This window comes from Silvimonas sp. JCM 19000, assembly GCF_054652575.1.
The window spans coordinates 170,099-285,441 of record NZ_BAAIHC010000001.1 but is presented as its reverse complement, the minus strand read 5'-3'; the positions used below and the strand labels follow the sequence as shown (position 1 = coordinate 285,441).

General features: G+C 59.6%; 101 protein-coding genes and 1 tRNA gene (2 of these 102 running past the window's edge). 19 read left to right on the top strand and 83 right to left on the bottom strand.

The features are described 5' to 3' along the window. The 4 genes from ACYQ1A_RS01285 to ACYQ1A_RS01270 all read right to left on the bottom strand — a co-directional run. On the bottom strand, positions 1 to 1,689 hold the start of the coding sequence (locus tag ACYQ1A_RS01285) for a hemagglutinin repeat-containing protein (protein WP_499359524.1). It extends 7,422 nt beyond the left edge of the window; 1,689 of the gene's 9,111 nt are visible here — the first part of the coding sequence; it begins with the start codon at positions 1,687 to 1,689; the stop codon falls past the left edge of the window. Between the two features lie 439 nt (positions 1,690 to 2,128). Next, a complete protein-coding gene (locus ACYQ1A_RS01280; RefSeq protein WP_499359523.1) occupies positions 2,129 to 3,577 on the bottom strand; it encodes an efflux transporter outer membrane subunit in 1,449 nt (482 codons plus the stop codon). Further along, positions 3,570 to 6,734, bottom strand: a complete 3,165-nt coding sequence (locus ACYQ1A_RS01275) for an efflux RND transporter permease subunit (protein ID WP_499359521.1) — start codon at positions 6,732 to 6,734, stop codon at positions 3,570 to 3,572. The genes ACYQ1A_RS01280 and ACYQ1A_RS01275 overlap by 8 nt, the downstream gene beginning before the upstream one ends. 13 nt (positions 6,735 to 6,747) lie before the next feature. Next, the gene (locus tag ACYQ1A_RS01270) at positions 6,748 to 7,959 is read right to left on the bottom strand and encodes an efflux RND transporter periplasmic adaptor subunit (RefSeq protein ID WP_499359519.1); all 1,212 of its coding nucleotides are present in this window, start codon (positions 7,957 to 7,959) and stop codon (positions 6,748 to 6,750) included. A 220-nt stretch (positions 7,960 to 8,179) separates the two neighbouring features. On the opposite strand from ACYQ1A_RS01270, the gene ACYQ1A_RS01265 reads away from it, so the two are divergent. Beyond that, complete coding sequence (locus ACYQ1A_RS01265) at positions 8,180 to 8,815, top strand: TetR family transcriptional regulator (RefSeq protein ID WP_499359517.1); 636 nt, start codon at positions 8,180 to 8,182, stop codon at positions 8,813 to 8,815. A gap of 12 nt (positions 8,816 to 8,827) precedes the next feature. On the opposite strand, the gene rraA is transcribed toward ACYQ1A_RS01265, so the two are convergent. The 3 genes from rraA to ACYQ1A_RS01250 form a co-directional block, all read right to left on the bottom strand. Further along, complete coding sequence (gene rraA / locus ACYQ1A_RS01260; protein WP_499359515.1) at positions 8,828 to 9,307, bottom strand: ribonuclease E activity regulator RraA; 480 nt, start codon at positions 9,305 to 9,307, stop codon at positions 8,828 to 8,830. Between the two features lie 74 nt (positions 9,308 to 9,381). After that, positions 9,382 to 9,864, bottom strand: a complete 483-nt coding sequence (locus tag ACYQ1A_RS01255; RefSeq protein ID WP_499359513.1) for a GNAT family N-acetyltransferase — start codon at positions 9,862 to 9,864, stop codon at positions 9,382 to 9,384. Positions 9,865 to 9,959: 95 nt separating this feature from the next. Beyond that, positions 9,960 to 10,712 (bottom strand): c-type cytochrome, encoded by a 753-nt coding sequence (locus ACYQ1A_RS01250; protein ID WP_499359511.1) that lies wholly within the window; start codon positions 10,710 to 10,712, stop codon positions 9,960 to 9,962. A 137-nt stretch (positions 10,713 to 10,849) separates the two neighbouring features. On the opposite strand from ACYQ1A_RS01250, the gene ACYQ1A_RS01245 reads away from it, so the two are divergent. After that, positions 10,850 to 10,926 (top strand) — tRNA-Arg (locus ACYQ1A_RS01245). 452 nt (positions 10,927 to 11,378) lie between these two features. Here ACYQ1A_RS01245 and ACYQ1A_RS01240 read toward each other — a convergent pair. Further along, the gene (locus tag ACYQ1A_RS01240) at positions 11,379 to 13,907 is read right to left on the bottom strand and encodes a tetratricopeptide repeat-containing diguanylate cyclase (RefSeq protein WP_499359509.1); all 2,529 of its coding nucleotides are present in this window, start codon (positions 13,905 to 13,907) and stop codon (positions 11,379 to 11,381) included. Between the two features lie 207 nt (positions 13,908 to 14,114). On the opposite strand from ACYQ1A_RS01240, the gene ACYQ1A_RS01235 reads away from it, so the two are divergent. Beyond that, positions 14,115 to 14,879 carry a substrate-binding periplasmic protein gene (locus tag ACYQ1A_RS01235; RefSeq protein WP_062223245.1) on the top strand — a complete coding sequence of 255 codons (765 nt, stop codon included), beginning with the start codon at positions 14,115 to 14,117 and terminating at the stop codon, positions 14,877 to 14,879. 86 nt (positions 14,880 to 14,965) lie between these two features. Next, entirely contained in the window at positions 14,966 to 16,075 is a 1,110-nt protein-coding gene (locus ACYQ1A_RS01230) for a CAP domain-containing protein (protein WP_499359506.1), read from the top strand. A 46-nt stretch (positions 16,076 to 16,121) separates the two neighbouring features. On the opposite strand, the gene ACYQ1A_RS01225 is transcribed toward ACYQ1A_RS01230, so the two are convergent. The 3 genes from ACYQ1A_RS01225 to ACYQ1A_RS01215 all read right to left on the bottom strand — a co-directional run bounded on the left by ACYQ1A_RS01225 (position 16,122) and on the right by ACYQ1A_RS01215 (position 17,963). Beyond that, positions 16,122 to 16,700: a LysE family translocator gene (locus ACYQ1A_RS01225; protein WP_499359504.1), complete on the bottom strand. Its 579-nt coding sequence runs from the start codon at positions 16,698 to 16,700 to the stop codon at positions 16,122 to 16,124. Positions 16,701 to 16,752: 52 nt separating this feature from the next. Further along, entirely contained in the window at positions 16,753 to 17,589 is an 837-nt protein-coding gene (locus tag ACYQ1A_RS01220; protein WP_062224304.1) for an AraC family transcriptional regulator, read from the bottom strand. Positions 17,590 to 17,678: 89 nt separating this feature from the next. Beyond that, positions 17,679 to 17,963, bottom strand: a complete 285-nt coding sequence (locus ACYQ1A_RS01215) for a DUF3761 domain-containing protein (RefSeq protein ID WP_499359502.1) — start codon at positions 17,961 to 17,963, stop codon at positions 17,679 to 17,681. A gap of 139 nt (positions 17,964 to 18,102) precedes the next feature. Here ACYQ1A_RS01215 and ACYQ1A_RS01210 point away from each other — a divergent pair, with 139 nt between their 5' ends. Further along, positions 18,103 to 18,492 (top strand): hypothetical protein, encoded by a 390-nt coding sequence (locus tag ACYQ1A_RS01210; RefSeq protein ID WP_499359500.1) that lies wholly within the window; start codon positions 18,103 to 18,105, stop codon positions 18,490 to 18,492. 188 nt (positions 18,493 to 18,680) lie between these two features. On the opposite strand, the gene ACYQ1A_RS01205 is transcribed toward ACYQ1A_RS01210, so the two are convergent. After that, positions 18,681 to 19,820 (bottom strand): acyltransferase family protein, encoded by a 1,140-nt coding sequence (locus ACYQ1A_RS01205; RefSeq protein WP_062224307.1) that lies wholly within the window; start codon positions 19,818 to 19,820, stop codon positions 18,681 to 18,683. A gap of 120 nt (positions 19,821 to 19,940) precedes the next feature. Here ACYQ1A_RS01205 and ACYQ1A_RS01200 point away from each other — a divergent pair, with 120 nt between their 5' ends. Continuing rightward, positions 19,941 to 20,306: a hypothetical protein gene (locus ACYQ1A_RS01200; RefSeq protein ID WP_062224309.1), complete on the top strand. Its 366-nt coding sequence runs from the start codon at positions 19,941 to 19,943 to the stop codon at positions 20,304 to 20,306. 189 nt (positions 20,307 to 20,495) lie between these two features. Here the strand turns inward: ACYQ1A_RS01200 and ACYQ1A_RS01195 are convergent, their stop codons facing one another. The 20 genes from ACYQ1A_RS01195 to gluQRS all read right to left on the bottom strand — a co-directional run bounded on the left by ACYQ1A_RS01195 (position 20,496) and on the right by gluQRS (position 46,507). Then, positions 20,496 to 22,619 carry a prolyl oligopeptidase family serine peptidase gene (locus ACYQ1A_RS01195; RefSeq protein WP_499359498.1) on the bottom strand — a complete coding sequence of 708 codons (2,124 nt, stop codon included), beginning with the start codon at positions 22,617 to 22,619 and terminating at the stop codon, positions 20,496 to 20,498. Positions 22,620 to 22,708: 89 nt separating this feature from the next. Further along, entirely contained in the window at positions 22,709 to 24,475 is a 1,767-nt protein-coding gene (locus ACYQ1A_RS01190) for a thiamine pyrophosphate-requiring protein (RefSeq protein ID WP_499359497.1), read from the bottom strand. 48 nt (positions 24,476 to 24,523) lie between these two features. Continuing rightward, a complete protein-coding gene (locus tag ACYQ1A_RS01185; protein ID WP_499359495.1) occupies positions 24,524 to 26,062 on the bottom strand; it encodes an efflux transporter outer membrane subunit in 1,539 nt (512 codons plus the stop codon). Further along, on the bottom strand, positions 26,052 to 27,596 hold the full coding sequence (locus ACYQ1A_RS01180) for a DHA2 family efflux MFS transporter permease subunit (RefSeq protein WP_499359494.1): 1,545 nt from the start codon (positions 27,594 to 27,596) through the stop codon (positions 26,052 to 26,054). Before ACYQ1A_RS01180 ends, ACYQ1A_RS01185 begins: the two co-directional genes overlap by 11 nt. A 2-nt stretch (positions 27,597 to 27,598) precedes the next feature. Beyond that, a complete protein-coding gene (locus ACYQ1A_RS01175) occupies positions 27,599 to 28,795 on the bottom strand; it encodes an HlyD family secretion protein (protein ID WP_499359492.1) in 1,197 nt (398 codons plus the stop codon). Between the two features lie 252 nt (positions 28,796 to 29,047). Next, the gene (locus ACYQ1A_RS01170; protein ID WP_499359490.1) at positions 29,048 to 29,383 is read right to left on the bottom strand and encodes a YbdD/YjiX family protein; all 336 of its coding nucleotides are present in this window, start codon (positions 29,381 to 29,383) and stop codon (positions 29,048 to 29,050) included. Beyond that, entirely contained in the window at positions 29,376 to 31,445 is a 2,070-nt protein-coding gene (locus tag ACYQ1A_RS01165) for a carbon starvation CstA family protein (protein WP_499359488.1), read from the bottom strand. Before ACYQ1A_RS01165 ends, ACYQ1A_RS01170 begins: the two co-directional genes overlap by 8 nt. Positions 31,446 to 31,846: 401 nt before the next feature. Continuing rightward, positions 31,847 to 33,025, bottom strand: a complete 1,179-nt coding sequence (locus ACYQ1A_RS01160; protein WP_499359487.1) for an O-succinylhomoserine sulfhydrylase — start codon at positions 33,023 to 33,025, stop codon at positions 31,847 to 31,849. A gap of 135 nt (positions 33,026 to 33,160) precedes the next feature. Then, the gene (purF, locus tag ACYQ1A_RS01155; RefSeq protein ID WP_499359486.1) at positions 33,161 to 34,693 is read right to left on the bottom strand and encodes an amidophosphoribosyltransferase; all 1,533 of its coding nucleotides are present in this window, start codon (positions 34,691 to 34,693) and stop codon (positions 33,161 to 33,163) included. A 63-nt stretch (positions 34,694 to 34,756) separates the two neighbouring features. Continuing rightward, complete coding sequence (locus ACYQ1A_RS01150; RefSeq protein WP_499359484.1) at positions 34,757 to 35,248, bottom strand: CvpA family protein; 492 nt, start codon at positions 35,246 to 35,248, stop codon at positions 34,757 to 34,759. A gap of 46 nt (positions 35,249 to 35,294) precedes the next feature. Next, positions 35,295 to 36,107, bottom strand: a complete 813-nt coding sequence (locus ACYQ1A_RS01145) for an SPOR domain-containing protein (RefSeq protein ID WP_499359482.1) — start codon at positions 36,105 to 36,107, stop codon at positions 35,295 to 35,297. Beyond that, a complete protein-coding gene (folC, locus tag ACYQ1A_RS01140; RefSeq protein ID WP_062224689.1) occupies positions 36,094 to 37,377 on the bottom strand; it encodes a bifunctional tetrahydrofolate synthase/dihydrofolate synthase in 1,284 nt (427 codons plus the stop codon). Before folC ends, ACYQ1A_RS01145 begins: the two co-directional genes overlap by 14 nt. Beyond that, the gene (gene accD / locus ACYQ1A_RS01135; protein WP_499359479.1) at positions 37,377 to 38,255 is read right to left on the bottom strand and encodes an acetyl-CoA carboxylase, carboxyltransferase subunit beta; all 879 of its coding nucleotides are present in this window, start codon (positions 38,253 to 38,255) and stop codon (positions 37,377 to 37,379) included. Before accD ends, folC begins: the two co-directional genes overlap by 1 nt. A 13-nt stretch (positions 38,256 to 38,268) precedes the next feature. Beyond that, on the bottom strand, positions 38,269 to 39,072 hold the full coding sequence (gene trpA, locus ACYQ1A_RS01130; protein ID WP_062224690.1) for a tryptophan synthase subunit alpha: 804 nt from the start codon (positions 39,070 to 39,072) through the stop codon (positions 38,269 to 38,271). A gap of 88 nt (positions 39,073 to 39,160) precedes the next feature. Then, positions 39,161 to 40,372, bottom strand: a complete 1,212-nt coding sequence (gene trpB / locus ACYQ1A_RS01125; protein ID WP_062224691.1) for a tryptophan synthase subunit beta — start codon at positions 40,370 to 40,372, stop codon at positions 39,161 to 39,163. Next, positions 40,369 to 40,995, bottom strand: a complete 627-nt coding sequence (locus ACYQ1A_RS01120; protein ID WP_499359477.1) for a phosphoribosylanthranilate isomerase — start codon at positions 40,993 to 40,995, stop codon at positions 40,369 to 40,371. The genes trpB and ACYQ1A_RS01120 overlap by 4 nt, the downstream gene beginning before the upstream one ends. Positions 40,996 to 41,017: 22 nt before the next feature. Continuing rightward, positions 41,018 to 41,800 carry a tRNA pseudouridine(38-40) synthase TruA gene (truA, locus tag ACYQ1A_RS01115; RefSeq protein ID WP_499359475.1) on the bottom strand — a complete coding sequence of 261 codons (783 nt, stop codon included), beginning with the start codon at positions 41,798 to 41,800 and terminating at the stop codon, positions 41,018 to 41,020. Continuing rightward, on the bottom strand, positions 41,797 to 42,390 hold the full coding sequence (locus ACYQ1A_RS01110; protein WP_499359473.1) for a CbiQ family ECF transporter T component: 594 nt from the start codon (positions 42,388 to 42,390) through the stop codon (positions 41,797 to 41,799). Before ACYQ1A_RS01110 ends, truA begins: the two co-directional genes overlap by 4 nt. A 48-nt stretch (positions 42,391 to 42,438) precedes the next feature. Then, positions 42,439 to 45,339, bottom strand: coding sequence for a motility hub landmark protein FimV (locus tag ACYQ1A_RS01105; RefSeq protein ID WP_499359471.1), 2,901 nt, complete (start codon positions 45,337 to 45,339; stop codon positions 42,439 to 42,441). Between the two features lie 226 nt (positions 45,340 to 45,565). Continuing rightward, positions 45,566 to 46,507 (bottom strand): tRNA glutamyl-Q(34) synthetase GluQRS, encoded by a 942-nt coding sequence (gluQRS, locus tag ACYQ1A_RS01100; RefSeq protein ID WP_499359894.1) that lies wholly within the window; start codon positions 46,505 to 46,507, stop codon positions 45,566 to 45,568. A 166-nt stretch (positions 46,508 to 46,673) separates the two neighbouring features. Between gluQRS and fdxA the strand changes: the two genes are divergently transcribed. The 6 genes from fdxA to ACYQ1A_RS01070 all read left to right on the top strand — a co-directional run bounded on the left by fdxA (position 46,674) and on the right by ACYQ1A_RS01070 (position 50,574). Beyond that, a complete protein-coding gene (gene fdxA / locus ACYQ1A_RS01095; RefSeq protein ID WP_499359469.1) occupies positions 46,674 to 46,997 on the top strand; it encodes a ferredoxin FdxA in 324 nt (107 codons plus the stop codon). 133 nt (positions 46,998 to 47,130) lie between these two features. After that, positions 47,131 to 47,496, top strand: a complete 366-nt coding sequence (gene rpsF, locus ACYQ1A_RS01090) for a 30S ribosomal protein S6 (RefSeq protein ID WP_053938217.1) — start codon at positions 47,131 to 47,133, stop codon at positions 47,494 to 47,496. Positions 47,497 to 47,521: 25 nt separating this feature from the next. Next, positions 47,522 to 47,830, top strand: coding sequence for a primosomal replication protein N (gene priB, locus ACYQ1A_RS01085; protein WP_499359467.1), 309 nt, complete (start codon positions 47,522 to 47,524; stop codon positions 47,828 to 47,830). An 11-nt stretch (positions 47,831 to 47,841) separates the two neighbouring features. Further along, the gene (gene rpsR, locus ACYQ1A_RS01080; RefSeq protein ID WP_053938215.1) at positions 47,842 to 48,069 is read left to right on the top strand and encodes a 30S ribosomal protein S18; all 228 of its coding nucleotides are present in this window, start codon (positions 47,842 to 47,844) and stop codon (positions 48,067 to 48,069) included. Between the two features lie 17 nt (positions 48,070 to 48,086). After that, positions 48,087 to 48,536: a 50S ribosomal protein L9 gene (gene rplI, locus ACYQ1A_RS01075; protein ID WP_499359465.1), complete on the top strand. Its 450-nt coding sequence runs from the start codon at positions 48,087 to 48,089 to the stop codon at positions 48,534 to 48,536. Between the two features lie 229 nt (positions 48,537 to 48,765). Further along, positions 48,766 to 50,574: a sensor domain-containing diguanylate cyclase gene (locus ACYQ1A_RS01070; RefSeq protein WP_499359464.1), complete on the top strand. Its 1,809-nt coding sequence runs from the start codon at positions 48,766 to 48,768 to the stop codon at positions 50,572 to 50,574. Between the two features lie 108 nt (positions 50,575 to 50,682). Here the strand turns inward: ACYQ1A_RS01070 and rfaE1 are convergent, their stop codons facing one another. From rfaE1 to aroF, 12 genes are all read right to left on the bottom strand, one after another. Further along, positions 50,683 to 51,648 carry a D-glycero-beta-D-manno-heptose-7-phosphate kinase gene (rfaE1, locus tag ACYQ1A_RS01065; RefSeq protein WP_062221609.1) on the bottom strand — a complete coding sequence of 322 codons (966 nt, stop codon included), beginning with the start codon at positions 51,646 to 51,648 and terminating at the stop codon, positions 50,683 to 50,685. After that, entirely contained in the window at positions 51,626 to 52,942 is a 1,317-nt protein-coding gene (locus ACYQ1A_RS01060) for a UDP-glucose dehydrogenase family protein (RefSeq protein WP_499359462.1), read from the bottom strand. Before ACYQ1A_RS01060 ends, rfaE1 begins: the two co-directional genes overlap by 23 nt. Beyond that, on the bottom strand, positions 52,939 to 53,646 hold the full coding sequence (gene pyrF, locus ACYQ1A_RS01055) for an orotidine-5'-phosphate decarboxylase (protein ID WP_499359460.1): 708 nt from the start codon (positions 53,644 to 53,646) through the stop codon (positions 52,939 to 52,941). Before pyrF ends, ACYQ1A_RS01060 begins: the two co-directional genes overlap by 4 nt. Positions 53,647 to 53,689: 43 nt before the next feature. Then, entirely contained in the window at positions 53,690 to 54,865 is a 1,176-nt protein-coding gene (lapB, locus tag ACYQ1A_RS01050) for a lipopolysaccharide assembly protein LapB (RefSeq protein WP_499359457.1), read from the bottom strand. A 60-nt stretch (positions 54,866 to 54,925) separates the two neighbouring features. Next, positions 54,926 to 55,234, bottom strand: a complete 309-nt coding sequence (locus ACYQ1A_RS01045) for a LapA family protein (protein WP_062221603.1) — start codon at positions 55,232 to 55,234, stop codon at positions 54,926 to 54,928. Between the two features lie 171 nt (positions 55,235 to 55,405). Continuing rightward, positions 55,406 to 55,690, bottom strand: a complete 285-nt coding sequence (locus ACYQ1A_RS01040) for an integration host factor subunit beta (RefSeq protein WP_053938207.1) — start codon at positions 55,688 to 55,690, stop codon at positions 55,406 to 55,408. A gap of 14 nt (positions 55,691 to 55,704) precedes the next feature. Further along, positions 55,705 to 57,405, bottom strand: coding sequence for a 30S ribosomal protein S1 (rpsA, locus tag ACYQ1A_RS01035; RefSeq protein WP_083459030.1), 1,701 nt, complete (start codon positions 57,403 to 57,405; stop codon positions 55,705 to 55,707). Positions 57,406 to 57,612: 207 nt separating this feature from the next. Beyond that, entirely contained in the window at positions 57,613 to 58,275 is a 663-nt protein-coding gene (gene cmk, locus ACYQ1A_RS01030; RefSeq protein ID WP_499359453.1) for a (d)CMP kinase, read from the bottom strand. Positions 58,276 to 58,277: 2 nt separating this feature from the next. Continuing rightward, a complete protein-coding gene (gene mgrA / locus ACYQ1A_RS01025) occupies positions 58,278 to 59,273 on the bottom strand; it encodes an L-glyceraldehyde 3-phosphate reductase (protein ID WP_499359450.1) in 996 nt (331 codons plus the stop codon). 77 nt (positions 59,274 to 59,350) lie between these two features. After that, the gene (locus tag ACYQ1A_RS01020; protein WP_062221600.1) at positions 59,351 to 60,223 is read right to left on the bottom strand and encodes a prephenate dehydrogenase; all 873 of its coding nucleotides are present in this window, start codon (positions 60,221 to 60,223) and stop codon (positions 59,351 to 59,353) included. Continuing rightward, the gene (locus ACYQ1A_RS01015) at positions 60,220 to 60,921 is read right to left on the bottom strand and encodes a DUF4377 domain-containing protein (RefSeq protein ID WP_499359444.1); all 702 of its coding nucleotides are present in this window, start codon (positions 60,919 to 60,921) and stop codon (positions 60,220 to 60,222) included. Before ACYQ1A_RS01015 ends, ACYQ1A_RS01020 begins: the two co-directional genes overlap by 4 nt. A 110-nt stretch (positions 60,922 to 61,031) precedes the next feature. Next, positions 61,032 to 62,048: a 3-deoxy-7-phosphoheptulonate synthase gene (gene aroF / locus ACYQ1A_RS01010; protein ID WP_499359442.1), complete on the bottom strand. Its 1,017-nt coding sequence runs from the start codon at positions 62,046 to 62,048 to the stop codon at positions 61,032 to 61,034. 171 nt (positions 62,049 to 62,219) lie between these two features. Here aroF and ACYQ1A_RS01005 point away from each other — a divergent pair, with 171 nt between their 5' ends. Further along, a complete protein-coding gene (locus ACYQ1A_RS01005; RefSeq protein ID WP_499359440.1) occupies positions 62,220 to 63,074 on the top strand; it encodes an HD-GYP domain-containing protein in 855 nt (284 codons plus the stop codon). Between the two features lie 11 nt (positions 63,075 to 63,085). Here ACYQ1A_RS01005 and pgsA read toward each other — a convergent pair whose 3' ends face one another. The 3 genes from pgsA to ACYQ1A_RS00990 all read right to left on the bottom strand — a co-directional run bounded on the left by pgsA (position 63,086) and on the right by ACYQ1A_RS00990 (position 66,900). After that, on the bottom strand, positions 63,086 to 63,655 hold the full coding sequence (gene pgsA, locus ACYQ1A_RS01000) for a CDP-diacylglycerol--glycerol-3-phosphate 3-phosphatidyltransferase (RefSeq protein ID WP_499359439.1): 570 nt from the start codon (positions 63,653 to 63,655) through the stop codon (positions 63,086 to 63,088). 122 nt (positions 63,656 to 63,777) lie between these two features. Then, positions 63,778 to 65,637 (bottom strand): excinuclease ABC subunit UvrC, encoded by a 1,860-nt coding sequence (uvrC, locus tag ACYQ1A_RS00995; protein WP_499359436.1) that lies wholly within the window; start codon positions 65,635 to 65,637, stop codon positions 63,778 to 63,780. A 12-nt stretch (positions 65,638 to 65,649) separates the two neighbouring features. Then, positions 65,650 to 66,900 carry an aspartate aminotransferase type Ic gene (locus ACYQ1A_RS00990; protein ID WP_499359435.1) on the bottom strand — a complete coding sequence of 417 codons (1,251 nt, stop codon included), beginning with the start codon at positions 66,898 to 66,900 and terminating at the stop codon, positions 65,650 to 65,652. A 147-nt stretch (positions 66,901 to 67,047) separates the two neighbouring features. Between ACYQ1A_RS00990 and ACYQ1A_RS00985 the strand changes: the two genes are divergently transcribed. Further along, on the top strand, positions 67,048 to 68,454 hold the full coding sequence (locus tag ACYQ1A_RS00985) for an aminotransferase-like domain-containing protein (RefSeq protein WP_499359432.1): 1,407 nt from the start codon (positions 67,048 to 67,050) through the stop codon (positions 68,452 to 68,454). Here ACYQ1A_RS00985 and ACYQ1A_RS00980 read toward each other — a convergent pair. The 3 genes from ACYQ1A_RS00980 to ACYQ1A_RS00970 all read right to left on the bottom strand — a co-directional run bounded on the left by ACYQ1A_RS00980 (position 68,451) and on the right by ACYQ1A_RS00970 (position 72,680). Further along, the gene (locus ACYQ1A_RS00980) at positions 68,451 to 69,512 is read right to left on the bottom strand and encodes an AraC family transcriptional regulator (protein WP_499359430.1); all 1,062 of its coding nucleotides are present in this window, start codon (positions 69,510 to 69,512) and stop codon (positions 68,451 to 68,453) included. The two genes, ACYQ1A_RS00985 and ACYQ1A_RS00980, sit on opposite strands and share 4 nt — an antisense overlap. 161 nt (positions 69,513 to 69,673) lie before the next feature. Continuing rightward, the gene (locus tag ACYQ1A_RS00975; RefSeq protein WP_499359428.1) at positions 69,674 to 71,953 is read right to left on the bottom strand and encodes a beta-glucosidase family protein; all 2,280 of its coding nucleotides are present in this window, start codon (positions 71,951 to 71,953) and stop codon (positions 69,674 to 69,676) included. A 292-nt stretch (positions 71,954 to 72,245) separates the two neighbouring features. Continuing rightward, positions 72,246 to 72,680, bottom strand: coding sequence for a hypothetical protein (locus tag ACYQ1A_RS00970; RefSeq protein ID WP_499359427.1), 435 nt, complete (start codon positions 72,678 to 72,680; stop codon positions 72,246 to 72,248). A 240-nt stretch (positions 72,681 to 72,920) separates the two neighbouring features. Between ACYQ1A_RS00970 and ACYQ1A_RS00965 the strand changes: the two genes are divergently transcribed. Next, positions 72,921 to 74,270, top strand: a complete 1,350-nt coding sequence (locus ACYQ1A_RS00965) for a sodium-dependent transporter (protein ID WP_499359425.1) — start codon at positions 72,921 to 72,923, stop codon at positions 74,268 to 74,270. A gap of 5 nt (positions 74,271 to 74,275) precedes the next feature. Here the strand turns inward: ACYQ1A_RS00965 and ACYQ1A_RS00960 are convergent, their stop codons facing one another. The 23 genes from ACYQ1A_RS00960 to apbC form a co-directional block, all read right to left on the bottom strand. Continuing rightward, entirely contained in the window at positions 74,276 to 74,605 is a 330-nt protein-coding gene (locus tag ACYQ1A_RS00960) for an EscU/YscU/HrcU family type III secretion system export apparatus switch protein (RefSeq protein ID WP_499359423.1), read from the bottom strand. Further along, positions 74,586 to 75,737: a flagellar hook-length control protein FliK gene (gene fliK, locus ACYQ1A_RS00955; protein ID WP_499359422.1), complete on the bottom strand. Its 1,152-nt coding sequence runs from the start codon at positions 75,735 to 75,737 to the stop codon at positions 74,586 to 74,588. The genes ACYQ1A_RS00960 and fliK overlap by 20 nt, the downstream gene beginning before the upstream one ends. A gap of 12 nt (positions 75,738 to 75,749) precedes the next feature. Further along, positions 75,750 to 76,166 (bottom strand): DUF2802 domain-containing protein, encoded by a 417-nt coding sequence (locus tag ACYQ1A_RS00950; RefSeq protein ID WP_499359421.1) that lies wholly within the window; start codon positions 76,164 to 76,166, stop codon positions 75,750 to 75,752. Between the two features lie 63 nt (positions 76,167 to 76,229). Beyond that, positions 76,230 to 76,553, bottom strand: coding sequence for a flagellar protein FliT (locus tag ACYQ1A_RS00945; RefSeq protein ID WP_499359420.1), 324 nt, complete (start codon positions 76,551 to 76,553; stop codon positions 76,230 to 76,232). Then, complete coding sequence (gene fliS / locus ACYQ1A_RS00940) at positions 76,540 to 77,025, bottom strand: flagellar export chaperone FliS (protein ID WP_499359418.1); 486 nt, start codon at positions 77,023 to 77,025, stop codon at positions 76,540 to 76,542. Before fliS ends, ACYQ1A_RS00945 begins: the two co-directional genes overlap by 14 nt. 40 nt (positions 77,026 to 77,065) lie before the next feature. Continuing rightward, on the bottom strand, positions 77,066 to 79,210 hold the full coding sequence (gene fliD, locus ACYQ1A_RS00935) for a flagellar filament capping protein FliD (protein WP_499359417.1): 2,145 nt from the start codon (positions 79,208 to 79,210) through the stop codon (positions 77,066 to 77,068). A gap of 122 nt (positions 79,211 to 79,332) precedes the next feature. After that, the gene (locus ACYQ1A_RS00930) at positions 79,333 to 79,725 is read right to left on the bottom strand and encodes a flagellar protein FlaG (protein ID WP_499359415.1); all 393 of its coding nucleotides are present in this window, start codon (positions 79,723 to 79,725) and stop codon (positions 79,333 to 79,335) included. 107 nt (positions 79,726 to 79,832) lie between these two features. Then, positions 79,833 to 81,455, bottom strand: coding sequence for a flagellin N-terminal helical domain-containing protein (locus tag ACYQ1A_RS00925; protein ID WP_053938172.1), 1,623 nt, complete (start codon positions 81,453 to 81,455; stop codon positions 79,833 to 79,835). Between the two features lie 15 nt (positions 81,456 to 81,470). Next, entirely contained in the window at positions 81,471 to 81,677 is a 207-nt protein-coding gene (locus ACYQ1A_RS00920; protein ID WP_499359413.1) for a hypothetical protein, read from the bottom strand. Positions 81,678 to 81,967: 290 nt separating this feature from the next. After that, positions 81,968 to 86,809, bottom strand: coding sequence for a TIGR00180 family glycosyltransferase (locus ACYQ1A_RS00915; RefSeq protein ID WP_499359412.1), 4,842 nt, complete (start codon positions 86,807 to 86,809; stop codon positions 81,968 to 81,970). 20 nt (positions 86,810 to 86,829) lie between these two features. Beyond that, positions 86,830 to 87,615, bottom strand: a complete 786-nt coding sequence (locus ACYQ1A_RS00910; RefSeq protein ID WP_062223464.1) for a cephalosporin hydroxylase family protein — start codon at positions 87,613 to 87,615, stop codon at positions 86,830 to 86,832. Positions 87,616 to 87,654: 39 nt separating this feature from the next. Further along, a complete protein-coding gene (locus tag ACYQ1A_RS00905) occupies positions 87,655 to 88,329 on the bottom strand; it encodes a NeuD/PglB/VioB family sugar acetyltransferase (RefSeq protein WP_499359409.1) in 675 nt (224 codons plus the stop codon). A gap of 4 nt (positions 88,330 to 88,333) precedes the next feature. Then, entirely contained in the window at positions 88,334 to 89,455 is a 1,122-nt protein-coding gene (locus tag ACYQ1A_RS00900; protein ID WP_499359408.1) for a DegT/DnrJ/EryC1/StrS family aminotransferase, read from the bottom strand. Next, the gene (locus ACYQ1A_RS00895) at positions 89,452 to 90,675 is read right to left on the bottom strand and encodes a methyltransferase domain-containing protein (protein WP_499359406.1); all 1,224 of its coding nucleotides are present in this window, start codon (positions 90,673 to 90,675) and stop codon (positions 89,452 to 89,454) included. The genes ACYQ1A_RS00900 and ACYQ1A_RS00895 overlap by 4 nt, the downstream gene beginning before the upstream one ends. After that, positions 90,672 to 91,223: a dTDP-4-dehydrorhamnose 3,5-epimerase family protein gene (locus ACYQ1A_RS00890; protein WP_062223466.1), complete on the bottom strand. Its 552-nt coding sequence runs from the start codon at positions 91,221 to 91,223 to the stop codon at positions 90,672 to 90,674. Before ACYQ1A_RS00890 ends, ACYQ1A_RS00895 begins: the two co-directional genes overlap by 4 nt. Positions 91,224 to 91,226: 3 nt before the next feature. Next, a complete protein-coding gene (gene rfbG, locus ACYQ1A_RS00885; protein WP_499359404.1) occupies positions 91,227 to 92,297 on the bottom strand; it encodes a CDP-glucose 4,6-dehydratase in 1,071 nt (356 codons plus the stop codon). 5 nt (positions 92,298 to 92,302) lie between these two features. Then, positions 92,303 to 93,079 (bottom strand): glucose-1-phosphate cytidylyltransferase, encoded by a 777-nt coding sequence (rfbF, locus tag ACYQ1A_RS00880; protein WP_499359403.1) that lies wholly within the window; start codon positions 93,077 to 93,079, stop codon positions 92,303 to 92,305. Positions 93,080 to 93,104: 25 nt separating this feature from the next. Then, positions 93,105 to 93,842 (bottom strand): S-methyl-5'-thioinosine phosphorylase, encoded by a 738-nt coding sequence (locus tag ACYQ1A_RS00875; protein WP_499359402.1) that lies wholly within the window; start codon positions 93,840 to 93,842, stop codon positions 93,105 to 93,107. A 153-nt stretch (positions 93,843 to 93,995) separates the two neighbouring features. Next, the gene (gene galU / locus ACYQ1A_RS00870; protein ID WP_499359400.1) at positions 93,996 to 95,069 is read right to left on the bottom strand and encodes a UTP--glucose-1-phosphate uridylyltransferase GalU; all 1,074 of its coding nucleotides are present in this window, start codon (positions 95,067 to 95,069) and stop codon (positions 93,996 to 93,998) included. A gap of 145 nt (positions 95,070 to 95,214) precedes the next feature. Then, a complete protein-coding gene (gene ligA / locus ACYQ1A_RS00865) occupies positions 95,215 to 97,605 on the bottom strand; it encodes an NAD-dependent DNA ligase LigA (RefSeq protein WP_499359398.1) in 2,391 nt (796 codons plus the stop codon). Positions 97,606 to 97,701: 96 nt separating this feature from the next. After that, entirely contained in the window at positions 97,702 to 98,922 is a 1,221-nt protein-coding gene (locus ACYQ1A_RS00860) for a cell division protein ZipA C-terminal FtsZ-binding domain-containing protein (RefSeq protein WP_499359396.1), read from the bottom strand. A 55-nt stretch (positions 98,923 to 98,977) separates the two neighbouring features. Beyond that, the gene (gene smc, locus ACYQ1A_RS00855) at positions 98,978 to 102,463 is read right to left on the bottom strand and encodes a chromosome segregation protein SMC (protein WP_499359395.1); all 3,486 of its coding nucleotides are present in this window, start codon (positions 102,461 to 102,463) and stop codon (positions 98,978 to 98,980) included. A gap of 90 nt (positions 102,464 to 102,553) precedes the next feature. After that, on the bottom strand, positions 102,554 to 103,642 hold the full coding sequence (apbC, locus tag ACYQ1A_RS00850) for an iron-sulfur cluster carrier protein ApbC (RefSeq protein WP_062225196.1): 1,089 nt from the start codon (positions 103,640 to 103,642) through the stop codon (positions 102,554 to 102,556). A gap of 350 nt (positions 103,643 to 103,992) precedes the next feature. Between apbC and ACYQ1A_RS00845 the strand changes: the two genes are divergently transcribed. Next, positions 103,993 to 104,646 (top strand): response regulator, encoded by a 654-nt coding sequence (locus ACYQ1A_RS00845; RefSeq protein WP_062225195.1) that lies wholly within the window; start codon positions 103,993 to 103,995, stop codon positions 104,644 to 104,646. Between the two features lie 63 nt (positions 104,647 to 104,709). On the opposite strand, the gene ACYQ1A_RS00840 is transcribed toward ACYQ1A_RS00845, so the two are convergent. The 4 genes from ACYQ1A_RS00840 to ACYQ1A_RS00825 form a co-directional block, all read right to left on the bottom strand. Further along, positions 104,710 to 105,114: a group II truncated hemoglobin gene (locus ACYQ1A_RS00840; RefSeq protein WP_499359393.1), complete on the bottom strand. Its 405-nt coding sequence runs from the start codon at positions 105,112 to 105,114 to the stop codon at positions 104,710 to 104,712. A gap of 2 nt (positions 105,115 to 105,116) precedes the next feature. Further along, on the bottom strand, positions 105,117 to 106,316 hold the full coding sequence (gene purT, locus ACYQ1A_RS00835) for a formate-dependent phosphoribosylglycinamide formyltransferase (RefSeq protein WP_499359389.1): 1,200 nt from the start codon (positions 106,314 to 106,316) through the stop codon (positions 105,117 to 105,119). A 180-nt stretch (positions 106,317 to 106,496) separates the two neighbouring features. Next, on the bottom strand, positions 106,497 to 106,694 hold the full coding sequence (locus ACYQ1A_RS00830; protein ID WP_499359388.1) for a DUF3460 family protein: 198 nt from the start codon (positions 106,692 to 106,694) through the stop codon (positions 106,497 to 106,499). Positions 106,695 to 106,729: 35 nt separating this feature from the next. Continuing rightward, positions 106,730 to 107,509 (bottom strand): inositol monophosphatase family protein, encoded by a 780-nt coding sequence (locus ACYQ1A_RS00825; RefSeq protein ID WP_062222644.1) that lies wholly within the window; start codon positions 107,507 to 107,509, stop codon positions 106,730 to 106,732. A 135-nt stretch (positions 107,510 to 107,644) separates the two neighbouring features. Here ACYQ1A_RS00825 and bfr (ACYQ1A_RS00820) point away from each other — a divergent pair, with 135 nt between their 5' ends. Together bfr (ACYQ1A_RS00820) and bfr (ACYQ1A_RS00815) are read left to right on the top strand one after the other, a co-directional pair. After that, positions 107,645 to 108,115, top strand: a complete 471-nt coding sequence (bfr, locus tag ACYQ1A_RS00820) for a bacterioferritin (protein ID WP_499359386.1) — start codon at positions 107,645 to 107,647, stop codon at positions 108,113 to 108,115. A 14-nt stretch (positions 108,116 to 108,129) separates the two neighbouring features. Continuing rightward, complete coding sequence (bfr, locus tag ACYQ1A_RS00815; RefSeq protein WP_062222625.1) at positions 108,130 to 108,618, top strand: bacterioferritin; 489 nt, start codon at positions 108,130 to 108,132, stop codon at positions 108,616 to 108,618. An 89-nt stretch (positions 108,619 to 108,707) separates the two neighbouring features. Here bfr (ACYQ1A_RS00815) and ACYQ1A_RS00810 read toward each other — a convergent pair whose 3' ends face one another. After that, positions 108,708 to 108,911 carry a (2Fe-2S)-binding protein gene (locus ACYQ1A_RS00810; RefSeq protein WP_062222627.1) on the bottom strand — a complete coding sequence of 68 codons (204 nt, stop codon included), beginning with the start codon at positions 108,909 to 108,911 and terminating at the stop codon, positions 108,708 to 108,710. Positions 108,912 to 109,140: 229 nt separating this feature from the next. Between ACYQ1A_RS00810 and ACYQ1A_RS00805 the strand changes: the two genes are divergently transcribed. Then, positions 109,141 to 110,187, top strand: a complete 1,047-nt coding sequence (locus ACYQ1A_RS00805) for a PA0069 family radical SAM protein (RefSeq protein WP_499359383.1) — start codon at positions 109,141 to 109,143, stop codon at positions 110,185 to 110,187. Between the two features lie 67 nt (positions 110,188 to 110,254). On the opposite strand, the gene ACYQ1A_RS00800 is transcribed toward ACYQ1A_RS00805, so the two are convergent. From ACYQ1A_RS00800 to hflX, 5 genes are all read right to left on the bottom strand, one after another. Continuing rightward, entirely contained in the window at positions 110,255 to 111,550 is a 1,296-nt protein-coding gene (locus ACYQ1A_RS00800; RefSeq protein WP_499359382.1) for an adenylosuccinate synthase, read from the bottom strand. Positions 111,551 to 111,645: 95 nt separating this feature from the next. Further along, a complete protein-coding gene (locus ACYQ1A_RS00795; protein ID WP_499359381.1) occupies positions 111,646 to 112,794 on the bottom strand; it encodes an ATP phosphoribosyltransferase regulatory subunit in 1,149 nt (382 codons plus the stop codon). 221 nt (positions 112,795 to 113,015) lie between these two features. Then, a complete protein-coding gene (gene hflC / locus ACYQ1A_RS00790; protein WP_499359380.1) occupies positions 113,016 to 113,912 on the bottom strand; it encodes a protease modulator HflC in 897 nt (298 codons plus the stop codon). A 12-nt stretch (positions 113,913 to 113,924) separates the two neighbouring features. After that, positions 113,925 to 115,121, bottom strand: a complete 1,197-nt coding sequence (gene hflK, locus ACYQ1A_RS00785) for an FtsH protease activity modulator HflK (protein ID WP_499359379.1) — start codon at positions 115,119 to 115,121, stop codon at positions 113,925 to 113,927. Between the two features lie 6 nt (positions 115,122 to 115,127). Further along, a protein-coding gene (gene hflX / locus ACYQ1A_RS00780) for a GTPase HflX (RefSeq protein WP_062222632.1) crosses the window boundary here: on the bottom strand, positions 115,128 to 115,343 show its end. The gene runs 888 nt beyond the window's last position; 216 of the gene's 1,104 nt are visible here — the last part of the coding sequence; the start codon falls outside the window, past its right edge; its stop codon occupies positions 115,128 to 115,130.

Below are 115,343 nucleotides of genomic sequence, written 5' to 3'. Positions count from 1 at the left end.
GGTGGCGGCCTGAAGGTTGAGGTTGCCGCTGTTGCTGCCGATGCGCCCCCGGCTGTTGTCGATGTTGCCCGGCGTGCGCAATACCAGGTCGGCGGGGCCGGTCTGCAGCAACTGACCGCCGACGTTGGACAGGTCATGCGCATCGAGGGTGAGCATGGGCGCATGCACGGTGGCGGCGTCGGTGCGGAGCAAACCGCTGCTGCTGGCGTGCAGTTGCGAGGTGGCGGCCAGCGTGGCACCGGTCGCAAGCAGATCGCCCTGGCGTGCCTGCAGCGCCAGCGCGGGCGCTGCGGTCTGGCTCTGGCTCAGGTCCAGCGCACTGCCGCTCAATGCGATGCGGGCACCGGCCAGATTCCGGCCGCGCGCGCTCAGCTTGCCGTGGCTGGAGAGCTGCAGCGCGCCCTGATCGCTCATGACGCCATCACTGTCCAGTCCGGCCGCCAGCACGGATCCGGCCGTACTGTCGATCTGCCCGGCCTGCAGCGTGGCATCGCCCCGCGCGGCAATGCTGCCGCTGTTGCTCAGCGCCGCGGTGGTGTGCAGCTGCGCATTACCTTGCGCGTAAACCTTGCCGCTGTTCGCCAGCGCGCCCGCAGTCTCCAGCTGCGCATGGCCCCGGGCATAGAGCGTGCCGCTGTGGTTGATCCCGCCTTGCGTAGCGAGCTTGATGTCGCCGCTGGCATTGAAGGTCCCGCCGTTTTCCAGGCGGCCGTCCGCAGTGACGACGATATCGCCCGCGCTGGCACCGATGGCGCCGAGGTTGCGCACGCCCACCCCGGCTTCCGTCGCCACCAGCGTGATCTTGCCCGCGTACATGCCGCCGAGCACGGCGCTGTCGATGCCGTACACCGGCGCGGTGCCGGTCGCGGCCGTGCCGGTTGTACCGCTGTGATCGGCGCTGACCTCGTTCGCCCCCGCAGTCACCTTGAGCGTGCTGGCCCACAGTCCGGCGTTGACGCGCACGGCCCGCGCGATCAGGTCGGTGTAGTCGGCCTCACGGCTATCCATGCCCGCCCCGGAAATATCGATCACGCCGCGCTGCACCCGATAGCCATCCAGATTGCCGTGGTTGAGCACGGCGTTGCCGGTGGTGAGCGTAACGCGATGGGCGTTGATAAAGCCGCAACCGTCGCACTGGATGCCCGCCGGATTGGCGATGATGACCTGCGCCCGGCTGCCGGCCACTTCGACATAGCCGCGTAGCTTGCTCGGGTCGCTGGCGTTGACCTCGTTCAGGATGATGCGCGCCGTACCCTTGGCCAGCCACGGGTTACCCTGCACCCAGCCGCCCAGTTGCGTCTGGCTGTTGTTGCGCGCGTTGTTGAGGATGACGCCGTTCCTGTCGACATCAAACTGGCTGTAGACATTGCGCGAAACCCCGGCCGCGCTGGGCGTCTGGATATTGACCAGCGGCACGCCATTGCCCGCGTTCAGCACGGTGGCTTGCTGGGTGACGGGCGCGCCCTTGTCGGCCCTTACCTCGGCCTGTGCCGGTGCGCTCAGCCACCAGACCAGGCCCAGCGCTGCGCATATCGCCAGCCGCAGCGGCTGCAGCGTGACGATGCACGGGCTTGGGGTGGCCGCTGTGCCTGTGCGGCTGCTTTGGCCCTGCTGGTGGGTAATTTCCGCCACCGGCATCCACGACTTGCGGCAGCGATTGAATACCAGGCGATAGCGGCGTTGGTTCATGGCGTCAGAGCCTTCGGAAAGTGACGAGAGCAAACAGGCTCAGCAGGCTAACAACCGGCGGCAGCCGGCGAAGCTGGTCAGATTTACGTGGGCAAAGACAAAATCGGCTGGCACTGCAAGGCGCTTTCGAGAATGAAAGTGGCAGTCAGCGAGCAATAGGTTCTTGAAATGCAGATCGCGACAACAACGCTGTGTAATCCGTGAGTTAGCGCTGCATATTGCGAGCGAGGCTGACCCCGTTGCTGCCGCCCGCCCGTTCAAGGCGGGTTGCCAGAATGCTGGCCAGGCGCAGCGCAAGCCAAGGGGCAAGCTATGCGACTTTCGATCAGACCGAAGGCAAGTACAGGCACGCCTTGCGCGCAACAAAAAGCCCCGCCTCCTGTTCAGGAGACGGGGCTGCGCAGATCAGGCCGAGACGCGGTCCCGGTCACTGCGTGAATTACTTGCTTGCGACTTCCGCTGGCGCTTCGCCGGTTTTACCAACCCAACCGCCGCCCAATGACTTGTACAAGGTCACCAGGTTGGTCAGACGCGACAACTGCAGGCTGATCAGGCTTTGTTGCGCCGTGAACAGCGAGCGTTGCGAATCCAGCGTCGACAGATAACTGTCTACGCCTTTGTCGTAACGCAGTTGCGACAGGTTGTAGCGCGTGCTTTCAGCCTGCACCAGATCGGATTGCGCCTTGATCTGGTCATCCAGCTGGTGGCGTGCCACCAGACCATCCGACACCTCACGGAAAGCCGACTGGATCGACTTTTCGTATTGCGCCACGGCGATCTTCTGCGCGGTGTTGGCGACGTCGAGGTTGGCGCTGTTACGGCCACCGTCAAAGATCGGCATGGTAATGCTGGGGCCGAAGCTCCATGCACTCTGGCCGCTGCCAAACAGACCGCTCAGCGCCGGGCTGGACGAACCATAAGCCCCCGTCAGCGTAATGGTCGGGAAAAACGCAGCGCGTGCGGCACCGATATTGGCGTTGGCCGCCTTCAGCGCATGCTCGGCCTGGACAATGTCGGGACGGCGTTCCAGCAGATCGCTGGACAAACCGGCCGGCAGATCGGCCAGCATCTGCTCGTCACCCAGCTTGGGTTCCGGCGGCAGATCGGCCGGCAACGGTTGGCCAATCAAGAAGGCCAACGCGTTTTCGGCTTGCGATTTTTGCTGGATGGCCGAAGCCGCTGCACCTTGCGCCGTGTTCAGTTGCGACTGTACCGAAGCCAGATCGAGCGCCGAAGCGGCACCCACATCAAAGCGGCGTTTGGTCAGATCAAAACTGGCCTGATAGGACTTGAGCGTTTCGTTGGCCAGGTTCAGTTGCGCCTCGGCCGACAGCACGGTCAGGTACTGGCTGGCCACTTCGGACACCAGCGTAATCTGCGCGGTCTTTTGCGCTTCGGCGGTGCCGAAATAGGTTTCCAACGCAGCGTTCTTCAGGCTTTGCACGCGGCCGAACAGATCAAGCTCATAGGCGGTAAAGCCGAGGTTGGCGCTAAAGCTGTTGCCCGTCACTTCGCGACCCGACGTGTTCATATTGGCGGGCGTATGGGCACGGGTGCCATCGGCCGCCGCATTGACGGTCGGGAACAAATCCGCGCGGCTGATCTGATATTGCGCGCGGGCTTGTTCGACTTGCAGCACAGCCACGCGCAGGTCGCGGTTGTTTTGCAGCGACAGCTCGATCAGCTTTTGCAGACGCGCGTCAGCAAAGAAATCTTGCCAGCCGATGTCGGCCGCCAACGTTTTGCCTTGCGTCGCCACGTTATCGCCATAAGCACCGCCGGTGGGAAAAGCACCCACCGGACTGGCCGGGCGTTGGTAGGTCGGGGCCAGCGTGCACGCGCTCAGCGCGGCCGCCAGCGCGGTGACCAGAAACAATTGCTTAGTCATGTTTGTCTCCCTCCGGCGCCGGCAAGGCTTGGGCCGGGGTATCTTCCGTCGGTGCATCCGGGATATGGAAGAAGCGGTTTACCACCACAAAGAACAGCGGCACAAAGAAGATGGCCAGCACGGTGGCGGTAATCATGCCGCCCGCTACACCGGTACCGATGGCGTTCTGGCTGCCCGAACCCGCGCCGTTGGCAATCACCAGCGGCAACACGCCCAGGATAAACGCAATCGAGGTCATCAGAATCGGACGCAAACGCATGCGCACCGCTTCGATGGTGGCGTCGTACAGCGACTTGCCGCCTTCATGCAGTTCCTTGGCAAATTCCACGATCAGAATGGCGTTCTTGGCGGACAGGCCGATGGTGGTCAACAGACCCACCTGGAAATACACGTCATTGGACAAGCCACGGCCCGTTGCGGCCAGCAGCGCGCCTATCACACCCAGCGGCACCACCAGCATCACCGAGAACGGAATCGCCCAGCTTTCATACAGCGCGGCCAGACACAAGAACACCACTGCCAGCGAAATCGCGTACAACATCGGCGCTTGCGAGCCGGAGGCTTTTTCTTCATACGACAAGCCGGTCCACTCATAGCCTATGCCAGGCGGCAGTTTGGCAATCATGTTTTCGACTTCGGTCATGGCATCGCCGGTCGATTTGCCCGGGGCCGGAGCACCCAGAATTTCGACAGAAGAAATACCGTTGTAGCGTTCCAGCTTGGGCGAACCGTAGATCCAGTGCGCGGTCGAGAAGGCAGAGAACGGCACCATCTGACCCTTGGCGTTACGCACGTACCATTTGTCCACGTCTTGCGGCAGCATGCGGAACGGTGCGTCGGATTGCACATAGACCTTCTTCACGCGGCCTTTATCAATGAAGTCATTGACATAGGACGAGCCCCACGCGGTCGACAGCGTCTTGTTGACGTCCGACAGACTCAGGCCCAGCGCCGAAGCTTTTTGCTGGTCAACTTCGATCTTGTACTGCGGCGTGTCTTCCATACCGTTCGGGCGCACTGCCACCAGGTTGGGGTTTTTCGCCGCCATACCCAGCAACATATTGCGTGCTTCGATCAGCTTGTCATGTCCGACACCACCACGATCCTGCAACTGCAAGTCGAAACCGGTGGCGTTACCCAGTTCCAGCACGGCAGGCGGGGCAAAAGCAAATGCCATTGCTTCTTTGTACTGGGCAAATGCACCCATGGCGCGGTTGGCAATGGCCGTTACCTTCTGGTCTTTATCGCCACGTACGCTCCAGTCTTTCAGGCGCACAAAGGCAAGACCCATGTTCTGACCACGACCGGCAAAGCTGAAGCCCGCCACCGAGAACACCGACTCGACATCGCTCTTTTCGTTTTGCAGGAAATGGTTTTCCATCTTGACGATCGATTTGAGCGTTTGCTCCTGCGTGGCACCCACCGGCAACTGCACCTGAGTAAACAGAATGCCCTGATCCTCATCCGGCAAGAACGCGGTCGGCATACGGATAAACAGGAAGGCCATGATGCCGATGATCACCACGTAGATCAGGAAGAAGCGGATCGAGCGACGAATCACCCCACCCACGGCCGACTGATAACGCAGGTTGGCAGCGTCGAACTTGTTGTTAAACCAGCCGAAGAAACCGGTGTCTTTGGCGTGGTGACCTTTCTGGATCGGCTTGAGCATGGTGGCGCACAGTGCCGGTGTCAGTACCAGCGCAACCAGCACCGACAGGGCCATGGCCGAGACGATGGTGATGGAGAACTGGCGATAAATCGCACCGGTGGAGCCGCCAAAGAACGCCATCGGCACAAACACGGCCGACAACACCAGCGCAATACCGACCAGGGCGCCGGTGATCTGGTCCATCGATTTGCGCGTGGCTTCTTTGGGCGACAAACCTTCTTCGCTCATCACCCGCTCAACGTTCTCGACCACCACGATGGCATCATCGACCAGCAGACCAATCGCCAGCACCATCCCGAACATGGTCAGTACGTTGATTGAGAAACCCGCGATCGACAGAATGCCGAAGGTACCCAGCAACACCACCGGCACGGCGATCGTCGGGATCAGCGTGGCGCGGAAGTTCTGCAAGAACAGGTACATCACCAGGAACACCAGCACGATGGCTTCAAGCAGCGTCTTGACCACGTCTTCAATCGACAGCTTGACGAAGGGGGTGGTGTCGTACGGATAAACCACCTTCAGCCCTTGCGGGAAGTAGCGCGAAAGATCGTCCACCTTGGCGCGTACGGCGTTGGCAGTGTCAAGCGCGTTGGCGCCAGTGGCCAGCTTGATAGCCAGACCGGACGCAGGCTTGCCGTTGTAGCGACTCACAACCGAATAGTCTTCACCACCCAGTTCTGAACGCGCTACGTCTTTCAGCCGCACCTGGCTGCCGTCGGTATTGACCTTGAGCAGAATCTGGTCGAACTCGGCCGCGGTTTGCAGACGCGTTTGCGCAGTAATCGTGGCATTCAGTTCTTGCCCGGGTATGGCCGGCGCACCGCCCAATTGACCCGCCGAAACCTGCACGTTCTGCGCCGAGATGGCATTGCTGACATCCAGCGCGGTCAGTTGATAGCTGGCCAGTTTGTTGGGATCCAGCCAGATGCGCATGGCGTATTGCGAGCCAAACACCTGGATATCACCCACACCCTGCACGCGGCTGATCGGGTCTTTGACGTTGGCCGACAGATAATCGCCCAGGTCATTGCGGTTCATGCTGCCATCTTCGGATACAAAGCCCAGCACCATCATGAAGTTCTTGGTGGCTTTGGCAACCTTGATACCCTGCTGCTGCACTTCTTGCGGCAGCAACGGCGTGGCCAGTTGCAGCTTGTTCTGCACCTGCACTTGCGCGATGTCCGGGTTGGTCCCGGCCTTGAACGTCAGCGTAATCGACACCGAACCCGATGAATCACTGGTCGACGCCATGTACAGCAGGTTGTCGATCCCGTTCATCTGTTGCTCGATCACCTGCGTGACCGTGTCTTCCACCGTCTTGGCCGATGCGCCCGGGTAAGTGGCGGTAATGGCTACGGACGGCGGCGCAATCGTCGGATATTGAGAGATCGGCAAGGTACGCATTGCCAATATCCCGGCCATCATGATGACGATGGCGATCACCCACGCAAAGATCGGGCGATCAATAAAAAATCTTGCCATGTGAGACTCCCGATCAGTTTGCGGCGGCGGTGGCCGAGGCTGCAGCGGAAGCAGGCGCAGCGGCAGGTGCCGAAGCATCTGCTGCAGGCACGGCTTTCACTTGCGCACCCGGTTTGACCTTCTGCAGGCCGGCCACAATCACTTGCTCGCCGGCTTTGAGACCGCTACTGACCACCCACACATTACCCACGGCGGCACCGGTGGTAATCGGACGCGCTTCAACCTTGCCGTCGGCGCCAACCACCATCACGCTGGCATTGCCGGTCGGGCCACGCTGCACGGCCATTTGCGGCACGGTAATGGCGTTGTCCTGCACGGCTTGCGCCACCTTGGCCCGCACATACATACCCGGCAGCAAGTCATGATGCGGGTTCGGGAATTCAGCACGCAGCGTGACCATGCCGCTGGTTTGATCGACAGTGATGTCGGAGAACAGCAACTTGCCCTTCTGGCTGTAGGTGCTGCCGTCTTCCAGGATCAGCGACACTTCAGCGGTCGAGCCCTGAGCGCCCTTGACCTTGCCCGACTGCAGCGCGCGGCGCAGCTTGAGCAATTCGGTGCTGGACTGGGTGACGTCGACATAGATCGGATCGGTCTGGGTCACGGTGGCCAGCAGGGTTGCTTCGCCTTGACCAACGAGGGCGCCTTCAGTGACTTGCGCCTTGCCCACCGTGCCGGAGATCGGCGAAGTGACCGTGGTGTAGCCCAGGTTCAGGTTGGCGCTGGTGACTTGCGCTTTGGACGAGGCCACTTGCGCTTCACCTTGTTTGACGGCGATCAGGGCATTGTCGTAATCCTGCTTGGACACGGCGTTAACGGTGACCAGATCGCGATAGCGGCCTTCCACCAGCTTGGCTTGCGCCAGGGCGGCTTCGGCATTCGCTTGCGAGGCTTTCGCGCTATCGAGCGCGGCTTGCATCGGAGCCGGATCAATCCGGAACAGCACTTGCCCCGCCTTGACGTCGGAGCCTTCTTCAAAAGTACGCTTCAGCACGATACCGGCCGCACGTGCGCGGACTTCAGCCACGCGTACCGCATTGACACGGCCTTGCAGTTCAGTGGTCAGCGGCAGGCTGCCCTGGCTGACCGCCACCGTGTTTACTTCAGGCGGGCCGGACGGCGCTTGCTGCGCCGGCTTTTCACCGCAGGCACTCAGTGTCGCGATGGCCGCAAGAGCGGCCACCGTGGCAAGGCGTAAGCGGAATGGAGTCTTGTTTTCACGCATGTGCGTCCCCGTGAGATTCAAGTAGAGAGGTCAAAAAAGTGTCGCCGCAAAGTCATCAGCGGGCCGGTCTGCGCCGACCTGGATAACGACCATTGGTAAAAAGTCGCAGCGGATCGTAACATACATACATTCGCGGATGTATGTATGAGCCCGAAAATAATTTAGGATTTTACTATTCAGCCGGAAACCAGACCGGGACTGACTTCAAAGGTTCAAAAGCATGGCCAGAAAAACCAAAGAAGAAGCGCAAGAAACCCGCGCGCTGATTCTTGAAACGGCTGAACGTCTGTTCAGTGCACAAGGCGTTGCCCGAACTTCACTGCACCACATCGCCGATGCGGCCGGTTTGACGCGGGGCGCCATCTATTGGCACTTCAAAAACAAGTCTGACTTGTTCAATGCCATGGCTGATCGAATCTGTCTGCCGATGGAGGCTCTGCTTGAACCGGACGAGAACGGTTTGTATCAAGACCCATTGAGCCAGCTCCGTCAGGGCATCGTCAAGGTGCTGTCCGAAACGGCCACCGACGAACGTCAGCGCCGCGTATTTGACGTGCTGTTCAACAAGTGCGAATACACCGAAGACATTGATGAAGTAGTGCAACGTCGCCACCGGGCCATGCGGGATGGCGCGGCCCGAGTGCGCGGTTTGCTGGAACAGGCCATCGCGCGTGGCCAGATGCCCGCCATGCTCAATGTGGCACGGGCGGAGGTGATGTTGCACAGTCTGCTCACCGGCAGCTTGGGCCTGTGGTTGTTCGAGCCAGAGCGCTTTGATTTGCAGCATGAAGCCGAGATCATGCTGGAGGGCTACATCGATATGCTGCGGCTGAGCCCGTCGCTGCAACGCGCCTGAATTGCGCATTGATCAAATGGCCCAGGGCTCGGGCAAGACGACGATGCCGTCTTCATCACTATATAAATAGTGCCCCGGCGTGAAGGTGACGCCGCCAAAGCCCACCGCCACATCGAGCTCACCCGCGCCCGCTTTGGCGCTTTTGCGGGGATTGGTGCCTAGCGCCTTGATGCCGAAGTACAGCGTCTGCAATACCGCGGCGTCGCGCACCGCACCATAAATCACCAGACCGCCCCAGCCATGCTCGAGCGCCAGATTGGCGATCACGTCGCCTACCAGCGCGCTATGCAGCGAGCCGCCGCCATCCACCACCAGGATTGCACCGGCTCCGGCTGTTGCCAGCGTTTGCTTGACCAGCGCATTGTCGCCCGCGACACGCACTGTGCGGATGCGCCCTTCCATCTTCAGCTTGCGGCCGTAATGCAGAAACTGCGTATCGCAAGACGGCGCGTCGGGCACGGCATCGATCAAATCGGCAGTAGCAATCGGCATGGCGCGGCAATCTCAGGTTATAGGGATGTTCTGCATCTTAGCAGCCACCCGCCGCGCCAGCCGGGTTTGCTGCTTTAGCTGGCCAGCCGGGCCAGGGCATCGCCGGTTACGCGGCAAATGCGCCAGTCAGGCAGCACATCGGCACCAAGGCTCTGATAAAAACGAATGGCGTTTGCGTTCCAGTCGAGCACGCTCCAGTCAAAGCGGCCATAGCCGCGCTCAAAGGCGATGCGGGCCAGATGTTTGAGCAGGGTTTCGCCCAGACCCAGCCCACGCATCGCCGGGCGTACGTATAAATCTTCCAGATACAGGCCGCGCCGGGTCAGAAAGGTCGAGTAGTTTTCAAAATAGAGCGCAAACGCCTGCACGCTGCTTTCTACTTCGGCCACCACGGCATAAACCACTGGCCGGGCACCGAACAAATCTTCTTGCAAGCGCTGTTCGCTCATATCCAGCAAATGGGTGAGTTTTTCAAATTCGGCCAGTTCGGCCACCATTTGCAGAATGGCGGGGACATCGGCGGGAGTGGCATTGCGGATAACGGGGGTCAGAGACATGGTTTTTTCCTGCGGGAGCGGTTTGGTAAAAGTACCAAAGCAAACGGGCGACACTGAGGTCGCCCGTTTTTTTACTGATTAACGATCAGAAACGCTTATTTGGCGTGGTTGATCATGTAGTGAGCGGCGGCGCGGAATTCATCATCCGTACCCGAGTAGCCGCCTTTGACCGGCATTTGACCATTGCCGTTTTTCAGCACGTTTTCGATGACAGCGTTGGGGTCTTTGCCGTTGAGCTTGGCCGCCCACTGACCTTTGTCACCGAAGGTGGGTGCGCCCAGCAGGCCAGTACCGTGGCAAGCCTTGCAGGTGCTTTCGAATACTTCTTTGCCCTTGGTTTCAGGGTCTACCGCACCACCCGCACCCGCTGCCGGTTCCGGCGCCACAAACTTGGCACCACCCGCATTGGCCATATAAGCCACGGCGCGCTTCACTTCATCGTCGGTCAGGTCAGCCGCGCCACCACGTGCCGGCATGGCATTAAAGCCGTGCAAAGCGTGGTCGATCAGGGTGTCGAAACCCTTGGCAATACGCGGGCCCCACATGCCTGCATCGCCAAACTTGGGCGAGCCGGCCAGGCCCGCGCCGTGACAGGCAATACAGACCGCTTCAAAGACCATCTTGCCAGTACGCGAGCCCGGAGGCGCGCTATCGACAATCTTGCTGACGCCAACGGGTTGCAGGCGTGCCGAAATGGCTTCGTTGGTCATGGTCGACAGGCCCAGATCGACACCGCTACCGGCGGTGAACAATTTGACCACCATGAAAATAAACAGCGGCACTCCGATCAGTGCCGCAACAAGCAGGCCAACAATGCTCTTGACTCCGGAAGCGTTCGAACCGCTCATGCTGCCATCCCTTTTAGTTGTTCGTGTTGCGAAGGTTAAAATCAGAATTGCGGCGAATTATACCGACAAGGCCCACCGCGGGAAAGCGCATAGACGCTGCGAAACAAACGCGTTATTATCCGGCCCTCACTGCGAGTGCGCCCGTAGCTCAGTTGGATAGAGTGTCAGTTTCCGAAGCTGAAGGTCACAGGTTCGATCCCTGTCGGGCGCACCAATCATTTGTTAGTCCGCTGCAGCACGGCCATCTTGCGTCCCGGCGGTGCTCGCAATGCTCATGGGCATCCAGCCCACTCCGCTTACTCCGCTCCGGCGGTACGCAACCTGGCCGCACTGCAGCGGCCCCGATACCTTGGTGATTCAACTTCTTTTGTTGCGGCGATGCGCTGCGCTGTCGCCTTGCATTCGTGCGGGGCGCTGCGCTGCCGCTTTTTGTTGGCACTGGCGCATCTAGAAGCTACTGCCATACGGTGGGTCTAGACCCACCACCCAAAGTGGCATATCAAGATCGCACCACCGCTCATGCAGCTATGGAGGGTGGGTCTTGACCCACCCCATGCAAGGTACTGCGTTGTATCGTTTATTACCGGGACCTGCGGTCGTTGATGGCCCCCGTCCACTTTGGCGACGCCACGGCCCTGTTCGTAACGCCACAATCGCCGCGCCATCTCACTCCGCTCCAGTTGCCGCAGCCACCTTTACCGTATTCCTCCCCGCCGCCTTAGCCAGATACAAGGCCTGGTCCGCTCTGCGCAATGTATTGTCCAGATCCGGTTCGCCGGGCTGCCAGTCGGCGGCGCCGATGCTGACGGTAACGCGCAGGCGCAGGTCTTCGAAGTCCATGGATTGCCGGGCGATGGCCAGGCGGATGCGTTCGGCCACTTCGGCGGCGCGGGGCAAGAGGGTGCCGGGCAGCAGCAACACAAACTCTTCGCCGCCGTAACGGGCCACCACATCGTCGGGGCGCACGCAGGTTTTCAGGATGCGGGCGGCTTCGGTCAGAGCAAGGTCGCCGGCGGCATGGCCGTGGCTGTCATTGATGCTTTTAAAGAAATCGAGGTCGACCATCAGCAGCGTCAACGGCTGGCGTGTGCGGGTGGCACGCTCCACGCTGCGCGCGGCACACCACATCAGATAGCGCCGGTTATGCAGGCCAGTCAACGCATCCACGGTGGCGTGACGCTCCAGTTCTTCTTGCGTTTGCACCAGCTCCTGGTGCGATGCGCTCAGCATCTGATAATTAAGCGCATTACCCAAGGCTACGGCGCTGTAGGCCGCGATATTGCGAAACACCAGTTGTTCGACTTCGCCATAAGCGTGCACACGTCCGGACTGGATAGATATCACGCCCAGCATGCGACTACCCACGGTGAGTGGGGCAAACAACAGCGTGTGCATGGGCAAGGTGCCGGGTATATGGCGCGGATCAACTTCGTCCGGGCCGAACTCCACCAACAATTCGCGACGCTCGCGGAAAGCGCGGGCGCTGTTAGAGGCCGGATCATCCAGCGCCACCACCGGCCCCGGCGTTTTGTTCTCGCCCTCAGCCGAATAAGCCGGCACCAGCTTGTCGCCCTCCAGCAACCATACGCGCAACCCTGCCACGTCCAGCAAAGTCCCGGCGTGCCGCGACAAGGTGGCAAAAATGGCGTTCAGATCCGGCGTGGCGGTGATTTCCTGGCCGATGGCGCCCAGGCTCTCCAGGATGGCCAGTTTGCGCCGCTCGGTGGCCAGCAATTCACGCTGGTACGCCGCCTCACGCTGCGCGTTTTCCGCCTCGTGCCGCGCCGAGGTAGTGGCAATCTGGCGCGTGGCGCGCTGGGTGTTTTCGCGATTAAGCGCCTCGATGCGTTTACGCTCGTAAAACAAGGCCTTGACCGGATCGCCCGCCTGCTCCCATGCCAGCGCACAGGTCGCCAGATAATCGTCCTCAGGCTGCCAGTCGGCCGAGCGTTGGGCCGCCACCAGATCGAGATAATGCAGAGCGGGGCTGGGCGCTGTCTGTTCAGACGGCCCGGGCAAATCAGGATGACGGGTATAGATATGCGCCAAAGCCAGCAAGGCGCGATGGCGGTTTTCAAAATCGATCAACGTCGGCACTTGCAAGGCGCCGTGCGCCAGGCGCAAGGCTTCGTCTATCTCGCCCAAGCGCTCCAGACATTCAGCCAGCCCGGACAACACGCGCGGCAGTATATCCAGATGGCCGCCCGCCTCCGCCGCCTGCAGCGCTTCTTCAAATGCGCTGCGCGATTCCGGCAGCAAGTGCAGGCGCGCGCAAACCTCGCCCAACAACGCCACCGCAATGACAAATACCCGTGAGCGCCGCAGCGGCTGCAGCCATTGCCGTGCCTCGCGCGCAGCTTTCAAGGCTTGCTCAAGCTGGCCCAGCGTCTGATACACGTCGGACAAGGTATAGAGCGCAGCCCCCATATTCAGCGGCCAGCGCCGTGGCCGCGCCAGCGTCAACGCTTGTTCGACATACAGGGTTTGCGTGCCGGTATCGCCCAGATTACCCATTGCGCCACCAGCATTCGCCAGGCAAGGCAAGACCTGCCGCACCAGCCCGGCATCCAGCAACAAGCGCGCGCCTTCATCAAATGCGGGACGACACGCCTGGTATTCGCCCTCGATAAACTGGAACAAGCCGCGCGCGTAATACAGCAAGCCATTCAGCGCCGGGTCATCCGGAAAATGTGCATGCACATCCGACGAGGCCAGCGCCAGTGCCGCCGGTTGGCTCAAAAACGCCTGGTCCACCGCTAACCACACGCGGCAGGCAGTCTGTCGATAAAGATCATCCGCCTGTTGATACCATGCCAGCGCCTGATCCAGCGCCAACTGGCGATCATCCGGCCGGCCCTGATCATGCGCGACGCGCGAACGCAGCAAGGCAACATCGCCCCGCCCGGCACGATGGTTGACGGTGGCAAAACCGGCATCGGCTTGCAGGATCAGTTCATGCGCTTCATCCAGCCGCGCAGCCAACCAGGCCAGTTCGGCCCGGATCAGCAATACGCGCGCAAGCGCCTCGATGCCGACTACGGGCTCGAGTTGCATCAGCAAGGCTTCAACCTGCTCGGGTTCGTCCTGCCGCGTTAGCCAGGCAAGCTCCAGCAACAATTCGGCACGCGACGTGGACGTGGCGGCCAGGGTCTGGCGCAGCGCGGCAACATGAGAGCGGGCGGCGTAAAGTTTCATGTCCTGAAGAATAGCGCGCGGCGGCAGAATGTGCTGCCAGCGCGGCACTGACGACCGCCCACGCTGCGGCGATCGCGCTACACTGCGGCGCGCCAACCCGGCCAGCGCCATGTTGGTTTGCACTCGGGCCGCCACGTGCCATGCTGAAAAATCCCTGCGCGACGCCAGCCTCGCAATTCAAACATTCACCGCACAGCGAGCACATTCATGCGTATCCGGCCGTGGGCCATTTCGGCGGTCGCCTTGTTGTTGGCCACGTTCTGCGCCCCGGTCAGCGCCGAGATCGGACAACAACTTGAAGTCTCGTCCGGCCCCGATTACCCGCCGTTTGCCGACAGCAACCTGCCCGATGGCGGCATGCTCACCGGCATCGTCCGGCGCGCTTTTGCGTTACGCGGCATTCAGGTGCAACTGACGTGGCTGCCATGGCGGCGCTCGGAACTCGATAGCGCCAATGGCGTATTTGCCGCGACTTATCCCTATGTACGCACCGCCGAGCGCAGCAAACGGTTTGTGTATAGCGAAGAGCTCTACACCGTCACCACCTGGGTGTATGCGCGGCCAGAACTGGCCAATGCCCCGCCCGAAGAACTGGCGCGGCACATCCAGTGCGTGCCGCAAGGTTATGCCGTGGGCGTGCAGGCAGAAGCAAAACTGGGGCCGGTACGTGGCATCCAGCAACCGGCCAATCTGGATGCCTGTGCGCGCATGGTGCTGATGGGCCGGGCCGATTTCTTTCTTGCCAACGACGCCGCTGGCGGCGTGGTCATGCGCAGCATGCCGCGCGGCAAGCTGGTGCATTCCGAACAGCCGTTTGTGGGCAACTCACTGCATTTGATGGTTCCGGTGCGGCGCAAAGATGCCGCGTTTGTCATCCACCAGTTCAACCTCGGCCTGCAACAGCTCAAGCGCAGCGGCGAATACGATCGCTATATCGCCGATTATTTGCGCGACCACCCGGTACCGCGTTAGCCTGCGCTGGCTGTGACGGCCATCACCGATATCCGGCCAGGCTGTAAGCCACCGTTATGATCCGCACAACCTTGCGGAGACATGCAATGACTTACAACGCGATACAAAAGACCTGGCTGGCCCTGCCGATGGCGTTAATGCTGGCGGCGTGCGGCGGCGGTGGCAGCGATGGCAGCAGCACCAGCGTCAGCGCCGGCAGCAGCAATAGCAGCAGCGGCGCAACAGTCACCGCCACACCCACCCCCACCAGCGCCGTTACGCCGACACCGACCCCGGCACCAAGCAGCACGCCCACCGCAACGCCTACCCCCGCACCGAGTGGCGACAGCACCAGCTTTGCGGCTATCGATACCAGCAACCGCAGCGAAGTCATTGCCCGTTATCAAGACAGCCTGGTGCCGCTCAAAGCCACCGCCTTCAGCTGGACCGGCAGCGTCAGCAGCTGCGCGCCCGGCGACACCCCGCTCAGCTACAAGAATGCCGAAGTACGTTTGCTGAATTACTACCGCGCCATGGCAGGCTTGCCTGGCAATGTCACCCTGTCGCTGGAGGAATCCACTCAGGCGCAAGCCGCCGCCCTGATGATGGATGCCAACAGCCAGCTCAGCCATTCCCCGCCCACCACCTGGACCTGCTACAGCAGCGTCGGCGCAACGGCGGCCGGCAAATCCAACCTGGCCATGAGCAGCGGCATATTGAATAGCGGCATAGGCGGCATCGGTCTGTATGTGAGCGATGGCGGCGTGACCTCCTTGGGCCATCGGCGCTGGGTGTTGTATTCGCGCCTGTCCGCTGTGGGCACCGGTGACACGCCGCGTGCCAACGCTCTTTATGTGATTGGCAATGTCGGCGCGGTGTACACGCCAGCCAACGGCATCGCGTGGCCGCCTGCCGGTTATGTGCCACGGCCAGTCTCCGCGCCAGCGCAGCAATGGTCGTTCTCGTATCCGGGCGCGGATTTTTCTTCCGCCGCGGTCACGCTCACCGACGACGCGGGCAACGCCATCGCCACCACCGGCGCGGCCGCGCTCGATGCGGGCTACGGCGACAATACTTACGGCTGGAACATCAGCAGCAGCGCCACCGGGTGGGATCGCAACCCGGGCGATACCCGAATCAATGTCGTGATCAGCAATGTCCTGATTGGCGGTGTGGCGCACAGCTTTAGTTACAGCGTCACCTTTGTCACACCCTAGGCTCCACCCAGCCACGGCAAGGGCGGCATCGTGCCGCCCTTTTTATTTACAGAATGGCCAGCCATGTCGATGCCAGCAACAGCACCGCCATGCTGCGATTAAACCGGCCCATTGCGCGCGCCGACGGCAACAGCCGCTGCGCCGTCGCGCCTAACGCCGCCCACATGCCCATACACGGCAGCGACATCAGCCAGAACAACAAAGCCAGCTGCCACAGCGCGCCCGCGTGACCAAACACGCTGGTTACGGTCAGCGCCATCACCCAGCTTTTGGGATTGATCAGCTGCAATGCCGCCGCCTGCCAAGCTGGCACCGGCTTGCTGGCGTGGTCGGTCGACAATTGCATGTCGGCCGCGCGCCACAACTGGATTGCCATCCAGCTTAGCCACAACGCGCCAAGCCAGGTCAGCGCAGTGCGTACCAGCGGCGCCCAGCGCGCCACTTCGCCCAGACCCACCCCCACCAGCACAATCATGGACGCGGCAGCCGCGCCCGCCAGCACCACCAGTGGCAAGGCCTGGCGCAGCCCGTAGCGCGCGCTTTGCCCCAAGACCAGAACATTGGTCGGACCCGGCGTAATTGACGCCACCAGGCTGAACAACAAAAAAGGCCAGATTTGATTCATCACACAGCACCTCAACACAGAACGAGTGTTGAGCATGCCGGGCGCGCTGCTTTCAGTCTGGAAGGTTCGTGCAGCGCTTGCGGTAATGGGCTGGCGTCATGGCATAAGCGCGCATAAACCAGCGCCCGAGATGGCTTTGATCGGCAAAACCCAGCGCACTGGCCACCTGGACAGGCGTATGCCCTTGCGCCAGTAAATGTCGTGCCCGCGCCAGCCGCAATTGCACCAGATAAGCATGCGGTGCCAGCCCGTACGCGGCCTTGAAGGCGCGCGACAGGCGAAAGCGATCCACCCCCGCCACATGCGCCAGCGTATCCAGATCAATATCGTCAGCCAGATGCGCGTGCAGATAATCGCGGGTGCGGCGGGCCACGACGGGCAAGCGCGGGTCTTGCTGTAGCGGAATCCGCCACTGCAGATGCGGCGTCAGCCGGGCCAGAAAGCGATCCAGCACGCCTTGGCGCACGATGCGCAATTCTGGCTGCTGCAGACTATCCCACGCGCCAGCGATGGCGTGCGCCAGGGACAGATCAGTCGCCAGCGTATGGGTAAAACCAGCTTGCGCAGTGGAGGCCGCGTCCGGAAACAGCACGCGTAATTCGCGCTCGAACCAGTGCGGATCGATATACAAAGTGCGATAAGTAAAACCCGCTGCGGCCGGCGCCTCGCCATCGTGGATTTCGCCCGGTTCCAGCATGAACACGCCACCGGGCGTACTGGTATGGCGCTGACCGCGGCAATCAAATTGCTGCACACCGGTTTCGGTAAAGCCGACCAGATAGCTGTCGTGCCAGTGCGGATCGTAAGCATGGCCTTCAAAATGCGCGTGCAGCGTCTCGATGCCGGTGTCGGCATCCTTGAACAGATTGATCCAGTTGTTCTCGCTCATTGCGCCGATTCCTTCGCCAGAATGGCGACTGTAGCCACATGACTCGAACCGGTCTGGAAGATTTGTGCAGCGCGCACGCCAGCGATGGCCTAATTGACCAACCAGTCAGCCACACCACCATGATGGCTGCAGGTGCCGCGCCGGTTCTGGCTGAAGCTGTAGGTATTGTCGCCACAGTGGGCGGTGGCGCCGGCCGGGGCGGAGCCGCCTATGGTATGCGCCGGTTTGTGCACCACATGGCCCGCCTTGTTGATATACGTGCCCTGCTCGATCACCGTGTCGGCGGCAGGGCCAGAGGCTTTTTCCACGCTGATACGCGCCCAGCCCGGCAGCATACTCAGCGCCATCAGCAATGCCACGATGCAGTGTTTCATCTAACCTAAACTCCTTATACGCAACGGCGGTCGTATCAAAACGTAGGGCGGATACAACTTCGCACTTGCGGACATTGTCGCAAAATTCCACATTCGGCGTAGCGCCTACGGGCAGGCGCAAGCTGCAGGACAGTACAGAGTGAGCACGCAAGCCAATTACTATATCAAACGTACCGCCGATGAAATCCGCACCGGCTGGGCCGTGTTCAATCGCAAAGATCTGCGTGTGTCGCTGGTATTTGTTGAAAAAGATCACGCCGAGCTGGAGCGCGAGACCATGGAGCGCGGCGTTCTGGAAATGAAATTCCGTTCGTGGTTCCGACTGGGCCGCGTGCGCTTTAATGAAAGCAATCTCTATCGCGGCAAGGTGGTGGCGCAGGGGCGGCGTCACGTGATGATTTATGCAGGCAAAGGCCAGCTGCATTTGCTGGAGCTGTATTTGCTGCTGATTGCCGAGATCAAACCGGTGCAAGGCAAGCCCTTGATGTGTGAGTTACACAAAGGCCGCTTGCAGCGCTTGCCCGGCTGACAAAAAAAGACCCGTGGCCTGGGGCGGGCCACGGGTTATGCGGTAAAACCAAGCCCTGCACGGCTTGCAGAGACCACTATAGCGGCGCGCGGCGCCAGACATGGCAGGCGCAGCCGCCAGCGGTGAAGTGCTTCACAAGCGCAACGGCGCAGCCGGAACAAATCCGCGCACGCATCATCGGCATCGGCTCAGCCCGCTGCGGCGCGAGCCAGGCCGAATTGTGCGGGCACCCGCTTCTGCCGCAAGGCCATAAACGGCTGTTCCACATAGCGGTGCAATAGCCAGCCCACCAGCAAACACGCCGCCAGCACCAGCGGCAAACGCAGCCATTCACTGGCGTGCAGCGACTGCAGTCGCTGGCTGACCACGTGCGCCACCGGTTTATGCACCAGGTAGAACGAGTACGACCACAGCGCGAGTCGATTCGCGCCGGGGATACGTGTACGTGCCAGCAGACTACGGGGGCTGAGCGCGGCAATCACCAGCAAGGCAAACGCTGAGGCGATCCCGGTATAGCCGAGCGCGGTCATCCAGAAGCCATAACCGTAACCATCGACATACATATAAGCATGCACCAGCCACAACATGCCCACGGTTGCGACCAGGCCTGCCAGCAGATTGCGCGTGCCGTGCGCGGTAATGCGTTGCCATAGCTCGGGCTGCAGATGGCGCAGCATGGCTACGCCCACGCCGGGCAGGAATTCGTCGGCCCGACACAGCGTAGAAAAGTAGATGTATTTGTAATAAGTCAGGCCAGCCGGGTCCGGCCCGATATCGGACCAATGCTGGATGCGGCTGGCTATGCCCGCCACCAGCAGCAGGCTCCACACCCACCACGCGGCACGGCGCGGCAAACGGGTGGCGGCGCCCAGACTAAGCAACAGCGGCAACAGCAAATAAAACTGCTCTTCGATGCACAGCGACCACGCATGCGAAAACGCCGTGCCCGGCTGCAGCCACCAGTTCTGGCTAAAAGTCACAAAGCGCCACAACGGCGGCAGCCCGTTGCCACCTAGTTGCCCCGGCAGCAAAAAAAACGCTGCCAGCGTGACCCAGTACACCGGCAAGGTGCGCAAAGCGCGGCGCGCGTAAAACGCTTTGAACGACAAGCGCTTGCCCGCCACCAGGCCAGCCAGCAACTGGTTGGCGATCAGATAACCGCTCAACACAAAGAACAAATCGACGCCCACCCAGCCGATCTCACTCAGCACGCCAAAGGTGTTGTGATGACTGACGAACACGGCGTAGTGATACATAAACACCAGCGAGATCGCAGCGGCGCGCAGCGTATCGAGGCCGTAAAGGCGGGGTGCAGTAGCGGTCATCATTACCTGCAAGCAATCAATAACAAGCCGCGCCGGTTACATCGCAAGACGGGCAAACTGAGGCGCGATCTTACACATCATTTACTCGTAGAGTGAGCACTCTTGTCTTGAGGAGTTCACTGCATGGCTTTGCAAACTGCTTCTGATCTGAATGGCGCCTGGCGTCTGCTGGCTGGCGAATTTGTCGAAGAAAACGGCCAGGTCACCCATTACGATCAGGCTGGCGTGGCTTCGATCAAGCTGTTGGTCGACGGTTATTTCAGTTTTACCTCCAGCAGCACGGCCGGCTTTTACGGCTGCGCCACCGGGCGCTATGAAGTGGGCGCGGACGGCGCATATATCGAATCACCGTTGCTGGCGTATAACCCGTCCATGCTGCAGCGCCAGTTTGCGTTTCGCGCACGGCTGGAAGGCGACCTCTGGATTAATGAGCGCTGGGAGGATGGCAAGCGCGTGGAGCTGGAAACCTGGCAACGAATTCGTGACTGAGACCGGCACAGTGGCGTGACGCCTATGCGGGCCTGCTCTCTTGCAGTTGAATTTTGACTTTAATTTACTTGCATAATTATTTGATTTTTATAGATAAGATCAAATCGTGCTTTATTTTGGTGACTGGTCACAAATAAAAACGCGTCGTATCGCTACGACGCGTTTTGTTTTTGGTGACTGGTCACGCAATCAAATATCCATACCCAGTTCGTGCATTAAAAATGCATATTGATCTGTCTGCTCATCGATCATTTCAGACAAGGACGTACCAATCCCATGCCCGCTGGTGGCGCTGGTCCGCAGCAAAATCGGGTTGCCCGCGGGGTCCGCAGCCTGCAAGCGCGCAATCATTTTGCGCGAATGCGCGGGATTAACCCGGCCATCGTGGTCGCCCGTCAGCATCAGGATCGCGGGATAAGCCGTGGCGTCTTTGACGTGATGCAGCGGCGAATAGGCATACAAGGCGGCAAACTGGGCCGGGTCTTGCACACTACCAAACTCGGTCACATTAAACGCGCCATTCGGGTCGAGCTCCACCCGCAACATATCGTAAATGCCCACCTGGCTGACCACGGCGCGGAACAACTCCGGCCGTTGCGTCAGCGTTGCCCCCATCAACAGGCCGCCGTTGCTGCCACCCATAATCGCCAGTTGCTGCGGGCTGGTGTAACCGGCTTTGAGCAGATATTCAGCCGAGGCAATAAAATCATCGAACACGGTTTGCTTGTGGGTGAGATTGCCCGCCAGATGCCAGGCTTCGCCGTACTCGCCACCGCCACGCAGATTGGCCACCACATAAACTCCGCCGCGCTCCAGCCACACGCGCGTGGCCGCGCTGAAATACGGTGTCATGCTCACGCCGTAACCGCCGTAGCCATACAGCAGGGTCGGGTTATGCCCGTTGAGTTGCGTGCCTTTACGCTTGAGGATATTCAGCGGAATCCGCGTACCGTCTTTGGCCGTGGCAAATTCGCGCACGATTTCGCTATCGCTGTAATCAGCGGCCGAAGTAATGGCCAAGGCGGTTTTACGCAGCGCGCCATGGTCTAGCGCATACCAGGCGGTTGGCGTCAGATAGCTGGTGATGCGCGCCAGCACATGGCCTTGCGCGTCCACGGCCAGATCGTCCACGCCACTGACGGCAGGCGTGGGCAACAGGCGTTGCGCTCTGGTTTTTAAATCAACTTCACGTAATTGCGACGGGCCACCTACCAGCTCCGCCACATACAGACGCCCTTTGCCGATCACGAAATGATCGATGGTGCCCTCGCCTTGCGCCAGCACGGTTTGCGCGCGCTTGAGCTCAGGCTCGTGCAAATCCAGCCGCAACACTTTGCCGCGCGGCGCATCTGCACGCGACAACAGATACAGATAGCCATCTTCGCCAAAAGCAGCGTCTTTAACCCCCGCCGCATCGGCCGCCAGTTTGTGCCAGCCGCCACCGGCGGTGTTCTTGAAATACAGCGACGCCTCGCCGCCGTCGCCATTGGCCACCATTGCCGCCAGATAGCGGCCATCGCGTGAGGCGCTTAAACGGGTTTCAGCGATACGCGGAAAATCCTTACCCAGCTCATAGCGATCCTTGCTGGACGCCGTACCCAGGGCGTGGAAATACACTTGCTGATAAAAGTGACTGTCCGCCTCGGCGCGTTCGCCCGGCGCCGGGTAGCGCGTGTAATACAGGCCGCTGCCATTGGCATTCCACGCCACGGTGCCGCCGCCGGTGGGATACGCCGCGCGCGGCACCCGGTCGCCACTGTCTTTGCCGCTGGCCACATCCAATACATGCAAGGTGCCGTCTTCACTTCCCTTTTCGGACAGCGACAGCGCGACCTTGCTGCCGTCGTTGGAAGGCAGATAGAAATCGATGGTGACCGTGCCGTCGGCACTCAGCGTGTTCGGATCGAGCACCACTTTCTCGCTCGCCAGATCATCCGGGCTGGTCAGCGTAACCAGCAAAGGCTGTTGCCGGGGCGGCTGGCGTTTGAGCGCAAACCAGACCCCGCCGCGCTCGATCAAATCGTAATAAGCATTGGAACTGGAGCTGACCAGGGTCTTGATCTGCTGGTGCAACGCGGCGCGCCCCGGAATGGCATCCAGCCACTGCCGACTGAGTGCGTTCTCGCCAGCCACCCACTGCCGCGTCGCCGCACTGTCCCCGTCCTCCAGCCACTGGTAAGCATCACTGACCGCCACGCCGTGATAGGTATTGAGCACGGGCTGGCGCGCGGCGGACGGATAGTCCAGCGCCCAGGCGGATTGCGTCGCAGCGGTGATCAACAGCGCCGCGAGCAGAGCAGGTTTCACAGACATAAAAGCCTCGAGAGGAAGGAAGCGGGTTTTATACCCGCAATCCTTCCAGCCAGGCAGCGTGCCTGTGTATATGTTGCGTGCGTGCTGCGTCAGGCGCGGATTTGCTTGAAGGCGGCACGGATAATGGCGCCCGCGTCGGGATCGCCTTTGAGGATGGCGGACAAATAATTGCGTGCCTGTTCAAAGGTAAAGTGCGGCGGCAAGGGCGGCACATCGGGGTCGGTATAGGCTTCGATCAGGCAGGGTCGGCCCGCAGCAAACGCTTCTTGCCACGCCGGCGCGACTTCTTCCGGACTACCGATGCGGATGCCTTTGAAACCCAGCAATTCGGCGTAAGCGGCATAGGAGAAATCGGGCAGATCCTGCGACCCGCTAAATTTGGCATCGCCTTCCATGGCACGCTGTTCCCACGTCACCTGGTTCAGGTCGCGATTGTTCAGCACCAACACCACAAAGCGCGGATCAGCCCATTGCTTCCAGTATTTGGCTACCGTCACCAGTTCGGCGTTGCCATTCATTTGCATGGCACCATCGCCCATCAAGGCAATCACCGGCCGATCGGGATGGGTGAACTTGGCGCCGATGGCATAAGGCACGCCCGCCCCCATCGAGGCCAGGCCGCCTGACAAGGAGCCCGACATCCCCGGCCGCAATTTAACGTCGCGTGCATACCAGTTGGCGACCGAGCCGGAATCGGCGCAGACAATGGCACGTTCGGGCAGCAGCGGCGACAGCTCCCACAACACGCGCTGCGGATTAAGCGGGCTGGCATCGACCATGGCGCGATTACGCAAGGTCTGCCACCAGTCGCGCACATTGGCCATCACCTTGTTTTGCCAGCTGCGGTCAGTTTTGCTTTGCAGCAAGGGCAGCAAGGCTTGCAGCGTCAGCTTGGTATCGCCCACCAGCGCGGCATCCATCGGGTAGCGCAGATTGATCATGGCGGGGTCGATATCGATCTGAACGCCGCGTGCTTTGCCGGGCTCGGGCAAAAATTCGGAATAAGGAAAGCTGGAGCCGATCATCAACAGGGTGTCGCACTCCTGCATCAAATCCCAGCTGGCCTTGGTGCCGAGCAGGCCAATGGAGCCGGTCACCCACGGCAATTCGTCCGGCAACACCGCCTTGCCCAGCAAGGCTTTGGCAACTCCGGCACCGAGCACGTCAGCGATCTTCTCGACTTCGGCCGTGGCATGCAGCGCGCCCGCGCCAACCAGAATCGCCACTTTCTGGCCCGCATTAAGTATCGCTGCGGCTTCGTGCAAGGCGGCGCTCGATGGCTGCACATTGGGCTCAACCAAACCCACGCCGGAAAACACGCTGCCATGCACCCGGGGTGGTAGCGGCACTGCCGGCAGTTCCTGAATATCGTTGGGCAGAATGATGGTGGTGACGGTGCGATGGGCCTGGGCGATGCGGAAGGCGCGGTCGATCACGTGCCGCAATTGCGCCGGGTCCACCACCATCTGGACATAATCGCTGACGTCGGCAAACAGATTGGCCAGGTCCACTTCCTGCTGGTAATGGCTGCCCAGCGCCGAGCGTTTTTGCTGGCCAATAATGGCCACCACGGGCTGGTGATCGGCTTTGGCGTCATACAGGCCGTTCAATAAATGAATCGCCCCCGGTCCGGACGTGGCCATACACACGCCAACGCCACCGCCAAACTTGGCTTGCGCCGTCGCCATAAAAGCAGCCATTTCTTCATGCCGTACCTGGATAAAGTCGATGCCGGTTTTGGTACGGCGCAACGCGCCCATTACGCCATTGATGCCATCGCCGGGATAACCAAAGACGCGTCGCACGCCCCATTCCGCCAATCGATCGACCAGAAATTCGCTGGTGGTTTGTGCCATCGTCTTGCTCCTTGCGCTGAGTCATCAAAATCCGGAAAACCCGTGGTGCTAATGCGCCGCCACTTGCTCGGCGCTGGACCAACCGCCGCCCAGCGCTTTATACAAAGCAATCAGGTTGCTGGCCGACGTCACCTGGCTTTGCAGCAACTGTTGCTGCGCCTGGTTGTAGTCGCGCTCGGCCTGTAGCACTTGCATAAACGGCACCAGGCCATTGCGATAACGCGCAAAACCTACTTTCACGGCGCGGTCCAGTTGCCCCACCTGATCGCGTAAAGCCTGTTCGCGCTCATGCTCGCGGGCGCAGGCAATCAGCGCGTTGTCGGCGTCGTGATAGGCATTCAGCACACTCTGGCGGTATTGCAGCACGGCCTGTTGCTGCTGCGTATTGGCGATCTGCACATTGGCGCGTAGGCGACCGCCCTCAAAAATCGGGAAAGACAATTGGGGGCCGACGTTAAAAAACCGCGCCGCCCAGGTTTTGAGATCCGGCCACGTGGTGGATTGAAAGCCGCCACCCAAGGCGAGCGTCAGACTGGGAAACAAGGCCGCTTCGGCCACGCCGATTTGCGCGGTTACCGCGTGCAGTTGCGCTTCGCTCTGGCGAATATCGGCGCGCCGGCGCAGCAGATCCCCGGGCAAGCCCACTGGCACCCCCGGCGGCTCCGGCGGCAAAGACTGGGCCTGATCCAGCAAGGCATTGAGCGCACCGGGCGGCAGCGCCAGTAACTGGCTGAGCTGGTTTTCCAGCTGCGCTTGCTGTTGCTGCAATTGCGGCAGCTGCGATTGCGTGCTCAGCTTTTGCGCGTCCACCTGGGCGATTTCGGCATCGGTATCAAAGCCGTGTTCTTTACGTGAACGCGTAATCTCGCCCAGCCGCTTCTGGATATTCAGATCAATATCGAGCAAAGCCCGTTGCGCCTGCACACCGCGTAATTGCAGATAGGTGCGCGCCACTTCGGCCGCCAGCGAAACGCGCGCATCCCGACTCCCGGCCACTGCGGCATCAGTGCTGGCATCGGCCGCCTCCACCTGGCGCCGGACTTTGCCCCACAAATCAAGCTCCCAGCTGGCATCAAAACCCAGTTGAAACAGATTGAACGGCCCAAGCAAGTCGCCGGGTATGGGGGTACTGGAACCGCTGCCACCACTGGAGCCCCCGCTGGACGAGCCACTGCTGCTGCCCAGACTGGTTGCCACGCCTTTCTCACTGATTTTCTGCCGGGTAGCCGAGGCATTGCCATCCACCTTGGGCCAATAGGCGCCGGTGGCGGCCAGGCGTTGCGCCCGGGCCTGGGCGATGCGGTTCAGGGCCAGCTGGATATCCAGATTCTGCAATTGCGCATCCTGCACCAGCTGCGACAGTACCGGATCATTAAAACTGTTCCACCAGTCGTCGCGCGCGGCGGGCGTGCTGGCCGCTGCGGGCGCGCTCGCGCTTAGATCAGCCGCGGCGCGGGCGGCAGGGCCAGACCAGTTGGCGGGCGCAGAAGCCTGCGGCGCATGCCAATCCGGGCCCACCGCCGCACACCCACCCAGCACCACGGCTGCCAGCAAAGCGCAGGCCCGCATCGATGGCTTAATGACCATGGGCGGCGCCTCCTTGTGGCAGATTCTTGAGCAACAAGGCCACCGGCCATAGCGCGATACACGCCACGCCAAACAGCCAGAAAATATCGAGATAACCCATCAATTGCGCCTGCGGTTGCACCAGTTGTTGACCTTGCTGCGCCAGCGCGGCGGCGCTGGCCGTGACGTCTTGCGGCAGGCGACTGAGCGGCGAAATATGCTCCGCCAGCCGCGCGTGGTGAAATTGCTCGCGCCAGGCCAGCAAGGTGGTAGCAAACGACACCCCCACGCTGCCACCGAGGTTGCGCGACAAATTCAGAATGGAAGATGCCTGGCTGTTGCGATCTTCCGGCACGCCGATATAGCCCGCTGCCGTAATCGAAACAAACAAGAACGGCAGCGACACCGCCTGATACGCCCGCGACAAGGCGATATCGCTCAATGAGGCCGTGATATCGAGGTGGCTGACGTGGATCATCGCCATGCCCGACACCACCAGCGAGGCCAACACCAGCCATTTGGGCTGGATGACGCGGCCCACCACCAGCCCGGCAACCGGCATCATCAAGGTGGTGGCCAGGCCGCCCAGGGCCAGGGTTTTGCCCGCGGTCATCGCGTCGTAGCCCATCAGCTCCTGCGTCATTTGCGGAATAAGCTGCGTGGTGGAAAACAGCGTAAAGCCGATCACGAACATCACCACATTGGCCGCGCTGAATGAGCGCAGCTTGAACAATTTGACGTCGACTGCGGGCCGGGGATGGTTCCATTCCCAGAAAATCAGCGCGAGCAAAGACACCACAAACACCACAAACATCAAGCTGATCGAGGTCGACGCAAAGCCGTCTTGCTGCTGAAAACGATCCAGCACCACCTGCAAAAAGCCAAACGTGCTGGCGGTAAGCACAAAGCCGAGCCAATCCAGCGGAATGCCGCTATTGAGCAATTCGTCTTTATCTTGTTTGAGGATGGCGGGTTCATCGACAAACAGCTGTATCAACGTCAGCGACAGCAAACCGACCGGCACGTTGATCAGAAAAATCCAGTGCCAGGAGAAGGCGTCGGTCAGCCAGCCACCCAGATAAGGGCCGATGGCGGGGGCCAACACCACGGTCACGCCATACAAGGCAAAGGCTTGCGCGTGCTTCTCCGGCGGAAAGCTATCGGCAAAAATCGATTGCTCGGTTGGCGCCAGGCCACCGCCGCCTATGCCTTGCAGCACGCGAAAAAACAGCATCATCGGCAAATTGGTCGACAACGCGCACATCAGCGAGCTGCCGGTAAAAATCGCCACGCAGACCATATAAAAGCGTTTGCGCCCGATCAGCGTCGCCAGCCACCCCGAGATGGGCAGAATAATGGCGTTGCTGATCAGGTAGCTGGTGATAATCCAGGTGCTCTCATCCTGCCCCGCCCCCAGGCCACCGGCGATATGGCGCAGGGCGACGTTGGCGATGGTGGTATCCAGCACTTCCATAAAGCTGGCAATGGACACCACAAACGCAATCAGCCAGGGACTGTGATTACCGGCGGCGGAACGCGGCAGCGCGGCGGCCATGCTTATTTGACCGTCACGGTGGGCACCACCGACATGCCGGGCACCAGCAAATACTGGTGGATACGGTCATCATCCAACCAGATCTTGACCGGCAGCCGTTGCACCACTTTGACGTAATTGCCGGTGGCGTTCTCGGCGGGCAGCTGGCTGAAATACGAGCCGGTGCCGGCCTGGATGCTGGCCACCTTGCCGTTGAATTTAACGCCAGGATAAGTATCGACCTTGATCTCCACCGGCTGGCCGGGGCGCATGTCGGTCAGCTGGGTTTCCTTGAAGTTGGCGGTAACCCACAACTGCTGACCCACTATCGCCAGCAGCGCCTGGCCCGGATTCACATAATTGCCGCTTTCGACTGAACGCTTGGTGATGCGCCCGTCCACCGGCGCCACCACATGCGTGTACGACAATTGCAATTCGGCCGCTTTGACTTGCGCGCGGGCGCTGACCACGGCCGCCTGAGCGGTCTTTACCTGGGCATAGGCCGAATCGATCTGCCGATGCGCGGCGCCCGCCTGGGCTTTGGCAGCGGCCACTTTGGCGGAATTGCTGCGGTCCTGGGTTTGCGCCTGGTCAACCTGTTGCTGCGAGATCGCATCCTGGTCCACGCCCTCATAGCGGGCGCGGTCGCGAGCCGAGTTGCCGGCTTCAACTTCCGCCTCATGCACCTGCGCATCGGCCTGACCGGCATTGGCTGCCGCGACCTGGGTTTGTGCGCGCGCTTGCGTCAGCTGGGCTTCGGCATTTGCCAGCTGGCCCAGCGCTTGATCCAGCTTGACTTGATAATCACGCGCATCGATTTCAAGCAAAGGCTGACCGGCGTGCACGATCTCGTTGTCATCGACCAGCAGCTTGACCACGCGACCGCTGACCTGCGCCGCGATCTGGCTGCCGCGCCCGTCGATAAAGGCATCGTCGGTGGAAACATGGCTGCGCGACTGCAACCACCAATAAATGCCGCCGCACAGCAGCAAGATAACGACGATGACCAGCACGAGCATCAGCACGGGACGTTTGTAGAGTGGCTTTTTATCTTTTTTCTTGTTGTCTTTGCCCTGGTCCTGATTGCCGTCTTTTTGCTCAGCCTCGGCCTGCGGCGCAGGCGTAGCTTGTGCCTGATCCGCGTGCGTGATGGGAGTTTGGGACTGGTCGTCGTGCCCGGCATGGCTGGCAGGCGCAGGCGTAGGTGTCGCGTCGGACATGGCGCATCCATAGGCCAACGCAGTTGCGCTGGCGTTATAAAAGGAGAATTACAAACAAGGAAAGAGAATACAAAGCAAAGCGTCCGGACTCGTGCCAGCCGGGTCTGTGAGCGCGGGTCGGTCAAGTCCGAAAGCCTTGCCGGGGGCGGGACTACAGCGGCGATGTACGGATTGCAAAAAACAAACGGGGCAAGCCTTGGCGGCCCGCCCCGTGGTTGTAACCGGTCATTCAATCAAGCGGCGCGCTTGCTATCAGCAGGGACAACCTTTGCCGCTGCCCGCGTAACGTGCCTCCATGCAGTAGCGATAAAACTGCTCGCGGCTTAACGGCGTGGCCTCTGGATGTTTTTGCTGCATATGCTGCAGGTAGTAGTCGTAATCGCGCACGCCCACCATCAAACGCGCCATCTGCACCAGCTTGTGCAATGCGTCCAGCACACGGGCCAGCATGCTGCCGGCCAGCCGTTGTTGATGCGCAAATTCAGCCCGGCTGAGCGTGGGTGCTCGCGCGCGCAATTGCTGCTGCAGATAGCGCGCATAGGCCAGGTCCAGATCATCCACGCGCTGCGCCGTAGTCAGCTCAGGCATGATGTGCCGCCCCGCCGCGCCATTCGGCATCCGATTCATGCGTGGTAGGTTGGCGTGACGCCAGCGCCGCCCGGATATTGAGCACTGCCGACACCAGCATCACCACCGCGACCAGCATAAAGAAACCGCACAGCGCCGCATTGACCTGGTTGTTCAGCACGATGCGTTGCATATCGACCAGCGTTTTGGCTGGAGCCAGCACGCTGCCTTGCTCCGCCGCGGCGCTGAACTTGTTGGCCACCGCCAGAAAGCCCACTTTTGGATTGTCGCTGAAGATTTTTTGCCAGCCAGCCGTCATCGAGCAAATAAACAACCATGCCGTCGGCACTATGGTCACCCAGGCGTAGCGCTCTTTTTTCATCTTGAACAACACCACGGTGCCGAGGATCAGTGCCATGGACGCCAGCATCTGATTGCCAATGCCGAACAGCGGCCACAGTGTATTGATGCCGCCGAGCGGATCGACCACGCCCTGGTAGACAAAATAGCCCCAGCCCGCCACGGCCAGCGTGGTACCGATCAGATTGCCGCCCCAGTTGTGGCTACGCCCCAGCCGCGGAACCGCCACACCGGCCAGATCCTGCACCATGAAGCGGCAAGCACGCGTACCGGCATCAACCGCAGTCAGAATAAACAGGGCTTCAAACAGAATGGCAAAGTGATACCAGAACGCCATTAGCGCACGGCTGTTGAACACGTCCGACACGATATGCGCCATGCCCACGGCAAACGTCGGCGCCCCACCCGCGCGCGACAGAATGGACTTTTCGCCCACATCTTTGGCCACGGCCAGCAAGGTATCCGGTGTCACCACAAAGCCCCAGCTATTGATGGCCACTGAAGCCGTCTCAACCGTTTTACCGATGACGGCGGCGGGCGAATTCATGGCGAAGTAGACGCCCGGATCAATGACCGAGGCGCAGATCAAGGCCATGATGGCGACAAATGATTCCATCAGCATGGCGCCATAGCCTATCGCCCGGATGTGGCTCTCGCGTTCGATCAGCTTGGGCGTGGTACCCGAGGCCACCAAAGCGTGGAAGCCCGAAATGGAACCGCAAGCGATGGTGATAAACAGGAAGGGAAACAGTCCGCCGCTGAACACCGGACCCGAGCCATCGATAAAGCGCGATACAGCGGGCATTTTTAGATCGGGCGCGGCAAACACAATGCCGATCGCCAGACCGACAATGACGCCAATCTTGAGAAAGGTAGACAGATAATCGCGCGGCGCCAGCAACAACCACACCGGCAAAACCGAGGCGATAAACCCGTAGATCACCAGGGCGATGGTCATCTGCACGCCATTCAGGGTAAACAGCGGGCCCCAGGTCGGGCTTTGCGCGATATCACCGCCAAATACAATCGCCGCCATCATCAGCACAAAACCGATGAGCGAAATTTCGGCAATCCGGCCGGGCCGGATATAGCGCATATAAACGCCCATAAACAGCGCAATCGGGATGGTGGCCGCAATGGTAAATGCGCCCCACGGACTATCCGCCAGGGCCTTGACCACCACGAGTGCTAGCGCGGACAAGATAATGATCATCACACCCAGCGCGCCCAACATCACCACCACGCCGGCAAACGGGCCGAGTTCCTGCTTGGCCATCTCGCCCAGCGAGCGACCATCGCGGCGTGTGGACATAAACAAAACCAGAAAATCCTGCACCGCGCCCGCCAGCATGACGCCAATCAAGATCCAGAGCGTGCCAGGCAGATACCCCATTTGCGCCGCCAGAATCGGCCCCACCAAGGGCCCGGCACCGGCAATAGCGGCAAAGTGGTGGCCAAACAACACGTATTTGTTGGTCGGCACGTAGTCGAGGCCGTCGTTACGCCGCTCGGCCGGTGTCTTGCGGCTGTCGTCCAGCTCAAACACCTTGTTGGCGATAAAGCGGCTGTAAAAGCGATAAGAAATCGCATAACACGCCACCGCCGCGACGACGATCCAGACTGCGTTGACATGCTCACCCCGACTTAACGCCAGAATGCCAAAAGCGATGGCACCCGCAATTGCCACCGCCAACCAGATCAATTTGTCTTGAATACGGCCCATGTGCTCCCCCAGTCGGTTCGACATCCAGATGCATGCGCCATGGTCATACCGAACGCCACGACGCTGGCTTCGTAGTCTATACAAACCAACTACATCTTTCAGCACTCTTTCTCAGGGGACGGAAAAATAGAATGTTCTCATTGCTGCGGCTGGGCTAGCCGGCACGTTGGGGTGCGGCGTGGGGCTGGTGGCGACTGCCGGGGTGGTGCCCCATTTGGTCGGAGGGGGAAGGATTGCGCGGTCTGGACTGCAGCGATCTACTGGATGGCTTTGACGGGTGGATCTGGACCCACCCTATGGGTGGCGGGGATTTGCAAGTGTTTACAGAAACCGGCGCGCGAAGGGCGCGACCCGGTTTCTGAACATGCGCCGCAGGTGCAGCGGTTAACGGTTTACCCCGCTCAAAGCCCCCGTTCCAGATCCGCAATCAAATCGCCCACATGCTCCAGCCCCACCGAAATCCGTACCAGCCCGTCGCCTATCCCGGCCCGCGCCCGCGCTTCCGGCGTCAGACGTCCATGCGAGGTGCTGGCGGGATGCGAAATCGTGGTGCGGGTATCGCCCAGGTTAGCCGTCCGCGACATCAGTTGCACCGCATCGATCAACTGCCACGCCGCCGCCTTGCCGCCCTTCAGATCAAACGAAACCACGCCACCATGCCCGCTCTGCTGCTTGTTGGCCAGCTCATGGCGCGGGTGATCCTTCAGGCCGGTGTAGTAAACGCGATCAATGGCCGAATGCGTTTGCAACCAGCTAGCTAGCTGGATTGCATTGTCGCAATGCGCCTTCATGCGCAAAGACAGGGTCTCCAGACCCTTCAGCAACACCCAGGCATTAAACGGCGACAATGTCGGGCCCGCCGTACGCAAAAACAGATAGACCGGTTCGATCAGCGCATCACTACCCACCACGGCGCCGCCCAATACGCGGCCTTGCCCATCGATATATTTGGTGGCGCTATGCACCACGATATCGGCGCCAAAGCGCAGCGGCTGTTGCAGCGCGGGCGAGCAGAAACAATTGTCCACCGTCAGCAGCGCATCATGCGCATGCGCCACATCGGCAATCGCCTGGATATCGGCGACGTCGACCAGCGGATTGGAGGGCGTTTCGAGGAAGAACAAACGCGTATTCGGGCGCACCGCCGCTTGCCACTCACTGATTTCCAGCGGCGAAACATAAGTCACTTCGATGCCGAAACGCGTCAGATAGTTATTGAAGAAGCTCATGGTGGAGCCGAACAGCACATTCGACGCCACGATATGGTCACCCGCCTTCAGGTGCGCCATGCACAGCGAGGTAATTGCGCTCATGCCAGAGGCTGTGGCCACTGCACGCTCCGCGCCTTCCAGCGCAGCCAGGCGCTGCTCGAATGCCGATACGGTCGGATTGGTAAAGCGGGAATAGGTATAGCCGGGGATCTGACCGGAGAACATCAAAGCCGCTTGCTCGGCGTTTTCCATCACAAAGCTTGAGGTCAAATACATCGCATCCGAATGTTCACCAAATTGCGAACGTTCGGTGCCTGCGCGTACGGCCAGGGTGTCGCGATGCAGCTTTGAATAATCCAGATCCGCCATGTCCATGCCTTCCTTATCGTTAGAAACAACATAGGGTGGGTCAGGACCCACCAACCAGAGTGGCATAACCGGACATTGATGTCCGGACGCCTGGCTTTGGTTGGTGGGTCTTGACCCACCCTATGGGTGCTGCGATTACATCAGGTTTTGTTCGGCCACACCAATATTCATATCCAGCAAACCCACGTCGGTGGTGCGGTTGGACAGCGGCGACAGGCGCTTGGCTTCCAGTTGGTCGAGGTACTCATCGGTGATATCGCCGGTGATGTACTTGCCGTCAAAACACGACGTCTCGAATTCGGAAATCTTGCCGCCGCTGGCTTCAGTACACGCCAGGATCAGATCATCCAGGTCTTGATAGATCACTGCATCGGCACCGATTTCATCGGCGATTTGCGCAGCGGTGCGGCCCGTGGCGATCAGCTCGGCACGCGTCGGCATATCAATGCCGTACACATGCGGGAACATCACCGGCGGCGCAGCCGAAGCCAGATACACCTTGCGGGCACCGGCTTCACGCGCCATCTGCACGATTTCTTTGGAGGTGGTGCCGCGCACGATGGAGTCATCCACCAGCAGCACGCTGCGGCCGGCAAACTCAACGCCGATCGGGTTCAGCTTCTGGCGCACCGATTTCTTGCGCGAGGCCTGGCCCGGCATGATGAAGGTACGGCCGATGTAGCGGTTTTTGATAAAGCCTTCGCGGTACGGCAGATCCAGCTTGATGGCCAGTTGCAGCGCCGAAGCACGGCTGGTATCCGGAATCGGGATAACCACATCGATATCCAGATCAGCCACTTCACGCGCCACCTTCTTTGCCAGGTACTCGCCCATTTTCAGGCGCGCTTCGTACACCGAGATGCCGTCGATCACGGTGTCCGGGCGGGCAAAGTAGACGTGCTCAAAAATACACGGCACCAGCTGTGCGGCCGGATGGCATTGGCGGCTGTTGAATTCGCCACCAAACGAAATATAAACGCCCTCACCCGGCGCAATGTCGCGCAGACGCTTGAAGCCCAGTGTATCCAGCGCCACCGATTCGCTGGCCACCAGATATTCCGGACCTTCCGGGGTGTCGTGCATGCCCAGCGTCAGCGGGCGGATGCCGTGCGGATCACGGAATGCCACCAGACCGTAGCCGGCAATGATCGCAACCACGGCGTAGGCGCCTTTGACGCGCTTGTGCACGGCGGCGATGGCTTCAAAAATGATGTCCTGATCCAGCTGGAAACCGTTGGCGCGCTTTTGCAGTTCGTGCGCAAACACGTTGAGCAAGGCTTCGGAATCCGAATTGGTGTTGATGTGCCGCAAATCAGTGCGGTACATCTCGTCCTTGAGCTGGCTGTCGTTGGTCAGGTTGCCGTTATGCGCCAGCACGATACCAAACGGGCTATTCACATAGAACGGTTGCGCTTCGGCCAGGCTGGACGCCGAGCCTGCCGTGGGATAACGCACGTGGCCGATGCCCGTGTTGCCCCACAGCGAACGCATATTGCGGGTACGGAACACGTCGCGCACCAGGCCCTGGCCTTTGTGCATGTGCAACCGTTGTTCCTCGGCGGTGACGATGCCGGCCGCATCCTGGCCCCGATGCTGTAGCACCAGCAGGCCGTCGTATAACAATTGGTTGACCGGAGATTTGGCGACTACGCCCAGGATGCCACACATGCTGAATGCCTCTTGAATCTGCTAAAACCAGTTACCGGGAAAAACGATCAACGTTCCGCACCATCAATCGTAATGGATGTGCGCCGCCACTTGCTGAGGCAGCCAGGGCAGCGTCATGCGCGCCGCTTCTTCGAACATGGGGCTGAACATGGCATTTCGCCAGAGCGGGCTTTGGGGAACCTGTGTCAGCCCGGCCAGCAATACCAACATCAACGTAAACAGAAAGCCGCGCGCCAGGCCAAACAGCGATCCGGCCAGCCGATCCAGTGGCTTGAGCCCGGTGGCGGTCAGAAACTGGCCCAGCGTAATGCGGATCAGCGAGCAAAACAGCCAGCTGGCAAAAAAGATCAGGACCAAAGCGGCCAGATAGCGCAATTCAGCGGTGGGCAAGGCTTGCGGCATAAACAGCGCCACCGCGCTGGCGTAATGGAAAGCCAGCCAGGCCGACGCCGCCCACCCCACCAGCGCCATGACTTCCTGCACCAGCCCCCGCATTACCGATAGCAGTATCGATAAACCGAGGATCGCCAGTACCAGGTAGTCGAACAGCGTCATGCCGGCACCTGCTTGCACCGTTTAGGTCGCTTGGCCTGAATCATGGTTATTTGCTGACCACCTGGCCCTGGTAACCCAGTGCGCCAAGCTTTTTGTTGACTGCGTAGGCTTCGTTGGCCAGCAAAGGCCCCACGCGGACGCGCGTCAGGGTGCCATTGCTGGTGGTCACTTTCTCAGAATAGGCTGGCATGCCTGCCGCCTTGAGCTTGCTGACCGCCTGGCGCGCTTTTTCGGCGTCACCAAACGCGCCCAGCTGCACAAAGTGGCGCGGCGAGTTGTCGTCTTTTTTGGCGGAGGCGTCGTCCATGCCGTTCAGGATGCGCTCAGGATCATTGGCCGCGGCCTTGCTCTCTTTGGGCGTGTCCCGGGCGGTCTCTTTGACCGCTGGCTTGGGCGTCGGGGTCGGTTTCGGTTTTGCCGTCGCGACTTTCACCGGGGTAGGTTTAGGGCTGTGGGTCTCGTTATCGTCCGCGCCCGGCCGCACCAGTTTGCCGGGCAGCAGCGCGGCCGCATGCGTCGGCTCGCTGTTATGCGCCACCACGGCCGGCGGCGGCACCGCAGCCGGATCGGAGGCAGCGGGCACCAATGCAGGCTGCGGCGCGATCGCGGCGCCACTGGCATCCATGCTGGTATCAGCGCCATCGTTTGCGATGACCACCTGCGACGCCACGCCCGAGCTGGGCGCGCTGGCGATGATTTCCACCGCGTGTTGCGACACCAGATTGGTCGGGGGTTGGGAATCCAGTACGGTCCAGAGAACGGTAAGGGAAAAAACAACCAGGGCGATAGCGCCAACCAGGCGGCGACGCGCCCGCTTGCGCAGGTATTGCAGTTCTTCTGGAACGTTATCTCGAGCCATGCTGGGCGTTCATCACTTCGGCGACGGTGTAGAAAGATCCAAAGACCAGGATTCTATCAGCTTCCGCAGCCTGCTCACAGGCTGCTTGCCACGCCGCAGACACCGATGCAAAACCGGCTTGCGGCGCTTGCGGCGCGACGCTGGATACGATAGAGGCGAGTTGTTCCACGCTGGCGGCGCGTGGCAAATCCGGGCTGGCCAGATACCAGCGATCGATACGGTCAGCCAGCGCGCTGACCACGCCTGCGATGTCCTTGTCGGCCATCGCACCAAACACGGCGTGGGTGCGTGCGGCAAAGCCCATCTGATCGAGTGCGGTCCGCAAGGCGCGCGCGGCGTGCGGATTATGGGCGACATCAAGCACGGTCTGCGGACGCCCCGGCAACACCTGACACCGGGCGGGCCATTCCACTTCAAGCAGACCGCGTTTGATATCGCCGATGCCCAGCGGCAAACGATCGCGCACCGCATCAAGCATGGCGATGGCGATGCTGGCATTGCCCAGTTGATACGGGCCACGCAAGGCGGGCATGGGCAGCGCATGGCGTTTGCCATGCGGCGTCCAGCACATCCATTGATTGCCCTCGCCTTCTTGCGCGTAACCAAAGTCGCGCCCGATCAGTTGCAACGGCGCGCCCACGCGGGCAGCGCCATCCACAATCGATTGCGGCGGCACAGGATCAGCGCACAGCGCAGGCTTGTTGGCGCGGAAGATACCGGCCTTCTCGGCGCCGATGCTTTCGCGGTTGTCGCCCAGATATGCTTGATGATCGAGATCAATACTGACTACGCCGGCGACATCGGCATCAAAGGTATTGACCGAATCCAGCCGCCCGCCCAGCCCCACTTCCATTACCGCCACATCCACCTTGTCGGCGATGAACTGGTGCATGGCCGCCAGCGTGCCAAATTCAAAATACGTCAGCGTGGTTTCGCCGCGTGCGGCTTCAATGGCACGGAAGCTGGCCAGCAACTGCGCGTCGCTGGCCGGCTCCATATTGATGCGCACGCGCTCGTTGTAATGCAGCAGATGCGGCGAGGTAAACGTGCCCACCTTGTAGCCGGCGGCGCGCAACATGCTCGACATCATCGCGCAGACCGAGCCTTTGCCATTGGTGCCGCCGACCGTGAGCACCGGAAAAGCAGGCTGCAGGCCCAGCGCATCGCGCACTTGCGACACGCGGGCCAGGCCCATATCGATTTCACGGCTGTGCAGACTTTCCAGATGGCTGAGCCATTCGGCCAGCGTGGCCGCATCGAACCGGCTCATCAGTTCGCCGTAGCAACAGCTGGTTGCCGGGTCAGCAGCGTAATCAGATCAGCAATCTTCTGCCGCTGTTCGCGACGGTCGACGATCTGGTCGATGGCGCCTTTTTCCAGCAGGAATTCGGAACGCTGAAAGCCTTCCGGCAGGGTTTCGCGCACGGTTTGTTCGATCACGCGCGGGCCGGCAAAGCCGATCAGGGCGCCCGGCTCGGCCAATACCACGTCGCCCAGAAAGGCAAACGAGGCCGATACACCGCCCATGGTGGGATCGGTCAGCAGACTAATAAACGGCAGCCCGGCCTGGGTCAGGCGCGTCAGCGCGGCGCTGGTCTTGGCCATCTGCATCAGCGAGGTCAGACCTTCCTGCATGCGCGCGCCGCCCGAAGCGGCCACACACATGAACGGCACATTGTTTTCAATCGCGGCTTTAACACCACGCACAAAACGTTCACCCACCACCGAGCCCATCGAGCCGGTAATGAAGTTGTACTCAAACACGGCCACGACCACCGGCACGTTCAGGATCGAGCCTTGCATCACCACCATGGCGTCGTCTTCGCCGCTGGCCGCCTTGCTGCTGACCAGTTGATCGGCGTAGCGCTTGGTGGCTTTGAACTTGAGAATGTCGACCGGCTGCACTTCAGCGCCAATCTCGAAGCGACCTTCCGCGTCCAGCAGGATGTCGAGACGACGCCGTGCATTGATGCGGTTATGGAAATTGCACTTCGGGCAAACGTCGAGGTTCTTCTCCAGATCAGTGCGATACAGCACTGCGCCGCAGGCCTGGCACTTATGCCACAAGCCTTCCGGCACTGCCGAGCGCGCGCCCGGTTCGCGGGTTTTGTTGATCTTGGGGGGAAGTAGTTTTTGCAGCCAACTCATTTGTTAATACTCCTTATGCGCGAGCCGTATCCATGGCCGCACGGACGCCTTTGAGGAAGGTGGTCAGGCGTTCTGCCAGGCCTTCTTCGCCAGCTTCCACTTCTTGCACCAGACGCGACCCGATCACCACGGCGTCGGCAATTTGCGCAACGCTGCGGGCGGTGTCGGCATCACGGATACCAAAGCCCACGCCGACCGGAATGCTGAGGTGTTGTTTAATCACCGCCAGCTTTTCGGCCACGTTCGAAAGATCAAGATGCGACGCGCCGGTCACACCTTTCAGAGAAACATAATAGCCATAGCCACTGGCCAGGCGATCGATGGCCTGCAGGCGCGACACCGGCGTGGTCGGCGCCATCAGGAAAATCGGGTCGATGCGGTTGGCCTTCAACACATTGGCCAGCGGCTCGGCTTCTTCGGGCGGCATATCTACCACCAGCAAACCATCAATGCCTGCGGCATGCGCGGTGGCGGCAAAGTCCTGATAACCCCAACGCTCCACCGGGTTGGCATAACCCATCAGCACCACCGGGGTAGCGGCGTTGGTCTTGCGGAATTCGGCCACCATCTGCACCACGTGGCGCAGGCTGGTCTTGTGCGCCAGCGCGCGTTCGTTGGCGCGCTGGATGACCGGGCCATCGGCCATCGGATCAGAAAACGGCACACCCAGTTCGATCACATCGGCACCGCCATCCACCAGCGCGTGCATAAGTTCTACCGTAATGCCGGGGCGCGGATCGCCTGCGGTAATGTACGGGATCAGCGCTTGCCGGCCTTGTTGCGCCAGTGCGGCGAGCGTGTTCTGGATGCGGGACATAATCTTCCGTCTTTTAGTCTGAGGGTAGAAACGCGCCAGTCATCGCAATGGACGACGTGGCGCGCAGCGGATTAACGATCGCGAGTGCTTACAGTTCGATGCCAGCCAGGCGCGCCATGGTCGGGATATCTTTGTCGCCACGGCCGGACAGATTAACCAGAATCACCTGGTCTTTCGGCAGCGTTTTCGCCAGTTTGGCGGCATGCGCCAGCGCATGGCTGGATTCCAGCGCCGGGATGATACCTTCAAAACGACTCAGATCGTGGAATGCCGCAATCGCTTCGCTGTCGGTGACCGCCACATATTCGGCGCGATGGATGTCTTTGAGGTAGCAATGCTCGGGGCCGACGCCCGGATAATCGAGGCCCGCCGACACCGAGTGCGTGTCCGCCACCTGGCCGTCTTCATCCTGCATCAGGTACATGCGGTTGCCGTGCAGCACGCCGGTACCGACATTGGCGGTCAGCGGCGCGGCGTGGCGACCGGTTTCGACGCCATCCCCACCCGCTTCCACACCAATCAAACGTACGCCTTCAACCGGCACATACGGATGGAAGATGCCAATGGCGTTGGAACCACCGCCCACGCAGGCCACCACGTAATCGGGCTGACGGCCGATCATCTCCGGCATCTGCAATTTGGCTTCTTCGCCGATCACGCACTGGAAATCGCGTACCAGCTTGGGATACGGATGCGGGCCAGCGCAGGTGCCGATAATGTAATAGGTGCTGTCGACATTGGTCACCCAGTCGCGCATCGCTTCGTTCATCGCGTCTTTCAACGTTTTGGAGCCCGACTCAACCGGCACCACGGTGGCGCCCAGCAGTTTCATGCGGAACACATTGGGCGACTGCCGCTTGACGTCTTCGGCGCCCATATACACCACGCATTCCAGACCGTAACGCGCCGCTACGGTGGCCGTGGCCACGCCGTGCTGGCCCGCGCCGGTTTCGGCAATCACGCGTTTCTTGCCCATGCGGCGCGCCAGCAAGGCCTGGCCGATGGTGTTGTTTACTTTGTGCGCGCCGGTGTGGTTCAGGTCTTCACGCTTCAGATAAATCTGCGCGCCGCCCAGCAGATCGGACCAGCGTTTGGCGTGATAAATCGGCGACGGGCGACCGACATAGTGTTTGAGTTCGTGATGGTATTCGGCCATGAAAGCCGGATCAGCTTTGGCCTTTTCGTATTCGACGCGCAATTCATCCAGCGCGGGCATCAGGGTTTCGGCCACATAAATGCCGCCGAACTGGCCAAAATGGCCCTGCAAATCAGGTTGGTCGTAACGAAGGAAATCGTTCATGCGCTTCTCGCTGCCTTGATGAATTCGACGATCTTGCCGTGATCTTTGGTCCCGCGGCTGGCTTCGACGCCGCTGGATACATCCACTGCCCACGGCTGCACCGCGGCAATGGCCTCTGCCACATTCCCTGCATGCAGCCCGCCGGACAAAATCAACGGCAAGGGCAAATCTGCAGGAATCAGTGACCAATCAAATGCTTCACCGGTACCACCGGGGGTGCCTTCGACAAACGCGTCGACCAGCAAACCGCGCGCGTCATGGTAAAGCGCTGCGTATTCTAACAAATTTGTGCCCGGTTTTACTCGCACTGCTTTGATATACGGTCGACCAAAGCTGCGACAGTATTCGGGCGTCTCATCGCCATGAAACTGCAGCAGATCAAGTGGCAAATGCTGCAGGGTCTGCGTGAGCCAGTCGGCGTCGGCATTGACGAACAAACCCACCGTCGTCACAAAGGCAGGCGCTGCGGCCAGCAGGGATTGCGCCTCTGCCACGGCCACATTGCGCGGACTGGGTGGGTAAAAAACAAACCCGATGGCATCGGCACCCGCATCCGCCACCAGTTTGACGGTGGCGGCATCGCGCAGGCCGCAAATCTTGATACGGGGAAAACGTGGGCTCATAGCGTGTCCAGACGGTGGGCGGTCAGATCAGACCGTAACGCGGATCGGGCTCGCTGGCCAGGCCAAATTCGGCCGGGTAGCTTACCCCAGCCAGATACAGCCCATCCGGCATGAAGGTGGGCGGCGCGACGGTACGGTCGCGCAAGGCCATCATCTCGAGTATCCATGCCGGCGCTGCGTTGCCTTTGCCGATATGCAATAGCGCGCCCATTAAATTACGCACCATGTGGTGCAGAAAGGCGTCGGCTTCAAAGTCGATATTCAACAAGGTGCCGGTGGCACTGATCTCCACCCGCTTCATGGTCTTGATCGGCGTTTTGGCCTGGCATTCGGCGGCGCGAAAGCTGCTGAAATCGTGCGTACCGAGCAACAAGCGCGCCGCGGCGCGCATGGCATCCAGGTCCAGCGGGTTATGGATCCAGCCCACCCGCCCCGCCAACAAGGCCGGGCGCACCGGATGATTCAACAGCAGATATCGATAGTGGCGCGAGGTGGCGCAAAACCGTGCATGAAACGTATCGGGCACTGCCTGCGCCCAGCGCACCGCCACCCCATCGGGCAAAAAGCTGTTTACGCCGCGCACCCAGGCAGTCAGCGGGCGTTGCACGTCGGTGTCGAAATGCGCGATCTGGCCGCTGGCGTGCACGCCGGTATCGGTACGCCCGGCCGCGTGCACGCGAACGGCCTGGCCAGCCATGCGCGAAACGGCGTCTTCAAGCGCGCCCTGAACCGTCAGCTGATCGGGCTGGATTTGCCAGCCACAAAAAGCCCGGCCGTCATATTCGATGGCGAGCGCGTATCTCATGCGAAAACCGGTAAGAAAAAAACGAAGGTTAGCACGATGCCTGACAGCAGCCCGATCAGCAAGCCGCGCTGCGCGAGGCCGAGCCGCTCTTGCGGCAGAATAACCTGCGTGGCCATGGCTTGGGGCAGTTGATCCAGCGCGCCCAACTGCCGCCATAAGCCGCGCCAGTCCTGTTTTTCGGCAAGCAGCGTTTCGGCCTGGTCCATGGTCAGCGCCAGGCGCAAGGCCCAGCGTTCACGATCCACACCCAAGCCGCGCAGCGGCGCCGCCAGCACGTACAAGCCGGCAAACAAGCGATTTCGATCCATGCCGCGCAATAGCCATTGCAAAGCGCTGAGCACCGCCAGCAAGCGCAGACTTTGCAGCCCCCCCGCCAACAAGCCTTCGCGCGTTGGCGCGCCCCAGCCCGACCACACATACAAGCCGGGCGTGGAATAGCCGTACACCAGCAAGATGGCCAGCAACAGTATGCGCACGCGGCGCAGCATACGCGCCATGCGCGCCCACTCCAGCCAGCTGGTCAGCACCACCAGCAAGACGGCGCAAACGACAAGTGGCGTGGGCCGCAACAACTGCAGCACACACGCCACCCATAGCCAGCAAAGAACCCGATTTGCCGGATGCACTACGCCTTGGCCTTACAGCGCATCCAGCAGGCTACGCGCTTCGGTTTGTTGATTGGCATTGCCCTCACCCAGCGCTTCTTGCAGGATTTCACGCGCACCTTCCACGTCGCCCATATCGATATAAGCACGCGCCAGATCAATCTTGGTCTGCACCGGATCATCGCCGGCAAAGTCAGTGCTTTGCAGATCCTGACCCGCTGGCGGCGGCGTCAATGCCAGATCCAGCGTGTCCAGACCCGGTACGGCCGGGGCTGGTGTGGCAACGGCGGGTTCGTTCAGATCAAAGCTGAAGTCGAGGCCAAGATCATCCGGAATTTCGGCGGGCGCCGGCGCAGCCGACACTTCTTCCGGCATATCCAGCGCGCCCAGGTCCAGATCGAGATCCAGATCGGTATCTTCCAGACTACCCAGATCGGCCGAGTAATCGGGTTCGGCCTCAAAGCTCGGGCTCTGCGGACTGGGCTCATCCAGCGGGCTAGCGGTGTGGGCTTCAAAACCGCTATCCAGCCCGAAGTCCAGATCATGATCCAGCTCAGCCGTGGCATTCAGATCAGCCAGCGGATCGCTATCGATGGCGGGATTGAGCGTCGGCTCAGCCAACGGTGCAGACGGGGCTTCCGGCACGCTGAACTGGTCCAGATCAAAGTCGAGATCATTGCCAAGATCGGCCGCCAGATCAGCGGCGATGCTGTCTTGCGCAACGGGCTCAGCCACCGGCTCCAGATGCGGCATATCAAACATCGGCGCTTGCGACGGCGGTGCAATCTGGATTTCCGGCTCAAACGGCGCCGGGGTTTCCGCCAGTAGCGCAGCAGGCTCAGCCGCAGCGACCGGATCAGAGCCCAGATCAAAATCAAGATCGTGCCGTGCGGCTTCAGCGGCGGCAGCAGCACCAGCTACGGCCACACCCGCCACCGCGGCACCGGCCAATGCAGTGCCCGCGCCCAGCGCCGGCTCAGCCGCCGCTTCCTGCCGACCGTACAAAGGATTTTCCGGGTCCAGCGTGCGGCCGGTATAAGCCGCTTGTTCCCACAAAGGACCACGGCCGTTTTGCGCCGCGTACAGATCGGTAGCAACTTCCTCAAACGAGGTCTTGTCTTTGCGGGCCGCATAGATTTCCAGCAATTTCATGCGGATTTCGTGGCGCGACGGGTCTTTCGACAAAGCGTCCTTGAGAATTTCTTCCGCCTGGGCATCACGGCCATAGGCCATGTAAACCTCGGCTTCGGCTATCGGATCGACTTCGTCGGTATCGATGGTGCCAAGGCCTTGCCGGCTGAAGTCGGTCAGGAAAGAGTTTTCGGTCGGTTGCGTGCTGATCACCGCACCGCCGGTCTGGCCCAGCACGGTATTCGGCTTCAGGTCGCCGCCAGTGATGATGCTGTCCTCAAATGCGGCAGGCTTTTTGCGCCGACGCATATAGAAGAAGGCACCGGCCCCCAGCAACAACACGGCCAGAATGCCACCTGGCACCAGCGGATCATCCAGCAGCGTATCCATCAACGACGGCTCTTGCACCGGCACGGTGACCGGAATTACGCGGCGTTTGTGCACCACGGCGGGTGCGCTGGCAACGGCGGAAGCAGCGGCCGGAGCCGATGCAACTTCGCTGGCTGCAGCGACGGGTGCCGAAGCAGCGGCGCTGGCAACGGCAGCCACCGGTGCTGCAGTCGGCGCTGGCGTCGGCGCGGCGCTGGGCGCTGCAGTCGGAGCCGGGGTCGGCGTGGCTTTGGCAGCAGAGGCAGCGCCTTGCATGGCCAACAAACCCTTCATGTCTTTAACGTTGTGCTTCAGCGCATTGACGCGGTCTTGCGCTTCTTGCAGTTCTTTCTGTTTGCCAACGCGCGCTTCTTCTTTCGCGTCTTTACTACCACCGTTGGCGGCGGCCTTGTCCGAACCTTTGGACAGCTTCAGCACATCTTTGCTCTGCTGCCCTTCGGTCGCGCCCTTGTCTTCTACTTTGGCGCCAATCTTGCCGCTGGCCGAGGCATTGCCTGATTCAGCCGCTGGCGCTTTTTCGGCGTTTTCCGCCACCTGGTCGCGATAGGCGTGCCAGTTTTGCGATTGCAGATGGATTTCTTTGGCGGCGTCCTTGCGGCTGACTTCGCCCATCTTTTCGGGCGTCGGCACCTGCAGGATGCGGCCGCGCTTGAGGCGGTTCATATTGCCGTCAAAAGCCGCGCTGTTATTGCGATACAAGCTGACCAGCACTTGTTCGAGACTGACGCCACCCGGCCGTACCGAACGGGCAATGCTGGACAAAGTGTCGCCGGACTTGACGGTATAAGTATCGGCGCCGGCATTGTCACCGGCCGCAGATGCCGCTGGCGCTTGTGCCACCGCGGCCGACGCGGTGTCAGCCGGAGCGGGCGCCGCCACACGGGCGCGGCGACGGCTGGCGCGGCTGCTTACGGCCGGACTGGCCGGTGCAATCGGACGACCCACCGTGCGGGTGCCACTGAAATTATTAGCCGCAAGACCGCCATTGCCATTACCGGTATTGGCGTTGTTGTAGCCAACCGGATCAATCAAAGCGGTATAGGTGCGTTGAATGCGGCCCGATGCCCAATTCAGGTCTACGACCAGATCAAGCACGGGTTCGCTGATGACTTGCGCGGAATTGACCACCACGTAGTACTGACCATTGGGGCGCTTGTCGATCTGAAAGCGCAAGCCCAGACCCCCCGTGGGATAAGGCACTTGCGCCGCGCTGAAAGCCTCTGGCGGCGCCAGACTGACTACCAGCGAATCGGCTTCTTCCGGCTGCACGGAAACCAGGTCGATTTCGCCGCGGAACGGTTGCCCCAGCCCGGACAAGACATTTAAACGTCCCAACCCGGCTGCTTCGGCTCCCCATGGCGCCGCAATCATCAGCGCCAGTACGCAGGCTTTGACTCCAGTTTTGATAGGCACAGCTTCCCCCGTTGCTTTTATTGCTTAAGACACGTTGCGATCACGCCGCATCCCAATCAGGGACGAGAACATAACACCCGGCAGCAAAGCCCCGCAAGGCGCTTGCCACCGGCAATCCTGACCCGGTCAGAATTGCAAAAATCGCCAATTCAATTGTCATTGTCAAATCAAATATCCATTCCATTCAATCAATACAACAGAATGAATACCGATTACCCCTGTTTTTTTAACTACTGATACTGCGTTGCCGTGCAATCCGGCTCAGTTGCCAGTGCTGACGCGCCCAATCCCACAGCGGCATTAACGCCCCTTGCGCTAACTCCGCCGGCGGCTGTTGCCCTAAAAACGACAATGCCGACCAGATGGCCGCGACTGCATCTGCTTTTTGTAATGCGGCTGCGCGGGTTTGTTTGCTTAATTTTTCGCCCGCCGCATTGGCTAGCACCGGAATATGCGCATATTCCGGAAGCCGATAATGCAGCAATTGCCGCAAATAATTCTGACGGGGGGTCGAATCAAGCAGATCAGCGCCGCGCACGATATGCGTCACACCCTGATCTTGATCATCCACCACCACCGCCAATTGATATGCAAACAAACCGTCGGCACGCCGCAACACAAAATCGCCCACCTCTTTGGCAAGGCTAGCGCTTTGCGCACCCTGAATTAAATCAATAAATCGCAGCGGCGTATCTACCGTTCGTATCCGCCAGGCGCGCGGTTCACGCCCCGGCGCCAAACCGTGCCGACAAGTGCCGGGATAAACCGGGCCATCAATGCCGGCATGCGCCACCTCGGCAATTTCTTTGCGCGAACAGCCACAGGGATAAACCATGTCAGCTTCGCGCAAGCTTTGTAGCACCTCGGCATATCGCTGCTGCCGCTCCGGGCTGTTTTGATAGATGACCGCACCATCCCATTCAAAACCCCACGCCTCCAGCAAACGCAGAATGCGATCGGCCGCACCCGGCACGCAGCGCCTGACATCGAGGTCCTCCATACGAACCAACCAGCGTCCAGCGTGGGCGCGCGCATCCAGATAGCTGGCCACCGCCGCAATCAGCGAGCCTTGATGAAGATCGCCGGTCGGACTGGGGGCAAAGCGGCCGCAATACGCAGCGGGCCGCGCCGGCGATAGAACCGGAAAAGACGGGACGTTATCGGACATATCAATATGGGATATATGCAAAACCGCGCTTCATTGGGGGCGCGCACACCATGTAATTGCTTCAGGGCAGCCAGGCTTTACGCTAAAATGCCCGGCTAACCGGCCCATTTTATACAGAGCAGGCCTCAGGCGCTGCTCGCATCCCGACTCCAGACAAGGACTAATCATGACCTACGTTGTCACCGACGCCTGTGTTAAATGCAAGTACACCGACTGCGTTGACGTTTGCCCGGTGGATTGCTTCCGCGAAGGCCCTAATTTTCTGGTTATTGATCCGGACGAGTGCATTGATTGCACTTTGTGCGTGGCTGAATGCCCGGTTGAGGCCATTTATGCAGAAGACGACGTGCCGGGCGATATGCAGCAATACATTGCCCTGAACGCCGAAATGTCGCAGGTGTGGCCTGCCATCGTCGAGAAAAAAGACCCGATGGACGATCACGAAACCTGGGCTGGCGTAAACGGCAAGTTTGACCAGATCGAGCGCTGATCGCGCAGACGACTATTTGCCTGATTGTTTTCGCGGTTGCCGTGCAATCGCGAAACTGGCTATAATCGCCGATTCACCCCTTGTCTGACCGTCGTCGCACGCGGCAGGCTGAACCAATCCGTAAGGAGAGCACATGCGACATTATGAAATCGTATTTATCGTGCACCCCGATCAGAGCGAGCAAGTGCCCGCCATGATCGACCGTTACAAGTCCCTGATCGCTACGGGCAACGGCACGATCCACCGCCTGGAAGACTGGGGCCGCCGTCAACTGGCTTACCCGATCCAGAAAATCCACAAGGCTCACTACGTTCTGCTGAACGTAGAGATCGGCCAGGAAACCCTGGACGAACTCGAGCACGCCTTCAAGTTCAACGACGCCGTACTGCGCCATCTGACCACCAAGATGGAACACGCTGTGACCGAAGCTTCCCCGATGATGAAGGAAGAAAAGTCCCGCTCGCTGACCCCGGCTTCGCAAGAAGGCCAGGCTGCTTAAGCTGCAAAGCGCAAGCACTAAACCAGTGACGATCAGTAACCAGGTCACGTTGACTGCAACATTGCTTGAAAAACAAGCGCTAAGGCTAACCCCCGCTGGCATCCCGATTCTTGAAGTGACTTTGCTGCACGAATCGGAACAACAGCAAAACGGCATGGCCCGACGCGTTACCCTGGAAGCAGTGGCCAAGATTACCGGCCCACTGGCCAAACGGTTTGTTGAGCAGGTTGCAATCGGTCAGGCACTACAGATTGGCGGGTTTCTCGCCAGTGCCGGACAAAAACAACGTAGCCGCCTGGTACTGCACATCGAACAGTACGAATTGTTGAATTAAAGGATCTATCCATGTCTCGTAATCTTTTCAAGCGGAAGAAATTCTGCCGCTTTACCGCTGAAGGCATCAAAGAAATCGACTACAAGGACACCGCGCTCCTGAAAGATTTCATCGCTGAAAACGGCAAGATCATCCCGGCCCGTATCACCGGCACCAAGGCCAAGTACCAACGTCAACTGTCGGCTGCCATCAAGCGCGCGCGCTTCCTGGCTCTGCTGCCGTACACCGACCTGCACTAAGTCGGGGAACATATAACATGCAAATTATTCTTCTCGAAAAAGTAGGCAACCTGGGCGGTCTGGGTGATGTTGTTAAAGTGAAGGACGGCTTCGCCCGTAACTTCCTGATCCCCCAAGGCAAAGCCAAGCGCGCTACCGACGCTAACCTGCAAGAGTTTGAAGCTCGTCGCGCCGAACTGGAAAAGCGTCAAGCTGAAATCCTGGCGGGTGCACAGTCCCGTGCAGAAAAGCTGAACGGCGTTTCTGTCACCATCAGCCAGAAGGCTGGTGTGGATGGCCGTCTGTTTGGTTCGGTTGGCACCGCTGACATCGCTGATGCGTTTACCGCAGCAGGTCACGAAGTGAGCAAGAACGAAGTCCGTCTGCCGGAAGGCGCCCTGAAGGCTGTGGGCGAATACGATCTGGTGCTGGGTTTGCACCACGACGTAACCGTCGACGTAAAAGTGGTTGTGGTTGGCGAGCACTAAGCTCACCCGGCGGTTGTTTACAACCGCTGCATCACTCCCATAAAAACGGGAAGCTCAGGCTTCCCGTTTTTTTATGCCCGGCGCCTTTGTATCGCGATGCGTACATGCAACACAGCGCCTGTGCGGCCGAAAAAAACAGCCCGTTGGCAGCGGCATTTGCCCGCCCTTCTCTCTATAATCACTCTCTGTTTTATCAGAACACCGGCACTGCCCAAGGAAGCCTATAGCTATGCGCAAGTTGATCAATCCGACCGATGTCGCGCGCGAAACCTTCAAGCAGCTGGCGGTGCGGCGCATTCCGCCCACTCCTGATCATTACGAAGAGATTTACCACGGCATCGCCGGCACGCCCGAAGAAGAGCGCATTCCGCCGCTGGCCAAACAGCTGGAAGACACGCTATCGGCCTTGCCGCGCCAATCCCCCGAACTGTCCCGTTCGCTCGACCAGTTGCGCCGCTGCATCCGCGCCAGCAACTGGGAGAAAGTCACCGAGCTGGCCATCCGCTGTGTCGAGCTGCAAGGCGGCCAGACGCAACTGGCGCGGGGCTGGGCCGAGCTGATCCGCGATCTGGTCAAGCAGTGGGATTTGCGCAATCCCAATTACACCGCCGCGCGCAAGCAAGATGCGCTGGAACGCGTGTTGATCAATTTTGGTGGCGACCCGTCCTCGCTGAACGAAAAACTCGACGGACTGGTCCGCGCCTGGAGCGAAACCGGCACACCGTCCGAGGGCGTCAGCGAAGCCGATGAGGCGGTGCAACCGGCCTCCAGCATTGCACCCATGGCGCTGGACCCCGGCGCAGCAGGCGGCCCCGCTGGCTGGGCGGAATGGCGCGAAGCCCTGTCGCACGCGCTCGATTTGGGCTTGGCCGCCCGCCTGACGCATTACCCTGACATCGCCATCGAGGCCGCCGCCCTCGCGCGTGAAGCCGATGCGGTCGCCAATGAAAGCGATTTGCAAAAGTTTATGCCGCGGCTCAAGAAATTCTGGATCCGGCTGGAGCTAAGCAATTCACAAGAAACGCGGCTGTGCGATGGCCTGTTAAGCCTGCTGCGCCTGCTTACCGACAATATTGGCGAGATCATCGTTGATGAGACCTGGGTTCGGGGCCAGATCGCCGTGGTACAAGAAATCATGGCGCAGCCGCTGGATATGCGGCTGATCTACGATGCCGAAGCCGGTATCAAGGAAGTGATCTACAAGCAAAGCGTGCTCAAGCAAGGGCTGCGGGAGGCGCAAGCGGCACTCAAATCGATGATGTCGACCTTTATTGATCGCCTCGGCACCATTTCCGACAGCACCGACCAATACCAGCAACGCATCACCACTTATTCCGAGCAAATCAGCCGCAGCAACAACCTGTCCGATCTGAAAGTGGTGTTGGAAAACCTGACCCACGACACCCGCTCGATGCAGCTTGATGTGGTGCGCAGTCGCGATGAATTGCTCGAAGCGCGCACCCGCGTCAACGAGGCACAAACCCGCATCGACGAGTTGGAAAAAGAACTGCAGGCAGTCAGCGAAAAGGTACGCGAGGATCAGTTGACCGGGGCGATGAACCGGCGTGGTCTGGACGAAACCCTGGCGGTCGAATCCTCGCGCGCCCAGCGTAGCGGCAAGCCGCTGGGGCTGGCTTTGCTCGATATCGATAACTTCAAGAAGCTGAACGATTTGCGCGGCCATAGCGCAGGCGACCAGGCGCTGATCCATTTGGTGGCTGTGGTCAAATCGTTGCTGCGACCCACCGACAAAATCGCACGGTATGGCGGAGAGGAATTTGTACTGCTCCTGCCCGAAACCGATCTGCGTGAATCCGAAGCGGCCATGCTGCGTTTGCAGCGTGAGCTGACCCGGCGCTTCTTTTTGCACAACAACGACAAAGTGCTGATTACCTTCAGCGCGGGCGTTACCTTGTTGGCGCCGGGCGAAACCGGCAGCGAAGCCATCGACCGCGCCGATGCGGCGATGTACCGCGCCAAGCAAGCGGGCAAGAACCGAGTGGAAGTGGAAATGCCACCCGATGCGGTGGTGACTTAATGGCCCGGCGCTACGGCGCGGCCAGCGCGGCCAGCGCGGCCAGCGCGGTGATTATAAAAAAACGGGCGAGGATAAAATCCTCGCCCGTTTTTTGCGCTATTGCGGCCTTCAAGCGCCAAACAATTCATCCGTGGTACACACCGCGGTACCGAGCTTGCCCACCACGATCCCGGCCGCACGATTGGACCACTGCATCGCTTCCGGCAAAGCCTGCCCCGCAGCCAGCATCAAACCCAGCGTGCCGATCACGGTATCGCCCGCACCGGATACGTCATACACCTCGCGTGCCAGCGTTGGCGTGTGATTAACGCCCTGTTTGCGGAACAACGTCATGCCTTCTTCGCTGCGGGTGACCAGCAGTGCATCCAGATCAAGCTGTTCACGCATAGACTGCGCCTTGGCCACCAGATCGGCCTCGTCGCGCCACGGGCCGGCCACCTGGCGAAACTCGGAGCGATTGGGCGTGAGCAAGGTCGCGCCACGATAGCGCGCATAGTCTTCACCCTTGGGATCAACCAGCACCGGTTTGTTGGCATTGCGTGCCGCCGCAATCATCTCGTAGACATGGCGCAAACCGCCCTTGCCGTAATCCGACAGGATGACCACGTCGATATCGGCCAACAAACGGCGGAAATCGTCGAGTTTGCTGGCCAGGATTTCGTGGCTGGGTGATTCCTCAAAATCGATGCGCAGCAACTGCTGTTGCTTGGCCAACACGCGCAGTTTGACGGTGGTGGCGATGGCCGGATCGCGATACAGCTGCGCATCTACGCCATCGGCGATCAGCAGACGCTCCAGGCTGTCGCCCGCCTCGTCCTCGCCCACCACGGCCAGCAGCGTCGCCTTGCCACCCAGCGCAGCGATATTGCGCGCCACGTTGGCGGCACCGCCAGCGCGCTCATCCGTTTTGCGGATGCGCGCCACCGGCACCGGCGCCTCGGGCGAGATGCGATCAACATCGCCAAACCAGTAGCGATCCAGCATCACATCGCCCACCACCAGCACACGGGCGGTGCTGACGGCGGCGCGTAATGCGGTTATTTCAGTAGTCTCAACGGCGGCCGATGGCGTCATAGTCAATTCCGTATTCACGAACCATGGCCGGGTCATACAGATTGCGGCCATCCAGGACCACCGGCTGCTTGAGCATGGTGGCAATGCGTTCAAAGTCCGGGCACTGGAATTCTTTCCATTCCGTCACGATCAACAACGCGTCGGCGTCGGTGAGCGTGCCCATCGGGGACACCGAGTAATCGATGCGATCGCCCAGCGTGTGACGGGCTTCCTGCATGGCGACCGGGTCAAAGGCGCACACGGTCGCGCCGCGGCTGAGCAAGCCATCAATGATGACCAGGCTGGGCGCTTCGCGCATGTCGTCGGTCCGTGGCTTGAAGGCCAGGCCCCACAGCGCAAAACGTCGACCGCGCAGATCTTCGCCAAAGCGGTCGATCACCTTCTGCAGTAGCCGCTCTTTTTGCGTGTCGTTGACCGACTCCACTGCGCCGAGCACTTGCAGATCCATGCCGTATTCGCTGGCGGTGCGGCGCAGCGCTTTGACATCCTTGGGAAAACACGAGCCGCCATAGCCGCAGCCCGGATACAAAAAGCTATAACCGATGCGCGGATCAGAGCCGATGCCTTTGCGCACCAGTTCGATATCGGCACCCAGCTTTTCGGCCAGATTCGCCAATTCGTTCATAAACGAGATGCGCGTTGCCAGCATCGCATTGGCGGCGTATTTGGTCAGCTCGGCCGAACGGATATCCATCACCAGCATGCGTTCGTGATTGCGCTGGAACGGCTGGTAGATGCTGCGCATGATGCGGATGGCACGCTCATCTTCGGCGCCGACCACAATACGATCGGGGCGCATAAAGTCATCGACGGCAGCGCCTTCTTTCAGGAATTCGGGGTTGGAGACCACGCCGAACGGCACTTCGATGCCGCGCCGGGCCAGTTCATCACGGATGGCTTCGGCCACCTTTTCTGCCGTGCCAACCGGCACGGTCGACTTATCGACCACTACTTTGTAGTCGGTCATGTATTTGCCGACATTGCGTGCTGCGGCCGTCACGTATTGCAGATCGGCCGAGCCATCTTCGCCGGGCGGCGTGCCTACCGCAATAAACTGCACCGTGCCGTGCGCCACCGATTCTTCGATATCGGTGCTGAAGCGCAGACGACCGGCTTCCACATTACGCGCCACCACGTCTTCGAGCCCCGGTTCGTAAATGGGGATGCCTCCTGCGCGCAAGATATCTATCTTGCGTTGGTCGAGGTCAAGACACAGCACGTCGTTGCCATATTCGGCAAGGCATGCGCCGGTCACCAGGCCAACGTAGCCTGTACCAATCACCGTAATTTTCATAAGCCCGTGACTTCCTTGATGTTCTGATTGATTTTTTGCAGGGTGGCCAAGGGATCAGCGCTTTGCGTGATCGGGCGGCCAATCACCAGATAATCGGCGCCAGCACTTAGTGCGGCCTGAGGCGTCATCACCCGGTTCTGGTCATCGAGGGCGGCGTCGGCGGGGCGGATACCGGGCGTCACCAGTTTAAAATCAGCGCCACAGAGCGCTTTGAGTTGTTGCGCTTCTTGCGCCGAGCACACTACGCCATCCAGCCCGCTCTGCTGCGCCAGTTGCGCCAGGCGGGGCACCTGCACTTCCGGCCCGGGCAAGCCCAGGTCAGCCAGTTGCGCGGCATCCATGCTGGTCAGCACCGTCACCGCGATCAGCAAGGGACGCTGCGGCAGGGCTTCCAGCGCATCACGCGTGGTTTCCATCATCTTGCGGCCGCCGGAGGCGTGCACATTGACCATCCAGACGCCCAATTGCGCCGCCGCTTTGCAGGCTTGCGCCACGGTATTGGGAATGTCGTGGAATTTGAGGTCGAGAAACACATCGAAGCCACGCCCGATCAGGCTTTCCACCACGCCGGGGCCGGCCAGGGTGAATAGCTCTTTGCCCACCTTGAGCCGGCATTCCTGCGGGCTGACCCGATCGGCAAAAGCCAGCGCGGCTTTGGGATCAGCGTAATCGAGGGCGACGATAATGCGAGGATCTTGAGACATAGGTCCTTTTCAGCAGTGTGTTATCCGGTGAGCGCGGCGGCGCTCAGTGCGGCGTGCGGCTACGCTGGCCACGCACCGGGGAGAAGGTCTCCCACTCGGCGCAGGCCGGGCAGTGCCAGAAATACTGGCGCGCCTTGAAGCCACACGATCCGCAGTAATACATCGATTGCTCGCGCGTTGCGTCGTTAAGCAACTTCACGATGATTTCCAGCTCCGGCTTCTGGTCGTCCGGGGCGATCAACAGATGGGTTTCCAGCAAGCGGCGCAGGCCCGGCATGGTCGGGTGATTGCGCAAACGCTCGCGCACAAACTGGTAAGCGTCTTCCAGCCCCTTTTGCGCCATCAAACGCTCGTAGGTCAGGTCAAGCACATCCAGCTCGGGGTACTGGCTGAGCAAACGCAGTAGCAGATGCGTGCCTTCGGTGGTTTTGCCTTTGGCATCCCACGCGGTTAGCAGGCGGCGTGCCACCAGGGCCAGGTAATCCGGATCTTGCGATTCAATCGCCAGCCATTGCGCGATTGCCTCATCGGCATCGCCTGCAGCCATGGCCAGGTCACCCAGCAACGAACGCGCGCGTGCGCATTGGCGGTTGGCACTGAGCGCGGCGTTCAACTCGATATGCGCTTCTTCCGGCAAGGACCGCGACATGGCCTGCTCGGCCAGTTCACAGTGGAACTGGGCAATTTCGTGTTGATAGTTATGCGAATCGTCGCGCAGTTGTTGCGCGATCTCGATGGCTTTACGCCAGGCTTTTTCTTGCTGATAGACCGCCAGCAACTCGGTACGAGCCAGGCGGGCGTTATCGGTATGTTGCAGCTCAGTCAGCAGTGATTCGGCCCGATCAAACAACCCGGCCTTCATAAAATCCTGCGCCAGTTCAAATTGCGCTTGCTGCCGCTGCACATCGTTCAGCTCGTTACGGGCCAGCAATTTCTGGTGCATGCGGATCGCGCGCTCCAGTTCACCGCGGCGGCGGAACAAGTGGCCCAGCGTAAATTGCAGCTCGACCGTTTCGGCGTGGTGGCGTGCCACTTCAACATAGACATCGACGGCGCGATTGGTCTCGCCGTTCAACAGATAGTTAAGCCCTTTGAAATACGCGGCAGGCAGCGAGCGTGTTTCGGACAAAACGTGTTTGATGTCGATACGTGCCGCCATCCAGCCCAGCGCAAAAAACGCGGGCAAGGAGATCAGCCACCAGTATTGGGAATCTAGCATGGACAAGGACCTGGCCAGTTGAGACTGGTCTTGCAGTCAAAAGAAAGAAACGTAAGCCGCTTACAGGGCGTCACGCGGTTGTTCCACCATCAGCGGCTCGCTGACCACTTCCACCGGCACCGGGGTGCGGGCACGCAATTCCTTGCGCAGGGTCACCACTTCGCGGCGCAGGCGGAACACCTGACCCAGCATGGCCAGAAAGGCGAACACGGCGCCAGCGGCAAAGAACACGAACAGGATCATCGAGAGCGGCGCTTCCCAGCTATAGCCGAGGAAGAATTGCAAAGACACCGTGTCGGCATTGTGCATGGCAAAGCCCAGCAACACGATAAACACCAGCAACTTGATCAACCCGTAGACGTAACGCATAGGCTTCCGCTCTGTTTAGATTACGGCCGTATTGTAGCCGATTAAGCCTGACGGGCTATCCCGGATTTCCCTTGCACCTGTAACCGCAGGGGCTTGCTGGCGATACATAGCTGGCCGCAAACGTAAAAACGGCGCCCCGAAGGGCGCCGTTTCTGGTGGGCTATCAAGCCATTACAGCAGTTCGTCTACGCGCTCGCGCAGTTCCTTGCCCGCCTTGAAGTGGGGCACGAACTTTTCCGGAACCTCGACTCGAGAGCCGGATTTCGGATTGCGACCGACGCGTGGCGGCCGATAGTTGAGGTCAAAGCTGCCAAAGCCACGGATCTCGATGCGCTGACCTTGAGCCAGGCTTTTGGCCATGGCATCGAGGATGGTCTTGACGGCCAGCTCAGCGTCTTTGGTCACCAGTTGCGGATAGCGCGAGGTGAGTTTCGCGATGAGCTCGGACTTCGTCATGCTGCCTTGATTCCTTACTCAGCCGAGCCAGACAGCTTGGCTTTGAGCAGGGCACCCAGGTTGGTCGTACCAGCAGTGGCGTCGGACGACAGACGCGACATTGCGTCCTTCTCGTCGCCCATGTCCTTGGCTTTGATCGACAGGTTGATCGAACGGTTCTTGCGATCAACGTTGATGATCATGGCTTCAACCGCATCGCCTTCTTTCAGGACGGAACGGATGTCTTCAACGCGGTCACGCGAAACTTCGGTCGAACGCAGGTAGCCTTCAACTTCGTCGGTCAGCGCAATCACAGCACCCTTGGCATCCAGGGACTTGACGGTACCCTTGACGATGGCGCCCTTGTCGCTGCTGGCCACGTAGTTGTTGAACGGATCACCTTCGAGCTGCTTGATGCCCAGGGAGATACGCTCTTTGTCCACGTCGATCGACAGAACAACGGCTTCAACTTCGTCGCCCTTCTTGAAGTTGCGCACGGCTTCTTCGCCAGTCACTTGCCACGACAGGTCGGACAGGTGAACCAGGCCATCGATGCCGCCAGGCAGGCCAACGAACACGCCGAAGTCGGTAATCGACTTGATCGCGCCCTTCAGCTTGTCGCCCTTCTTGAAGTTTTCAGCGAATTCGTCCCAAGGATTAGCCGCGCATTGCTTCATGCCCAGGCTGATACGACGCTTCTCTTCGTCGATATCCAGGATCATCACTTCAACTTCGTCGCCCAGCGAAACAACCTTGGACGGATGAACGTTCTTGTTGGTCCAGTCCATTTCGGACACGTGCACCAGGCCTTCGATGCCTTGTTCGATTTCAACGAACGCGCCGTAGTCGGTCAGGTTGGTTACCTTGCCGAACAGACGGGTGCCTTGCGGGTAACGACGGGACAGGCCCACCCACGGATCTTCGCCCAGTTGCTTCAGACCCAGCGATACGCGGTTCTTCTCTTGGTCGAACTTCAGGACCTTGGCTTCAACTTCATCGCCAACTGCCAGAACTTCGGACGGGTGCTTCACGCGACGCCATGCCAGATCGGTGATGTGCAGCAGACCATCGATGCCGCCCAGGTCCACGAAGGCGCCGTAGTCGGTGATGTTCTTGACGATACCCTTGACCACTGCGCCTTCGCGCAGGGTTTCGAGCAGCTTCTGACGTTCTTCGCCCAGCGATTCTTCCAGAACGGCGCGACGCGAAACCACCACGTTGTTGCGCTTGCGATCCAGCTTGATCACCTTGAATTCGATCTGCTTGCCTTCGAACGGGGTGGTGTCTTTTACCGGACGGATGTCGACGAGCGAACCCGGCAGGAAGGCGCGCAGGCCATTGACCATAACGGTCAGGCCGCCCTTGACCTTGCCAGAGATCACACCGGTCATCACGGCGCCCTTCTCCAGGCAGTCTTCCAGCTCGATCCACGAGGCCAGGCGCTTGGCCTTTTCACGGGAGAGCTTGGTTTCGCCGTAGCCGTTTTCCAGGCTGTCGATCGCGACCGGCACGAAGTCGCCGATTGCAACTTCGACTTCGCCGTTGTCATTCTTGAACTCTTCCAGCGGAATCAGCGATTCCGACTTCAGACCGGCGTTCACGGTCACGAAGTTATTATCGATACCGACGACTTCGGCGGTAATCACTTCACCTGCGCGCATCTCTTGACGCGTGAGGCTTTCCTCGAAAAGCGCTGCAAAGCTTTCCATGGAAGTGTTGAGGGTTGCAGTTGTCATGTGTTGAGAAGTTCCAGCATCCCCGGACTTGAGGCCCGGAGGGGGGTTAGTTACACCAGATCAGGCCTGCTTTGCGCAGGATTGATCACCAAAACGCGCCTGTCGGCGCAAAGGCGAGCCGGCCACCAGCTACAGGGACGACTCGCGAAAGCAGCGATGTTAAAGAATTCTTCGCATCGCTTCAAGTATTTAGCGATTATCGGAAGGTCAGTGCGGTGCGGCCGCTTGCCACCACTGCAACACCTGGCCTACCGCCGCCTCGATACCCAGCGCCGAAGTCTCGAGCAAATGCGCGTCCGGCAGTTGCTGCAAGGGGGCCACGCTACGCGCGCGGTCACGGGCGTCGCGCGCCTCAAGGTCAGCGGTAATGGCCGCCAGGTCTGCGCTTTCGCCCCGCCCGAGCAGCTGTTTGTAACGACGGGTGGCCCGCACTTCGGCAGTCGCCGTCAAAAATACTTTGAGCGGCGCTTGCGGAAACACCACCGAACCCATGTCACGACCGTCGGCCACCAGGCCTGGCATCTGCGCAAATGCACGCTGCCGTTCCAGCAAGGCCGCACGCACCAACGGCAGAGCGGCAACCTGCGACGCGCCCACGCCTATCGTCTCGGAGCGAATGACGTGACTGACATCGTCGCCCGCCAGAAAGATATGCTCGCCTTCAAAGCGCACATCCAGGCCGTGCGCGATGGCAGCCACGCCATGTTCGTCATCCCAGTGGATGCTTTGCCGGCTGGCCGCCAACGCGGTCAGCCGGTACAGCGCACCGGAATCGAGATAATGAAAACCCAGCGCCGCCGCCACACGTTGCGCGATGGTGCCTTTGCCAGATGCCGACGGGCCATCAATGGCGATTACCGGTACGGCCATGCTTAGCCTCGTCCTGCCAGAATGTCTTCGATGCGAGCCAGTTCTTCGACCGAGAAGTCCAGGTTCTTGACCGCACCCAGATTTTCTTCAATCTGTTCCACGCGGCTAGCGCCGATGATGACAGTGGTGACGGTACGCAAGGCCCACGCCAGCGACATCTGGGCCAGGGTCTGCCCGCGCGCCACCGCTACTTCGTTCAGCTTTTTGACTTGCGCCAGGCGTTGCTCCACCTTGTCAGTCGACAGGAAGGGATTGCTGCTGTCGGCCGCGCGCGAATCGGCAGGCACGCCATTCAGATAGCGGCTGGTCAGCAGGCCTTGCGCCAGCGGGCAGAAGGCAATGGAGCCTATGCCTTCGTCTTGCAGCACGTCGGTCAGGCCATCTTCAATCCAGCGATCAAACATCGAATACGACGGCTGATGGATCAGGCAGGGCGTACCCAATTCTTTCAGCACGCGTGCCGCCACTTTGGTTTGCTCGGCCGAGTACGAAGAAATACCTACGTACAGCGCCTTGCCCTGACGCACGATGGCATCGAGCGCGCCCATGGTTTCCTCGATCGGGGTATCCGGGTCAGGACGATGCGAATAAAAGATGTCGACGTAGTCCAGGCCCATACGCTTCAGGCTTTGATCACAACTGGCCATCAGGTATTTGCGGCTACCGAAATCGCCATACGGACCGGGCCACATTTGCCAGCCAGCCTTGGACGAAATGATCAGTTCATCGCGATACGGCTTGAGATCAGTGGCCAGCAAACGGCCGAAGGTTTCTTCGGCAGAACCGGCGGGCGGACCGTAGTTGTTGGCCAGATCAAAGTGGGTGATACCGGCGTCGAACGCCGCGCGCACCATGGCGCGCGAGTTATCAAACGGCTTGTTATCGCCAAAATTGTGCCAGAGGCCCAGCGAGATGGCCGGTAGCTTGAGGCCGCTATTGCCGCAGCGGCGATAAGGCATGCGGTCATCGTAACGGTCGGGGTGCGCAATATAAGTCATGCTTTATTCCTGTCCATGTGTGTTGTCGTAATGGCTGGCCCGTGCCGGGCGCAGCCTTGTTGTTTTTGCTTTAGGCGTTATTGCTTGCGGTTGCCCCATGCCACGCGGGCCTTGCTGGCCTGCGCGAAATAGTCGGTAATGGCCGCGGGGTCACCCGCCTCTACCATGCTGATCACGCGTTGCAACTGGTCCGCGCAGGCGGTCAGGTCTTGCAACAGCGCGTCACGATTGGCCAGAGCGATATCGCGCCACATATCCGGATGCGAACCGGCGATGCGCGTGAAATCGCGAAAACCCGAGGCGGCAAAGTCGAGGCAGATGTCCGCGTCGGCACGCGCCAGTACGGTATTCATATATGCAAAGGCCAGCAAGTGAGGCATATGGCTTACAGCGGCAAACACGCCGTCATGTTGCCGCGCCTCCAGCGTGTGCACCACCGCCCCGCATTGCTGCCACAGCGCTTGCACTCGGGCGGTGCTGGCCGGGTCGGTTTCCGGCAACGGGGTGAGCACCACGCGGCGGCCTTCAAACAAACCATATTGCGCCGCGGCGGCACCGGATAGGTCCGACCCGGCAATCGGATGTCCGGGCACGCACCACGCCAGATGTGCGGGCAAATGCTGGCGGAACAGCGCGCAGACGTCCTGCTTGGTAGAGCCGCCATCGGTCACCAGACAACCAGGCGCAAGGTGCGGTGCGATGCGTTGCATCAGCGCGCCCATCTGACCCACCGGCGTGGCCAGCAACACCAGATCAGCATCGATGACGGCTTCGGCGGCATCGGCCGTGGCGGCATCGATTACATTCAGTTCGATCGCGCGCGCCAGATTATCGGGATTACGTCCGACGCCCACCACCTGCTGCACCATACGCACCCGCTTCAACGCCAGCGCAAACGAGCCGCCGATCAGGCCGGCGCCCAGCAGCACCAGTTTTCGTACTGGGGTCATTGCGCTTTACCTTGCACGTCCTCTTCCCTGTAGGTGCTGATGATCTGCAGCAAGGCGCGCTTGACGCTGGCGCCATCGGCGGGCGGGTTAGCCACCGGTGTTTCGGAAATCCGCAGTGTGTACAGCTTGCCTGGGGCGTAGTTGAAGCCCTCGATGCCGCCGTACAGCAACTGCCACGGCGCGTCTGCCTTCTCACGGATCTGCAGGCAATCCATTTTGGCGGCACCGGCCGAGCACGGCTGGGTCTCGGGCGCAATCTGCACCACCTTTTCGACGATCTGCGCCTTGTGCGCGAATACTAACTGGTCATTGGTGCCCGACAGCAGCACCAGTTTGCCGTCCTTGCTCAACTGATAGCTTTTGGCGCTATTGAGCAATTGCAGCACATCGCGTTCTTTTTCCGACGACTCGGTATCAAGGCAGGCCATACGCGTACCCGCCAATGGCCCGATCTTGAACGGCTGCGCCTTGATCGCGCCCATATAGCGATTGCAGCCAGAAAAACCACTGATATTGCCGCCTTTGATGCTCAGCGTAACCGGGCGCTGCTGCTCATCGATGGCTTTGGCCGACAGTTCCTGGCCATTGATGCGCCACGATTGCAATTCATAATCGCCATCGAGCAGCGAGCGCGCTTGCGCGGTCAGACTGACCGCCAGCAATGCGCTGGCCAAGAGCAAGGTTTGCAGCAATTTCATTGGGTTCTCCGGGAATAGTTTTGTATTTGCCATCGGGTGCGACCACCCGCACGCACTTGAGTTGCCGCGCCCGCGTTTCGACCAGTCGCCGCGGGCGGCTTGCTGGATGATCAGATGGAACGCCCTACCGCCTGGGCAATCGCACCCAGCGTCGTCATCAGTTGCTTCAACTCTGCGGGCGTGAGCGCCTGATCGGCATCGCACCATGCTTCGCACGGGTTGGGATGCATTTCGATCAGCAAGCCATCCGCCCCCGCCGCCACCGCCGCTTGCGCCAGGGCGGGCACCATCCAGGCTTTGCCGCCGGCATGGCTAGGGTCGACGATAACGGGCAAGTGGGTTTCACGCTTGATGACCGGGATGGCGGTGATGTCGAGCACGTTGCGATAGGCGGTTTCAAAGGTACGAATGCCGCGCTCGCAGAAAATAATGTTGTGGTTGCCGCCCGCCGCAATGTATTCGGCCGACATCAGCCATTCCGCGATTGTGGCCGACAGGCCGCGCTTGAGGATAACGGGTTTGTTGACGCGCCCTACTTCCTTGAGCAGATCAAAGTTCTGCATATTGCGCGCGCCGATCTGGATGACATCGACTTCATGCTCGATAAAGGTGTCGAGCATGCGCACGTCCATCAGCTCGGTAACGATGGGCAGATTGTGTTGCCGCGCCGAACGCTGAAAGAACTCCAGTCCTTCCACCCCCAGGCCCTGAAATGCGTACGGGCTGGTGCGTGGCTTGAAGGCGCCGCCGCGCATCATGCGACACCCGGCTGCGGCCACGGCGGCGGCCGATTCATCCATCTGCGCTTGCGTCTCGACCGAACACGGCCCGCCAATCACCTGAATCTGCTCTCCGCCAATCGGAATACCGCGCACCCGGATGACCGAGCCTTGCGGGTGCGTGGCGCGCGCGACAATCTTGTACTGCTTGGCCACCCGATGCGCGCGCTCCACGCCGGGCAGAATCTCGAAATGCGCCAGGTCCAGCTTGTTTTCGTCACCGATGGCACCAATGATGGTCAGTTCCGCGCCGCGCGACACATGCTCTTGCAGACCCGCTTTACGGATCTCGCTGATGACGCCGTCGATGTGTGCAGCGGTGGCGTTTTGTTGCATGACGATAATCATGTTTGTTCCTGGATATTCATGTCGTAAAAACGTGATGACTTGCAGCGCAAGACCCCGATTGGAAACCAGCGCGCGCGAACAGGCAACCTCAACAAGTGCAACTCACGCATAGCCGCGCTTTACGCGGACGTGTTTTAGCGTAATCGAAACCCACCCCAGCACAAGGCCGATATGGATTTACTCACCCGCTTATTGATCAATCTGATCACCCAGGCCGCGCTGGTTGAGGCGCGTGATGCGTGGGCGGGCGGGCATTTGTGGCGGGTAGCGCAAATGGCGCGACGGCTGGCGCTTGATCTCAAATTGCCTGCACCAGACGTGGCACACATTACGCTCGGCGCGCTGGTTCATGATCTCGGCAAGATTGGTGTTGCCGAAGCCATACTCAACAAACCGACCCGTCTGACCGATGAAGAGTTCGATGCCGTGCGCGCGCATCCGGAAACCGGTCTGGCCGCATTGGTGGGGCATCCGCTAGCCCATCTGGTGCGCGAAGCGGTGCTGATGCATCACGAAACGCCCGACGGCACCGGCTATCCGCAAGGGCTGCAGGGCGATGCTTTGCCGCTGGTGGCGCGCATAGTAGGTCTGGTGGATGCCTTTGATGCGATGACTTCGACGCGTTCTTATCGCCGCCAGCTCAGCACGGAGGCGGCACTGCTGGCAATTGAAGACAATATCGATACGCAGTTTGATGGCGCGCTGGCGCGGCATTTTATCAAGATGGCGCGTGCGGGCGCTTTTGATGACATCGTTGGCCATTCCGAACAAGGCATCGCCATGCAGCAGTGCCCCACTTGCGGCCCCATCATCGCCATTCCGCACAAAACCCGCAGCGGCGATGTGATTGCCTGTCCGGCTTGTCGCACCGGTTTCAAGGTATTGGGCAATGCCAACGACTGGCATTTGCGTCCCCTGCCCGTGCATCTGAGTGCGCGGCCACTGAGCGTGGATCATGAACTGGTGCAATGCCTGGCGCAGGACATCCGCGCGCAACTGGATGAGCGCGCGGTGCTGGGCGTTTAAGGCCGGGCCAACTAGACGCTGCGAAACTGCTGCGCGGCGACCCGCAAGTAATAGAACATCGAAATGATGGTAAGCAGGCCCGCGATATACAGCGCCAACATGCCGATAAACAAGGTGGGCACGCCGGGAATCAGCGGGTCATTCCACAGCAAAAACAGGATGGCGATCATCTGGGCCGTGGTTTTGAGTTTGCCGATGGTGGCAACGGCCACGCTGCGCGATTTGCCCAGTTGCGCCATCCACTCGCGTAAAGCAGAAATGGTGATTTCGCGGCCTATGATAATGACGGCCAACCACGACGGCGCGCGTTCCAGTTCCACCAGCAGGATCAGCGCGGCCGCCACCATCAGCTTGTCGGCTACGGGGTCTAGAAAGGCGCCAAACGAAGAGGTCTGATTCCAGCGCCGCGCCAGAAAACCATCAAACCAGTCGGTGAGCGCTGCCACGGCAAAGATGGCGGTACCGATCATGTTCTTCATCGGCATGGCAATTGCGGTGTCGGGCAGATAAAACAAGCCGACAAATACCGGAATTGCGGCTACACGCAGCCAGGTCAGAAAGATCGGCAGATTAAAAGGCATCGCGGGCCACGGTCCGGTTCAAAACCCGCATTCTAACAGCACAAGCGCGGCTAGTCTTACAGCGATGCCCGCATTTACATGCCTTATCAAATTGGCATCGCTGTGTGCTTATGCCAGCGCGACTAGCCGCGTAATGCGGCGTGGATTTTCTCTGCGAGCGCCTGGCTGATGCCATCGACCTGCATCAAATCGTCGACGCCAGCGCCTTTTACGCCTTGCAAACCGCCAAAGCGCGCCAGCAATTTCTGCCGCCGCTTGGGCCCCACGCCCTCGATCTCTTCCAGACTGGATGCCACCCGCGCTTTGGCGCGGCGGGCGCGGTGCCCGGTAATGGCAAAACGATGCGCCTCGTCACGGATTTGCTGGATCAGATGCAAGCCGGGATGGTCACGCGGCAATTGCAGCACGTTGTGCGTTGTGGCAAACACCAGTTGTTCGAGCCCGGCTTTGCGCGTCTCGCCTTTCGCCACACCGATCAGCGCGGGTTGCGGCAAGCCAACCTCCTCCATCACCGCTTCTGCCATGGACAGCTGGCCCTTGCCGCCATCGATCAAAATCAGATCAGGCACCTTACCTTCACCGGCCGCAATTTTCTCATAACGGCGCGTCAGGGCCTGGCGCATGGCGGCATAGTCATCGCCCGGCGTAATGCCATTGATGTTGTAGCGGCGGTACTGACTGGTCTGGATATCGCCATCATCAAATACCACGCACGAGGCAACGGTGGCCTCGCCCATGGTGTGCGAAATATCAAAGCATTCAATCCGCGCCGCATCTTCCGGCAGGCCCAGGGCTTCGATCAGCGCCTGCAAACGGCCGGACTGGCTGGCGGCGTGACTGCTGCGTTGCTGGATGGCCAGGCTGGCATTTTTGCGCGCCATCTCCAGCCAGACGCGGCGTTCACCATTGGGATTGGCATTGATGATGACTTTGCGCTGCGCTTGCTCGGTCAGCAGCTGCGTCAGCACATCCAGATTGGGCGGGGCCGGTGCACAGATCACCACCGGCGGCACGCTCCGATCCAGATAATGCTGGGCGAGGAAGGCTTCGATGGCCTCGGCCTCGTCGTAATCCTCGGCATGCGTCGGAAACAGGTTCTTGTCGCCCACATGCCGCCCGCCGCGCACCATGGCCAGGTTGAGACAGACCGTGCCGTTCTCGACCACGGCGGCAATGATGTCGGCGTCGAGCTCGTTGGTATTACTCGACACAAACTGACGTTCCTGGATGCGCGCCAAGGCCTGGATTTGATCACGCACGGCGGCCGCTTCTTCAAACTTCCAGTCCTCTGACAATCGCGCCATGCGCGACTCCAGCTCCAGCAGTAATTCATTGGCGCGGCCATTGAGAAACAGCACCGCGTTATTAACGTCGGCGCGATAGTCCTCGGGCGTAATCAGGTCGACGCAAGGCGCCGAACAGCGCTTGATCTGATGCAACAAACAGGGACGCGAACGATTGGCAAACACGGTGTCTTCGCAAGTGCGCAGCTTGAACACCTTTTGCAATAACTGAATGCTTTCCTTTACCACGTAGCCGCTGGGAAAAGGCCCGAAATACTGATTACGCTTGTCCAGCGACCCCCGGTAATACGCCAGACGCGGCGTTTTGTGGCCGGTTACCACCAGATAGGGATAACTTTTGTCGTCGCGAAACAAGATGTTGTAACGCGGTGCCAGCGCCTTGATCAGATTGTTTTCCAGCACCAACGCTTCGGCTTCGGAACGCACCACGGTGGTTTCGATGCGGTCCACTTGCGTCAGCATCAGGCGGATGCGCGGGCTGTGGTCGTTCTTCTGAAAATACGAGCCGACGCGCTTACGCAAGCTGATGGCCTTGCCCACGTATAACACCGTGCCGTCGGCCGCCAGCATGCGATACACGCCGGGCAACAAAGGCAAGGCTTTGACAAACGCCAGATGGCGTTCATGGCGGGCTTGGGGGTCGGAATCGGGAGCGGCTTGCGCCACGGTGTCGGACATGAGAGGCCTGAATCAAAATTCAGCCTCGATTTTAGCAACAGTCTGAGGTGCTGTGCAGCTTGCCAGCCGGATGCAGATTGCCACCGCGTGCGCCGCAGCGGCGACTTGCTGCACCGAGGGATAGCTGGGCGCCAGGCGCAAATACTGATCATGCGGATCGCCCGCCGGAAAACTGCTGCCCGCAGGGGTCAGTAGCACACCCGCGGCGCGCGCCAGCTCGACCACGCGGCTGGCCGTGCCGGGTGGCACGCACACATGCACAAAATAGCCGCCTTCGGGCCGGGTCCAGCTCACACCGGGCACATCGGATAAATGTGCAGCAAACGCCGTATAGATCGCCGCAAAGCGCGGCCGCAATAAAGCGGCATGCTGGCGCATTAACGCGTCCAGGGTGCGGCCATTACGCAAAAAGCGCACATGCCGCAATTGATTGATTTTATCCGGGCCAATACTGCGGATTTGCGCGTGCATTTGCCACCACGCCACGGTTTCCGGCCCTGCCGCCATGGCGGCGACGCCGGCATTGGCAAAAGTGATTTTGGAAGTGGACGTAAATACCAGTGCACGTTCCGGATGCCCCGCCGCGGCGCAGGCCTCGAGCATATTCAGCTGTGCTTGCGGCTGCGGCGTTAAATGATGAAAACGATAGGCGTCATCCACCAACAAACGAAAATCCGGCGCCGCCGTGGGCATTTGCGCCAGACGTCGAATCGTGGCATCCGAATAACTGTCGCCCGTTGGATTGTTATAACGCGGCACGCACCACATGCCTTTGATGGCCGGATCACGGGCCACCAGCTGTTCTACCTGCTCCATATCCGGCCCATCAGTATTGATCGCCACGGGATACAGCCGTATGCCATAACGCTGGCACAAAGCAAAATGGCGGTCATAACCAGGCACCGATGCAATAAAGGCAATATCGGGCGTGCTTTGCCACGGCTTATGGCCCGGCAGGCCATGAAACAAGGCATACACCAAAACGTCGTGCAGCAATTCCAGCGTGGCGCAGCCCGATACGATGGTTTGTGCGGCAGGCGCGCCCAGCAATTCGCCAAACAATTGCCGCGCCTCGGCGATACCCGCAATACCCCCGTAATTGCGGCAATCCATGCCGTCTGCCGCCAGGCAATCATCCAGCAACTGGCGCGTAAGCATGGCCATGGATAAATCCAGTTGTTGCGGCGAGGGTTTGCCGCGCGATAAATCCAGATTCAGGTTTTGCTGCAACAGCGACTGATATTCAATTGCGGCGTCCAGCATGGTTTTGACCTCGGCGCGAATAAACGGATGCGGCCCAATTTAAAACCGCCGCCATTTGTGGCACAGAGCAGCTTGGGCTAAAGTCAGGCGCACTTATCCGGTCGATCGAGCAGAAACGTGAGCCCAACGCATCCTGTGTTTTTGGCTATGCCATTGCATGAGCACAGCCCCAAAGTGACGCAAATCGTGGAGCGGATTCAGGCGGCGATCCAGCAACAGCAATTGATGGCCGGAACACGCTTGCCCTCGGTGCGGCAATTAAGCGGATTGCTCGGGGTCGGCCGCGCCACCCTGAATGACGCGCTGGACCGCTTGCGCGCGCAGGGTCTGATCGAATCGCGGCAAGGCATAGGCCATTTCGTTGCCCGCAGCCCGATTAATCCCATGCCGCGCGCCGCGGCGCGCAATCCTGCCGATCCCTTATTGGCTGTGCGCCTGGCCTTGCTGAATGAAAACGGCTTTTTGCGCGCAGGTTGCGGCTTTCTGCCCGAGCAGGGCTTGCCGGAAGCGGCCTTATTGCGCGCTATGCGCGCGGCGGTGCGTTCGCCGATATTGAAACCGTCCGAAAGTAATAGCGGCGAGGGTTATCTGCCTTTGCGCAGCGCATTGCGGCAGAAAATTGCCCGTTTGGGGCTGGATGCGACTGAAGATCAAATTGTGACCACCTCAGGCACGCTCGCCAGCATAGATCTGTTATTGCGCTTGTTATTACAGCCTGGCGATAAAGTATTGCTGGACGAGCCCGGCTATTTTTCTTTGCGCAGCAATGTACAACTACATGGCGCGGACATCGTCAGCATTGCGCGCAATGAGCACGGGCTGGATATGCCCGCCCTGGAGCGCGTGGTCAGAACGCAGCGCCCCCGTGTGTATGTGATCAATAGCGCGTTGCATAATCCATGCGGCCACTCGCTCGCACCGGCTCAGGCCAGCCAGTTAGTGGCGCTGGCGCGGCAATACGATATGCACATTATTGAAGACGACGTGTATTGCGATCTGCAATCCCACCCCACTCCGCGGCTGGCGGCTTTGGGCGGGCTGGCGCAGGTGAGTTATATCAGCGGTTTTTCCAAAACCTTGTCGCCCAATATCCGCAGCAGTTACGTGGTGGCCCAGCCGCAATTGGCGCAACGCCTGGCGCAATTAAAACTGGCCAGTGGCGCAATGACGTCCACCATGACAGAGCAAATCATTTATCGCGTGCTCAGCGACGGCGATTATGCGCGGCATATCAATCGCGTGCAGGCGCAGCTATTCAGCGCCGCACAACGGGTGAGCAAACAACTGCGGCAACTGGGTTTTGCCATCGCCGACGGCATGGGCGAAGGATTATTTATCTGGGCACGCTTGCCGCCGGGCATGGATGCGCAAGCGCTCAGTGAAATGGCATTGCAACAACATATTGCGCTGGCACCCGGCAATCTGTTTAGCCAGGCCGCATCAGCCCGCCAGTATCTGCGTTTTAATGTCGCACATTCGGATCAGCCCGCTTTGTGGCAATGGCTCAGCACCGCGCTGGCGTGCACTGAGACGCCAGCGGATACAGCCGCTTAACCGGTCCGATGCATCGCTTTAAACCGCGACGGCGTTAATCCGCTTTGCCCGGAGAAGAATCGCGAAAACGCCGAGACCGAAGAAAAGCCGAGCATATCGCTGACATTGGAAATTGAAGCCTGGTCTTGCAACAACATTTGCTTGGCTTTTTTCAAGCGCACTTGTGCGGTAATGCGCTGAAAATGGGTGCCTTCTTTCTGCAGCAAACGGTGCAAGGTAAAGCGCGAGGTATGCAGCCGCTGGCACACCATTTCCAACAAGCTGTTGTCGCCGGCAAAAACTGCAATGGGGTTGACCAATTCATCCACCAGCGCCTGCACCCGGGCAGCAAAAGAATAGCGCTGCTGCAAGGCTTCGACCTCCGCCGTGGCCTGACCATAAATCACCTGATAGGCCACGCGGTTATGCTGCGCATAGGCCTGCCCTGCCGTGGGCAAATGCAAAGCCATCCAGTTGCGCGCTTGTCCGAAGCGCAAGCGACATTGCTCTTGTTCTTGCGCCCGCTGCCAGCCCGGAAACGGCGAGCCGGCAAGCGCAATCGACACCGGCAAATGCGGATCATCCAGATATTGCCGAGCCAGGCGCGCCAACAACATCAGATTGCCAAAAGCGCTATAGGCGGTGCGTTCGCTACCCCCATCCAGAATATATTCAAATTCAAAATATCCGTTTTGCTCGCGAATCAATACATCGTCCACATCGCCGATCAAAGCGCGCAATTTCAAGAAATTGGCAAAGGCCTCTTGCAAGCTTGGCGAATTGGCGACCACGCAAATGACGGTACTGAATGGCGCGGTGGATAGAATTTCGCTCATGCTATGCGGATGATGCTCTGGCGGCGCCAGACGCTCCGTCAAATTCAGCATCGCGATATGTTTTTCTGCCGGAATTCGCCCCTGCGCATCGCGCGCTTCGGCCTCGGCAATGCCGGTAATGCGTTGAAATTCCCGCACACTCATGCCACTGGCTTTTGCGGATTCCAGCCCTAATAACGCCAGCTTGCTGGTTACGGTTTTCGACCACGGCGTCATCAACAAAACCTCATCATAATCAAACACTAACGCTGCATTGCAACATGCAGTCATTGCACCAAACCACGCTAACACAGCTGGCAAACCAGCCCGGTCAGGCATACGCCTTATGTCGCCACTTGCACCACTGCATTAAAAAAACCGGCCCGCCGCCATAAGACGGACGGGCCGGTTTTAGCAAAGTCCAGTTATTTGCTGATGGGCAGGATTTTTTCTTCCAGGGTGAGTGCTTTACTCAATGCATTGCTATCCCGCGATGAGGCGGCCGCATAAAAGGTGTAAGCGCCTGGTGGAATACGCCATTGGTGCAGATTGATATCCCACACCGCCAGACGTTCGTTCTTGACGTTGACGGTCACGGTTTTCGCTTCGCCTGCCGCCAATTGCACTTTTTGCCAACCAATCAATCGACGCGGTGGTTCACCGGCTGCGGTCGGCATTGCGCTATATAGTTGCGCCACTTCGGCGCCAGCGACATTGCCGCTGTTCTTGACGGTAAAGCTGGCGGTGAGATTGCCACTGCTATCCACGGACGTACTCAAGCCCGAATAGGCAAACGTGGTGTAGGACAAACCATAGCCAAACGGAAACAAGGGCTGGATATTCTGCGCGTCATACCAGCGATAGCCCATTTGCAGACCTTCGCTATAGGTCACGTTCAAATCCGTGCTGGAAATCGCCTTTTGGGGCTGATCGGTGTCCGCTTGCGGAAAAGTAATCGGCAATTTGCCCGACGGATTAGTGCTGCCAAACAATATATTGGCAATTGCCGGACCGCCTTGCATTCCCGGGTACCACGCTTCCAGCACGGCATGGACATTGTTCAGCCAGGGCATGGTGACCGCAGTACCGCTTTCCAGCACCACAATACTGCGTTTGGCGCTGGCGGCGACGGCGGCAATCAAAGCGTTCTGGTCATAGGCCTGATTGGCCGGGTCGGTCACATTGCTGGGCAACGCCAGGGACGCCAAATCGCCGCCTTCGGTTTCCCATTGCGTGCCAAACAGTATGGTCACGTCGGCATTGGCCGCAGCGGCGGCCGCAGCGGTGGCATCCGAACCATCCAGATAAGTCACCGTCGCATTGGGCGCTTTTGCCTGGATGGCATTGAGTGGCGAAGATTTGTACCAGGTGGCGCACGCGGTAACCTGGCCACCAATCATGGCGGAAGGCTGCAAGCAAGTGACGGCATTGCCATCACGCGGCGGGGTTAATCCGGAGCCACCGCCGGCCAATACGCCCACATCGGCATGACCACCAATCACCACAATGCTGCTGATGGTACTGGCATTCAGCGGCAATACCGCTGCGCTGGAATTGCTCGGCGCTGCGTTTTTAAGCAGAACCATGGATTGTTCTGCCGCCGCTTGCGTCGCCGCATTACCTGCGGCTTGATCTATCGTGCCATTCAGCGCGGCCGGGCTATCGAATATGCCCAGGCGGATCAAGGTACGTAATTTACGCTGCACCATATCGTCCAGCCGCGATTGCGCCACCGAGCCGTTTTGCACCGCTGCTTTCAGCTTCTGATTGAAATAAGTAGCGATCCCATAAAAGCCCGTGCTGTCGTCTGTGGACCCGCCTTCTTCTTCATCCAGGCCGGCATTTGCCCCGCGTACGGTATCGGTCAGCGCTTCAAACCAGTCCGATTGCACCTTGCCTTTAAAGCCCCACTCGGTTTTGAGCACATCAGTCAGCAGATATTTGTTTTCGCAGGCTTTGGTGCCATTCAGCAGATTGTACGAACACATGATATTGCCGGGCTGGCCGTTCTTGACGCCAATTTCAAACGGCAACAAATGCAATTCACGTAGCGTGCGTTCGTCGATGATGGAATTGGAGGTAAACCGATTGGTTTCCTGATCATTGGCCGCGTAATGCTTGATGGTGGCCACCACTTTCTGATCCTGCGTGCCGGTGGTGCGCGCCGCGATCATGTAACCAGCTAATACCGGATCTTCGCCCATGTATTCAAAAGTGCGGCCATTACGCAATTCACGCGCCAGATCGACGCCACCACCCAGGCCTTCGGTAAAGCCAATGGTGCGTAATTCCTTGCCGATTTGCGCGCCATAGTCATAAGCCAGTTGGGTGTCCCAACTGGCGGCCAAGGCAATGGTTGAAGGCATGGCCGTGGCGCCATTGACCACGGGCGAGCCATTCAAGGTCTGATAGACGCCGGTGGCGGAATCAGCAATGTAGTAATCCGGAATACCCAGCCGCGGAATGCCTGGTATATAACCCGCGCCGCCCAGCGGGCCGGTCTGGGTGCCCACACCGTGAACCAGTTGAATCTTCTCATCCTGCGTCATCTGGGCGACCAGGGCGGCCGCGCGCTGATCAGCAATGGCGTCCAGATCGGGCGTGGTGGTGGCGGTCGATGTTGTAGTTCCATCATTACCACTACCGCACGCGGCCAGCAGCGCAGCGCAGAGCGTGGTCAATATCCAGGGTGTGCGAGTCGTCATACTTGCCTCCATGTATCCCGAGGGCCGATATATGTATCGGTAACGGGTTGTTATCGGAACAAGAATGGTAGTCGCGGTTTTAAAACTACACTTTGCACGCCGTTGCGGGTTTTGGCATGGCGTGCTGCTGCGGGCGTGAACGGGGTAAGGGGATAACCTGAGGGGCGTCGCGGCGAACGGTCCATCAGGCCGCGCGGCAGATATGGTGGCGGGCTCAAGGCGGCTGTGCGCGTATCTTTCTGTTGGCGAAAAGCGCCAGCGAGTGGCAATCCAGAATACTGGCGCCGCTCCGCTATTCCAGTACCAGCCGGATCTGGCCTGCACGCACAAAATCCTGATCGTTGCGAGAGATACCACTACAGGCAGGATCTGGATCCAGCGATAAATAGAATTCGCCGGATTCAGCGCGAATTAATCTGAGATGCTCAACAGTGCCGTATATATGTTGATCCGAATGATAAAAGCCCGCTTCGGCCACTTGGTCAAAACGCAGGCGCGCGATGGCGTAATCAGCGCCCGCTCTTGCCTTGAACACCAGTTCAATAAACATTCCGCTATCCGCGTCTTTCCAGCACATGCTGGTCAGTGCCGCATCTAGCAGACTGTTACGACCCGATAAATAGCGTATGACTTCCACGCCTGAATACGCGCTCGCCATGGTGAGGACCATCCGGTTTTTGCCCAATGCAGGCGCTGGCAGATTAATCGTTCCGGCAACCTCATTCAATGGCCACCCGCCACCGATTGGATCAAGGCTGCATGGTGTAGATATTCCCAACAGTCAGCCACTGTGATCCCCTTTATCATCGCGCCTCCGCGGCTTATCACGTTTGCGGTAGGTGCCATCGGTTTGCCGCGCTGCCGTCCAGCCCAAAAGGTTGAGCACAGGCGCTGCGGGCAGGCCAGGATGGAGCGTGCAATCCAACACATCCTTGCAAGGGCTGGCCGTCCGGGCTGGCAAGACGATATGACTCAACGCGACGGTTTTACTTCAACATTTGGCGTGCTGGTCGCGACGCTGGGCTCGGCGGTGGGGCTGGGCAATATCTGGAAATTTCCTTATCTGACCGGCACCAATGGTGGCGCTGGCTTTCTGCTGGTTTATTTGCTGGCGACTTTGTTGTTGGGCCTGCCGGTGATGATTGCCGAAACCATGCTCGGCCGTGCCACGCGCGCCAATGCGGTGACCGCCTTTGAGCGTTTGCGGCCCACGCAGCCGTTCTGGCAAATCATTGGCTATATGGGCTTGCTGGCAGCGGTTTTAATTCTCGGTTTTTACACCGAAGTGGCGGGCTGGGTATTTGCCTATATCGCCAAGGCCATCAGCGGTTCCTTGATTCATGGCGATGCGGCAGCGGCACAAGCGCAATTCGCTCAGACCATTAGCGCACCGGGCTCGGCTTTATTCTGGCAATGGCTGGTATTGGCTTTGGCCGGCGGCATTATCATGCTGGGCGTTTCCAAAGGCATTGAGGCGGTCACCAAAAAACTGATGCCGGTGTTGTTTGTGTTGTTGCTGTTGCTCTGCGTACGCAGTTTGACGCTGCCGGGTGCGGCTGCGGGTTTGCATTTTTTGTTTGCGCCGGATTTTTCCCGCATTACCCCGGCGGTGATTTTAACGGCAGTGGGCCTGGCCTTTTTTAAACTGTCGGTGGGCATGGGCACCATGCTTACTTATGGCAGCTATTTCCGCGATAACCAGAATATTCCGGCCACGGCTGGCCGCGTCATGCTGGCGGATTTAAGTATTTCTTTGCTGGCCGGCATGGCGATTTTTCCGGCGGTATTTACTTTTCATTTCCAGCCTACGGATGGCCCCGGCCTGGTGTTTCTGACCATTCCCTCGGTATTCGCCAGTTTGCCCGGCGGCGCCGTCTTTACCATTCTGTTTTTTGTGCTGACGGCAATTGCTTCGATGGGGGCGATTCTGTCGATCCTGGAAGTGCCGGTCGCCATGATCACCGAGCGCTTGCAATGGAGTCGTCGTAAAGCCACTTTGAGCAGCGTCTTGCTGATTGCGGCATTGGGCGTGCCGGCGGCTTTGTCGCAAGGCGTGCTGGCGCACACGACCTTGTTCGGGCTGTCGGCGTTTGGCTTGTATGACTTTGTCAGCTCGAATGTGTTGTTGCCGGTGGGGGGTTTGCTGATTTGCCTGTTTGTGGGCTGGGTGATCGGGCCGCGCTGGGTGCAGACGCAATTGACCAATCAAGGCACGCTCAACAACCTGGTGCTGGTTAAAGCGATTTTCTTTGTAGTGCGCTTTGTTTCGCCCATTCTGATTGTGATTGTGCTTTTGCGCGGCATGAAAGTAATTTAAAGCGCTTATTTTTCTTCCGGCATTTCCGGCAGGCTTAATTTGGGCGTCGGCGCATCGACGCCCTTTTCCACCAGATACACAAATGCCAGCAATTCAGCCACGGCGCGATATAACTGCGCCGGAATCCGCTGATCCAGATCAACCTGCATCAACATCGAAACCAGTTCAGGCGATTCGTGCACAAATACGCCCGCCTCTCTGGCTTTTTCAATAATGGTTTCAGCCAGAATACCGCGGCCTTTTGCCACCACGCGCGGCGCACCGCTGGCCTCGTTATAAGCGAGTGCCACTGCGTTCTGTAAAGCGCCGTGCCGATTAGGAGGTTTGCGTTGCATCGGGCCCTGAAGTGTCGGACTGCGCGTCTTTTAGCGCGTCATCAAAGCGGGTATTGCCCAGCAATAATCCGGCATCGTAAAACTGCTGGAACAACTGCGGTTGCGCTTGTTTGAGTGCAGCCGCGGTTTCTTGATTGGCGGCGTGGAATTGCAGGCTGAATTGCCCTTGCGATAACGAAGCATTAATCGAGACTTTGCCCAGATTCGGCAAATCAAGCGATAACGTGGTGTTCCAGCGTTGCGCCTCGGTTTCGCGGATGCCGCCCCCTTCGCGCTCGTTTTCGGCCTGCAGCTGCCATTGCATGGGCTGGCCCGGCCACGCCTGGCCTTGCCAGATAATCGGGCGTTGGTCGATGACGTCGAGCTGCTGTTGCACCAGATTGCGCAACAGGCTTTGCGGATCCACCGCGTGGGTCGTGTTGCTGGCGGGCGTGGCGCTGGCTTGGGTCAGGCTGCTGCTATCAGCGGCCAGTTTGAGCGTCTGACTATTCACCTCAGCCTTGGCGCTATTGGCGTTGGCTTCGCTGGTTTTGCTCAGCGTGGCTTGGGGTTCTTGCTGCAAGGATTGCAGGGTACGTTGGCCGGTGGCCCATTCCGCCTGATGCGATTCGTAGAACAAACCACTCTGGCCCAGCGCCTGGCCCAGCTTCTCGGCCAGTTTGCTGGTATCGGGCGTACCGTTGAACAAGGGCTCCGATTGGGTCAAACCTGTGGCCTTGGCCGATTTGGCCGCCGGGTCACCACTGGTGAGCAAATCGTTCAGATAACGGCTGGCGCCACTCAGTTGGGCCTCGCCGCTTGCGCGCGGATTGGCAGCCGTCGTGGTGGTTTGCGTGGGCTGCCCGGTGGTCTGGCTGTTCAGCGCAAAGGTGAGCCGTGGGTCTTTCGCCATCACGGTCATATCGAGTTTGTCGCCGGTCTGGGTGTCTTGCGGCAAGTTGAGGTCGAGCAACTGATTGCTGACCAGCACGGCATAACGGCCATTACCCAGCTGGGCAGCCACCGTGCCCTGCACTTGCTGGCCCAGGCCAAACAGCGCTTCTTCGATCGGGGCACTGGCGACTTCGTTAACGCTGCTACTCGTGCCCGAGTACAGGTTGATCAGCGCGCCCAGGCCACTCTGCGAGACCATACCGCCCGCGCCTTACCGGTGACCTTCGGTGCGGTACAGCGCCACGATCAGATCGGCCTCCCCGCGTGAAATGCCGCATTCCTCCGCCACGGCAGCGGCGTCAGCGCCCTGGCGTGCCATGCGGATGGCGTGCGCGTACGGCGTCTCGGCATTGGCTTCGGCGCCGCCAGACGGCACTTTCTCGGGTTGCGGTAGTAAATAGCTTTGCTGGGCTTGCGCGGCGGCCAGGCGCACCTTGAGTAGTTCAAGTTCCTGGCGCAAGCCATGGATATCGGCCTGGGCGGTTTCCAGCTGGAGGATGAGTTGGCGCGAAGCTGATCCGGGCGCGTTGGCGCGGCGCAAAAACAGCAGCAACTCGGCCACATAAAACAGGATGAGCACGAGTCCCAGATACAGCAGTTGCGGCCAGGTAATGAGGATGCCGTTCACTCGCGCCTCTCAACGCATGGGGTGGATGCGGTGCGGCGTGAGCGGCTCTGAGCTGGTTAGCTATCATGGGCCGTAAGCACGACGCATTTTTGCGCTATTTTGCAAATTTCTCAGCGTGCCGACAAGCTCTGTCCGCCGTGCTTCGGCATGCGGCAACAAACTATCGATCTGCGCCTGGGTTTTACGCAGCGTTTCGGCCAGCACATCGCGTTCGGCCACCGGCATGCTCTGCCAGTTGATGTCGTGCAGTTCGGCGCTCAAGCTCACGTACTGCTCGGCTTCCATCAAGAAAGCCTCCCAGTTTTCTTTAGCCGCCCACTGCATCATGGCCAGGCATGTCGACGACAGTTGTTGGTATTTGGCGTTGCCTTGATCAGGCACGGCCATAACTCAGCGTGCCACGGTCGTTATTGGCGTTGGCGGCCGCGGGCGGCGGCGTCTCGGCCACGGGCTGGGCGCCTGCGCGCGAACCCGCTTCAATCTGATCCCAACTTTCTTTGAGCTCACCCAGCAATTTGCCAACGTGATCCAGCGTTTCGAGCTTGTTGTGGATATTCGCCAACAACAGTTGTTCAGTCATGTAGCGATACAACTGGTCGAGGTTCTCGGCCAGATCGCCACCTTTGGATTTGTCCAGCGACTGGCGCAAGCCCTGGTCGATGATGGAGATGGCATGGCTGATCGCCTTGCCTTTATCGGGAATATGCCCCGCTTCCATGTGGTACCGGGCCAGCCCGACCGCCTTGATAGCGCCTTCGTACAGCATGACCACCAGCTTGAGCGGGCTGGCCGATTCGACCGCCACATCCAGACTGTTGTCACCGTATTGCTTTAGCGCCTTTTTAACGGCATAGCTCATGCCGCACCTCCATTTTCGACTGCATTAAAGTCCAGACCGCTTAAGACGACGACACACCCGGCAAGTTGGCCAGCTGTTGCGTCAGATAACTACTGGTGGACTTGAGCTGACCAATCAACGTATCCATGGCCGTAAATTGCGTGACATAGTTGGCCTGGATCGAGGTCAGCCGCGTTTGCATTTGTGCTTCTTGCGTCTGCATGCCGGTAATCGACTTGTTCAATGCGGCGGTCACGGTGGTAAACACCCCCGTGGTCGACGACATCGAGGTAATTGCCGCATTCAGCCGATAGGCAAAGCCCTGGCTGAACGAAACCGTACCCATATCGCCCACCGAACCCCCGCTCAACGTCACAATCATGCCTGCGGCTGCGCCCGTACCGGTCAGCACGTTACCCACTGCCTTGGCCGGTTGGCCGCCGATGGTGGCCACTGCGTCAGAGCCGGTACTTACTGCGGTATAGCCCAAGCCGATCGAAGCTGAATTGGGCGAGGTACCGTTTACCTGGATATTCGAGGTTGAGCCAAACGAGTTCGAGGTGAATTTCATTGCGCCGGTGGTGGTGTCATAGGCCACCGAGGCCGACACACCCGCCGCTTTAAGCTGGCTATCGTTGTTAATGGCGGTCTGCATCGCGGCGGCCAGATCGGCGGCCGAGTTGTAGACCGTGCCTTCGGTCAATTTGATTTCGCCCGATTGCACGCCATCCAGGCCTACGCTGAAGCTGGCGTTGTTGCTGTCTATGGTGACGGGAAAACCGGTCGAGCTATCCAGCGCCGGGCCCGACACGGAGCCCTGGGTGGCGGCCTTGCTCACAAAAATCGGATACGTACCCGGTTGGGTCTGGCTGCTGGATGCCTTGAATGTCACCGCGCCGGGCTTGCTGGTGCTGCCGGCCGTGGCAAACAAACCTGCCAGTGCGGTCGGATTGGCGGTAATGGCCGCTTTCAGTTTGTCGGTATCGAGGTTCAACACCCCTGCCTTGCTGGCATCCTGGGTCACCGTGCCAGTGGACGACACGCTGCCGGTACCAAAGCTCAAACCCACGTCGTACAGCGACTGGATCGAGTTGGTGGTGCCGAGGGACTGGTTGAACACCGCGCGCAGCGAGGTCTTGATGCTGTTCAGCGAAGTCTGGCCGTTAAGGATGCCCGATGCACCGGTGGTGGCATCGTAGCCGGTCAGCGTATTGAGCTGGTCCATGGTCGAGTTATACGCATCGACCATCGCTTGTACTTTTTTGACCAGGTCGTCGGTATTGACGCCCACAGTGAGTGTGGTCGGCGTGGTGCCGGTTGTGCCGGTCAGATTAAGCGTAACGCCCGGAATAACATCGCTGACCGTGTTGCTGGCCTTGGTAATGGCCACGCCATCCACCGAGAACGATGCATCGCTGGCGGCCTGGGTCTGCGACACGGTATTGGTGGTCGAAGCCGGATCATAGGTCAGCTTGGACAGACCGGTGCCGGTGGTATCGGACGAGGTGATTTTGAGGCTGTTGGAGGCGCCGGTGTTGTTGGAACTCATCACCAGGCGGAAACCGGTGCCGTCGTTGATGACGCTGGCGGTTACGCCTTTGTTGGCGGAGTTGATCGCATCGCGCACACCAAAGATGTTGTTGTTGCTGCTATCAATATTGACGGTAAACGAACTGGCGCTGGTGTTGGCGGTAAAGCCCTTGGTGCTGTCGTACGAGCCAAACGCAATCGTCAACGAGCCGGTGCCGACCGGGTCGGTGGTATTAGTGTAGCGCGCTGAAGCCAGCACCTGGTTTGACGCCAGCGAGGTCACCGACAAGGAATGGCTGGACACTTGTGCGGTGCTGTCGGCGGTGGCGGTACCCACCGAGGTATTACCCAGCGTGGCGGTGGTGGTTTGCAGCTTGGTGGGATCAGACAGCGCTTTAACGGCGGTCTGGAAATCCGACATGGAACTTTGCAGCGTGCCCAGCGCGCTGACTTGCGCCTGGTAGCTGGCTTCTTTTTTCTGCAACACGGTCAGCGGTTGTTGTTCCACCGCCATCAACTGCGAAATGATGCCGGACACATCGATGCCCGAGCCGATACCCATAGACGTAATTGCGCCCAGATTGGAACTGGACGACAGACCCGAACTGGTCGTCGAGGTCGACGGCGTGGGCGTCGGGGTCGGTGTAGGGCTGGAACTGCTAACACTCGATGTCATACGGCACTCCTTGGCAGCGACTCATCATACCGTGAAGCCACTGTAGCTTGCATTAAGCGTAACGCGAAGGCGCCATTCTCAATAAGAACAGCGGCGCGCGGCGATACCTGTTTATCGACCGGTCAGGCCGAATCTTTAATCAACAAGCCCTGAAATTTATCGATCGCGGTGGCGATCTGTACCGCTTCTTCGGATGGAATCTGGCGGATCACTTCTTTCGATTGGGTATCGATGACTTTGACCAGACGCATTTGGGTGGCGTCATCCACCGTGAATTCCAGCGTACTGGTCTTGGAATACTGTTTGAGCGCTTCGTTCAGTTTGTCGACTGCGTCCTGGGTGGACGTGGCGCTGGCACTTGCTTTGGCGGTGGGATCGAGCGGTTGTGCGCTGCCGCTGCTGGCACTGCTGGCGCTGCCCAGAATCGGCGGCGTAGGCGTGGCGCTAGCGGAAGCACCCGAGGCAGTGGGTGTGGGCACAAGGGCAACGGCGGCACTAGCGGACGGGATCTGCATGATCGTGTCTCCTGTTACGCGGAAAGCCCCGAGGCAGAACCAGCTGCATCGGGGCGGTATTGCGGCCCCGGGTTGCCCCAGGGCGTTGCTTCAGTCAGCGCTGGCGCTTACTTCAGCAGGCTCAGTACGCTTTGCGGCAGCGAGTTGGCTTGCGACAGCATCGCGGTGCCCGCTTGTTGCAGAATCTGCGACTTGGTCAAGCTCGCGGTTTCCGACGCAAAGTCCGTATCCTGAATCCGGCTACGTGCGGCCGAGAGGTTCTCGGACGTCGTGGACAGGTTCGAGATGGTGGAGGTAAAGCGGCTTTGCAGAGCACCCAACTGAGCGCGTTGCGAGTCGATGTACGACAGTGCATCGTCCGCAATACGCAGTGCTTGAGTGGCGCCGTCTACCGTCGACACATCCAGGCTTTGCACGGTCTTCAGTTCTGCAGTGTTCACAGCACCCGAAGTGAACGAAGCGTTGATGGTGCCATCGCTGTTCTTGGTGGTGAATACGCCAGAAGCAAAGCCTGCGCCGCTGGTGGTTACCGAGTACGAGTTAGCCGAGTTCAACACCACCTGGCCACCGAAGGTAAAGCTGCCCGAACCTGCTGCGCTGGTCAGTGCGGTACCGGTGGTGTACTGGTTGTTGCCGGTGGAGTTGGTGGTATCCAGGTTGTACTGGGTCACCGAACCGCCGAAGCCGCTCGATACGCCGCTGGCCGAAGTCATCTGGATGTTGGTGCCAGAATCGTTGGTCAGTTTGATACCGTAGGTGACGGCGCCGGTGTTGTCCGTGAAGGACGACAGCTGAGCCACAACACCCGTTTGCGATTGTTGTGCGTTGAACGCGTTTACAGCCTGGTTGTAATCGGAAGCGGTCGGAGCTTGACCCGAAACCGAAGACGTCACGCTGAAGGCCACGCCGACGTAGGTGTTGTTGTTCGAAGCCAGGGCCAGGCTGTACGAGCCCGAACCGAACGACAGATCAACTTCAGTACGTGCAGTTGCTTTAACACCGGTGTTAGCCGCGTTGATCTTGGCAGCCACGTCGGAAGCCATGTCGGTGCCCGACACGGAAATCGACTTGCCGTTGATCGACATCGTGCCGCTGGAAGTCACTACCGCGTTGCTGACCGCAACGGTACCGGTCGCGCCCACAGCGCCTTCGGTGGAGCCGGACACTTCAGAAGTGATGGCCAGTTCGCCGGTACCCAGGCCGCCGCCCATTTGATAAGTACCGTACTGGTTGGTACGGAAGTTAGCGGTGGTTGCGGTGATGGTCTGGTTGGCGTTGGCGCCGACTTGATACACAGCAGCGGTAAAGCTGCCGTCAAACAGGTTCTGGCCGTTGAACTGGGTGGTCGTGGCCGTGCGGTCCATTTCGGAAACCAGCTGGTTCACTTCGGCGTTCAGTGCCTGACGGTCAGACGTGGAGTTGGTGGCGTTACCCGACTGCACGGCCAACTGACGAATACGTTGAACCATATCGCCCATATCGCCCAGCGCGCCTTCAGCGGTCTGCGACAGCGAAACGCCGTCGTTGGCGTTACGGGTGGCCTGATCCATACCGTTGATTTGCGACGTGAAGCGAGCCGAAATGGCCAGGCCAGCTGCATCGTCCTTGGCGCTGTTAATGCGCAGGCCAGAAGACAAACGTTGCAGCGACGTGCTCAACGACGATTGGGAATTGGACAGGTTACGCTGTGCGTCCAGTGACGCGACGTTTGTATTGATGACCATTGACATGGTGTATTGCTCCTCTTAGAGGCATATCTGCTTGAGTTTCAGACGCAACACAGCGCCCTTGAAACACTTATCGACAAGCCTTGAACGTTCTTTAGTTAAAAATGCGAAAAAAATTGTTTCGCCGGTGATTAACGATTGCCCGGCAGAAAAACGCCGATGAACGTTCCCCTTGCCTGTAAGCCATGTATCGGTAACAGCCCAAAAAACTTGAGAAGCTTTCATGCAAAAGCGCATGAACCCAGGTGCAGTCCTGGGCTAATCCACCATTTTTGATCACCAAACCCGTTTGCCGCGCATAGGGTGGGTCACGACCCACCATACAAAGCCGACAAACGTTACGCGAATGGCTGCGCTCCACGGCTTTGGGTGGTGGGTCACGACCCACCCTATTCTGTGGCTGCGTTTGCATAGGGTGGGTCACGACCCACCATTCAAAGCCGACGAATGTTACGCAATGGCTGCGCTCTATGGCTTTGGGCGGTGGGTCGTGACCCACCCTATGCGATTGCGGCTTAGTCCGGGCTCCACGCTTTTAGCCATTTGCCCAGATTGTCGCCCTGCAGCATCCAGCGACTTAGCACGGCTTCGCGCAGCGCGTCGCCGGCTGCCCATGTGGCGTCCAGATCGGCCAGATGCATGCGGATGGCGTCGGCCCAGTCCTTGTGCCGGTTGCGCACGCGCGTCACGGGCAGGTCGCCCTGGTAGGGCACGATATCGGTACAAATGGTGGCGAAACCGCAGGCGCCGTATTCCAGCAAACGCAGATTACTCTTACATTCATTGAAAACATTGTGCTCCAGCGGAGCCAGCGCCAGGTCGAGCTTAAGGCTGGCCAGTTTGGCTGGATAACGGTCTATCGGCACGCCTTCGTGGTACTCGGCAATATAGGGCCGCAGCTTGTCCGGGCACATGCCAAAGAACACCCAATCCACAGTGCCGGCAAACTCGCGCACCACATCAACAATCAGCTCCAGATCGCCGGTGTGGCTGATGCCGCCGGCCCAACCCACGCGCGGCCGGGCGCCGCGGCTGCGCTGCGGCGGCAGATTGCCCCACCACGCGGGCGGCAGATAGTTATGCACCACATGAAAATTGTTGTGCAGATCGGAATACGCCTCAGCCAGCCGCTCGGTGCTGACCACAAAGCGATCGGTCAACTGCACCGCGCGGCGCAAGGAGCGCAAGATGTCCTTCGGCATATGGTGCCGGTGCAGGCTCTTGATTGGCAGATTGGGCAGATAGTCATCCAGCTCATAAATGCGATACGCACGCTGGAACTGCGCCGAGCGCGCCATAAAGCCGATCTGCTCTTCAGTAATCTGGCGCTGGAATACCAGCACATCCGGATCAATCCGGCGCAAATCCAGCGGATTGAGCAACTCCATCGACACCACGCCGCTGATCATGCCCGCGGCTTCCAGCGCATTCCACGGCTGCATGATGCGGTAGTTGCCACAGCCCATCACATCGGCCGGATGCGACATGATGCGCAACGGCGGCGTCCAGCTGATGGGCTGGAAGGTCACCGGGCGGCGCTGATCCAGCTCAAAGCCGTTGCCGTGTAACAGCAGGCTGCGGTTGTAATACGGGTCCAGCGCCAGTTGCGGCAACCAGCGTTTGAGCATTTCGTCCTGCTCGCCGCGGAAACGCTCGGCTTTGGCTTGCGCCGCCGCCGGATCCACCTGGCGCTGGCTGACGCTGCCTTCGTGCAGCACGCTCACATGCGGCGTAAACACAATCAGATAGCCCGCCGCCCGCACCTTCAAACACAAATCCACGTCGTTGTACGACACCTTGAACGCCGTCTCGTCCATGCCGCCGACGGCGTGATACAGCGAAGTACGGATCAATGCGCACGCGGCCGTCACTGCCGAATAGTTCTGCGTGACTTGTAGCCGATTCATATAACCGCGTTCATCGCGGTTCATGCCGATAAAGGGATGATCGGCCGGGCCACGCAAGCCCAGCACCACGCCTGCATGCTGGATACGTCCATCCGGATACAACAAACGCGGGCCAACCATGCCGACATCGGGGCGCAGCGCGATGCGCACCAGTTCTTCCAGCCAGTTGTTCTGGATGGCCGCCGTATCGTTATTCAGCAGCAGCAGGTATTCGCCCCTGGCCTCACGCGCGGCCATATTGTTCATGGCCGAGAAGTTGAACGGCTGCGGATAGCGCAGCACGCGGATTTGCGGATTGTTGAGCGCGACCAGGCCATCCAGAAACGCCACCGCATCCGGCTCGCTGGTGTTGTTGTCGATGACCAGAATTTCAAACAGCGGATAGGCGTTGTGTTCGATCAGACTGGTGACACAGCGCGAAATCATGCTGAACTGGTCTTTGGTGGGAATCAGGATACTCACCAACGGCGCAGTCGGATGCTCGTAACGCACGTTCAGCGTGCCGCCAATCAGCCCTGGTTCCAACGTGGCGGCCTGGCCGCTGCGTGCCAGGTGATCGCGAATCACGCGCGCAAACGCGGCGGCGCGGTTCGGCTCGTCCAGCCCGCGCCACGGCCACTGCGCCAGATGCACGCCCAGCTCGGCGATATGCGCGATGGCCTTGATGCCATGCTGTTCATACACGCGGCAGATCAGATCATTCTGTTCGGCGCCCGCCTCTAACGGCCCCAAGGCCAGCGCTTGTTGCAAGGCGCCCAGCCGCGCCACCACCACGCCATCGGCATAAGGCATGGCGCGCAGCAGATCGGGGCTGAAGTCCGGCTTCAGGCGCGGCATGTCGGGCGCGCCGTTTTCATGCAGCCAGTCATCGTCCCAATACAGCAATTGCCACTCGGGTTGCACCGCCGCCTGCACCAGGCCCAGCAACACGCCTTCACGCGTCAGGCGGTCACCGGCTTCGATAAAGCCCACCCATGCCGCGTTGGCGTGCTGGGCATCGGCCAATAAATCGGCGTATGCGCCACTGCCTTGCAGCCAACCGATGCCGCTCTGGCTGCTCGGATCGGGATTGGGCAATGGCGACACAATCACCGCTTGCACCGGCTTGTGATATTGCTCAGCCAGCGAAGTCAGCGAAGTCGCCACCGCCGCCATATTGCCGAGACGATCGACGATATACAGCCGCAGCGGTTGCGGCGGCAGCTGGTTGCGGCGCGCGTCAATCAGATGCGCTTCGTTCAGGGTAAATGCGCGCTGCAGCAGCCATTGTTCATACGGCGCAGTCACGGCCACGGGCGTGTGCACGTTGGCGGGCAAAGCCGGCAGCGGCAGCGCGGCGGTTTTCAGACCCACCAGATCGGCCACCAACGGCAACACGCGTTCCATGATGTGCGCCAGCGTACCGTCCACCTGGCCCTGCTCGTCGTCGAAGTCCTCTTGCGTCACCCGCAATTCGCGCAACGCGGCAAACAGCAAACCGCGCGCCCAGAACATATTGCCCGCGACGAACAGGTATTCCAGATCGTCGGGGTCGCGGCCCAGTTTGGCCGCCCATTCGCGTGTGCCCGGCAGATTTTCCCCGCGCGATCCGGCCACGCGCGCGGCGCTGCAGAGCGACCCAGTGGTGCCTGCCAGGCCCACATCGGGGTGCGCATCAAAGAACGCCAGCACGCTGCCTATGCCATCGGGTGGCACCAGTCCACCGTACAATTCTGCGCGCCACGCGTCGCCATGCCCTTCGGCCTGGTGCAACGACTTTTTGGTGTGCAGCTTCAAGACCAGGTCGTAATCCTGCAGCGGCTCGTAATCCAGCAGCTTGAACAGCGGGCCAACGTCCCTGCCCCGGTTTTCCACCAGATAAATGCGCGCTTGCGGATATTCGGCATCCACGCGGTCCAGCACCTCCTGGCGCTGTTCCGCCGTGGTGGTAATGATCAGATCAAACGGCACTTTGATGCGTTTGAGCGTCGTCACCAGTTCGGGCCATATATCGGGGTAATACAAATGGCAGACCACGGCGATGCGATGGCGCACCACCGCAGGCGGCGTGGCTGGCAATTCTTCGGCTGGCAGTTCGGGCAGCGCGGCGTCGGCCTCGCGCTGGCCCACCGCTGCGGCGGCGACCACAGGCGTGGCGTTTTCGATGGCTGCGCTGGTGGCGGCGGGCAGCAAGGGTTGATCCAGCGCGCGCACCACCGGCGCATGCGGGTCCAGCCGCCGCGCCCAGTGCCGCAGTGGTTCGGCGCGCTCTGCCTGGCCGTGGCGCACCAGCAGGGTATACAGCGCACACAAGGCGCGGATATGGAACGGGTTTTGCGTGATGACTTTTTCCAGCGCAATCCGCGCGCCTTCAGCATCGCCGCTCAGTTCCGCCACCGATGCGCGCGAGATTTCCAGTTCTTGCTCATCCAGCTTCGGCTTCAATTCCTGCAATTGCAGTTTGCCCGCGGGCATGGCGCGCAACAGCAAATCAATCTGGCCCAGATAACGGAAGAATGGCGCGTTATAAAACGGCATTTCCACATATTGCTTAGGCGTAAAACTCCAATCCGGCGCGCCGCGCATATCCGGCCATTCCGAATAGAAAATCTCCTGCACGGTCAACGATTTATTAGTGCCCAGACATTGCACCAGCGTGCGCGCCGCCTGTTGCACCACTTGCAATGCGTCTTTATGGCTGCGGTCCGGCTCCAGCTGCACGTACAAGTTGGCCAGCCAGTTAAAGAATGCGGCTTTGTCTTCCGGCGCAAAAGCCGGATCGTGCAAGGCGGTCAGCAAATCGGTTTGATGATCCGAGGCCGGGTAATTCAGTTCGCGGATTACATACGGCAGCGGCAGCAAGCGCGCCTTGCCCGCCATCAGCAAATGGAAAGCGTGGCCAAATTCGTTGAATTCCCAGCGGATATCATCGGGAATGGCGTGATACCACTCCAGCGCCACCGGCGTGCGGATAACCGCATAAAACGGCGGGATAAAGTTATCCATAAACGACAGAATGCGCGACACACTCAGATCGGCCGAGTGCTCTTCCATCACCTTGCGATCGCGCAAGAAGTAATGCACGCGTTCGCCATCGGCCAGATACATCAGGCAGTAACCATGGCAAATGGCGTAATCGTCGTTCTGCTGCAAAAAGGCCGCGCTTTCGTGCAGGCCTTCATGGGTTAGAAAGTCGTCATCGGTCACAAAGGCCAGATACGGCGTTTGCACCAGATCCACGCCTTTGCGGATCTTCTGCATGATCGCGCCATAGGCAAATTCCGGGCAGTGCTGATAGCTGACATTGGCATTAGCGTATTGCGCGGCCGCTTCGGCATTGCTTTCGGGCGACGAATCCATCACCAACAGCAGGTACGGCATATTGGCGTAATGGCGAATCGCGCGCGCCATAAAGCGCGGGCGATTGTGCGTCAGCATCACCAGGGTTAACAGTGGGCCGGTATCGATCATTTAGAATCCTGAGGGGTATTTCAGAGTGCGCGTTTCAGATAGCCATCGGGCGCCACCGTTAGCAGCAATTTGTCTTGAATGCTGCGGTCGATGCTGAATTCGGGGTGTTGCGGCAAAAAGGCGTGCACTGCGGTTTTGGGATTGTCGCCGATATCCCACGGTCGATCGGGATAAGACCCGGCGGGCATATCTTCCACAATGGTATCGAAGACCACGCAATAGCTGCCCGGCGTGACCAGATCGGCATAAGCGTTTAATTCGTCCAGCACATGCGCATGCGTGTGATTGGAATCCAGACACACCAATACGGTTTTATAGCCCTGTGCCAGTTGGCGCACTTTGGCCACGGTCTCGGCGGCAATCGATGAGCCTTGCACCATGGTGATCTTGTGCGCCAGCGGATGCGCCTCAACGGCGGCGCGATTATGCGCGCGGATATCGATGTCGATGCCGATCACGTGCCGCTTGCTGGCCTTGGGGTCGAGCACCGTACCTTGTTCCACCGCCTCGCAATAATCGATCAGCGCCAATACTGATGCGCTGAGTATCAGCGAGCCGCCACGGGCAATGCCGGTTTCGATAATCAGATCGGGTTTGATCTGCCAGATCAGTTCCTGCATCGCCACCATATCTTGCGGCAACTGGATAATCGGCCGCCCCAGCGCGCTGAAGTTATAGGTGTATTTATACGCCTGGGTGCGTACCACAAAATCGACGCCCAACTGGTGCATGGCCGGGTCTTGGCCCTGTGCGGCGATATCGCGTTGGCGTTCTGCTGCAAACTGGGCGTGCAAATCTTCTGCCATTGTGGCGGTCTCCGTGCCTGATGCGTGGCGAGGCGTTGTTTAACAATCGCCCACGCTGCTGTTGTTCAATGCTGCAATATCGCGGGTTTTAAGCACGCGCGCCGGATTACCCACCATCACGGCGCCGGCAGGCACATCTCTGTTGACCAATGCGCCCGCGCCAATAATGGCCCAATCCCCAATCTTGAGGCGCGGCATGATGGTCGCCCCCGCCCCGATAAATACGCCTTTGCCAATCTGCACCAGGCCACACACATTTACGCCCGGGGCAATAAAGCTGGATACACCCACGGTGGTTTCGTGGCCGATCAGCGCGCCCATATGCATGCAGACGTTATCGGCCAGCTGCACGCCCGCCTGCACGACCACACCTTCGCGCAAATAAATGCCGTGACCCAATTGCACCATGTCCAGATCAATCTGCGGATGGATCAAATTGGCCAGTGCAAAGCCGGCATTGCGCAGTGTTTGCGTGGTGTTATGCCGGGTGTGGCAATCGCCGGAAATCAGATTTACAAAGTCATAGTCTTGCGGACTAAAGCGCGGCAAAACCTCAAAGCCGCCAAAAATGGGCAGGCCATAAAAATCGGTGCCTGCTTTGGCCGGGTCATTATCAATATAACCGGCAAATTGCGCGCCGGTGGCTTCGCGCACGCGTTTGAGCATGCGCGGCGATTCCGGATTATTGGCGCCCAATAGCAGGATTTGCTTCATCGCTTTAATCCGGCAACACACTCAGCAAACACGCCACCACGCGCGCAATTTGCGGCTCGGTCAGATCGTGATAACTGGGTAGATTAATGGCGCGCTGGGGCAAGTCATAGGCCAGCGTATTGCTGGGCACCGGGCTGAATGACGGCGTGCTGGATAGCGGGCTAAAAAAGACGCGCGCATCGATGTCTTCGGTTTTAAACGCCTGTTGCAAACGTTCGCGCGTAATGCCGGTGGCGCTGGCAAACACCACCGTCGGCATCCAGTAGCCGTTTTGCGTGTCGGCGGCCTCGGGGTTGATTGCCAGCACGCCTTTGTCCACATACGGCTGCAGCCGTTGCTGGTAATGCTGGAATACCTCGCGCTTGCGTCGCACCAACTCGTCGATGCGACTGAGTTGGGCGCAGCCCAAGGCGGCTTGCAGGTTGGACATCTTGTATTTAAAGCCGACTTCGGACGGCCAGAATTGTTTGGTCTCGCCGCGTTTGCGGCCGTGGTTGCTCAGCGTCAGCACGCGCTCGTACAGGTCGGAATCGGACGTGACAAACATGCCGCCCTCGCCCGTGGTCATGGTTTTGGTGCCATGAAACGAGAACACGCCAAAGCGCGCGCTGGCCCCGGCGCGGCGACCGTGATAAACCGAGCCGATGGCTTCGGCCGCATCTTCGATCAGCGCCAGGCCATGCTGTTCGGCCAGCGCCGCCAGCTCATCCAGCGCGCACAGATTGCCGTACAGATGCGTTGCCACAATCGCTTTGGTGCGCGGGGTAATGGCGGCGCGCACGGCTTGCGGGTCGATACACCAGCTATCGGCCAGCACATCGACAAACACCGGCGTGGCGCCGACGTGGACGATGGGCGCAACCGTGGCAATCCAGTTGGTGTCGGCCAGAATCACCTCGTCACCCGCACCTATATCCAGCGCGGCCAACCCCATATGCATGGCGCCGGTGCAACTGGAGGTGGCAAGCGCATGCGGCACGCCCATGCACGCGGCGAACTCGCGCTCAAAACGGTTGAGATAGTCATAGCAATGCTCGCCCCAGCCATGGGCGGCGGCGTCGGTGGCGTATTGCACTTCCAGCTCGGTGATCGACGGCTTGGTATACAGAATGCGATCCTGGCTCATAGCACGCGCACCTCCGGAATAGCCACCACAAAGCGCCCACCCCATTCGCGGATGATGGCCAGTTGCTGCATCACCTCGGCCTGCAGATTCCACGGCAGGATGATGACGGTATCGGGCTTGGTCGCCAGCAAGGCCTCGGGCGAGACAATCGGAATATGGCTGCCCGGCAAAAACTTGCCTTGTTTGGACGCGGCGGCATCGGCCACCAGCGGCAGCCATTCCTTATTTACGCCGGCGTAATTAAGCAGCGTATTGCCTTTGGCGGCTGCGCCATAAGCGGCGACGGTGCGGCCTTCGCGCTGGCAATCCAGTAGAAACTGCACAAAATCGGTCCGCACGCGTTTTACATGCGCCTGAAAATCCGCGTAGGCCGCGGCGGTATTCAGGCCCGCCTCTTCTTCTTCGGCGCGCATGGCGATCAGCGCTTCGGTCTCGGCAAATGCGGCATGGGCGTGGCAGGCGTAAATGCGCAGACTGCCGCCGTGCGTGGGCAAGGCTTCGACGTCATAGGCGCGCAAACCGGCCGCACCCAAGACGTGTTCCACCGCCAGCAAAGACAGATACGAAAAATGCTCGTGATAAATCGTGTCGAATTGCGAATGGCGCAACAGATTAAACAGATGCGGAAATTCAATCGTCCAGGTGCCGTGCTCGGCCAGCAAGATCTTGAAGCCCTGCACAAAGTCGTTGATATCGGGCACGTGCGCCAACACGTTGTTGGACACCATGAGATCAGCCGCGCCGTATTGTTCGCGCAAGCGGCGCGCGGTTTCGCTGCCAAAAAACACTTCTTCGATATTCAGGCCCAGTTTGCGCGCGGCGGCAGCTGTGCTGGCGGTAGGCTCCACGCCCAGACAGGGAATCCCGCGCGCCTGCACATAGCGCAGCAGATAGCCATCATTGGCGGCCACTTCCACCACATGCGACTGCGTGGTCAGCCCGAGGCGTTCCACCATTTTGGCCACATAGGCATCGGCATGCGCCAGCCAGCTGCTGCTGGTCGATGAAAAATACGCGTAATCGGAGCTGAACAATAAATCGTGGCGGGCAAAGTCTTCGGTCTGCACCAGCCAGCAGTGCTGGCACACCTTGACGCGCAATGGATAGTGGATTTCAGGCTCGGACAATTGCGCCTGCGTCAGATAGGCGTTGGAGGGCGGCGAGAAGCCCAGATCAACCAGATCCAGCTCAAGTTCGTGAGCGCAATGGCGGCATTTCATAATGTGATTCCGTCAAAATCCGGCGATAGCAAAGGGTTGGCCTGGTCGCGGGCCGACAATTCGGTAATGGGCAGCGGCCAAGCAATGGCCGCACGCGGGTCGTCGTAGCGCACCGCGCCTTCCAGCTCGGGCGTATAAAAAGCAGTGTGCAGATACAGCATCTGCACGGCATCGGATTGCGTCTGAAAACCGTGTGCGCATCCGGGCGGAATCAGCAAGGCCCGATCATGCTGGCCATCCAGCAATTCGGCGTGCCATTGCATAAAGGTAGGCGATCCACGGCGCAGGTCGAGAAACACATCCCATACCTGGCCGCTGAGGCAACGCACGATTTTGAGTTCGGCTTGCGGCGCATGCTGAAAATGCAGGCCACGCACCGTGCCCTGGCGCGCGCTGAAGGAATGGTTGATCTGCACGATATGCTGGCCACCCAGCCAGTCGCCCAGTTCGTCTTCGCCATACCAGCGGCCGAAACTGCCACGCGTATCGCCACGGCGCTCGGTGGTCAGCAGCACTGCCCCGGCAATCGGCAACGGCGTAATCAGCATGGCTTACTGCGCCCACTCGATGCCCGCCGCGCGCGCATCGTCGAGATAGGTTTGCAATTGCAGCGCCGACAACACCTGGCCTTGCTGCCAGGCCTGATACCACTGCGCGGTATGCGCCAGCGTTTGCGCCAACGTCCACACCGGTTTCCAGCCCAGGCCCTGGCGCAGGCGCGAAGAATCCAGGCGCAAGGCGTTGGTCTCGTGCGCCTCTGCGCCGATCTTGCGCCATTGCACTTGCGGCCAGTGGCTTTGCATTTGCGTCAGCACATCCTGCACTGCGGCGATATCGTCATCCGACGGCCCGACATTCCACGCCGAAGCCACCGCGCTGTTTTCTTGTAGCAAATGCTGGCCGATCAGCAGATAGGCGCTCAGCGATTCCAGCACGTGTTGCCACGGGCGGATGGCCAGCGGATTGCGGATTTCGACGGCCTCGCCACTGGCTGCGGCGCGCGCGATATCCGGTATCAAACGGTATTGCGCCCAATCGCCGCCGCCGATCACATTGCCTGCGCGCGCGGTAGCGATATACAGCGGCGGCATACCCGGCCGCACGGCAAAGCTGGCGCGATAAGACGCGGCCACCAGTTCGGCGGCGGCTTTGGAGGCGCTATACGGATCATGCCCGCCCAAAGCGTCGATCTCGCGATAGCCCCACGGCCATTCCCGATTCTCATAGCACTTGTCGGTGGTGATCACGACCACGGCGCGCACCGAAGGCAAATGGCGCGCAATCTCCAGCACATTGGCCGTGCCTTGCACATTGATTTGCCAGGTGGACAACGGGTCTTGATACGAAGTCAGCACCAGCGGTTGCGCCGCCAGATGGAACACGATTTCCGGCGCGGCGGTGGCCATGGCGTGGCGCAGCGCTTCCACATCGCGGATATCCGCCAGCGTTTGCGCATGGCCCAGGCCCAGCACGTGGCTGTGCGCGTGGTCGGGCTCCGCTGGCAAGCTGTAGCCGTGCACTTGCGCGCCCGCCTGTTGCAACCATAAAGCCAGCCACGAACCTTTAAAGCCCGTATCGCCAGTCACCAATACCGACCGGCCGCGATAAATGTCATTAAACAACGCGGTTATTCCCAGGTTTTCCAGGGCGCTTGCTTCTCGGCCCAGAGCTGATTCAGCTGCAATTTATCGCGCAGCGTATCCATGCATTTCCAGAAGCCGGTATGCCGATACGCCATCAAATGGCCGCTGGTGGCCAGCGTTTCCAGCGGCGCGGCTTCAAACACGGTGCTGTCGCCTTCGATGTAATCAAACACACCTGGGCGGCACACCATAAAACCGGCGTTAATCCAGCCCAGATCTCCCGCCGGTTTTTCGCGGAATTCGCGGATCATGCCGGCGTCGTCCGAACCCACAATGCCAAAGCGCGCTTCAGGCTGCACCGTGCTCATGGTCACCAGCGTCTGCGGATTAGCCTGGTGCTGTGCCAGCAATGCGTCCAGATCGATATCTGAAACGCCATCGCCATAAGTCAGCATAAAGTCTTCGTCACCCAGATAATCGCGCGCACGCAATATGCGGCCGCCGGTCATGGTATCGCGACCGGTTTCGAGCAAAGTCACTTTCCACGGCTCGGATTGATTGCGGTGTACGGTAATCTGGTTATCGGTCAGGTCGATGGTGACATCGCCCTGATATAAAAAGTAATTGGCAAAAAATTCCTTGATCTGATTGCCTTTGTAGCCAAGCAGGATCACGAATTCATGAAAGCCATAATTGGAATAGCTTTTCATGATGTGCCAAAGAATCGGCCGCCCGCCAATTTCCACCATGGGCTTGGGGCGCAAATCAGTTTCTTCGCCTAAACGCGTACCCAGACCACCCGCCAGAATCACGACTTTCATTTCGGTTTTCCTTATGCAGCGGCAATCAGGCGCGGGCCAACTGCCCCAGAATGCGGGTGATTTGCCGCAAAGCGCCCTGGAAGGCATCGCCAGCCAGATCGAACGTGACGTTATGGTCGCTGTCGCCCTTGCCCGCCGCCCAATTGCTGACCACGGCCAGCGTGGCATAGCGCAGGCCCAGCTCACGCGCCAGCGCGGCTTCGGGCATACCAGTCATACCGACCATATCGCCACCATCACGCTCTATGCGCCGTATCTCGGCCATGGTTTCCAGGCGCGGCCCCTGCGTGCAGGCATAGGTGCCGCCGTCTATCAAAGGAATGGTTTCGGCGTGCGCCGCGCTCAGCAATTGCTGGCGCAAGGCGCGGTCATACGGCTCGGTAAAATCAATATGCGTCACCGGCCGGTGCCCGCTTTCAAAATAGGTCTGATGGCGGCCGTAGCTGTAATCAATGATCTGATCCGGAATCACCAGAGTACCGGGCGCCAGATCTGCCCGAATACCGCCCACAGAGGCGATGGCGATCACGGCGTCGGGCTTTTGCTGGGCCAGCGCCCAGATATTGGCGCGATAGTTGATCTGATGCGGCGGCAAGGTATGGCCATAACCATGCCGTGCAATAAACGCCACATCATGGCCGGCAATCACGCCAAAGGTCAGCGCGCCCGAAGGCTCGCCATAAGGAGTACGAATTACCTGACGGCGCGTGTTCTGCAAATCGGCCAATTGGCCAGCGCCGGTTCCGCCGATGATGGCGAGCATGGACTTCTCCTGCAGAGCCAGGCGGCAATCGCCCGGAATGTATTATCTTTATCGGCTCATACGCCGCCATCTTAAAAAAGAAAATGAGGCGACACCAGAGATGTCGCCTCATTTATTGTAATCAGCGCCGCAAACGCTGCGGCCTTCTACTTTTTAAGCAGCCAGCGAATCAATCTGGCCACGCATACGCAGATATTCCGCAAATTCCGCGCCCACTTCCGGGTGTTTCAAACCCAGTTCATAAGTGGCTTTCAAAAAGCCGAATTTGCTGCCGCAATCGTAACGCGTGCCTTTAAGGCGATGCGCCAGAATATGCTGTTCTTGCATCAGCGCAAAAATGCCATCGGTAAGCTGGATTTCGCCGCCTTTGCCCGGTTGCACATGTTGCAGATGATGGAAAATACGCGGCGTCAGAATATAACGGCCAACCACAGCCAGATTGGACGGCGCTTCTTCTGGCTTGGGTTTCTCAATGATGTTGTTGATTTTCAGGCGGTTAGGCGCGCTGTTATTGATTTCAACAATCCCGTAAGAACCGGTGTCTTCGTGCGGCACCTGTTCCACGCCCAGCACCGAACAATGCGTATCGTCGAACAGATCGACCATCAGCTTGAGTTCGGAGGTGGCACCATCAATCAAGTCATCTGCCAGGATGACGGCAAACGGCTCGTCACCCACGGCTGGTTTGGCGCACAGCACGGCGTGACCCAGGCCCAACGCTTCGGGCTGGCGGATGTACACGCAAGTCACGCCCTTGGGCAGCACATTGCGCACGATATCCAGCAGCTTTTGCTTGTTCTTGGCGGCCAGTTCGCTTTCCAGCTCATAGGCCTTGTCAAAGTGATCTTCGATCGAGCGCTTGTTGCGGCCCGTGATAAAGATCATTTCGGTCACACCGGCGTCCAGCGCTTCTTCCACGGCGTACTGGATCAGCGGCTTGTCGACAATCGACATCATTTCTTTCGGGCTTGCCTTGGTGGCGGGCAGAAAGCGGGTGCCCATACCAGCGACAGGAAAGACTGCCTTGCGAATTTTTTGCATTCCAAACCCCTTAACGTATTGACCTGAATCCAGCAAGCCCAAGCGCATTGCCGCGCCCGTCACCTGATCCGTCTGTCTTTGCAGCAACTCGTCCGGCCATTGCGAAACGGCAGAACGACCGACTCCCAAGGCGTCGGCAAGACGGGACTGGCTTCCAAACAGGCGGATGGCATCGGTTTTGCGCATTGCGGCATGTTCAATGAGTTAAACAACGACGTCAAGCGGGTTTTCGTTCTCCGGCCTGAGTTCAATAAAATGAACGTCGCTGCATGAATGCACCGATAATTACACAGGCCATAAGCATTTGACAACAGGTAGACAGAAAAAATATTTATGTAGTAATGCTGCTCACGGCTACAAGTAAAGCGGCTTCGTCCCAGATGGTAATGCCCAGCTCTTCCGCTTTCGTCAGCTTGGAGCCCGCCTCGGCCCCCGCCACCACCACATCGGTCTTTTTTGACACGCTGCCCGAGACTTTGCCGCCGGCTTTTTCGATCAGTTCTTTCGCCTGATCACGCCCCAGCGTGGGCAGTGTGCCCGTCAGTACCAGCGTCTTGCCGCTCAGCGGGCCGACCGCCAGTGCGCTGGTTGCGGGCAAAGCGGCCAGCAAACGCGCACGGATCTCGGCCAGAGCCAGCAATTGTTGTTGATGCCCCGGCTCTGCCAACCAGAGCTTGAGCGCCGCCCGCACATCAGCTGGCAACACGGTCAGCTCATCGGCATCGACCGCAGCCAGCGCCGCCAGATCAGGCACGCTGCTGGCCAGTTGTTTGCTGCGCACCGCTGTGAGCTTGGGCACACCCAGCGCTGCATACAGCTCAGCGGTTTCCAGCTTGTCGCGTAATTCAGGATGGGGTGCGTGCTGGCCGGTGGGCGCCACGCCCGCGTCCAGCAGCGCTTGCAATGCCTGCTGATTACGTTCTTCGGCAAAGAAATCGGCAATTGCGTCAGCGACGGTGCCACCGATATCCGGCAACACGCGCAACAACGGCGCAGGCGCATGGCGGACGAATTCCAGCGTACCCAGCCAGTCCGCCAGCGTTTTGCCGGTGGATTCGCCAACGTGGCGGATGCCCAGCGCAAATAACATGCGTCCCAATGGCGGCTGTTTGCTGGCGGCGATGGCATCGAGCAGGTTCTCGGCCCATTTGGTCGGGCTCTCTTTGCCCGTTGCGGCGGTGGCCGGCGCGCTCTGATCACGCTCGTCTGCACGCCGTTTCATTTCGACAAAATCCGCCAGCGTCAGCCGGTACAGATCGGCCACACCATGTACGTATTCCAGATCGACCAGATTATCGATATAGCGCTCGCCCAGACCGTCGATATCCATGGCGCGCCGCCCGGCAAAATGCGCGATGGCTTGCTTGCGTTGCGCCGGGCAAGCCAGGCCGCCCGAACAACGCGCGACGGCTTCGCCTTCTTCACGCACCACATGCGAGCCGCAGACCGGACACTGGGTGGGCAAGCGATACGCGGGCTGCAGCGGTTCCTGCGCCTGACTAAACAGATCGCCACCCGGCACATCACGCATCGGGCGTTTTTCCAGCACCACGCCTACCACTTCGGGGATTACATCGCCTGCACGCCGCACGATGACGGTATCGCCCACCCGCACATCCTTGCGCCGTACTTCGTCTTCGTTATGCAAAGTGGCATTGGTGACGGTGACGCCACCGACAAACACCGGCTGCAAGCGCGCCACCGGCGTAATCGCGCCAGTTCGCCCGACCTGGACGTCGATGGCGTCGACGAGGGTCAGTGCTTCTTGCGCCGGGAATTTATGCGCGATGGCCCAGCGCGGCGCACGCGAGACAAAGCCCAGTTCTTCTTGCTGCGCAAACGGGTTGACCTTGTACACCACGCCATCAATCTCATACGGCAAGCTGGGCCGCACCGCGCCGATATGCTGGTAGTACTCGACCAGCCCTGCACCGCCTTTCACCACGGCGCGTTCCTGGCAAATCGGCAAGCCCAGCTGACCCAGCCATTCCATCACGCCCGACTGCGTGCTCGGCGGCGTAGCGCCTTCACAGGTGGCAATGCCATAGGCAAAGAAATTAAGCCGGCGCGAGGCGGTGATGCGCGAATCCAGCAAGCGCGTGGCCCCGGCTGCGGCATTGCGCGGGTTGGCGAAGGTTTTGTCGCCTTTGGCGACTTGTTCTTCATTCAGGCGAATAAAGTCTTTTTTGAACATCAATACTTCGCCACGCACTTCCAGCAGCGTGGGCAGATTGGTGCCGCGCAATTTGAGCGGAATGGCCTGGATGGTGCGTACATTGGGGGTAACGTCCTCGCCGGTGGCGCCATCGCCGCGCGTTGCACCTTGCACCAGCACGCCGTTCTCGTAAGTCAGGCTCATGGCCATGCCATCGAACTTGGGGCCGACGTCATAGGCCACTTCAGCCACGCCCAGCGCTTCGCGCACGCGCTTGTCAAAGGCGAGCGCGTCTTCTTCTTCAAACGCGTTATTGAGCGACAACATGGGCACCCGATGCGTCACCGGTTTCAGCGACGGCAGCGGTGCGCCGCCCACGCGCTGGGTGGGCGAATCGGGCGTAATCAATTCGGGGTGCGCCAGTTCCAGCGCTTGCAACTCCCGAAAAATCCGATCGTATTCGGCGTCGGGCACCGTCGGATCATCCAGCACGTAATACTGATAGCCGTATTTATGCAGTGTTTCGCGCAGCTGCGCGGCCGTGTTTTGTAAGTCGAGATCGCTCATTACATACAGTCCAGTAACAAGGAAAAATGAAAAACCCGAACCGGCAAGCGCAGGTTCGGGTCGTTTATTGTTGTGTAGCGGCGCAGCCGCCCGCCGTTATGCAAACAGACGCAGTGCGGCCATTGAGCCCGGCACAATGCCGCGGTCGTCCATGCGCGCATAAATGCCGCCCAGTTGGCGATGGATATTACCGAGACTGCTTTCGGTCAGCGGCTTGCCGTTATCGTCCACCAGATTGCCGCCCAGGCTTTGCGACAGATGCAGCGCAAAGTCGCACAGATATTCAAAGACTTCGAGGCCGCCGGCCACACGCGGCACATCAAACAGCAGCGTCAAGGCGGGCGAGGTATTGCCGAACGGGGTTTGATCCTGATTGGCCAGCACAAACAGCGTTTTGCCGGAATCGCTCTTGTAATGGAACGTGCCATCCGGCGTGCGCACCATGCGCGCTTGTTCCGCCAGCAAACGCACGCGCTCCAGCGGGAACGGCTTGTCTTGCGCCAGTACATTCAGGCCGATCAACACATCGACCGAAGCACAGAATTCATCCAGATCGGCCGCTGCAGCCAGCTTGGCCGACCGCTGCGGAAAGGTCACTACCGCTTCATGGCCATCGGCAAACTGCTGCACGGCCATACAGAAGCCATTCAGTTGTTCTTGCGTCAGCGGCCCCTGACGATCGGCCAATTGCAGGCCGACGCGCAGCTCGTTGAAGGCGGCGTTGGTATTGCCATACACAATTTGCCAACGACCATCGTCGCCCTGGCCGATGACTTGCACGCGCTTGGCGCCAGGGAATGGCGGGATTTCATCAGCAGGAATATCGATGCCCGCATGCACTTCGGCCACAAAGTCGAGGGCCGGGTCGAGCAAGCTGGAGGCGACCTCGGTGTCATCACTGCTGCGCTGTACGGCTGGTGCAGGCGCGGGTGTGTTGCGCTGCACTTGCGGACGTTGCGGCGGCACGCGCGGTGCGGGTGCGGACGGCGCTTCCAGCGGCGGTTCGTACCAGGTTGGCTCTTTGGCCGCACCCACTGCGCCGACTTCTTCATCGATCAAGCCGTCATCGATGGTGGCCAGTTCCGGCTCGTGGCGAACCTCCGCAGCGGCAGGCACGCCCAGCGCCGGTTCCAGTCTTTGGCTATCGCCCTTGCGCACCACGTTTTGCGGCGTTTCGAGCAATACATCAGGCTGATTACGCGCAAACGCTTTGGCCGCTTGCTTGCGGTAGCGATATTCCTGCCAGGAGTTGAATGCGTAGACGGCGACGACGAGCGCGCCGCCAATCGCCAGGGAACCCAGTTGTAAATCGGTCATGGTCCAGACTGTATCAATCGACCCCGCCGCGGCTTCGCCACGTCAGCGATCATGTTTAAGCGGTTGCGGCATCGCGCATGGACAAAGCGGTTTCTATATCCACCGCCACCACGCGTGACACCCCTTGTTCCTGCATCGTTACGCCCACCAGTTGCCCTGCCATTTCCATGGTCAGCCGATTGTGGCTGATATACAGAAACTGCGTGCGTTCGGCCATTTTTTTAACCAACTCGCAAAACCGCAGCGTGTTGGCGTCATCGAGCGGCGCGTCTACCTCATCCAGCAGGCAGAAAGGCGCCGGGTTCAGCCGGAACAGCGAGAATACCAGACTTAACGCAGTCAGTGCTTTCTCGCCCCCTGACAGTAAGTGGATCGTACTGTTCTTCTTACCCGGAGGCTGCGCCAGGATGCTCATTCCGGCATCCAGGATTTCATCCCCCGTCAACACCAGCTCAGCATGGCCACCGCCAAACAGCAAAGGGAACAACTCTTGCAGGTTGGCGTTGACCGTATTGTAGGTGTCTTGTAACAAAGCGCGCGTTTCGCGGTCGATGCGGCGGATGGCGTTTTCCAGCGTTTCGACCGCTGCCAGCAAATCCCCCGCCTGCGCATTCAGATATTGCTCGCGTTCGCGCGCCGTATTTAACTCTTCAAGCGCCGCCAGGTTGACCGAGCCCAGTGCATTCACCGCCTGGCTGAGCCGCGCAATCTCGCTCATCAAACTGTTGATCTTGAGGCCGGCGCCCAGTTTGGCCTGCAAGGCGGCCTCATCGGCGCCGGCCTCGGCCAGCTCTTCGGTAAACCGACTCAACGCCAGCCTTGCCTCTTGTTCTTTCAGGCGTGCCGCGTTGACGGCCTCACGCGCCGGTTCCATTCCGGCTTCGATACGTTGGCGTGCGGCTTCCTGGTCGCGCATCTGCTGGGCAAAGCCATTGAGCGCATCGCGCGCGGCGGCCAGCAAACGTTCGCGTTCGCTGCGCAGATTGATGGCGTCCTGGAAGCCGACATCAAAGTCGCCTTCGTCGATGCCCTCAAGTTCCAGTGTCAGGCTTTCCAGCCGCTCCACTACCGTCTCGCGCCGTTGCTGCAAATCGTCATCGCGCCGCCGACTATCCTGCATCCGCGTTTGCACGGCTTGCACCGCAAAGCGGCTTTCCTGCGCCATCCGTTCCGCCTGACGCAGCCGACTGCGCTGCAGGTCGCAGGCGGATTCAGCCTCGTGCCGCGCCAGCTTGTGGCTTTCCAGCTGTTCTTGCAGCGGCGCCAGCGCCTCGGCCAGTTGCAGCCGGGTTTGCTCGGCCTCTTGTCCGGCGTAAATCTCTTCTTCCAGTTGCGTATTCAGCGCTGCCGCCTCGTCTTGCCATTGCACTTGCTGGCGTTGCTGTGCGGCCCGTGCCTCCTGCTGGCGTGCGGCTTGTTGCGCCAGATCGGTATGGCGTTTTTGCGCTTCGGCCAGCTGCTGGCGTTGTTGCTTCAGCGTGGTTTCAATCTGATTGAGCGCTTGCGTGGCCCCCGCCTGCGCGGCCTGCGCCGCTTGCCATTGCGGCGCGAGTGTTTGTTCTTGCTGGCGCGCGTGTTCCAGCTCCTGCCGTTGCGCCACCAGATTGGCGACCACGCCTTGCGCCGCGTAGTAGTGCAGCGCATGCCGGTCGCCCACATGGCCCTCCGGCGTCACCAGCACGCCACCCAACGGTAGCTGCGCCCGCCATTGCGGCCAGTCGGCGGCGCTCTCGATACACCATGCCTGGCCTAGCCAGTCTTGTAATGGCGCGGCGGTGTGTTCAGCGCGCACGTACGCCCCCAGGCCCGGCAAGGGTAGCGTGCTTGCAACCTCGGCCGCGTCCCCCGGCCACAACAGGGCCAAGGCGGACGGTGGCACCTCGGCGGGCATCGCCGTCACGCTGCGCGCCTGCATGCGCAGTCCCAACACCGCTTCAACGGCTTTGCCCCACGGCGCAGTGATATTCAACGATTCAAACAAAGGTGCGGCGTCGGCCAGACCCGCATCGCGTAGCCAGGATTGCAGCACCGCATCGTCCACCGGCGCGGGCAGGCTTTCCAGCGCATGGATGCGCGCCTGTACACCGGTGTATTCGCGTTGCAGCTGGTCGCGGGCCGCGTTGGCGTCCTGCGTGTGTTGGCGCGCGTCATCAAGCGCCAGTTCGGTGTCGGCCAGCGCCAGTTGCTGGCTTTCCAGCGCCAAAGCGGCGTCTTCCAGTCGCTCGGCCAGTGCGTCATTGCCCTCTGCCGGAGCCAGCCGGGACAACTCCAGCTGCAGCCGGTCACGCCGCGTTTTTAGCGCCTCGGCATTGCGCACATGGTTGGCGGACTGCTGTTGCGCCAGTTGCAGCGCATTACGCGACTGTGCCAGTTCGTCGCGCACTTGCTCAAAGCGTTGCTCGGCCTCGCGTTGCGCTTGCTCCAGCTCGGGCAAACGCAAGGTCTCTTCTTCCAGCGCCATCGCGGCCGCTTCGGCGGCCAGGCTGGCGTCTTCTTGCTGGCGCGTCCACTCGCTGTGCTCAGCTTCGGCCTGGCGTGACGACTGCTCGATGCGGGCGAGCTCTTGTTTCGCGGCGTCAAAATCTTGATTGAGGCGGTCGCGATTCTGGCGCAAATGCAGCAATTGCTGCTCCAGCCGCGCCACAGCGGCATTGGCGTCGTACAACTCGGCCTGCGCGCTGTGCACGCTGTCGCTGGCGCTGAAATGCGTTTCGCGCAAGGTTTCCAGCGTGGCTTCGGTGGCGCGTAATTCGGCGATCTGCCCATCCAGCGCAGTTTGCGCCAGATCGATATCGCGCCGCGCATGCTCCACGTCGCGGGCCGCATCCAGCTTGCGTTGCAGCGCCAGCAGATTCTGCTTTTCGACGATGGTTTCTTTTAGCGTATTGAATTGCGCCGCCACGGCAGCCTGGGCATCGAGTTTCTCGATCTGCGCAGTCAGCTCGCGGCGAATATCGTCCACGCGCTCAAGGTTGTCGCGGGTATCGGCCAGACGGGTCTCGGTTTCGCGGCGGCGTTCTTTGTATTTGGAAACGCCCGCCGCTTCTTCCAGAAAGTGGCGTAATTCTTCGGGCCGCGCTTCGATAATGCGCGAGATCATGCCCTGCTCGATGATGGCGTAACCGCCCTTGCCCACACCGGTGCCGAGAAACAGATCGGTAATATCGCGCCGCCGTACCGGCAGCTGATTGATGTAATACGAAGATTCGCCCTGCCGCGTCAGCAGGCGCTTGATCGAGATTTCGGCGTACTGGCTCCACTGGCCTGCCGCCAGCCCGGCGCTGTTGTCAAACACCAGTTCCACCGACGCGCGCGACACCGGCTTGCGCCCACCGGAGCCATTAAAGATGACGTCCTGCATCGATTCGCCGCGCAATTGCTTGGCCGAAGATTCGCCCAGCACCCAGCGCACCGCGTCTATCACATTGGATTTGCCGCATCCATTGGGCCCGCATACCGCCACCAATTGCCCAGCCACGTGGATGACCGAGGGGTCAACAAACGATTTAAAGCCGGCAAGTTTGATGTGGGTCAGGCGCACGGAGTCTGGGGGGCAAAATAAAGCGGCAAGTGTAGCAGACGCACCGCCTGCCGCAGTATGCGGCGGTGCGCCGGCTACGCCGCGAGGGGCTCAATCGTTCTGGATTACGATTTTGGGGAATTTGGCGGAGAAATCCTGCGCCCGCAAAGCCACTTTCGCCGCCACTTTGCGTGCGATGCTTTGATAGATCTGCGCCACCTGGCCACCCGGCTCGGCCACCACGCTGGGCTTGCCCGCATCGGCATGCTGGCGGATGGACAAGGCCAGCGGCAACTGGCCGAGCAAATCAACGCCATAATCCGCGCACATGGCGGCACCGCCGCCTTCGCCAAAGATCGGCTCGGCATGGCCGCAATTGCTGCAGATATGCACCGACATGTTTTCGACGATGCCGAGTATGGGCACGCCAACCTTCTCGAACATCTTCAGGCCCTTGCGTGCATCCAGCAGCGCAATATCTTGCGGCGTGGTCACAATCACTGCGCCCGTCAGCGGCACTTTCTGCGACAAGGTCAGCTGGATGTCACCGGTACCTGGCGGCAAATCGATAATCAAATAATCCAGGTCCTGCCATAGCGTGTCGTTCAGCAGTTGCTGCAGCGCCTGCGTCACCATCGGACCGCGCCAGACCATGGGCTGTTCGGTATCGATCAGGAAGCCGATCGACATGGTTTGCACGCCGTGACTAAGGATGGGCTCGATATGTTTGTTGTCCGGTGAGCTGGGACGCTGATCGGCCACACCCATCATGGTGGGCTGCGACGGGCCGTAGATGTCGGCGTCGAGCAAGCCCACGCGTGCGCCTTCGGCCGCTAGAGCCAACGCCAGGTTGACCGCCGTAGTCGACTTGCCCACCCCGCCCTTGCCACTGGCCACCGCGATGATGTTCTTGACCCCCGGCAACAGCGCTACGCCACGTTGCGCCGAATGCGACACGATCTGCCAGCTCACCCGCACCTCAGTGCCGCTCACCCCTGGCAGGGCCCGCAGCGCGGTTTCGATCTGCTGCTGAATGATGCCGGTCTGCGATTGCGCCGGGTAACCCAACACCACTTCCATGCTGGCGACACCGTGCTCGAATCGCAGGTTCTTGACACTGCGGGTGGACATAAAGTCCTTGCCCGTGTTCGGGTCGATCAATGCTGCGAGCGTGGCCTGGAGGGTGTTTAGATCAGACATGTGCAATTACCGGAAAAAGAAGAAAGGTACTGCCAGCGCACGCGGCGCACGGCAACGGATTTTAGCGCAGATGGGGCTGTGCGCTGTAACTATCAAGCGTGTTTCTGCTGACAAGCAGTGCGCGTGCAAAGGCTAAATCAGAAAGCTGATAGCGTAATTATCAAATTAAATTTAATCGAATTGAAATTTATAAAAGACAATTACAAAAATAGAAATATTATTTTGCCGAGATTGCACGACATCAATAATGACAAGGCTATTAGCCCAAATGCCCGAGTTGCTTTAATATCCCGACACAGCGCATAAGCAGGTAACCCGGCTTTTATAAACTAAAGGAACAGGTTCTCATTGTGCAATCCAGCCTGAAAGTAATTATCGCGGACGACCATCCCATTGTTTTATTGGGCCTTGAGCAAACGCTTGCGCGCATTCCCTTCATCAAGCGGGTGAGCAAAGCGCATGACGGTCGCCAATTAATCCAGATGCTGCATGAAGATATGCCAGATTTAATAGTCAGCGATTATTCAATGCCAGGCGCCGATACGCCCGATGGCCTGATTTTATTCAGGCACATCCGACGGCTGGCGCCGCAATGCAAGCTGATCATTCTGACTATGCTCGATAACGTGGCATTTATTGAAAGCATGCTTAAATCGGGCGCCGACGGCGTGATGAACAAGCAGGACGATCTGGCCGATCTGGCCGAGGCCATCCAGTCGGTGATGGTGGGCCGACAATATCTGGGCCGCAGCGTCTTGCATGCCAGAGCGCTGGCGGGGCAAATGCCGGACGAAGAAACCGGCGGTTTGCGCACGCTCAGCCAGCGCGAGCTGGAAGTCATGCGGCTCTACGCCACCGGGCGTTGTATCACCGAGATTGCGCAGCAGCTGAACCGCAGCGTTAAAACCATCAGCCATCAAAAGAAATCGGCGATGGAAAAGCTCGGTGCACGCAACGACATGGAGTTGTTCCAGTTGGCGCGTGAGCTGCATCTGATCGTGTAACGCCAGCCACAAACACAAAACGCCCGACATGGGCGTTTTGTGTTGCTGCTTCAGTCTGGCTGCTCAGCGATTGCGCATAAAGTCGGCGGTGCGAAAAAACGCGTCTTCCAGATGGTCGCGCAATGCCGGGTCGAGATGCAATTCGTCCATCGCGCTATACATGCACAGCAGCCACTGATCGCGCGCATCTTCATCCACCGCAAAGGGCAGATGGCGGGCGCGCAACATCGGATGGCCGTATTTTTCGATATATAGCGATGGGCCACCCAGCCAGCCCGACAAAAACTCGAACAGCTTTTGCCGAATCAGCGTGGTGTCTGTGCTGTGCATGGCGTGCAAGCTGGCCGTGCGCGGGTCGCTGGCCATCAGATCGTAGAAGCGATCCACCAACTGACGCAGCACGGCTGCGCCGCCGAGCATTTGATACGGTGTCAGTGCTTGCAAAGCAGGATCGACAGCGTCACCCATGCTTATTCGCCTTTGACCGGGCGCACCAGGCTGGCGGCGTGCTTGGCCCGTTCGCGCGCAATGCCGGTGTCGTCGCCCGCAGCCAGCGCCACGCCCATGCGACGGCGCTCGAAAGCTTCGGGCTTGCCGAACAAACGCAGATCGATGCGCGGCAAAGAAAGCGCCTCTTTGACGCCTTCAAAGGCAATGCCAGCCTCGTTCATGCCGCCATAAATCACCGCGCTGGCACCCGGCTCACGCATACCGGTATCAACCGGCAGGCCAAGAATGGCGCGGGCGTGCAGTTCGAATTCAGAGAAACGCTGCGACATCAGCGTGACCAGGCCAGTGTCATGCGGGCGCGGACTGACTTCAGAGAACCAGACCATATCGCCCTTCACAAACAGCTCCACGCCAAACAGGCCACGGCCACCCAGATCGCCAGTAACCCTGGCGGCGATGTCGCGAGCGCGTTGCAGCGCCACCGGGCTCATCGCCTGGGGCTGCCAGCTCTCCACGTAATCGCCCTTCACTTGCACATGGCCAATCGGATCGCAGAAATACGTTTCCACCTGGCCCGAGGCGCCTACTGCCCGCACCGTCAGCAGCGTAATTTCGTAATCGAAATCGATAAACCCTTCGACGATGACCTTGCCCTGGTTAACGCGGCCACCACTGGCGGCATAGTTCCACGCGGCTTCGACATCCGCCTCGGAACGCAAGGTGGACTGGCCCTTGCCCGATGACGACATTACCGGTTTGACCAGGCAGGGATAGCCAATCTCGGCGATGGCCGCACGCAATTCATCCAGCGTTTCGGCAAATTTGTAGGGCGAGGTGGCCAGACCCAGCGTCTCCGCGGCCAGACGCCGGATGCCTTCGCGGTTCATGGTCAGATTGGTGGCGCGCGCGGTCGGGATTACCTCGGCAACCTTGTCGGCTTCGATGCGCAGCAGTTCTTCGGTTGCGATGGCTTCGATTTCCGGCACGATCAGGTGCGGCTTTTCTTGCTCGACCAGGGCGCGCAAGGCCACCGGGTCGGCCATATTGATCACGTGGCTGCGATGCGCCACCTGCATGCCCGGGGCATCGGCGTAGCGGTCTACGGCAATCACTTCGACACCCAGACGTTGCAGGGCGATGATGACTTCCTTACCCAACTCCCCGCTGCCCAGCAGCATGACTTTGGTGGCAGAAGCAGACAGCGGCGTACCGATACGCATGATGAACTCCAGAGGCGGCAAACTTGGAAAGGGCGGCATCTTACCACGTCGCCCCGCTGCGCCCAGCGCCCGCTCGACAGATGCGACGGGCGTTGCAAACGCGCCACGGCGCGCGACGCCACAATGCAAAACAGGCCGGATAGACCGGCCTGCCAGAGGTGCTGCTGAAAACGCTGTGGCTTAGTCCAGCGAATACGGATACGGCTTCATTTTGAGATTGGACTCCGACTCGCGGCTGCGCTCGTCCAGATTGATGGGCTGCTTGTCCCACAACAGGGCGCGGCCTTCGATCTGGCCTTCCGCCACGTCTTTGTTCTCTTCCAGAAAACCTTGCATGAACTTGGTGAAATCAGAAACGTAGTTGATGTCTTGAGCCATGATCGTGTGTGTTCGCTAAACCAGAATGATCGGCATTATAAAGGCAATCGGGCAAAAGCGGGCAGCAAGCTCGCATGCAAGGCCGGCGTGGCAGCAGCCAGCACGCAACCGGCACTACCCAGCACCAGCGGCTGGCCCTGCCAATCAGTCATCACGCCACCCGCGCCGATAATCACCGGCGCCAGCGCCGCAAAATCGTGCAGCTTGAGGCCCTCTTCGGCCACCACATCCAGCCAGCCGCTGGCCAGCTGCGCGTACAGATAACCGTCGCCGCCGTAAATCGGATAGCGGCACTCGGCCACCATCTGATTGAACAGCGGCAATGCGTTAGTCAGATATTCCGGGCCGGTGGTGCCGATGCGGGCGGCCTTGAGTTCGGCCACGGCACTGACTTGCACCGCTTGACCATTCAGCGTGGTGGGCAGGCCTGCTCCACCGATCCAGCGATCGCCCGTAATCGGCTGGTTGATCACGCCCAACACCGGCTGGCCAAAGTGCAGCAGGCCGATCAGGGTCACAAACAAAGGCCGGCCTACCGTAAACGATTTGGTGCCATCAATCGGATCCAGCACCCAGACCCATTCGGCATCGGTGTTCTCTTCACCATGCTCTTCGCCAATGATGCCGTCCTGCGGGCGGGCCGCCTTGATGTGTTCGCGCATGACGCGCTCGGCTTCTCGATCGGCGATGGTGACCGGGCTGTCATCGGCCTTTTCATCGATGGCAAACGGCTGGCGGTAATAGCGTTTGATCATCTCGCCCGAAAGATCGGCGAGCGCATGGGCAAGAGTCAGGATGTCTGGTGGCAGTGTCATGAGAATCATTCTGGTGGTGTAGATGCGGCAAGCAGACTAGCACGCCATCCGATCCGCGTGAAACGGATGATTTTGGGGCAATGGTGCACACGGAAGTGTCATAAAATACGGTGTTTTCACACGTAAGGAGCTGCCATGAAGGGTGATCCCATCGTTCTGCGCGCACTGAATACAGTGCTCACGAACGAACTGACCGCGATCAACCAGTTTTTTCTGCATGCACGCATGTACAAAAACTGGGGATTTGCGCGGCTCAACGATGCGGTTTATCACGAGTCCATTCACGCCATGAAGCGTGCTGACAAACTGATCGAACGCATTCTGTTTCTGGAAGGCCTGCCCAACCTGCAACAACTCGGCAAATTGTGGATCGGTGAAAATCCGCAGGAAATGCTGGAATGCGATCTCAAGCTGGTCGGCGAACATTTGCTGACCCTGCGCCAGGCCGTCGAAAGCGCAGAAACCGCGCAAGACTATGTCACGCGCGACATTCTGACCGACCTGCTGGAAGACGAAGAAGAGTACCTGGATTGGGTGGAAACCCAGCTCGATCAGATTCCCGCCATGGGCATCGGCAATTATCTGCAAGCGCAGATCGAAGACTGAACAAGCGAGGCAATATGCAAGGCAAACAAGATGTTATCGACGGCCTGAACAGCCTGCTGGCGGCGGAACTGACCTCGATTGATCAGTATTTCCTGCACAGCGAGATGTATCACAACTGGGGTTTTGAGCGTCTGTATGCGCGCATCGCGCATGAGCACCAGGACGAAATTGGCCATGCTCGCCGTCTGATCGCCCGCATTCTGTTTCTGAATGGCACGCCCAATGTGGCTGCACGTACGCCGCTGCGTATCGGCAACGACGTGCCGACGATGCTGCAATACGATCTGGAAACCGAATACGACGTGGCGGCTGCGCTGAAGAGCGTGATTGCGATTGCGGAGCAAGCGCAGGATTACGTGACGCGGGAAATGCTCACCGACCTGCTCGACGACACCGAAGTCGACCATGCGCATTGGCTGGAACAGCAGCTGAATCTGATCAAGGTGATTGGTCTGAGCAACTATCTGCAATCGCAGCTGGGCGAAGACAGCAGCGCAGCCTGAGCGGCGCGTTGTAGACAGCAATGCGGAAGAGGTAAAACGGGCTTTCGGTTGAACCCGAGGCTTTGGGGGCTGCTACGCGCCAAAAACGCTCAGGCGGCTTCTGCCTCATCCCATTCGCGGATGGCTTTAGCTTCGAGCGCGTCGTAGAGGGCTTCTTTGGCACAGCTGGTACATTGCCCGCAGCAAGTGGCCGCACGCGTGGCCATTTGCAGTTGCGCAAAGGTCTGCACGCCGTCTTCGACTGCGGCGTGGATGGCTTTCTGGTTAACGCTGTTGCAAATGCAGATGTACATGCACGAATCGCCGTTTACTGAGAACTGTTCGCATTATGTCGCAAGAACGATTCTCAATCCAGCGCTGCTTTGCCAGCTGCCGATGAACGGATTACGGTTCTGTTAAATGACTCGCACAAATACGTAAATCCCTTACGCTGCCCGCCATCCCGACCGTTGGCGAAATGCCCATGGCGATTGCCCACACCGATTGTTATAGTACGTTCGTTCTATTACGGTGACAGCCAGCATGAGCATACAGCGGGGCCGCGGCACGGCCATCAATCCCGATAATCGTTTTCAGAGCCAGCGTTACCAGGCGGAGGATGACGGCTGGATACCAGACGAGCCCGGCCGCCCTGCCACCACCGTGCAATGGCTGCCCGCGCGTAACATCCTGACTCGCAACTCCTCTCCCGACATCCCGTTTGATCGCTCGGTCAATCCATACCAAGGCTGCGAGCATGGTTGCATCTATTGTTTTGCGCGACCCAGCCACGCCTATTGGGACCTCAGCCCCGGTCTGGATTTCGAAACCAGACTGATCGCCAAACCGAATGCAGCGCAATTGCTGCGTGAGCGCTTTATGCAGCGCGGCTACAAGCCAGCGCCGCTTTGCCTGGGCTCCAACACCGATGCCTATCAGCCGCTGGAGCGCGACGCAAAGTTGTCGCGCGCGATTCTCGAAGTCCTGCTCGAAGCGCGGCACCCGGTGTATATGCTGACTAAAAATGCGCTAATCGAACGCGATATCGATTTGTTGCAAGATCTGGCCGCGCACAATCTGGTATCCGTTAACGTCAGCATCACCACGCTGGATCGTGATCTGGCACGCGTCATGGAGCCACGTGCCAGCCAGCCGCTGCGGCGGGTGCAGACCGTGCGCACGCTGGTCGAGGCCGGCATTCCGACTGGCGTGCTCGCGGCACCGATGATCCCGGCGCTGAATGATCACGAGCTGGAACGCATCCTTACCGCCGCCAAAGCGGCGGGCGCAAGCTCGGCCGGCTACACGCTGTTGCGCCTGCCGCACGAGCTCACTCAATTATTCGAGGACTGGTTGCGTAATCACTACCCCGACCGGGCCGATCACGTCTTGAATCTGGTGCGCGACACCCGCGAAGGCGCGCTCTATAACAGTGACTGGGGCCAGCGCATGAAAGGAACTGGCCAATACGCGCAGATGATTACGCAACGGTTTCGCCTGGCGATTCAGAAACTGGGGCTCAACCAAGGGCGCCCGGACCTGGATTGCACCTTGTTCCGTGCGCCAGGTCAGCAGGGCCATCTGTTTTAGACCACATCGCTCAGGCATAAAAAAACCTCGCCGCAGCGAGGTTTTTATTGAAACGCACCGGCTCAGCTTACTGGCCGAACGGGTGGCGCATCACGATGGTTTCTTCACGATCCGGACCGGTCGAGATAATATCGACCGGTGCTTCGCACACTTCTTCCACGCGCTTGAGGTAAGCACGGGCGTTGGCGGGCAGATCTTCCCAACGCTTGATCCCGAAGGTCGATTCGGACCAGCCCGGCATTTCTTCGTACACCGGCTCGCAACGCGCGATTTCTTCCGCACCGACCGGCAGGATGTCGACGACTTTGCCGTCCACCTTGTAGCCGGTACACAGATTGATGGTCTCAATGCCATCCATCACGTCGAGCTTGGTGACGCACAGGCCTGACACGCCATTGATCTGGATCGAGCGCTTGAGCGCAGCGGCATCAAACCAGCCGCAACGACGCGGACGCCCCGTTACCGAACCAAATTCGTTGCCGCGCTTGGCCAGACCTGCGCCCACTTCGTCGAACAATTCAGTCGGGAAAGGACCGGAGCCAACGCGGGTGGTGTACGCCTTAACGATGCCCAGCACGTAATGCAGCATCTGCGGCGCCACGCCGGCGCCCGGCGCAGCAGCGCCAGCCACACAGTTGGACGACGTTACGTACGGATAAGTACCGTGGTCGATATCGAGCAGCGTGCCTTGTGCGCCTTCAAACAACAGCGGCTGACCGGCTTTGTTCATGTCATACAGCGTGCGCGACACATCGGCCATCATCGGGCGGATGCGTTCAGCGTAAGCCAGGGTTTCGTCATGCACGCGCTGGAAATCCAGGGTTTCAGCATTGAAATAATGCTTGAGCATGAAGTTGTAGTAATCGACGTTTTCCTTCAGCTTGCTGGCAAAGCGCTCGCCATGGAACAAGTCTTGCAAGCGAATTGCACGGCGCGCCACCTTGTCTTCATAGGCCGGACCGATGCCGCGACCTGTGGTGCCGATCTTCTTTTCGCCACTGGCGGCTTCACGCGCCTGGTCGATGGCAATGTGATACGGCAGGATCAGCGGGCAAGCTTCGGAAATGCGCAGACGGCTGGCGACGTCGATACCGGCGGCGTTCAGTTCGTCGATTTCCTTGAGCAGGGCTTCCGGCGAAATCACCACGCCGTTACCGATAAAGCAAGCCTTGCCTGCATGCAGAATGCCGGAGGGAATCAGGCGCAGCACGGTCTTTTTACCGCCCACCACCAACGTATGCCCGGCATTGTGACCGCCCTGAAAGCGCACCACACCTTGAGCGTGATCGGTCAGCCAGTCGACAATCTTGCCTTTGCCTTCGTCGCCCCATTGGGTGCCAACCACGACTACGTTTCTGCTCATTCAAAACCTCGATTTACCAAAAATAACGACTGTTAACCCATGCTGCCAAAAGGCAGCCCACCTTTTAGCAGACTCCCGCCAGCGCGCCCATCCGCTCAGACAAGCGGACGCACTACCCAGTTGCCTTGTTCCAGACGCAATACCCGATCTACGTGCGCTTCAGCAGGCTGCACACCCAGATCAATCACCACCGTTTCGCCGGATTTGCGCAAAGCGCGCACCGCGTCTATCAATGCGCGATCATCGCCCGCTGGCGCCAGGATGGCGCTTTGTGCAGTCGGGAACGGCAAGCGGCTAAGCTCACGCAAATCCAGACTGAAACCCGTCGCTGGCCGCGAGCGGCCAAATTTTTCGCCGACGCGATCATAACGACCGCCGCGGGCTACGGCATTGGCAAAGCCTTGCGCATAGGCGGCAAACACCAGACCGGTGTGGTAATCGCTGCTGCGGACTTCGGCCAGATCAAAGCGAACGCCAATCCCACGCACCGCCAGCGCACTGGCCAGCTGTTGCAATGCAGTCAGCGCTTCGGTTACGCCGGGCACGGCTGGCAGTAGCTTGCCGGCGCGCGCCAGCACATCATTGCTGTTGCCATACAAACCCGGCAGCGCTTGCAAACCGGCCGCCAGTTCAGGCGCCAGATGCGCGGTTACTGCACGCAGGGTCGGAATATCTTTTTGTTGCAGCGCCGAGAATGTCTGGTCGCGTGCATCGTCTTTCAGGCCAGCCGCATCGGCCAGCGCATGGAACAAACCAATGTGGCCTATATCCAGCCGCACTTGTTTCAGCCCGGCCAGCGCCAGGCTTTCAAACATCAGCTCGATGATCTCGACATCGGCGGCAATATCGGCACAGCCGTAAATTTCGGCACCAATCTGACGCGGTTCGCGCGTCGACAAAATGCCGTCGGGGCGCGTGTTAACCACCGAACCCGAATAGCACAAGCGGGTGGTGCCCTGACGATTGAGGATATGCGCATCGATGCGCGCCACTTGCGGCGTGATATCTGCCCGCAGTCCCATCTGGCGGCCAGTTAGCTCATCCACCAGCTTGAAGGTCTTGAGATCGAGCGCCGGATCATCATGCAGAAACAGCGACTCCACATATTCCACCAGCGGCGGCAACACCAGTTCATAGCCATAGCAAGCAAACAGATCCAGCATGCCGCGACGCATGCTTTCAATTTGCCTGGCTTCTCGCGGCAGTACGTCGGAAATGTATTCCGGCAAAATCCAGTTACGCATTCCATCACCTGTTGGCGGCCCTTGCGGCCAGCCCGGACAAACGGACGCCCGGGCGCGCAATGCGTGCCTGGGCCGTAAAAAAGCAAGGCGGCATTATCTCACGATAATGTCGTTACGCCGAGCGCAAAACGGTGCATAAACGCCCTTCCGTGCACAAAAAAACGCCTGATCGATTAGACCAGGCGTTTTGTATGCAATCGCAGTACGTTGATTGCGTGAGCTTATTTGCCCGCTTTGGCAGCAGGGGCTTCCTTACCCAGCGGGCTCTTCATGTATTTAAAGAAGGCCGAGCTCGGGTCCACCACCATCACGTCACTCTTGCGGTTAAAGCTTTGCTTGTACGCATCCATGCTGCGATAGAAGGCGTAGAACTCCGGGTTCTTGCCGTAGGCTGCGCCATAAATCGCGGCGGCTTTGGCATCACCCTCGCCCTTCAGTTGCTGGGCCTGGTTATACGCATCGGCCAGGATCACTTCGCGTTGACGATCCGCATCGGCTTTGATCTTTTCTGCGGCAGCTGACCCCTCGGCACGCAGCTGGTTAGCAACGGCCTTACGCTCCGACTGCATGCGCTCGTACACCGAGCTGAGCGTGCTGTCTTCCAGCTCGACGCGCTTGATACGAACATCCACGACACGCACACCGATCCGTGCCGCATCGGCATCCGCCACTTGCTGCACCCGCGCCATGACTGCATCACGTTGACCCGAGATCACGTCTTGCACCGTGCGCTTGCCGAACTCGTCGCGCAGCATGTTGTTAACGGTATTGCGCAGCCGATCTACCGCTTTGGACTCATCCAGACCCACGGCACGGTAGTAACGCTCCACGTCAACAATTTGCCATTTGATATAGCTATCGACCTTCACATTCATCTTTTCGATGGTCTGAATGCGAGCTGGCTCGGCTTCGTCAATGCTCTGGATACGCTTGTCGAAATAACGCACGTCCTGCAGCAGCGGCACCTTGAAGTAGATGCCCGGCTCAGACAGCACGCGGCGGAATTCCGAGAACTGGAACACCACGGCCGACTGACGTTGATCCACCGTAAACAGCGACAAGCTCAACACAAAGAGCACAACGAGGATTACCGCGATTGTTGGAATAATTCTGTTCATTGCCATCCCCTGTTAACGACCGTCTCGTGAACCACGCTCAGCTGGTGCTGCCAGCGGATTGGTGGGTGCCACGGGTACAGAATCAGTCGTCGCCGGTACGTCCGCCGCACGCGTGGTGGCGGTATCGGCAGACTGGCCGGGGTTGGTCGATTGAATCAGCTTGTCCAACGGCAGATACAACAGGTTGCCACTTGCATGTTGATCCACCAGTACCTTGGTGGTGTTGCTGAACAACTGCTGCATGGTGTCGAGATACATCCGGTCGCGCGTAACTTGCGGCGCCTTCGCGTATTCGGACTCAACCTGCTTGAAGCGCGATGCATCGCCTTCAGCCTGCGCCACAACACGTTGCTGATAGCCCTGCGCCTCTTCCGACAAGCGCGAAGCCGTACCGCTGGCTTTCGGAATCACGTCGTTGGCATAGGCGGTGCCTTCGTTGATCAGGCGCGCTTTGTCCTGGCGTGCCTTCACCGCGTCGGCAAACGCAGCCTGCACTTGCTCAGGCGGCTGCACGTCCTTGATGTTGACGCGTGACACCGAGATGCCTGCGCCATATTTATCCAGCAATTGCTGGATCAGCTCTTTGGTATCTTCAGCGATCTTGCCGCGGCCTTCGTTCAGCACATAGTCGACCTTGTTGCGGCCGATGACTTCGCGTATTGCGGTCTCGGCAGCTTGCTTGACCATGTCTTTGCCATCGCGATCGGAAAAGCGATTATCAAAGGCAAAATCCTGAGCTGACTTGAGCGTGTACTGCACTTCAAGCTGCACCTGGATGATGTTCTGATCGCCCGACAGCATGATCGATTCATCACCGCTGCCGTCGCCGCCGCCACCCACTTCCAGGCTACGGATTTCAGTCACATTAACAATTTCGCGACTTTCGATCGGATAGGGGAAATGCCATTTCAGGCCGGATTTATTGACGGTTTCGACATAGCGGCCAAAGCGCAAGATCAAGGCGTTTTCGCGCTCATCGACCACGTAAAAGCCGGACGCGAGCCACAACACAACAATGACGCCGACGATAGCCAGTACGCCAGTGGAACCCCCTGGCATGCGGCCACCTCCACCCGAAGCGGGCGGCCGGTTACCGTTGCCGCCACCAAAAAAGCGGGAGACCCGGTTGCCTATATTGCGAAGAATTTCGTCCAGATCGGGCGGGCCGTCTTTGCGGCCACCGCCCCACTGCGGATCGTTCTGACTCATGGATTTTTATTGTTCCTCGATGGGTTGACTCATTGAATCGACCAGTGCGCCTCGCAGCAAATCCAGCCCCAAGCCTTGCGCGGCACTTACCCGCACGGCGCGGATTCTACCATACTCGTCAGGCTCAACTGCGGGCGTAAGCCCTTTCAGGTCGATCTTGTTCCAGACCATCAATTGCGGAATGCGTTCCGCACCAATTTCAGAGAGCACCTTGTTGACTTC

Coding starts and splice junctions, on each gene's coding strand:
- ACYQ1A_RS01280 (WP_499359523.1), bottom strand. CDS start 3,577: ATGACTAAGCAATTGTTTCTGGTCACCGCGCTGGCGGCCGCGCTGAGC.
- ACYQ1A_RS01275 (WP_499359521.1), bottom strand. CDS start 6,734: ATGGCAAGATTTTTTATTGATCGCCCGATCTTTGCGTGGGTGATCGCC.
- ACYQ1A_RS01270 (WP_499359519.1), bottom strand. CDS start 7,959: ATGCGTGAAAACAAGACTCCATTCCGCTTACGCCTTGCCACGGTGGCC.
- ACYQ1A_RS01265 (WP_499359517.1), top strand. CDS start 8,180: ATGGCCAGAAAAACCAAAGAAGAAGCGCAAGAAACCCGCGCGCTGATT.
- rraA (WP_499359515.1), bottom strand. CDS start 9,307: ATGCCGATTGCTACTGCCGATTTGATCGATGCCGTGCCCGACGCGCCG.
- ACYQ1A_RS01255 (WP_499359513.1), bottom strand. CDS start 9,864: ATGTCTCTGACCCCCGTTATCCGCAATGCCACTCCCGCCGATGTCCCC.
- ACYQ1A_RS01250 (WP_499359511.1), bottom strand. CDS start 10,712: ATGAGCGGTTCGAACGCTTCCGGAGTCAAGAGCATTGTTGGCCTGCTT.
- ACYQ1A_RS01240 (WP_499359509.1), bottom strand. CDS start 13,907: ATGAAACTTTACGCCGCCCGCTCTCATGTTGCCGCGCTGCGCCAGACC.
- ACYQ1A_RS01235 (WP_062223245.1), top strand. CDS start 14,115: ATGCGTATCCGGCCGTGGGCCATTTCGGCGGTCGCCTTGTTGTTGGCC.
- ACYQ1A_RS01230 (WP_499359506.1), top strand. CDS start 14,966: ATGACTTACAACGCGATACAAAAGACCTGGCTGGCCCTGCCGATGGCG.
- ACYQ1A_RS01225 (WP_499359504.1), bottom strand. CDS start 16,700: ATGAATCAAATCTGGCCTTTTTTGTTGTTCAGCCTGGTGGCGTCAATT.
- ACYQ1A_RS01220 (WP_062224304.1), bottom strand. CDS start 17,589: ATGAGCGAGAACAACTGGATCAATCTGTTCAAGGATGCCGACACCGGC.
- ACYQ1A_RS01215 (WP_499359502.1), bottom strand. CDS start 17,963: ATGAAACACTGCATCGTGGCATTGCTGATGGCGCTGAGTATGCTGCCG.
- ACYQ1A_RS01205 (WP_062224307.1), bottom strand. CDS start 19,820: ATGATGACCGCTACTGCACCCCGCCTTTACGGCCTCGATACGCTGCGC.
- ACYQ1A_RS01200 (WP_062224309.1), top strand. CDS start 19,941: ATGGCTTTGCAAACTGCTTCTGATCTGAATGGCGCCTGGCGTCTGCTG.
- ACYQ1A_RS01195 (WP_499359498.1), bottom strand. CDS start 22,619: ATGTCTGTGAAACCTGCTCTGCTCGCGGCGCTGTTGATCACCGCTGCG.
- ACYQ1A_RS01190 (WP_499359497.1), bottom strand. CDS start 24,475: ATGGCACAAACCACCAGCGAATTTCTGGTCGATCGATTGGCGGAATGG.
- ACYQ1A_RS01185 (WP_499359495.1), bottom strand. CDS start 26,062: ATGGTCATTAAGCCATCGATGCGGGCCTGCGCTTTGCTGGCAGCCGTG.
- ACYQ1A_RS01180 (WP_499359494.1), bottom strand. CDS start 27,596: ATGGCCGCCGCGCTGCCGCGTTCCGCCGCCGGTAATCACAGTCCCTGG.
- ACYQ1A_RS01175 (WP_499359492.1), bottom strand. CDS start 28,795: ATGTCCGACGCGACACCTACGCCTGCGCCTGCCAGCCATGCCGGGCAC.
- ACYQ1A_RS01170 (WP_499359490.1), bottom strand. CDS start 29,383: ATGCCTGAGCTGACTACGGCGCAGCGCGTGGATGATCTGGACCTGGCC.
- ACYQ1A_RS01165 (WP_499359488.1), bottom strand. CDS start 31,445: ATGGGCCGTATTCAAGACAAATTGATCTGGTTGGCGGTGGCAATTGCG.
- ACYQ1A_RS01160 (WP_499359487.1), bottom strand. CDS start 33,025: ATGGCGGATCTGGATTATTCAAAGCTGCATCGCGACACCCTGGCCGTA.
- purF (WP_499359486.1), bottom strand. CDS start 34,693: ATGTGTGGCATCCTGGGCGTAGTCGCCAAATCTCCGGTCAACCAATTG.
- ACYQ1A_RS01150 (WP_499359484.1), bottom strand. CDS start 35,248: ATGACGCTGTTCGACTACCTGGTACTGGCGATCCTCGGTTTATCGATA.
- ACYQ1A_RS01145 (WP_499359482.1), bottom strand. CDS start 36,107: ATGGCTCGAGATAACGTTCCAGAAGAACTGCAATACCTGCGCAAGCGG.
- folC (WP_062224689.1), bottom strand. CDS start 37,377: ATGAGCCGGTTCGATGCGGCCACGCTGGCCGAATGGCTCAGCCATCTG.
- accD (WP_499359479.1), bottom strand. CDS start 38,255: ATGAGTTGGCTGCAAAAACTACTTCCCCCCAAGATCAACAAAACCCGC.
- trpA (WP_062224690.1), bottom strand. CDS start 39,072: ATGTCCCGCATCCAGAACACGCTCGCCGCACTGGCGCAACAAGGCCGG.
- trpB (WP_062224691.1), bottom strand. CDS start 40,372: ATGAACGATTTCCTTCGTTACGACCAACCTGATTTGCAGGGCCATTTT.
- ACYQ1A_RS01120 (WP_499359477.1), bottom strand. CDS start 40,995: ATGAGCCCACGTTTTCCCCGTATCAAGATTTGCGGCCTGCGCGATGCC.
- truA (WP_499359475.1), bottom strand. CDS start 41,800: ATGAGATACGCGCTCGCCATCGAATATGACGGCCGGGCTTTTTGTGGC.
- gluQRS (WP_499359894.1), bottom strand. CDS start 46,507: ATGTCCGATAACGTCCCGTCTTTTCCGGTTCTATCGCCGGCGCGGCCC.
- fdxA (WP_499359469.1), top strand. CDS start 46,674: ATGACCTACGTTGTCACCGACGCCTGTGTTAAATGCAAGTACACCGAC.
- rpsF (WP_053938217.1), top strand. CDS start 47,131: ATGCGACATTATGAAATCGTATTTATCGTGCACCCCGATCAGAGCGAG.
- rpsR (WP_053938215.1), top strand. CDS start 47,842: ATGTCTCGTAATCTTTTCAAGCGGAAGAAATTCTGCCGCTTTACCGCT.
- rplI (WP_499359465.1), top strand. CDS start 48,087: ATGCAAATTATTCTTCTCGAAAAAGTAGGCAACCTGGGCGGTCTGGGT.
- ACYQ1A_RS01070 (WP_499359464.1), top strand. CDS start 48,766: ATGCGCAAGTTGATCAATCCGACCGATGTCGCGCGCGAAACCTTCAAG.
- rfaE1 (WP_062221609.1), bottom strand. CDS start 51,648: ATGACGCCATCGGCCGCCGTTGAGACTACTGAAATAACCGCATTACGC.
- ACYQ1A_RS01060 (WP_499359462.1), bottom strand. CDS start 52,942: ATGAAAATTACGGTGATTGGTACAGGCTACGTTGGCCTGGTGACCGGC.
- pyrF (WP_499359460.1), bottom strand. CDS start 53,646: ATGTCTCAAGATCCTCGCATTATCGTCGCCCTCGATTACGCTGATCCC.
- lapB (WP_499359457.1), bottom strand. CDS start 54,865: ATGCTAGATTCCCAATACTGGTGGCTGATCTCCTTGCCCGCGTTTTTT.
- ACYQ1A_RS01045 (WP_062221603.1), bottom strand. CDS start 55,234: ATGCGTTACGTCTACGGGTTGATCAAGTTGCTGGTGTTTATCGTGTTG.
- ACYQ1A_RS01040 (WP_053938207.1), bottom strand. CDS start 55,690: ATGACGAAGTCCGAGCTCATCGCGAAACTCACCTCGCGCTATCCGCAA.
- rpsA (WP_083459030.1), bottom strand. CDS start 57,405: ATGACAACTGCAACCCTCAACACTTCCATGGAAAGCTTTGCAGCGCTT.
- cmk (WP_499359453.1), bottom strand. CDS start 58,275: ATGGCCGTACCGGTAATCGCCATTGATGGCCCGTCGGCATCTGGCAAA.
- mgrA (WP_499359450.1), bottom strand. CDS start 59,273: ATGACTTATATTGCGCACCCCGACCGTTACGATGACCGCATGCCTTAT.
- ACYQ1A_RS01020 (WP_062221600.1), bottom strand. CDS start 60,223: ATGACCCCAGTACGAAAACTGGTGCTGCTGGGCGCCGGCCTGATCGGC.
- ACYQ1A_RS01015 (WP_499359444.1), bottom strand. CDS start 60,921: ATGAAATTGCTGCAAACCTTGCTCTTGGCCAGCGCATTGCTGGCGGTC.
- aroF (WP_499359442.1), bottom strand. CDS start 62,048: ATGATTATCGTCATGCAACAAAACGCCACCGCTGCACACATCGACGGC.
- ACYQ1A_RS01005 (WP_499359440.1), top strand. CDS start 62,220: ATGGATTTACTCACCCGCTTATTGATCAATCTGATCACCCAGGCCGCG.
- pgsA (WP_499359439.1), bottom strand. CDS start 63,655: ATGCCTTTTAATCTGCCGATCTTTCTGACCTGGCTGCGTGTAGCCGCA.
- uvrC (WP_499359436.1), bottom strand. CDS start 65,637: ATGTCCGACACCGTGGCGCAAGCCGCTCCCGATTCCGACCCCCAAGCC.
- ACYQ1A_RS00990 (WP_499359435.1), bottom strand. CDS start 66,900: ATGCTGGACGCCGCAATTGAATATCAGTCGCTGTTGCAGCAAAACCTG.
- ACYQ1A_RS00985 (WP_499359432.1), top strand. CDS start 67,048: ATGCCATTGCATGAGCACAGCCCCAAAGTGACGCAAATCGTGGAGCGG.
- ACYQ1A_RS00975 (WP_499359428.1), bottom strand. CDS start 71,953: ATGACGACTCGCACACCCTGGATATTGACCACGCTCTGCGCTGCGCTG.
- ACYQ1A_RS00965 (WP_499359425.1), top strand. CDS start 72,921: ATGACTCAACGCGACGGTTTTACTTCAACATTTGGCGTGCTGGTCGCG.
- ACYQ1A_RS00960 (WP_499359423.1), bottom strand. CDS start 74,605: ATGCAACGCAAACCTCCTAATCGGCACGGCGCTTTACAGAACGCAGTG.
- fliK (WP_499359422.1), bottom strand. CDS start 75,737: ATGGTCTCGCAGAGTGGCCTGGGCGCGCTGATCAACCTGTACTCGGGC.
- ACYQ1A_RS00945 (WP_499359420.1), bottom strand. CDS start 76,553: ATGGCCGTGCCTGATCAAGGCAACGCCAAATACCAACAACTGTCGTCG.
- fliS (WP_499359418.1), bottom strand. CDS start 77,025: ATGAGCTATGCCGTTAAAAAGGCGCTAAAGCAATACGGTGACAACAGT.
- fliD (WP_499359417.1), bottom strand. CDS start 79,210: ATGACATCGAGTGTTAGCAGTTCCAGCCCTACACCGACCCCGACGCCC.
- ACYQ1A_RS00930 (WP_499359415.1), bottom strand. CDS start 79,725: ATGCAGATCCCGTCCGCTAGTGCCGCCGTTGCCCTTGTGCCCACACCC.
- ACYQ1A_RS00925 (WP_053938172.1), bottom strand. CDS start 81,455: ATGTCAATGGTCATCAATACAAACGTCGCGTCACTGGACGCACAGCGT.
- ACYQ1A_RS00920 (WP_499359413.1), bottom strand. CDS start 81,677: ATGAAAGCTTCTCAAGTTTTTTGGGCTGTTACCGATACATGGCTTACA.
- ACYQ1A_RS00915 (WP_499359412.1), bottom strand. CDS start 86,809: ATGATCGATACCGGCCCACTGTTAACCCTGGTGATGCTGACGCACAAT.
- ACYQ1A_RS00910 (WP_062223464.1), bottom strand. CDS start 87,615: ATGGCAGAAGATTTGCACGCCCAGTTTGCAGCAGAACGCCAACGCGAT.
- ACYQ1A_RS00905 (WP_499359409.1), bottom strand. CDS start 88,329: ATGAAGCAAATCCTGCTATTGGGCGCCAATAATCCGGAATCGCCGCGC.
- ACYQ1A_RS00900 (WP_499359408.1), bottom strand. CDS start 89,455: ATGAGCCAGGATCGCATTCTGTATACCAAGCCGTCGATCACCGAGCTG.
- ACYQ1A_RS00895 (WP_499359406.1), bottom strand. CDS start 90,675: ATGAAATGCCGCCATTGCGCTCACGAACTTGAGCTGGATCTGGTTGAT.
- ACYQ1A_RS00890 (WP_062223466.1), bottom strand. CDS start 91,223: ATGCTGATTACGCCGTTGCCGATTGCCGGGGCAGTGCTGCTGACCACC.
- rfbF (WP_499359403.1), bottom strand. CDS start 93,079: ATGAAAGTCGTGATTCTGGCGGGTGGTCTGGGTACGCGTTTAGGCGAA.
- ACYQ1A_RS00875 (WP_499359402.1), bottom strand. CDS start 93,842: ATGCTCGCCATCATCGGCGGAACCGGCGCTGGCCAATTGGCCGATTTG.
- galU (WP_499359400.1), bottom strand. CDS start 95,069: ATGCGCAAAACCGATGCCATCCGCCTGTTTGGAAGCCAGTCCCGTCTT.
- ligA (WP_499359398.1), bottom strand. CDS start 97,605: ATGAGCGATCTCGACTTACAAAACACGGCCGCGCAGCTGCGCGAAACA.
- ACYQ1A_RS00860 (WP_499359396.1), bottom strand. CDS start 98,922: ATGACCGATTTACAACTGGGTTCCCTGGCGATTGGCGGCGCGCTCGTC.
- apbC (WP_062225196.1), bottom strand. CDS start 103,642: ATGTCTGATCTAAACACCCTCCAGGCCACGCTCGCAGCATTGATCGAC.
- ACYQ1A_RS00840 (WP_499359393.1), bottom strand. CDS start 105,114: ATGGGTGACGCTGTCGATCCTGCTTTGCAAGCACTGACACCGTATCAA.
- purT (WP_499359389.1), bottom strand. CDS start 106,316: ATGCGTATCGGTACGCCGCTGTCTGCTTCTGCCACCAAAGTCATGCTG.
- ACYQ1A_RS00830 (WP_499359388.1), bottom strand. CDS start 106,694: ATGGCTCAAGACATCAACTACGTTTCTGATTTCACCAAGTTCATGCAA.
- ACYQ1A_RS00825 (WP_062222644.1), bottom strand. CDS start 107,509: ATGACACTGCCACCAGACATCCTGACTCTTGCCCATGCGCTCGCCGAT.
- bfr (WP_499359386.1), top strand. CDS start 107,645: ATGAAGGGTGATCCCATCGTTCTGCGCGCACTGAATACAGTGCTCACG.
- bfr (WP_062222625.1), top strand. CDS start 108,130: ATGCAAGGCAAACAAGATGTTATCGACGGCCTGAACAGCCTGCTGGCG.
- ACYQ1A_RS00810 (WP_062222627.1), bottom strand. CDS start 108,911: ATGTACATCTGCATTTGCAACAGCGTTAACCAGAAAGCCATCCACGCC.
- ACYQ1A_RS00805 (WP_499359383.1), top strand. CDS start 109,141: ATGAGCATACAGCGGGGCCGCGGCACGGCCATCAATCCCGATAATCGT.
- ACYQ1A_RS00800 (WP_499359382.1), bottom strand. CDS start 111,550: ATGAGCAGAAACGTAGTCGTGGTTGGCACCCAATGGGGCGACGAAGGC.
- ACYQ1A_RS00795 (WP_499359381.1), bottom strand. CDS start 112,794: ATGCGTAACTGGATTTTGCCGGAATACATTTCCGACGTACTGCCGCGA.
- hflC (WP_499359380.1), bottom strand. CDS start 113,912: ATGAACAGAATTATTCCAACAATCGCGGTAATCCTCGTTGTGCTCTTT.
- hflK (WP_499359379.1), bottom strand. CDS start 115,121: ATGAGTCAGAACGATCCGCAGTGGGGCGGTGGCCGCAAAGACGGCCCG.